The organism is Pseudomonas sp. LAMO17WK12:I10 (assembly GCF_900215185.1).
In the GTDB taxonomy this organism is placed as follows: Bacteria; Pseudomonadota; Gammaproteobacteria; order Pseudomonadales; family Pseudomonadaceae; genus Aquipseudomonas; species Aquipseudomonas chlororaphis.
In genome coordinates this window covers 1-113,605 of the sequence record NZ_OBDX01000017.1, presented here as the reverse complement: position 1 = coordinate 113,605, position 113,605 = coordinate 1, and the positions used below count along the sequence as shown (strand labels likewise).

Here is a 113,605-nt window from a genome sequence, read left to right as displayed (position 1 = left end):
CCAGTTCATTACCCTGGCCGGCATTCATAACATGTGGCACAGCATGTTCAACCTGGCGCACGACTACGCCCGCAACGACATGACCGCCTACGTGAAGCTGCAGGAGCAGGAATTCGCCGATGCCGCCAAGGGCTACACCTTCGTGGCTCACCAGCAGGAAGTGGGTACCGGCTACTTCGACGACATGACCACCGTGATCCAGGGCGGCTCGTCTTCGGTAACCGCACTGACCGGCTCCACCGAAGAAGAACAGTTCCACTGATTCGACTTCGCGCTGAAAAACGGCCATTGCAGACCCGGTAAAAGCTAACTGCAATGCCGCATATCTGACGCCCCGACTCGTTCGGGGCGTTTTTTGCCTGCGGCTTTTGCAGGCATCACCGGCAACCCCCAAGCTGCGACAGGAACGAGCCTGCTCGCGACGACGTCGGCCAGGACACCCTGCCAATCAGGCAAAACATTGATCCAGAGCGGTATGCGTGGAGGAAAAAGCGGGTAAAAGGGGCTCGCTCGCAACTTGCAGTAACGAGCATATAAAAGACAACTTAGCGGCTGTTCATGGGAACCATTGTTTAAAAGCAGCGCTAAATAATATTGATTATCATTTAGAGGCAATAATGTTCGTTACAGCGAGGACAAAACATAATTAACAAAACACCCGCTAATGCCCACAGGCCGTGGCTTACGGGGCTTGCAAGGGGAGCTATGTCCTTATTCCGCTAAATAATTTCGCCATGAAAATTTACTTGCCCGGTGTTTAGCCATAAAATCACGGCGATTGATTGCACTGCGACATATCGTCACTGCTTTATTTCTTTATCAAGCTCAGAGACCTTTGCTCTCTGTTAAGGATTACCAGCATGCCCGAAGCGACAGGACTCATGGCCCACAACTGGGGCTTTGCCATTTTCCTTCTGGGTGTAGGCGGCCTCTGCGCCTTCATGCTCGGCGTCTCCAGCCTCCTCGGGTCAAAAGCCTGGGGCCGCAGCAAAAACGAACCGTTCGAGTCCGGCATGCTACCTACCGGTGGCGCCCGCTTGCGGCTCTCAGCCAAATTCTATCTGGTCGCGATGCTCTTCGTGATCTTCGATATCGAAGCCCTCTTTCTCTTTGCCTGGTCTGTGTCCGTCCGCGAAAGCGGCTGGACCGGATTCGTCGAAGCTCTCGTTTTCATAGCAATTCTGTTGGCAGGTCTTGTCTACCTTTGGCGGGTGGGGGCTCTTGATTGGGCTCCGGAAGGTCGCCGTAAGCGGCAGGCGAAGCTAAAACAATGAGGCTTTGGCGATGCAATACAATCTCACCAGGATCGACCCCGATGCTCCTAACGAGCAGTATCCGATCGGCGAACGGGAAACCGTTTCCGATCCGTTAGAAGATCAAGTCCACAAAAACATCTTCATGGGCAAGCTGGAAGACGTGCTGAGCGGCGCGGTCAACTGGGGGCGTAAGAACTCCCTGTGGCCGTACAACTTCGGCCTGTCCTGCTGCTACGTGGAAATGACCACCGCCTTCACGGCGCCCCACGACATCGCGCGCTTCGGCGCCGAAGTTATCCGGGCATCACCGCGCCAGGCGGATTTCATGGTTATTGCCGGAACCTGCTTCATCAAGATGGCGCCGATCATTCAGCGTCTCTACGAGCAAATGCTCGAGCCGAAGTGGGTCATCTCCATGGGTTCGTGCGCCAACTCCGGTGGCATGTACGACATCTATTCCGTCGTTCAAGGGGTGGACAAGTTCCTGCCCGTGGACGTCTACGTGCCTGGCTGCCCGCCCCGCCCTGAAGCTTTTCTGCAAGGCCTGATGCTCTTGCAGGAGTCGATTGGCCAGGAGCGTCGCCCACTTTCCTGGGTCGTCGGTGACCAAGGCGTGTATCGCGCCGAAATGCCGTCGCAAAAGGAACAGCGCCGCGAACAGCGTATTCAGGTAACCAACCTGCGCAGCCCCGACGAAGTCTGATTCCAGAACGCTTCTTACAAAGAACGAAAAACTGGCTTCATTCTTTACGTTGACCGAAAGCGATAAAAAACCATGACTACAGGCAGTGCTCTGTACATCCCGCCTTATAAGGCAGACGACCAGGATGTGGTCGTCGAACTCAATAACCGTTTCGGCCCTGAGGCGTTCACCGCCCAGGCCACCCGCACCGGCATGCCGGTGCTGTGGGTCACCCGTGCCAAACTCGTCGAAGTCCTGACCTTCCTGCGCAACCTGCCCAAGCCGTACGTCATGCTCTATGACCTGCATGGCGTGGACGAGCGTCTGCGCACCAAGCGTCAAGGGCTGCCAGGCGCCGACTTCAGCGTGTTCTACCACCTGCTGTCGATCGAACGTAATAGTGACGTAATGATCAAGGTCGCCTTGTCCGAGAGCGACCTCAGCTTGCCGACCGTGACCGGTATCTGGCCGAACGCCAACTGGTACGAGCGTGAAGTCTGGGACATGTTCGGCATCGATTTCGCCGGCCACCCTCACCTGTCGCGCATCATGATGCCGCCGACCTGGGAAGGTCACCCGCTGCGCAAGGACTTCCCGGCGCGCGCCACCGAGTTCGATCCGTTCAGCCTGACCCTGGCCAAGCAACAACTGGAAGAAGAAGCCGCGCGCTTCAAGCCGGAAGACTGGGGCATGAAGCGTTCCGGCGCCAACGAGGACTACATGTTCCTCAACCTGGGCCCGAACCACCCTTCGGCCCATGGTGCCTTCCGCATCATCCTGCAGCTGGACGGCGAAGAAATCGTCGACTGCGTACCGGACATCGGCTACCACCACCGTGGCGCCGAGAAGATGGCCGAGCGTCAGTCCTGGCACAGCTTCATCCCGTACACCGACCGCATCGACTACCTCGGCGGCGTGATGAACAACCTGCCGTACGTGCTCTCGGTCGAGAAACTGGCCGGGATCAAGGTGCCGGAGAAGGTCGACGTCATCCGCATCATGATGGCCGAGTTCTTCCGGATCACCAGCCACCTGCTGTTCCTGGGCACCTACATCCAGGACGTCGGCGCCATGACCCCGGTGTTCTTCACCTTCACCGACCGTCAGCGCGCCTACACCGTGATCGAAGCCATCACCGGTTTCCGCCTGCACCCGGCCTGGTACCGCATCGGCGGCGTCGCCCACGACCTGCCACGCGGCTGGGAAAAACTGGTGAAAGACTTCGTCGACTGGCTGCCCAAGCGCCTCGACGAATACACCAAGGCCGCCCTGCAGAACAGCATCCTCAAGGGTCGTACCATCGGCGTCGCCGCCTACAACACCAAGGAAGCCCTGGAATGGGGCGTCACCGGTGCCGGCCTGCGTTCCACCGGTTGCGATTTCGACCTGCGTAAAGCGCGCCCCTACTCCGGCTACGAGAACTTCGAGTTCGAAGTACCGCTGGCGGCCAACGGCGATGCCTACGACCGCTGCATGGTCCGCGTCGAAGAGATGCGCCAGAGCATCAAGATCATCGACCAGTGCCTGCGCAACATGCCGGAAGGCCCGTACAAGGCGGACCACCCGCTGACCACGCCGCCGCCGAAAGAGCGCACGCTGCAGCACATCGAGACCCTGATCACGCACTTCCTGCAGGTTTCGTGGGGCCCGGTCATGCCGGCCAACGAGTCCTTCCAGATGATCGAAGCGACCAAGGGCATCAACAGTTATTACCTGACGAGCGATGGCGGCACCATGAGCTACCGCACCCGGATTCGCACCCCGAGCTTCGCCCACCTGCAGCAGATCCCTTCGGTGATCCGCGGCAGCATGGTCGCGGACTTGATCGCGTACCTGGGTAGTATCGACTTCGTTATGGCCGACGTGGACCGCTAAGCATGAACAGCACGCTTATCCAGACAGACCGTTTCGCCCTGAGCGAAACCGAGCGCTCGGCCATCGAGCACGAGCTGCATCACTACGAAGACCCGCGCGCGGCGTCTATCGAAGCCCTGAAGATCGTCCAGAAGGAACGTGGCTGGGTGCCTGATGGCGCGCTCTACGCTATCGGCGAGATCCTCGGCATCCCGGCCAGCGACGTAGAAGGCGTGGCGACGTTCTACAGCCAGATCTTCCGTCAGCCGGTCGGCCGTCACATCATCCGTGTCTGCGACAGCATGGTCTGCTACATCGGCGGCCACGAGTCCGTGGTCAGCCAGATCCAGAGCGAGCTGGGCATCGGCCTCGGCCAGACCACTGCCGACGGCCGCTTCACCCTGCTGCCGGTATGCTGCCTGGGCAACTGCGACAAGGCCCCGGCGCTGATGATCGACGACGACACTTTCGGCGACGTGCAGCCTGCTGGCGTGGCCAAACTGTTGGAGGGCTACGTATGACCCTGACTTCCTTCGGCCCTGCCAACCGCATCCAGCGCAGCCCGGAAACCCATCCGCTGACCTGGCGCCTGCGCGACGACGGCGAGCCGGTATGGCTCGACGAGTACCAGGCCAAGAACGGCTACGCCGCTGCGCGCAAGGCCTTCGCCGACCTGTCCCAGGACGACATCGTCCAGACCGTCAAGGACGCCGGCCTCAAGGGCCGCGGCGGCGCGGGCTTCCCCACTGGTGTGAAGTGGGGCCTGATGCCCAAAGACGAATCCATGAACATCCGCTACCTGCTGTGCAACGCGGATGAAATGGAACCCAACACCTGGAAAGACCGCATGCTGATGGAGCAACTGCCCCATCTGCTGATCGAAGGCATGCTGATCAGCGCCCGCGCGCTGAAAACCTATCGCGGCTACATCTTCCTGCGGGGCGAGTACACCACCGCCGCCAAGCACCTCAACCGTGCCGTGGAAGAAGCCAAGGCCGCAGGCCTGCTGGGCAAGAACATCCTCGGCTCGGGCTTCGACTTCGAGCTGTTCGTCCACACCGGCGCCGGGCGTTACATCTGCGGTGAAGAAACCGCACTGATCAACTCCCTCGAAGGCCGCCGTGCCAATCCGCGCTCCAAGCCGCCCTTCCCTGCCGCCGTCGGCGTGTGGGGCAAGCCGACCTGCGTGAACAACGTCGAGACCCTGTGCAACGTGCCGGCGATCATCGGCGACGGCGTGGAGTGGTACAAATCCCTCGCTCGAGAAGGCAGTGAAGACCACGGCACCAAGCTGATGGGTTTCTCCGGCAAAGTGAAGAACCCTGGGCTGTGGGAGCTGCCGTTCGGCGTGACCGCGCGCGAGCTGTTCGAAGACTATGCCGGCGGCATGCGCGACGGCTTCAAGCTCAAGTGCTGGCAGCCCGGCGGCGCCGGTACCGGTTTCCTGTTGCCTGAACACCTGGATGCGCAGATGTACGCCGGCGGCATCGCCAAGGTAGGCACCCGCATGGGTACCGGCCTGGCCATGGCGGTCGACGACAGCATCAACATGGTCTCGCTGCTGCGCAACATGGAAGAGTTCTTTGCCCGTGAATCCTGCGGTTTCTGCACCCCTTGCCGCGATGGCCTGCCGTGGAGCGTCAAGCTGCTGCGCGCCCTCGAGAAAGGCGAAGGGCAAGCCGGCGATATCGAGACCCTGCTGGGTCTGGTCGGTTTCCTCGGCCCAGGCAAGACCTTCTGTGCTCACGCACCGGGCGCCGTGGAGCCATTGGGCAGTGCCATCAAGTATTTCCGTCCAGAGTTCGAGGCCGGCATCGCAGCCACCAGTGCTGCCGCCGTCCCGCCCCTGGCCCGGCCGATCGTAGTCGGCGCGTAAACGTATCGAACGAGGGTGGTCCGTGCCGCCCTCGTATCGCCTGAAGACGCCGCGACGCGCCAGGCGAGCACCAAGATTCCATTAGCCACGCCCGCTGACACCGGGCCAACGAAGAACTTTGAACCATGGCCACTATCCACGTAGACGGCAAAGCGCTCGAAGTCGATGGGGCGGACAACCTGTTACAGGCATGTCTGTCACTAGGCCTCGACATCCCTTATTTCTGCTGGCACCCCGCTCTCGGTAGCGTCGGTGCCTGTCGCCAGTGCGCGGTCAAGCAGTACACCGACGAGAACGACACCCGTGGTCGCATTGTCATGTCCTGCATGACGCCCGCCACCGACAACACCTGGATCTCCATCGACGATGAAGAGTCCAAGGCCTTCCGCGCCAGTGTCGTCGAATGGCTGATGACCAACCACCCGCACGACTGCCCGGTCTGCGAGGAAGGCGGTCACTGCCACCTGCAAGACATGACCGTGATGACCGGCCACAACGAGCGCCGTTATCGCTTCACCAAGCGTACCCACCAGAACCAGGAACTCGGCCCGTTCATCGCTCACGAGATGAACCGCTGCATCGCCTGCTACCGTTGCGTGCGTTTCTACAAGGACTATGCCGGCGGCACCGACCTTGGTGTGTTCGGCGCCCACGACAACGTGTACTTCGGTCGCGTTGAAGACGGCACCCTGGAAAGCGAGTTCTCCGGCAACCTCACCGAGGTCTGCCCGACCGGTGTGTTCACCGACAAGACTCACTCCGAGCGCTACAACCGCAAATGGGACATGCAGTTCTCGCCGAGCATCTGCCATGGCTGCTCCAGCGGTTGCAACATTTCCCCGGGCGAGCGCTACGGCGAACTGCGGCGCATCGAGAACCGCTACAACGGTTCGGTGAACCAGTACTTCCTGTGCGACCGTGGCCGTTTCGGCTATGGCTACGTCAACCGCGAAGACCGTCCACGCCAGCCGCTGCTGAACGACGGCACCAAGCTGAACCTGGACCAGGCGCTGGACAAGGCCGCCGACCTGCTGCGCGGGCGCAATATCGTCGGTATCGGCTCGCCTCGCGCCAGCCTGGAAAGCAACTACGCCCTGCGTGAACTGGTAGGCGCCGAGCACTTCTACAGCGGTATCGAAGCCGCCGAACTGGAGCGCATCCGCCTGGTCCTGCAAGTGCTGAGAAACAGCCCGCTGCCCGTGCCGACCATGCGCGACATCGAAGACCACGATGCGGTGTTCGTCCTCGGCGAGGACCTGACCCAGACCGCCGCCCGCATGGCCCTGGCCCTGCGCCAGTCGGTCAAGGGCAAGGCCGAAGAGATGGCCGACGCCATGCGCGTCCAGCCATGGCTCGACGCCGCGGTGAAAAACATCGGCCAGCACGCGCTGAACCCGCTGTTCATTGCAAGCATCGCTGAAACCAAGCTCGACGACGTTGCCGAGGAGTGTGTACACGCCGCTCCCGACGACCTGGCGCGCATCGGTTTCGCCGTGGCCCACGCCCTGGACGCCAGTGCCCCGGCCGTCGAAGGCCTGGACAGCGAAGCCTTTGAGCTGGCCAAGCGCATCGCCGACGCCCTCCTCGCCGCCAAGCGCCCACTGATCATCGCCGGCACCTCCCTGGGTTCCAAGGCGCTGATCGAAGCCGCGGCGAACATCGCCAAGGCCCTCAAGCTGCGCGAGAAGAACGGTTCCATCAGCCTGATCGTGCCCGAGGCCAACAGCCTTGGCCTGGCCATGCTCGGTGGCGAATCGGTGGACGCCGCCCTGCAAGCGGTCATCGACGGCCAGGCCGACGCCCTGGTCGTGCTGGAAAACGATCTGTACACCCGCACCGACGCCGCCAAGGTCGATGCCGCGCTGAACGCCGCGAAAGTGCTGATCGTCGCCGACCATCAGAAGACCGCCACCAGCGATCGCGCGCACCTGGTCCTGCCAGCGGCCAGCTTCGCCGAGGGCGACGGCACCCTGGTCAGCCAGGAAGGCCGTGCCCAGCGCTTCTTCCAGGTGTTCGATCCAACCTATATGGATGCCAGCATCCTGGTTCACGAAGGCTGGCGCTGGCTACATGCCCTGCGCTCTACCCTGCTGAACAAGCCGGTGGACTGGACCCAGCTGGACCACGTGACCGCCGCCTGCGCCCAGAGCAACCCGCAACTGGCGCGCATTGTCGATGCCGCGCCATCGGCGTCGTTCCGCATCAAGGGCCTGAAGCTGGCTCGCGAACCGCTGCGTTACAGCGGCCGTACCGCCATGCGCGCCGACATCAGCGTGCACGAGCCACGTACCCCGCAAGACCAGGACACCGCGTTTTCCTTCTCCATGGAAGGTTACTCGGGCTCCGTGGAGCCGCGCTCCCAGGTGCCGTTCGCCTGGTCGCCGGGCTGGAACTCGCCGCAAGCCTGGAACAAGTTCCAGGACGAAGTCGGTGGTCATCTGCGTGCCGGCGATCCGGGCACCCGCCTGATCGAAAGCCAGGGCGACAGCCTCGGCTGGTTCGCCAGCGTGCCGCGCGCCTTCTCCCCTGCCCAGGGCACCTGGCAGGCGGTGCCGTTCTACCACCTGTTCGGCAGCGAGGAGAACTCTTCGAAAGCCGCTCCGGTCCAGGAACGCATCCCGGCCGCCTACGTCTCCCTGGCCAAGTCCGAAGCCGACCGCCTGGGCGTCAACGATGGCGCGCTGCTCGCCGTGAGCGTGGCGGGCCAGACCCTGCGTCTGCCGCTGCGCATCAACGAAGAGCTGGGCGCTGGTCTGGTGGCCCTGCCGGCAGGCCTGGCGGGCATTCCACCGGCGTTCTTTGGCAAATCCGTTGACGGTCTGCAGGAGGCAGCGCAATGACCTGGTTCACCCCTGAAGTGATCGACGTGATCCTGGCGGTCGTCAAAGCCCTGGTCATCATGCTGGCCGTGGTGGTCGCAGGTGCCTTGCTCAGCTTTGTCGAACGTCGCCTGCTGGGCTGGTGGCAGGACCGTTACGGTCCGAACCGCGTTGGCCCGTTCGGCATGTTCCAGATCGCCGCCGACATGCTGAAGATGTTCTTCAAGGAAGACTGGACCCCGCCGTTTGCCGACAAGGTGATCTTCACCCTGGCACCGGTCGTGGCCATGAGCGCCTTGCTGATCGCTTTCGCGATCATCCCGATCACCCCAACCTGGGGCGTGGCGGACCTGAACATCGGCCTGCTGTTCTTCTTCGCCATGGCCGGCCTGTCGGTCTACGCGGTGCTGTTCGCCGGCTGGTCGAGCAACAACAAGTTCGCCCTGCTCGGCAGCCTGCGCGCCTCGGCCCAGACCGTGTCCTATGAAGTGTTCATGGGCCTGGCGCTGATGGGCATCGTGGCCCAGGTCGGCTCGTTCAACATGCGCGACATCGTCGACTACCAGGCGCAGAACCTGTGGTTCATCATTCCGCAGTTCTTCGGCTTCTGTACCTTCTTCATCGCTGGCGTGGCCGTGACTCACCGTCACCCGTTCGACCAGCCGGAAGCGGAACAGGAACTGGCCGACGGTTACCACATTGAATACGCCGGCATGAAATGGGGCATGTTCTTCGTTGGCGAGTACATCGGCATCATCCTGATCTCGGCACTGCTGGTCACCCTGTTCTTCGGTGGCTGGCACGGTCCGTTCGGCATCCTGCCGCAACTGTCCTTCGTCTGGTTCGCCCTGAAGACCGCGTTCTTCATCATGCTGTTCATCCTGCTGCGCGCTTCCATCCCGCGTCCGCGTTATGACCAGGTGATGGACTTCAGCTGGAAATTCTGCCTGCCGCTGACCCTGATCAATTTGCTGGTGACTGCTGCGCTTGTGTTGTTAAACACGCCAGCGGGCGCGGTTCAGTGAGGATTTGACCCATGTTCAAATATATTGGCGACATCGTTAAGGGTACTGGTACCCAACTGCGTAGCCTGGTGATGGTCTTCGGCCATGGCTTTCGCAAGCGCGACACCCTGCAATACCCGGAAGAGCCGGTCTACCTGCCGCCCCGCTACCGTGGCCGCATCGTGCTGACCCGCGACCCCGATGGCGAAGAGCGTTGCGTAGCCTGCAATCTGTGCGCCGTGGCATGCCCGGTGGGTTGCATCTCGCTGCAGAAAGCTGAAACCGAAGACGGTCGCTGGTACCCGGACTTCTTCCGCATCAACTTCTCGCGTTGCATCTTCTGCGGCCTCTGCGAGGAAGCCTGCCCGACCACCGCGATCCAGCTGACCCCGGATTTCGAGATGGCCGAGTTCAAACGTCAGGACCTGGTTTACGAGAAAGAAGATCTGCTGATCTCCGGCCCCGGAAAGAACCCTGATTACAACTTCTATCGTGTTGCAGGTATGGCCATTGCCGGTAAGCCAAAAGGCTCCGCGCAAAACGAAGCCGAGCCGATCAACGTGAAGAGCTTGCTGCCTTAAGGAAGAAAGATGGAATTCGCTTTCTATTTCGCGTCAGGTGTCGCCGTTGTCTCCACGCTCCGCGTGGTGACCAACACCAACCCTGTGCACGCCCTGCTCTACCTGATCATTTCGCTGATCGCCGTGGCGATGACCTTCTTCAGCCTCGGCGCGCCGTTCGCTGGCGTGCTGGAAGTGATCGCCTATGCTGGCGCCATCATGGTGCTGTTCGTGTTCGTGGTGATGATGCTGAACCTGGGGCCTGCCTCGGTTCAGCAGGAACGCATCTGGCTCAAGCCGGGAATCTGGCTGGGGCCGGTGGTGCTCGCCGCCCTGCTGCTGGTGGAGCTGCTGTACGTGCTGTTCAGCCACCAGAGCGGTACCGGTGTCGGCCACACCACCGTGGATGCCAAGGCCGTGGGCATCAGCCTGTTCGGTCCTTATCTGCTGGTGGTCGAACTCGCCTCGATGCTGCTGCTCGCCGCAGCCGTCACGGCGTTCCACCTGGGCCGCAACGAGGCGAAGGAGTAAGAACATGCCTACGATCGGAACTATCCCTCTGGAGCATGGCCTGGCCGTTGCCGGCATCCTGTTCTGCCTTGGCCTGGTCGGCCTGATGGTGCGCCGCAACATTCTCTTCGTGCTGATGAGCCTGGAAGTGATGATGAACGCCTCCGCCCTGGCCTTCATCGTCGCAGGTGCCAGATGGGCGCAGCCGGATGGACAGATCATGTTCATCCTGGTGATCAGCCTGGCAGCCGCCGAGGCCAGTATTGGCCTGGCGATCCTGTTGCAGCTGTATCGCCGCTTCCACACTCTCGATATCGACGCTGCCAGCGAGATGCGCGGATGAACCTTCTCTATCTGACTTTCCTGTTCCCCCTGATCGGTTTCCTGCTGCTGTCGTTCTCCCGTGGACGCCTCTCGGAAAACCTCGCCGCCCTGATCGGTGTCGGCTCCGTTGGCCTGTCGGCGATTGTCGCGGCTTATGTGATCTGGCAATTCAACGTCGCCCCGCCGGAAGGCGGCCACTACACCCAGGTGCTGTGGCAGTGGATGACCGTAGGCGACTTCAAGCCGACCTTCGCCCTGTATCTGGATGGCCTGTCCGTGACCATGCTCGGCGTGGTGGTGGGCGTGGGCTTCCTGATCCACCTGTTCGCGTCCTGGTACATGCGCGGTGAAGACGATTACTCGCGCTTCTTCGCCTACACCAACCTGTTCATCGCCAGCATGCTGTTCCTGGTGCTCGGCGATGACCTGTTGTTCCTGTACTTCGGCTGGGAAGGCGTGGGCCTGTGCTCGTACCTGCTGATCGGTTTCTACTACAGCAACCGCAACAACGGTAACGCGGCACTCAAGGCCTTTATCGTCACCCGCATCGGCGACGTGTTCATGGCCATCGGCCTGTTCATCCTGTTCCAGCAGCTGGGCACCCTGAATATCCAGCAACTGCTAGTCGCGGCACCTGCGAAGTTCCAGGCCGGCGACTTCTGGATCGTCCTGGCGACCCTGATGCTGCTGGGTGGCGCGGTCGGTAAATCCGCCCAGCTGCCGCTGCAGACCTGGCTGGCGGACGCGATGGCCGGCCCTACCCCGGTTTCGGCACTGATCCACGCCGCAACCATGGTGACCGCCGGTGTCTATCTGATTGCCCGTACCCACGGCCTGTTCGCCCTGGCGCCGGATATCCTGCACCTGGTGGGCGTCGTGGGTGGCGTGACCCTGGTCCTGGCCGGCTTCGCCGCGCTGGTCCAGACCGACATCAAGCGGATCCTCGCCTACTCGACCATGAGCCAGATCGGCTACATGTTCCTGGCCCTGGGCGTTGGCGCCTGGGACGGCGCGATCTTCCACCTGATGACCCACGCCTTCTTCAAGGCCCTGCTGTTCCTTGCCTCCGGTGCGGTGATCGTTGCCTGCCACCACGAGCAGAACATCTTCAAGATGGGCGGCCTGTGGAAGAAACTGCCACTGGCCTACGCCAGCTTCATCGTCGGCGGCGCGGCCCTGGCGGCCCTGCCACTGGTCACCGCCGGTTTCTACTCCAAGGACGAGATCCTCTGGGAAGCCTTCGCCAGCGGTAACCACGGCCTGCTGTATGCCGGTCTGGTGGGGGCCTTCATGACCTCGCTGTACACCTTCCGCCTGATCTTCATCACCTTCCACGGTGAAGCCAAGACCGAAGCCCATGCCGGCCATGGCATCAGCCACTGGCTGCCGCTGTCGGTGCTGATCATTCTGTCGACCGCCGTCGGCGCCATGATCACTCCACCGCTGCACGGTGTGCTGCCGCAAAGCGTCGGCCATGCCGGTGGCGAAGCCAAGCACAGCCTGGAACTGGCGTCCGGCGCCATCGCCATCGCCGGTATCCTGCTGGCCGCGCTGCTGTTCCTCGGCAAGCGTCGCTTCGTTACCGCCATCGCCAACAGCGGCATCGGCCGCCTCCTCTCGGCCTGGTGGTTCGCTGCCTGGGGCTTCGACTGGATCTACGACAAACTGTTCGTCAAGCCATATCTGGCGATCAGCCATGTACTGCGCAAAGACCCGCTCGACCAGACCATCGGTCTGATCCCGCGCCTGGCCAAAGGGGGCCACAACTCCCTGAGCCGTACGGAAACCGGTCAACTGCGTTGGTACGCCGCCTCGATGGCTGCTGGTGCCGTGCTGGTTATCGGCGCCGTCGTGCTGGTAGCGGTCTGATATGAACCTTGCGAACTTGCGAAAGGAATTGAGCCCGTCATGATTCTGCCTTGGCTAATCCTGATCCCCTTCATCGGCGGCCTGCTGTGCTGGATGGGTGAGCGCTTCGGCGCCACCCTCCCCCGCTGGATTGCGCTGCTGACCATGTCCCTGGAACTCGCTCTCGGCCTCTGGCTGTGGGCCCATGGCGACTATTCATTCGCTCCGGCACCTGGCGCCGATCCGACCTGGACCCTGGAGTTCAAGCACGTCTGGATCGAGCGCTTCGGCATCAACGTGCACCTGGCCCTCGATGGCCTGTCGCTGTTGATGATCCTGCTGACCGGTCTCCTGGGCGTGCTGTCCGTCCTCTGCTCCTGGAAAGAGATCCAGCGTCACGTGGGCTTCTTCCACCTGAACCTGATGTGGATCCTGGGTGGTGTCGTCGGCGTGTTCCTCGCCCTCGACCTGTTCATGTTCTTCTTCTTCTGGGAAATGATGCTGGTGCCGATGTACTTCCTCATCGCGCTCTGGGGTCACAGTTCTTCGGACGGCAAGAAAACCCGGATCTACGCCGCGACCAAGTTCTTCATCTTCACCCAGGCTTCCGGCCTGATCATGCTGGTGGCGATCCTCGGTCTGGTGCTGGTCAACTTCAACGACACCGGCGTGATCACCTTCAACTACGCCGACCTGTTGAAGACCAAGATGTCGACCACCACCGAGTACGTGCTGATGCTCGGCTTCTTCATCGCCTTCGCGGTGAAACTGCCGGTGGTGCCGTTCCACTCCTGGCTGCCCGATGCCCACGCCCAGGCACCGACCGCGGGTTCCGTGGACCTCGCCGGTATCTTGCTGAAGACCGCGGCCTACGGCCTGCTGCGTTTCGCCCTGCCGCTGTTCCCGAATGCCTCGGCCGAGTTCGCGCCGATCGCCATGACCCTGGGTCTGATCGGGATCTTCTACGGTGCCTTCCTGGCCTTCGCCCAGACCGACATCAAACGCCTGGTGGCATTCTCCAGCGTTTCGCACATGGGCTTCGTGCTGATCGGCATCTACTCCGGCAGCCAGCTGGCCCTGCAGGGCGCAGTGATCCAGATGCTGGCTCACGGCCTGTCGGCGGCGGCACTCTTTATCCTCTGCGGCCAGCTGTACGAACGCACCCACACCCGCGACATGCGTGAAATGGGCGGCCTGTGGTCGAAGATCGCCTACCTGCCAGCCATCAGCCTGTTCTTCGCCGCGGCCTCGCTGGGCTTGCCGGCGACCGGTAACTTCGTCGGCGAGTTCCTGATCCTGATCGGCACCTTCGCCAGCGCGCCATGGGTCACCGTGCTCGCGACGTCCGGCCTGGTGTTCGGTTCGGTCTATTCGCTGATCATGATTCACCGCGCCTACTTCGGCCCGGCCAAGTCGGACGCGGTCCTGCACGGCATGGACGCTCGCGAACTGATCATGGTGGTCGGACTGGCGGCACTGCTGATTTACATCGGCATCTACCCGCAACCGTTCCTCGATACCTCTGCCGCCACCATGAGTGGCGTGCAGCAATGGCTCGGCACCGCCTTCACTCAACTCGCTTCGGCCCGGTAAGAGCGCTATGGACTTTACGATTCAACACTTTATCGCGCTTGCGCCGCTGTTGATCACCAGCCTCACCATCATTGTGGTGATGCTGGCTATCGCCTGGCGTCGCAACCATTCGCAAACCTTCCTGCTGTCGGTCGCCGGTCTGAACCTGGCGTTGCTGTCGATCCTCCCGGCCCTGAAAGTCACCCCTCTGGCGGTGACTCCATTGCTGCAGATCGACCAGTTCGCCTGCCTGTACATGGCGCTGATCCTGGTGGCCACCCTGGCCTGCGTCACCCTCGCCCATGCCTACCTGGGCGACGGCGGCACCGGTTACCCGGGCAACCGCGAAGAGCTGTACCTGCTGATCCTGATGGCCGCCGCCGGTGGCCTGGTCCTGGTCAGCGCGCAGCACCTGGCGGGCTTGTTCATCGGCCTGGAGCTGCTCTCGGTACCGGTCTACGGCCTGGTGGCTTATGCCTTCTTCAACAAGCGCTCGCTGGAAGCCGGCATCAAGTACATGGTGCTGTCGGCCGCCGGTTCCGCGTTCCTGCTGTTCGGCATGGCCCTGCTCTACGCCGAAGCCGGCAGCCTGAGCTTCAATGGCATCGGTCAGGCCCTGGCCGCGACCGGCCTGCCTAGCCCGCTGGCCCAACTGGGCCTGGGCATGATGCTGATCGGCTTGGCATTCAAGCTGTCGCTGGTACCCTTCCACCTGTGGACCCCGGACGTCTACGAAGGGGCCCCGGCGCCTGTGGCGGCCTTCCTGGCCACCGCGAGCAAGGTGGCGGTATTCGCGGTGATGGTGCGCCTGTTCCAGATCTCGCCGGTGGCCAGCAGCGGTGTCCTGAACACCGTGCTGACCCTGATCGCGATTGCCTCGATCCTGTTCGGTAACCTGCTGGCGCTGACCCAGAGCAACCTCAAGCGTCTGCTGGGTTACTCGTCCATCGCCCACTTCGGTTACCTGCTGATCGCCTTGGTGGCAAGCAAGGGCCTGGCGATGGAAGCCATCGGCGTCTACCTGGTCACCTACGTGATCACCAGCCTCGGCGCCTTCGGCGTGATCACCCTGATGTCCTCGCCTTACAAGGGTCGCGACGCGGATGCCCTGTACGAGTACCGCGGCCTGTTCTGGCGCCGTCCGTACCTGACTGCCGTACTCACCGTGATGATGCTGTCCCTGGCCGGTATCCCGCTGACCGCGGGCTTCATCGGCAAGTTCTACATCATCGCCACCGGTGTCGAAGCGCACCAATGGTGGCTGGTCGGCTCCCTGGTCCTGGGCAGCGCCATCGGCGTGTTCTACTACCTGCGCGTCATGGTCACCCTGTACCTGATCGAGCCGAACCTGCGCCGCGTCGACGCCCAGCTGCACTGGGAACAGAAAGCCGGCGGCGTGATGCTGCTGGCGATCGCGGTCCTGGCGTTCTTCCTCGGCGTCTACCCACAACCGCTGCTGACCCTGGTCCAGCAATCCGGTCTGGCGGGCTGATCGCTCAAGCACGATCCGCGGTAAAACAAGACGGCGCCTTCGGGCGCCGTTTTGCATTTATGGGAACGGCCCTCCCCTACCCTGCGAATTGCCCTTCAAGCAAATCCGTGATGCCTGACATACCTGAACTGTGCCTGGCTTTAAAGTGAACTCCACACGTCACACTCAAATAGAGGCAAGGAAGAACGATGAGACGAGACATCTTTTCCGAGTTGGTCGAAGGCCTTGAAGCGCTGGCAGATGAACGCCACGGCAGGATCACACTACCTACCAGGACGCTGTTGCGAGCAATCGAGCGGCAACCCTCTACACCTACAGAACTGAAGACCGCCGGCACCTGCGCCACGAAACAGCCAGGGTAGGCTTGCTCGCGAAAGCGACAACGCAATCATCGCGCGCCTCGAAAAAACGGCACCCGAAGGTGCCGTTGCGCATTACCGATCCACAACCTTATTTGCGCGCTGCCTCCCACGACTTGAGCAGTTCGTTGTAGCTCACGGTTTCCCCCTTGGGTTTCTCGTTGGCCAGTTTCGGTTTCGGCGCGCCCGGCTGGTCGAACCAGTATTGCGCGTCGCGCTCGGGGTTCATTTTCGGGGCGCAGGTGGCCTGGGCTTTCGAGCGTTCAAGACGGGTCATGATCGCGTCCTGGTCCTTGGCCAGGCCATCGAGCGCCTGTTGCGGGGTTTTCTCGCCACTGGCCGCTTCGGCGATATGGCTCCACCATAACTGTGCCAGGCGTGGATAGTCCGGCACATTGGTGCCGGTCGGCGTCCACTGCACCCGGGCCGGGCTGCGATAGAACTCCACCAGGCCACCGAGCTTCGGCGCCAAGTCGGTCATCGCCTGGGAGTTGATGTCCGACTCGCGGATCGGTGTCAGGCCGACGATGGTTTTCTTCAGCGACACGGTTTTCGAGGTCACGAACTGTGCATAAAGCCAGGCCGCGAGTTTCTGCTTCTCCGGGGTGGACTTCATGAAGGTCCAGGAACCCACGTCCTGATACCCCAGCTTCATGCCCTCTTCCCAGTACGGTCCACGCGGCGACGGCGCCATGCGCCATTTCGGCGTGCCGTCGGCGTTCATCACCGCCAGGCCCGGCTTGGTCATGTCGGCGGTGAAGGCGGTGTACCAGAAGATCTGCTGGGCGATATTGCCCTGGGACGGCACCGGCCCGGACTCGGAGAAGGTCATGCCCGCCGCCTCCGGTGGCGCGTACTTTTTCATCCACTCGACGTACTTGGTGGTGGCGAACACCGCCGCCGGGCCATTGGTGTCGCCGCCGCGGGTCACGCTGGAGCCCACCGGATGGCAATCCTCAACGCGGATCCCCCACTCGTCCACCGGCAAGCCGTTGGGCAAGCCCTTGTCGCCGCCGCCAGCCATGGAGAACCAGGCATCGGTGAAGCGCCAGCCCAGGGACGGGTCCTTCTTGCCGTAGTCCATATGCCCGTAGACCCGCTTGCCGTCGATCTCCTTGACGTCCTCGCTGAAGAACTTGGCGATGTCCTCATAGGCCGACCAGTTCACCGGCACACCCAGCTCGTAGCCGTACTTCTCCTTGAACCTGGCTTTCAGGTCGGCCCGCTCGAACCAGTCGGCGCGGAACCAGTACAGGTTGGCGAACTGCTGGTCGGGCAGTTGATAGATCTTGCCGTCCGGCGCGGTGGTGAAGGAGATGCCGATGAAGTCCTTGATGTCCAGGGTTGGCGAGGTGTAGTCCTTGCCCTCGTTGGCCATCAGGTCGGTGATGGATTCGGTCTTGCCATAACGAAAGTGCGTGCCGATCAGGTCGGAGTCGTTGACCCAGCCGTCATAGATGTTCTTGTCCGACTGCATCTGGGTCTGCAGCTTCTCCACCACGTCGCCTTCCTGCAGCAGGTCGTGGGTCAGCTTGATCCCGGTGATTTCGCTGAAAGCCTTGGCCAGCACCTTGGACTCGTATTCATGGGTGGCGATGGTTTCCGAGACCACGTTGATCTTCATCCCGCGAAACGGCTCGGACGCCTTGATGAACCACTTCAGCTCTTCCAGCTGTTGTTCCGCGGTCAGGGTGGATGGCTTGAACTCGCTGCCGATCCATTTTTTCGCGGCGTCCTCATAGGCGTCGGCCCAGGCCGTCGCGCTCAAGCCGCTCAATGCCAGCATGGCCGCCAATGAAACGCTATGTCGCAGCTTATTGTTTTTGTCGAACATAGAGACCTCCCGGTTGAATTTCGAAGCAGGACCACCGCGCACGCGCCCGGCTAGCCCCAACGCATCACAGCCAACAGCCACACCAGAGACAGCACGAACGCCACCCAGATGCTCCAGTCGGTGGCGCCGATTACCAGCAGATGCAGGTAGGCGCTGCCGAGAAGACCGATAAACAGACGATCGCCACGGGTGGTGGCAATCGGCAGGAAGCCGCGCCGAGGGATGCTCGGCGAACGCAGCTCCCAAGTGGTCATGCCCAGCAGGATCAAGGCAATGACACCGAAGAATGCCGCCGTCGGGGCGGTCCAGTTCATCCATTCCATCAACGGTTCCTCATACCCGGCCCAGGGCAAAGCCCTTGGCCACATGGTTGCGAACAAACCAGATCACCAGCATGCCCGGCAGAATGGTCAGCACCCCGGCGGCCGCCAGCACGCCCCAGTCGATACCGGAGGCGGACACGGTGCGGGTCATCACCGCGGCGATCGGCTTGGCGTTCACCGAGGTCAAAGTCCGCGCCAGCAGCAGCTCGACCCAGGAAAACATGAAGCAGAAGAACGCCGTCACGCCGATCCCCGAACCGATCAGCGGGACGAAGATCTTCACGAAGAACTTGGGAAAGCTGTAGCCGTCGATATAGGCGGTCTCGTCGATTTCCTTCGGCACCCCGGACATGAAGCCTTCGAGAATCCACACCGCCAGCGGCACGTTGAACAGGCAGTGGGCCAGGGCCACGGCAATGTGCGTATCGAACAGGCCGATGGACGAATACAGCTGGAAGAACGGCAGCAGGAATACCGCCGGCGGTGCCATGCGGTTGGTCAGCAGCCAGAAGAACAGGTGCTTGTCGCCGAGGAAGCGGTAGCGCGAAAAGGCATAGGCCGCCGGCAGCGCCACGCTCAGGGAAATCACCGTGTTCAGGCTGACGTAATACAGCGAGTTGAGGTAGCCGGTGTACCAGCTGGGGTCGGTGAAGATCACCTTGTAGTTGTGCCAGGTGAAGTCCTGGGGCCACAGGGTCAGGCTACCGAGGATCTCGTTGTTGCTCTTGAATGACATGTTCAGCAACCAGTAGATCGGCACCAGCAGGAACAGGATGTAGATCAGCAGCGGTATCAGCTTGCGCTTGGTCATGGCGGCCGTCCTCAGCGATTGGCGTCGGAGTGGGTCATGGCGGTGTAGAACAGCCAGGACACCAGCAGGATGATCAGGAAGTACACCAGGGAGAACGCCGCGGCCGGGCCCAGGTCGAACTGACCGATCGCCATCTGGGTCAGGGTCTGGCTGAGGAAGGTGGTGGCATTGCCCGGCCCGCCGCCGGTGAGCACGAACGGCTCGGTGTAGATCATGAAGCTGTCCATGAAGCGCAGCATCACCGCGATCAGCAGCACGCTTTTCATCTTCGGCAACTGGATATGGCGGAACACCGCCCAGTTCGACGCCCGGTCGATGCGCGCCGCCTGGTAATACACGTCCGGGATCGCCCGCAGCCCCGAAAAGCACAGCAGCGCCACCAGCGAGGTCCAGTGCCACACGTCCATCACCAGCACCGTGACCCAGGCATCCATGGTATTGGCCGCGTAGTTGTAATCGATGCCCAGGGCATTCAGCGACGAGCCCATCAGGCCGATGTCGGCGCGGCCGAAGATCTGCCAGATGGTGCCCACCACGTTCCACGGGATCAGCAGCGGAATGGCGAGGATGATCAGCACCACCGACGACCAGCGCCCCTTGCTCGGCATGGTCAGGGCGATGGCTATGCCCAAGGGAATCTCGATCAGCAGCACGCAGGCCGAATAGATGAACTGGCGCAGCAGCGAGTCGTGCAGGCGCGGGTCGAGCAGCACCTGGCGGTACCAGTCGGCGCCGACGAAATAGCGGCTGGACTGGTCGAAAATGTCCTGCACCGAGTAGTTGACCACGGTCATCATCGGGATCACCGCACTGAAGGCCACCAGCAGGAACACCGGCAATACCAGCCACCAGGCTTTGTTGTTCTGCACTTTGTTCATGGCTGAACCTCGTTCGTGGCGTGGGCCTCCAGCAGGTATTCGTCGGCGTAGACCATCAGCCACTGCGCGGGGAAGCTGATGCAGGCCCTGCCCTGCGGCACCGGTTTGTCTTCGGCCAGCCGCACTTTCAAGACCGCGCCGTCGAGGTTCAGGGTCATGATCTTGTAGGTACCCAGGTCCTCGATGTGGACCACGTCGGCCTGCAGCGCCTCCTCGTAAGGCTCGTCCCAGACATGGATGAACTCCGGGCGGATGCCGACTTTCAGGCTCTGGTAATCGGTCTCGGCGATTCGCTGCTGCAAGGCCTCGGGCAAGGCCAGATGGGTCCCGGCGAACCTGACACCGCCGGCCTCTGCCCGGACTTCGATCAGGTTCATCCCCGGGCTGCCGATGAAGTAGCCGACAAAGGTGTGGCTCGGCCGCTCGAACAGCTCACGCGGGGTACCGAACTGGACGATCTGCCCGCCGTACATCACTGCGATCTTGTCGGCGAAGGTCGAGGCTTCGAGCTGGTCGTGGGTGACGTAGACCATGGTGATGTTGAACTGCTCGTGGATCTGCTTGAGCTTGCGCCGCAGCTTCCACTTCAGGTGCGGGTCGATCACCGTCAGCGGCTCGTCGAACAGGATCGCCGATACGTCGTCGCGCACCAGGCCGCGGCCCATGGAAACCTTCTGCTTTTCGTCGGCGCTGAGGTTGCGCGCCTTCTTGTTCAGCAGCGCCTGCAGGTCGAGGACCTCGGCGATCTCCTGCACCTTGCTGTGCACCTTGGCCTCGGCCAGGCCCTGGTTGCGCAGCGGAAAAGCCAGGTTGTCGAACACCGTCATGGTGTCGTAGACCACCGGGAACTGGAAAACCTGGGCGATGTTGCGCTTCTCGGGAGTCAGCTCGTTGACCACCCGGGTATCGAACAGCACCTGCCCCTGGGACGGGCTGAGCAGCCCGGAAATGATATTGAGCAAGGTCGACTTGCCGCAGCCGGACGGCCCGAGCAAGGCATAGGCGCCGCCCTGCTCCCAGACGTGGTTCATCTCGCGGATCGCATAGTCCTCGGGACCGGCCGGGGTACTGGTGTAACTGTGGGCGAGGTTGTGCAAACGGATCTCGGCCATCAGGCAACCCTCGCGACGCGCCGCCCCGGCGCCTGGACCAGACGGCCCTGGGCATCGAAGACGAATAGTTTGTGGGTGGGGATATAGATGCGGATCGGCGCGTCGACGTCATATTCGTGCACGCCGGGCAGGTGCAATACCAACAGGAATTGTTCGTTGCGCACATGCAGGAAGGTTTCCGAGCCGCTGATTTCCGCCACCTCGACGGTCACCGCCAGCTCCAGGTCGTCGTCGTTGCTCGGTACCAGGGAGATATGGCTGGGCCGCACGCCGAAGCGGAACTCGCCCTCGCCGACCGGGCGCAAGTCGACGTTCAGCGGAAAGTGCACGAAATTGGCGAAGCTCACTTCATTGCCGGCGATGCGCCCCGGCATCAGGTTGATCGGCGGTTCGGAGAACAGCTCGGCGGCCAGCACGGTCTGGGGCTGGTGATAGACCTCGGCGGTCTTGCCGCTCTGCACCAGGCGCCCCTCGTGGAGGATGGTGGTGGTGCCGCCCAGGGCCAGCGCCTCGTTGGGCTCGGTGGTGGCATAGATGGCGATGGTGTGGCGGGCCTGGAACAGCTCGCGCATCTCCTGGCGCAGCTCTTCGCGCAGCTTGTAGTCGAGATTGACCAGCGGCTCGTCGAACAGGATCAGCTCGGCATCCTTGACCAGTGCCCGGGCCATCGCCGTGCGCTGCTGCTGGCCGCCGGACAGTTCCAGCGGATGGCGCTGCAGGAACGTCTCGATCCGCAGCATCTTCGCCGTCTCCAGCACCTTGCTCTCGATCAGTTGCGCGGCAACGCCAGCCTGACGCAGCGGCGAGGCGATGTTTTCGAACACGGTCATGGTCGGGTAGTTGATGAACTGCTGATAGACCATCGACACGTTGCGCAGCCGCACCGGGCGCCCGGTGACGTCCACGCCGTTCATCAGGATGCGCCCGCTGGCGGGCTTGTCGAGCCCGGCGATCAGGCGCATCAGGCTGGTCTTGCCGGACAGCGTGCGCCCCAGCAGGACATTGAAGGAACCGGGTTCAAAGCGCAGCGAGATGTCATCGATCCAGGTCTGGCCCTCGACGACACGGCTGACGTGCTCCAGCGTTAATGACATGGCTCGGCCTTTTTTATTATTGGAGTCAAGCGACCGCAGCAGCAGAGCGACTTTCGTGCCAGAACCGTGGCACCCAACCAAGCCACTGATAAGCCTGATATTTATTAAAAGACAGGCTATTGGAAGGTTCACAGCTGAACAGAAATGAACAACCCGCACTGAACAACTGAACAGTCCGGCGGTTGACAATGAACAAGAGTGAACAACACTGGATGGACGCTTTTGCCCGTAAACGCCACAGTCCCGGGCATAGGCCATAACAACAATAAAAGCGTTTTCAGAGACCTACCGCCATGAGCGCACCTGCCTCACCGCTGTCTCACGAGACCATCATCAAGGACTCCTGGAGCCGCTGCCGGGCCTTTGGCCTCAGCCACCAGAGCGCGCCCGCCTTCGATCAACTGCCCGCCGAGCGCATCGCCCAGTTGCTGGAGAGCCAGCATGCCCTGGTGCAGACCACCCACCAGGAAGTCCTGCCCTACTACGAGAACATCCTCAGTAACTCCAATTGCCTGATCATGCTCGCCGACAACCAGGGCCAGGTGCTGACGTCCTGGGGCACCCAGCGTTTTATCGAGCCGAGCCTGGCCCGTGGTTTCAGCGCCGGCGCCAGCTGGCTGGAACACTGCAGCGGGACCAACGCCATCGGCACCGCCCTGGCTTGCGAACAGGCGGTGCATATCGAGCACGATGAACACTTTCTCAAGGCCAACCGCTTCATGACCGGCTCGGCCGCGCCGATCTTCGATGCCGAGCGCCGGGTGATCGCGGTGCTGGACGTCTCCAGCGACAGCTACCTGCCGCCCTCCCACACCCTGGGCATGGTCAAGATGATGAGCCAGACCGTGGAGAACCGGCTGATCCTCAACCTGTTCCAAGGCCGGCATTTCCAGCTGACCTTCAACACCGGCCTGAACAACCTTGACAGCCAGTGGGCCGGCCTGCTGATCTTCGATGACAGCGGCCAGGTGCTTTCGGCCAACCGCCGCGCCGACAACCTGCTGGGCATCAGCCTGTCGCGGGTCGGCATCGAAAGCCTGTTCAAGGTGTCCCTGCTGGAATTGCTCAACCAGCCCGAAGGCCTGCCCTTCGCCCTGCAGGCCGCCGGTCGTAACCGTTTCCATTGCCTGCTCAAGCGTCCAAGGCAGGTGCCGATCCAGGCCCGGGTCTTTGTCGAGCCACCTTCCCGTCCGGCTCCCGCCAGCGCCGATGCCATCAGCCTGAACACCCTGCACTTCGGCGACAGCCGGGTGGAGAAAGCCGTGCGCCAGGCCGAACGCCTGCTGGAAAAGGACATTCCGCTGCTGATCCACGGCGAAACCGGCGTCGGTAAGGAGGTCTTCGTCAAAGCCCTGCACCAGGCCAGCTCGCGGAGCAAACAGGCGTTCATTGCCGTCAATTGCGCAGCGATTCCCGCCGAACTGGTGGAGTCCGAGCTGTTCGGCTATGAAAAAGGCGCCTTCACCGGCGCCAACCAGAAAGGCAGCATCGGCCTGATCCGCAAAGCCGACAAAGGCACACTGTTCCTCGACGAAATCGGCGACATGCCCTTGCCGACCCAGGCCCGCCTGTTGCGTGTGCTGCAGGAGCGCTGCGTGCAACCGGTGGGCAGCAGCGAGCTGTTCCCGGTGGACATCCGCATCATCTCGGCGACCAACCGCTCCCTGCGTGAACAGGTGCAACTCGGGCGCTTCCGCGAGGACCTGTATTACCGCATCGGCGGCCTGACCCTGGAGTTGCCGCCCCTGCGCGAACGCAGCGACAAACAGGCGCTGTTCAAGCGCATCTGGGAACAGCATCGCGAGTCCGGCCAATGGGCCGGGCTCAGCCGCGACGTCCAGGAACTGTTCGAGCGCCATCCCTGGCCGGGCAACCTGCGCCAGGTCAGCAGTGTGATGCAGGTGGCGCTGGCCATGGCCGAAGAACAGCCGATCCGCGCCGAGCACCTGCCCGACGACTTTTTTGTCGACCTGGACATGGAGCCAGCCACCAGCCACGAACCGCCCGGCGACATCGACCTGCAAGACAGCGCCGACCTGCACCGCCAGCTCAAGGCCGTGGGCGGCAACATCTCCCAGCTGGCGCGACGGCTGGGGGTGAGTCGCAATACCCTCTATAAAAGATTGCGCCAGCAGGAGGAGTGATCGCCCGCCCCCTGCCCCCGAATGGCAGGCAAACAAAAACCCGCACAAGGCGGGTTTCTGTTTATAGCCAGTACAGCAATCAGTCAGCCAGACGCCAGGTCGTCCCACCCTTGCCGTCTTCCAGCACCACGCCCATGGCGGTGATCTGGTCGCGGATGCGGTCGGACTCGGCCCAGTCCTTGTTGGCCCGGGCCGCCAGGCGCGCCTGGATCAGCGCTTCGACCTGCGCTGCGTCGACCCGGCCTTCGGCACCGGCCTGCAGGAAGTCGTCGGCGTCCAGCTGCAGCACACCCAGCACGTCCGCCAGTTCCCTCAGGCGCGCCGCCAGACCGGCCGCCGCATTGAGATCGCTCTCGCGCAGACGGTTGATCTCGCGCACCATCTCGAACAGCACCGCACAGGCTTCCGGCGTGCCGAAGTCGTCGTTCATCACCTCGGTGAAACGCTCGACGAAGGCTTCGCCACCGGCGGCCGGTACAGTCGGCAGGCCTTTGAGGGCGTGGTAGAAACGCTCCAGGGCGCCCTTGGCGTCCTTGAGGTTGTCTTCCGAATAGTTGATCGCGCTGCGGTAGTGGCTCGACACCAGCAGGTAACGCACGACTTCCGGATGGTACTTGTCGAGCACGTCGCGGATGGTGAAGAAGTTGTTCAAGGACTTGGACATCTTCTCGCCATTGATGCGGATCATGCCGCAATGCATCCAGGCATTGGCGTAGGTCTTGCCGGTGGCCGCCTCGCTCTGGGCGATCTCGTTTTCATGGTGCGGGAACTCGAGGTCGCTGCCGCCGCCATGAATGTCGAAGGTCTCGCCCAGGCAGCAGGTCGACATCACCGAGCATTCGATGTGCCAGCCCGGACGCCCGGCGCCCCATGGCGATTCCCAGCTCGGCTCGCCCGGCTTGGCGGCTTTCCACAGCACGAAGTCCAGCGGGTCCTGTTTCGACTCGTCGACTTCGATCCGCGCGCCGATGCGCAGGTCTTCGATCTTCTTGCGCGACAGCTTGCCGTAACCGAGGAACTTGCCGACCCGGTAGTACACGTCGCCGTTGCCCGGCGCGTAGGCGTAGCCCTTGTCGATCAGGGTCTGGATCATCGCGTGCATGCCGGCGATATGGTCGGTGGCACGCGGCTCCATGTCCGGCTTCTTGATGTTCAGGCGCGCTTCGTCTTCGTGCATCGCCGCGATCATGCGCTCGGTCAGCGCCTCGAACGACTCGCCGTTCTCGTTGGCCCGATTGATGATCTTGTCGTCGATGTCGGTGATGTTGCGCACATAGGTCAGGTCGTAGCCGCTGAAACGCAGCCAGCGGGTCACCAGGTCGAAGGCGACCATGCTGCGGCCGTGGCCCAGGTGGCAGTAGTCGTACACGGTCATGCCGCACACGTACATGCGCACCTTGTTGCCATCGAGCGGCTTGAAGACTTCTTTGCTCTTGGTGAGCGTGTTGTAGATCGTTAGCACAAGGAGTTCCTTAACTGATCACTGACCCCAGGAGTCGCGCAGGGTCACGGTACGGTTGAATACCGGTGCGCCCGGTTTCGAGTCCTTGATATCCGCGCAGAAGTAACCTTCGCGCTCGAACTGGAAACGGTCTTCCGGCTGTGCGTTGCCCAGCGAGGGTTCGGCACGACAACCAGTGAGGACCTGCAGGGAGTCAGGGTTGATGTTGTCCAGGAAACTTGCGCTGTCTTCGGCCTTCTCCGGGTTCGGCGAACGGAACAGGCGATCGTACAGGCGCACTTCGCACTCGACGCTGGCGGCGGCCGGCACCCAGTGGATCACGCCCTTGACCTTGCGCCCTTCCGGGTTCTTGCCCAGGGTGTCCGGGTCGTACGAGCAACGCAGCTCGACGATGTTGCCATCGGCATCCTTGATCGCCTCGTCGGCGCGGATCACGTAGCTGCCGCGCAGGCGCACTTCGCCGGCCGGTTCCAGGCGCTTGTAGCCCTTTGGCGGCTCTTCCATGAAGTCGTCGCGATCGATGTAGATTTCACGGGCGAACGGCAGCACCCGCACGCCCATGTCTTCTTTCGGGTGGCGCGGCAGTTCGAGGTTCTCGACCTGGCCTTCAGGGTAGTTGGTGATCACCACCTTCAGCGGGCGCAGCACGCACATGGCGCGCGGGGCGCTGTGGTCGAGGTCGTCACGGATGCTGAATTCCAGCATGCCGAAGTCCACCACGCCGTCGGAACGGTTGGTGCCAACCATCTCGCAGAAGTTGCGGATGGATTTCGGCGTGTAGCCACGACGACGGAAGCCCGACAGGGTCGACATGCGCGGGTCGTCCCAACCGTTGACGTGCTTCTCGTCCACCAGTTGCTTGAGCTTGCGCTTGCTGGTGATGGTGTAGTTCAGGTTCAGGCGGCTGAACTCATACTGGCGCGGCTGTGCCGGCACCGGCAGGTTCTCCAGGAACCATTCGTACAACGGGCGATGGCTTTCGAACTCCAGGGTGCAGATCGAGTGGGTGATGCCTTCGATGGCGTCCGACTGACCGTGGGTGAAGTCGTAGTTCGGGTAGATGCACCACTTGTCGCCGGTCTGGTGGTGATGCGCATGGCGGATGCGATACATGATCGGGTCGCGCAGGTTCATGTTCGGCGAGGCCATGTCGATCTTGGCCCGCAGCACGCGTGCGCCGTCCGGGAATTCGCCCGCCTTCATGCGGGCGAACAGGTCCAGGTTCTCTTCCACCGAACGGTCGCGGAACGGGCTGTTCTTGCCCGGCTCGGTCAGGCTGCCACGGTATTCCTTGGCCTGCTCGGGGGTCAGGTCGTCGACATAGGCCTTGCCCGCCTTGATCAGCTCCACCGCCCACTCGTGCAGCTGGTCGAAGTATTGCGAGGCGTAGCGCACTTCACCGGCCCACTCGAAGCCCAGCCACTTGACGTCGCTTTCGATGGCGTCGATGTATTCCTGGTCTTCCTTGGCCGGGTTGGTGTCGTCGAAACGCAGGTGGGTGACGCCGCCGAATTCCTGGGCCAGCCCGAAGTTCACGCAGATCGACTTGGCGTGACCGATGTGCAGGTAGCCGTTGGGTTCCGGCGGGAAGCGGGTCACGATCTGTGTGTGCTTACCCGAGTCCAGGTCCGCCTGGATGATCGGGCGCAGGAAGTTGACCGGAACGGCCGGTCCGGTCTTGGAATTCGAGGTAGGGTCGACAGTGGGCTTGCTCATAGGATCCTTGAACATACAAGTGCGCGGCCGGTGCGGCCTGATAAATCAAAACGGATATCATAGCCGATGCGGTCAAGCCCCTGACAGAGCGGGCTTTAAATCTGCCGCGATTAATCCGTCGCAAATGAAAAAACAGCCTCGAATTTCACGCCCGTCACGCTAAACTGCGCACCTTGGCGGATTTTTGCCAGCGCGGTTCCGGCCCGCGGGCCCCAGGCCTGCCTCCCGGAACCCGGGAATTCCTTGAAAACGCTCCTCCTTATAAAGAGTACCGATCATGACCCAAGTCAAACTGACCACCAACCACGGCGACATCTTGCTGGAACTGAACGCCGAGAAAGCCCCGGTCACCGTGGCCAACTTCGTCGAATACGTTAAAGCCGGTCATTACGAAAACACCGTATTCCACCGCGTCATCGGTAACTTCATGATCCAGGGCGGCGGTTTCGAGCCAGGCATGAAAGAAAAGAAAGACAAGCGTCCAAGCATCCAGAACGAAGCCGACAACGGTCTTTCCAACGACAAGTACACCGTCGCCATGGCCCGCACCATGGAACCGCATTCGGCTTCCGCGCAGTTCTTCATCAACGTCGCTGACAACAGCTTCCTCAACCACAGCGGCAAGACCGTGCAGGGCTGGGGCTACGCAGTATTCGGCAAAGTGGTCGCCGGCACCGAAGTGGTCGACAAGATCAAAGGCGTGGCCACCACCATGAAGGCCGGCCACCAGGACGTACCGGCCGAAGACGTGATCATCGAGAAAGCCGAGATCGTTGAGTGATACTGCTGATTTCAGATTTGCATCTGGAAGAGGAGCGCCCGGACATTACCCGGGCGTTTCTGGATTTACTGGGCGGGCGTGCCCGCTCGGCGCAAGCGCTGTACATCCTGGGAGATTTCTTCGAGGTCTGGATCGGCGACGACGCCATGACCCCCTACCAGCTTTCCATTTGCCAGGCACTGCGCGAGCTCAGCGACAGCGGCACGCAGGTTTTCCTGATGCATGGCAATCGCGACTTCATGCTTGGCAAGGCCTTCTGCAAGGCCGCGGGCGCGACCCTGCTCAAGGACCCGAGCGTGGTCGACTTCTACGGCGAGCCGGTGCTGCTGATGCACGGCGACAGCCTGTGCACCCGCGACGAAGCCTATATGCGCATGCGCCGCTACCTGCGCAACCCGGTTTCGTTGTGGATCCTCAGACACCTGCCGCTGCGCACCCGACACAAGCTGGCGCGCAAACTGCGCAATGAAAGCCGCGCGCAAACCCGCATGAAGGCCAACGACATCGTCGACGTGACCCCGGACGAAGTGCCGCGGATCATGCAGGCATTCAAGGTGCGGACCCTGGTCCACGGCCACACCCACCGCCCGGCCATCCACAAGTTGCAGATCGGCGACCAGGCCGCCAAGCGCATCGTGCTGGGGGACTGGGACCGTCAGGGCTGGGCTTTGCAGGTGGATGAGCAGGGCTTCCAGCTGGCGGCTTTCGATTTCGTGCCGTCACAGCAGGCATTGCCCCGCCTGTAGCCGCTGCCGCAGGCTGCGATAAGGCCCGAAGGGCCTTGCGAGGCCTTCCAGGCAAACGCTGCGCGCTCTATCGCGAACAAGCTCGCTCCTACAAAAAGTACCTCCCCTGTAGGAGCGAGCTTGCTCGCGATAATTCCTCTGCCCTACCGCACCCTCAATGCCCCGCCGACGCCGGCCCGGCCTTGGCGGTGAACGGTGGCTTGGCCAGCCACACCAGCAGGATCAGCGCCATGAAGCTCCAGCCCAGCAGCGTAAAGTAGTCCACGGTGGACATCATGTACGCCTGCCCGGTCAGCACCTGGTCCAACTGCGCGTAAGCCTGGTTGCTGGCACCGCCCAAGGCGTTCAGGGCATCGCGGGTGGCCGGCTCGAAGCTGCTGATGTGCTCACTCATGTAGGCATGGTGCTCGTTCGCCCGGCGGATCCAGATCCAGGTGGTCAACGACGCGGCGAAGCTGCCGCCCAGGGTCCGCAGGAAAGTGGCCAGGCCGGCGCCATCGGCGATCTGCTGCGGCGGCAGGTCCGACATCAGGATGCTCAGGGTCGGCATGAAGAACAGCGCCACGCCGATACCCATGAACAGTTGCACCAGGGCGATGTGCTGGAAGTCCACCTCGTTGGTGAAGCCGGCGCGCATGAAGCAGCTCAGGCCGATCGCCAGGAACGCCAGACCGGCCAGCAAGCGCAGGTCGAACTTGTGCGCGTACTTGCCGACGAAAGGCGACATCAGCACCGGCAGGATGCCGATCGGCGCCACCGCCAGGCCGGCCCAGGTCGCGGTGTAGCCCATCTGGGTCTGCAACCACTGCGGCAGGATCAGGTTGATGCCGAAGAAGCCGGCATAACCGCCCACCAGCACGATGGTGCCGATGCGGAAGTTGCGGTGGGCGAACAACCGCAGGTTGACCACCGGATGGCGGTCGGTCATTTCCCAGATCACGAACACCGCCAGGGCGATCACCGAAATCAGCGTGCCGATGATGATGAAGTTGGATTCGAACCAGTCCAGGTCGTTGCCCTTGTCGAGCACGATCTGCAAGGCACCGACGCCGACGATCAGGCTCAGCAGGCCGATGTAGTCCATCGGCTGGCGACTGGTCACCACCGGCCGCGCCTTCAGCTGCTGCTTGACCACCCAGGCGGCGAACAGGCCGATCGGCACGTTGATGAAGAAGATCCACGGCCAGCTGTAGCTGTCGGTGATCCAGCCGCCGAGAATCGGCCCGGCAATTGGCGCCACCACCGTGACCATCGCCAGCAGCGCCAGGGCCATGCCCCTTTTCGCCGGCGGGTAGACCGCGATCAGCAGGGTCTGGGTCATCGGGTACAGCGGCCCGGCCACCACCCCTTGCAGCACACGAAAGCCCACCAGCTCGGGCATGGAGGTGGAAATCCCGCAGAGGAAGGAGGCCAGCACGAACAGCAGGGTGGCCCAGATAAACAGCTTCACCTCGCCGAAGCGCCGGCTCAGCCAGCCGGTCAGCGGCAAAGCGATCGCGTTGCTCACGGCAAACGAGGTGATCACCCAGGTGCCCTGCTCCGAACTCACCCCGAGGTTGCCCGAGATGGTCGGCAAGGCCACGTTGGCGATGGTGGTGTCGAGCACCTGCATGAAGGTCGCCAGCGACAGGCCGATGGTGCTGAGCAACAGGCTGGGCGGCGTGAAAGAGGCGTTATTGCTCATCGCGAATCCTATGAAGCGAGGCAGGCGCCGCGGCCGCTAACGGCCGCAGCAGAGGGATCGGCGAATCAGCGCTGCGCGGTCTTGCCGATGGCGGCGCTGTTGTCGTGGATCAGGCGAGCGATCAGGGCATCGGCCTCGCCCAGCTGGCGGTCGTAGACGCTGGTGCTGAACGACGCCTTTTGTGGGGGCTGCTGGGCCAGCACGGGGCCGCTCTGGTCATGCAGGTCGACATTGACCACCGTCGACAGGCCGACCCGCAGCGGGTGCTTGGCCAGCTCTTCGGCATTCACATGGATGCGCACCGGCACCCGCTGCACGATCTTGATCCAGTTGCCGGTGGCGTTCTGCGCCGGCAACAGGGCGAAGGCACTGCCGGTACCGGCGCCCAGGCTGTCGATGGTGCCGCTGTACTTGACGTCGCTGCCGTAGATATCGGCTTCGATGTCCACCGGCTGGCCGATGCGCATGTCACGCAGCTGGGTTTCCTTGAAGTTGGCGTCGATCCACAGTTGGTCGAGCGGGATCACCGCCATCAACGCGGTGCCCGGCTGTACCCGCTGCCCCAATTGCACGGTGCGCTTGGCGACATAACCGGTCACCGGCGCGATCAGGGTGCTGCGGGCGTTGGTCAGGTAGGCCTGGCGCAACTGCGCGGCGGCCGCCTGCACGTCCGGATGGTTCGATACCACGGTGTCGTCCACCAGCGCGTTGGTGGTGTTGAGCTGCTGCTGGGCATTGGCCAGGGCGTTCTGCGCCGAGGTCAGGTCGTCGCGGGCGTGGGACAGTTCTTCCTGGGAAATCGCCCCGCTGCTGGCGAGGGTCCGGCGACGGTTGAAGTTGTCCTGGGCTTTCTGCACTTCGGCCTTCTGCGCCGCCACCTGGGCGCGCATGCCGTCGACATTGCTGTACAGGCCGCGCACCTGGCGCACGGTGCGGGCCAGGTTGGCCTCGGCGCTTTGCAGGCCAACCTCGGCATCGTTGGGGTCGAAGTTGATCAGCACCTGGCCTTCGTGGACCAGGTCGCCATCGTCGGCGCCGATGCTGACCACCGTACCGGTGACCAGCGGGGTGATTTCCACCACGTTGCCGTTCACATAGGCGTCGTCGGTGCCTTCGTTCCAGCGTCCGTAGAGTTCATACCAGGCAAAGACCCCCAGCCCGCCCAGGACGATCAGCGCCACCAGGCCCAGCAGCATGACTTTGCGCTTGCGCGGGTTGGCGGTGTCAGGGGTATTTTCGGGAGCGTTGTTGGTTGCGGCAGTGGCCATGATGAGTACCTTGAATTATTGAGTGCGCGAGGCTGGGGTCGGGGTGGCCGCGGCCAGATTGTCGGTCTGGAAACCACCGCCCAGGGCCTGCATCAGTTGGATCGACAGGTCGATCTGCTGGGCATTCAGGGTCGCCAGTTGACGCTGGGCTTGCAGTAATTGCTGCTCGATGCTGAGCACGTCCAGGTAATTGCCGATCCCCGAGCCGTAGCGCTGGACCACAGTGTCGTAGGAGTCCTGGGCGATGTCGGTGGCATGTTGCTGGGCGGCGATCTGCCGACCGATGTCACGCAGCTGGGAAATGGTGTCGCTGACATCCCCCAAGGCAGTCACCAGGCTCTTGTTGTACTGCGCCACGGCCAGGTCGTAGTCGGCGTCCCGGGCATCCAGGTCGGCGCGCAGGCGGCCACCGTCGAAGATCGGCAGCGACACGGTGGGGGCGATGTTGAAGAAGCGGCTGGCCGATCCGAACATCGCGTCCCCCAGCAACGCTTGAGTGCCGGCAGCGGCGCTCAGGTTGAGGTTGGGATAGAAGTTGGTCTTGCCGGCGTCGATGCTCTTGCTCGCCGCCTCGACCCGCCAGCGCGCGGCCACCAGGTCCGGACGGCGGCCCAGCAGTTCCGCCGGCAGCACCGACGGCAGTGCCACCGCGCTGGCCTGCAGGACTTTCGGCCGGGCGATTTCGTTGCCCCGGTCCGGGCCTTTGCCGAGCAATACCGCGAGGGCGATCTTGGCGCTCTGCAGGTTTTTCTCGGCGTCGATCAGGCTGGCTTCGGAGCTGGCCTCCAGGCTTTCGGTCTGCTGGTACTGGTACTGGCTGTCGATGCCCGAGCTCAGGCGCTTCTGGCTCAGGTCGAGCATCTGCCGGGTGCGCTTGAGATCTTCAGTGGCCAGGTCATGGACGATATGCGCCTGGCCCAGGTCGCTGTAGGCCCGGGCCACGTCGGCGGCCAGGGTCAGTTGCGCGGCCTGGCGATCGATCTCGGCGGCGCGGGCCTGGCCCAGGGCGGCTTCCCAGGTATCGCGCTGGCCGCCCCAGAGGTCGAAGGTGTAATTGAAGGTGCCTGTCAGGCTGCGCATCGTGCTGTAGTTGTCGCCCTGCCCGCTCGGGTCCTGCGAACGGGACAGGCGCGAGCGGCTGACACTGCCGCTGGCGTCCAGGGTCGGCATGCGTGCCGCGTCCGCGGCATAGGCCGCCGCGCTGGCCTGGTGGGCGCGGGCGCTGGCAATCTGCATGTCGGGGCTGTCGTGCAGGGCCTCGCGGATCAGGCCATCGAGCTGTGGATCGCCCAGGCTCTTCCACCAGTCGCTCTTCGGCCAGGCCGCCGGCGACAGGGTCACACCACTCAGGGATTGTCCGGCCTTGAGGGATTTGGCATCGAGGCTCACCCCTTCGGTTGTCAGGCCACTGTAGTTGGCACATCCGGCCAGGCTCATGGCCAGCAGCACCAGGCTCAAACGGGCACGCAAGGTTTTACTGCTCATTTACTTATCACCTACCCGCAGCACGGTGATCGGGTCACCGGCCGCCAGCAAAATTTTCTTGAGGATCTGTTCCAGGGTTTTCAACTCTTCGGGGGTAATGGCGCCGGCCAGTTCATTCATGGCGTTGGCGCCGATGTGCGGCAGGCAGTCGGCGAGCTTCTGGCCCTCCTCGGTGAGCACCAGGCGCACCTGGCGGCGGTCGTGCTCCGAGCGTTGGCGGGCGAGGAAATCCTTCTGCTCCAGGCGATCGAGCATGCGGGTCATGGAACCGCTGTCCAGGGACAGGTGGCGGCACAGCTCGGCCGGGGTGTCGACGCCGAACTGGGCCATGATGATCAGCACCTTGAACTGCGCGGCGGTGATGCCGTGGGGTTCCATGTGGGTGTCGATGATCCGGTCCTTGAGCAGGGCCGCGCGGCCCAGCAAGAGCCCGAGGTGGCAATTGTGGAAATCGTCTGGGGTGAAGTGCTTCATCTGACCACCTGTTAGCTGCCTAGGCAGCGAAAGTATGTCGAGATGTTACTGCCTAGGCAGCCAATATCCAAACAATAATTAGCATGCTCACTATTAAGCTAATTAATGGGAAGCCTTGAAGTCGAAAATCGGCGGGAGAATTACCAGCAGGAGGAGCGCGGTGGTGAACGCCAGCCCCCTCGCCAAAGGGGACTGGATTGCCGACGAGCTAGAAGTCGCGCTTGTAGAAGATATCCAGCGAGCTGGCGACGCCACTGGCCGCTTCCAGGTAGACCTTTTTGCTCAGCTTGTAGCGCAGGGCGATGGTGTTGGCCGGCTCGAAGACCCCCACCCCGTAACGCAGGCTGAGCCGCTCGGAGATATTGCCGCTGGCCACCACGCTGGTGGTGTTGCCGCTGCCCTGGGTGTCGAGCTGGAAGTCGTCGATCCCCAGGTCCTTGGCCAGCCCGCCGGTGATGTTCGAGCTGCCCATCAGGCCCAGGCCCAGGGCGGCTTGCGCCAGCATGTTGTTGTCCTCGCCGGTGGTGCTCAAGGGACGCCCGAGCACCAGGTAGGACAGCGCCTGCTCCTGGCTCATCGCCGGCTCCGAGAAGATCTGCGTGGTCGGTTGTTCGGCGCTGCCACTGAGGCGGATGCCGGCGATCACGTCATCGGTCTGGCGGATCGCCTCAATGTCCAGGTACGGCTGGTCGATCGGCCCGGCGAACAGCAGACGCGCCCGGCGTACGGTCAAGCGCTGACCGTAGGCGCGGTAGCGGCCGTCGTTGAGCCACAGTTCGCCACGGGTGTCCATGTTGTCGCCGATGTGCACATGGCCTTGCAGGTTGGCGGTCAGGCCGAAACCGGTGAAGCTGAGCTTGTCCTCGCCGACCACCACGTCGATGTCCATCGCCATGGCCATCGGCGCTTTGCCCTCCTCGGTCTGGTGGCCGATGATCACCGTGTCGTCCGATACCTTGACCGTCGATGGCGGCAATTCACGGATGGTGATCTCACCCTTGGGCACATGGACCTTGCCGGCGATCGCCAGCTTGTCGTCCTTCATCGAGATCTTCAGGTCCGGCGCCACGTCCAGCACCGCATAGGGTTCGACGGTGACCGGCAGCTGCGAGCCTTTCAGGCTCAGGTCCACCACCAGCGCCTGACCCCAGGCGATATTGCCGTTCAGGCTGCCCTGGCCGGCCTTGCCGCTCTTCCAGCCGCCGCTCAACTGCACGCTTTCACCGGCGATCAGCGCTTGCAATTGCAAGTCCTGGAGACTGATGGGCAATTCGGGACCGGAAACTTCGCCACCACTAAGGGCCAGGTTGCCATTGACCTGCGGCGCCAGCAGACCGCCGGAGATGCGCCCGCTGCCGTTCAGGGTGCCGGTGAGCTTCTCGACCATCGGCACGAACGGCCGCGCCACCGCCAGGTCCAGGCCGCTGAGGCGGAACTCGCCGGACAGCGGCTTGTTTTTCGGCAGCGGATTGATCTGCGCCTGCAGCATCAGCTCACCGAGCTTGCCGCCACTGAACGCCAGCTGGGTGTCGATACGCTTGGGGTTGAGGGTGGTGTCGAGTTTCAGTGTCTGGTACGGGAAGTCCAGCCACTGCTGCTTTTCCTTGACCCGCAAGGTGCCGCCGCTGGCGTCCAGCAGGATCCGTCCCTGCGGGCCGTCGGCCGGTACGTCCAGCTTGATATCGGCGTTGAGCCGGCCCTTCCAGGCAAAATCCTTGGGCAACCACTGCGCGAGGCTGTCGATCGGGAACTGCTTGAGGTGGTAGCGCAACCTGGGCTCGGGCATCAGCCGCTGATCCTCGCCACACAGGCTGGCATCGCCACTGGCCCAGCAATGGGCGCCGAAGTTGAGCTTGCCGTCGGCCAGGTATTCGAGCTTGGCCGGGGCTTGCAGCCTCCAGTCCTGGCCACCGGTCTGGATATCGCCGCTGGCCAGGCGCCCGCGCCAGTTGCCCTGGTCCAGCTTGCCGTCCAGGCCCAGTGCCAGCTTGAGCTGCGGGCCTTTCAGGTCCAGTTGCAGCTTCTGGTTCTTGATATCGCCCTGGCCGCTGGCCGTCAGGGTGCCCAGCGCGGTTTCGCCGACCTGGATGCCGGCCCCCTTGAGGTCGATGCGCGCCCGCTGCGCGCTGTCCAGGTTGGCATCGAGCTTGAGGCTCTGCAGGCGATTGTCGGCGAACACCAGTTGCTGGCCTTGCAGGTCGAGCTTGCCCTGCGGCGCCTTCAGGGTGCCGGCCACATCGAGGCGGCCGCTGAGCTGGCCACGCAGCTCGGGCCACAGCTGGCCGAGACGCGGCAGCTTGATATCGAGTTGCCCGGCCAAGCGTTGTTGCAGGCGCCCGGAACCGTTGATGCGGTTATCGCCCAGGCGGATGTCCAGGGTGTTCAGATTCCACTGCTCGCCAGCGCCATCGGCCTTGGCCTGCAGCACCGCGGGCTGGCCGCGCAACTTGCCCTTGAGGTCGAGGTCGGCGTTGAGCTTGAGTTGCTCGTTCTTCATTTCGCCCTGGCTGCGCAGCGGCCCGGCCAAAGTGCCCGGCAGCTCGGCGACCCAGTACGCCGGGTTGATCGCCGACAGATCCAGGGCGGTATCCCAGGCGATGCCGTCGGCGAATTGCAGGTTCAGGTGGCCTTCGGCCTTGCCCTGGCCGGCGGCCAGCTTGAACTGGGGCAGGAAGATTTTCGTCAGGTCGCCGCTGAACGGGCTGCTGAGGCTGAACGCCCCCGCCGGGCCATCGAGGTCACCCTTGAAGTTACCCAGGTAGTTACCATCGCGATAGGCGACCTCGGCCGTGAAGCGGCGTACCGCCACCGCGGGCTCTTCGATCAGCGGGTACAGGCGATGCCAGGGGAAATCCAGCCAGTCGAGCCTGGCTTCGGCGTTCAGGCCCTGGCTCCAATCCAGCTGGCCGCTCAGCTTGAGGTTCTGCTTGTCGTTGGCGCTCAGGTCCAGCGCGGCGATCTGCGCGCCCTTGGCGTCGACCTTGCCTTGCAGCGCCAGGGCCACCGGCCCCTGCTCGGCCGGCAGGCTGGCCTTGCCCAGCAGTTGGTAACCCGCCTTGAGGTCGCCTTTGCCGGTCAGTTCCAGCTGGTTGAGCATCAGGGTGTCGGGCAGCTCGGCGCTGGCCTTGAAGCCATCGGCGGTGATCCGCACCTGGGCCGGCAGGTTCTCCGCCAGCGGTTGCAGCTCACCGCTCAACCGGCCTTGCAGGTAACCGCTGCTGTCGGCCGCAAGCCTGAGGGTCTTCAACAGGTCGCCATCGACCTTCAGCGCCAGCGCCCAGGGTTCGCTACCCGGCGCCGGCAGGGTCAGGGTGCCGGTGGCGCTCAGGGGCCAGTCGCCGCTGGGCGACAATAACCCCGAAAGATTCAGGCTGAGGTCGTCGCGTTGCAGGCTTACCGAGTCGATCTGCAGGCCCTTGGCCGTCCACTGCGCCGCCAGTTGCAGGCCCTTGAGTGCCTCGCTGCCATTGAATTGCAAGCTACCGACCCGCACCTGTCCCAGCTCGATAGCCACAGGCAACTGCAGATCCGGCAGGCTGATGGGGCCGCTGCTTTGTTCTTCCGCGCCCGGCGGGAATTGCAGGCTGACCTGTTCCACGTCCAGTTGTTCGATGCACAGGGTCATGCGCATCAGGCACGCCGGCGACCAGGCGAATTTCGGCGCCTGGAGTTCGACCCGGCTGCTGTCCTGCTGCCACAACAGGTGATCGGCGCTCCACTGTCCGCCTAAGCGGCCGGCGAAGTTTTCCACGCTCAAGCCCGGCACCAGGCCCAGGGCCCAGCGACTGCCGGCCTGGGTGCCGAGTATCGAAGCCAGCGCCAGTACCAGCACCGCCACCAGCACAAGCAGCGCCAGCGCCGCGATCTTCAAACCACGCTTCACAGCTCAGGCCCCATGGAAAAGTGCAAGCGAATGCCGCCGTCATCGTCCAGCGCATGGGCCAGGTCGAGGCGGATCGGCCCCACCGGGGACACCCAGCGCACACCGACACCGACCCCGGTCTTGAGGTTCGGCAGTTCAAGTTTGTCGAAGGAGTTGCCCTGGTCGACAAAGGTCGCCAGGCGCCATTTTTCCGCGATGGAGTACTGATACTCGACGCTGCCGGCCACCATGTAGCGCCCGCCGATCCGGTCGCCGTCAGAGTTCTCCGGCGACAGGCTCTGGTAGTCGTAGCCGCGCACGCTCTGATCGCCACCGGCGAAAAAGCGCAGCGACGGCGGAACCTTCTTGTAACCGTTGGTGGCGCTGCCACCGAACTGCACCCGGCCGAGGAAACGATGGTTGTTCCATACCGTGGTCAGGCCCTTGAGCAGGACGGTGCCATATAACAGGTTGGTGTCCGAGCCCAGCCCTTCCTTGGCCACCTTGCTGTCGAATTGCAGGCGATAGCCGTTGTGCGGGTCGATGCGGTTATCGCTGCGCAGGTAGGAATAGCTGATGCCGGGCATCAACAGGGTACTCAGGCCCGAGTCGTCGCCAAGGCGGTATTCCTCGCGCTGCCACTTCAACGAGATGACCCGCTGCCAGCCGCTGGGCAACTTGCTGTGCCACTCGGGACCGAGGGTGAGCAATTTGCTCAGGGTGTCGGTATTGGCGATTTCTTCGTTCTGGTAGCCGCCGGCAAAACGCAGCTTGTCGGTCAGCGGCGGGTCCAGCGGTATGTCGTAGAACAGGCCGACGTTCTGCCGTGGCGCGGAGACTTCCGCCTCCCAGCCATAGCTGTGGCCTTGGGCGTTGACCCAGTGTCGGGTCCAGTTGGCCTTGGCCCGCGGCCCGACGTCGGTGGAAAAACCCAGGCCCAGGCCCATGGTGCGCGGCTTGCGGGTTTCCAGCTGGACCGCCACCGGAATCACCTCGGCGGCGGCCGCGGTCGGCGCCGCGTCGACCCGCACGCCCTCGAAATAACCGCTCGATTGCAGTGCCTGGTTAAGCTCGGCGATCAGCTCGGAATCGTAGGGAGTACCGGCCTTGAACGGCACCATGCGTTGCAGCAGGTCTTCGTCGAACGGCGTATCGCCGGCAAAACTGACCTTGCCCAGGGCGTAACGCGGGCCGCTTTCGTAAACCAGCTCGATATCCGCGACCCCGGCCTGGGGGTCCACCGCCAGCTTCTGCCGGGTGAAGCGCCCGCTGAAAAAGCCGTAGCGCGACGCCTGGTTCTGGATCAGCCGCTTGGCGTCTTCGTAATGACCGTGATTGAGGACCGCGCCGCTTTTCAGCTGGTCGCTCCTGGGCACACGAAAGCCCTTGAGGGAGGCCGCCGGGCCGTCGACCCGGATGGTGACGTTACGCAGGTGCACCGGCTCGCCAGGATCGATATTCAGCACCAAACGCGGCTTTTCGCCGCCTTTGACTTCGCTGCTGATCTGCGGCTGGTAGTAGCCCAGGGCCTGGGCGGCCTTGCGGGCCTGCTCCTCGGCGCCACGGCTGAAACGCAACAGGGCTTCCTCGTCGCGATCGCCCACCCCGCCGATGTAGCCTTCCACATTGGCCTTGAGTTCATCGTTGGAGGGTTTGACCCTGACGTCCAATTCGCTTTGCGCCAGTACCGCACAGCTTGTGAACAGCAGCAACAAGCCGCTGGTGAATCTTCCTGAAAACTTCATAGGCGCGAATGCTATCACGAGCTGGGAGCCCGATAGAGCGCACAAATGTGAGGAAAGTTCTGTTCAGCCGATCGCGCTTTGCAGAACCTGCGGGTTGGCGTGAAAGAAAACGTGCTCGCGGACCGGACCGACGGCGATCTCGCCAATCTCTTCATAACCCTGGCGCTCATAGAACGCCAGGTAACGCGGGTTGCCGGTGTCCAGCACCACCCCCTGGGAGTGTTCGTCCACCGCGCACCAGTTGTGCACCGCCTGCAGCAACTGCTCGCCGAAGTGCTTGCCCTGGAATTGCGGATGAATCCCCAGCAAGGGCAGGACGTGCACCGAATCGCTGGGCAGGCAACCCAGCACCGCGGCGTGATAGTCCAGGTAACGCCGGGTGCAACGGAAACCGGTACTGAGCACCATGCGCAGGCGCCAGGCCCAACTCTCGGTAATGCCCAGGCGACGCTGGGGCGGCGCGATCAGGGCGATGCCGATCAGCCGGTCATTGACCAGCAAGCCGATGGCCGGCAGGTCCTGAACGAAGTGCTGCTTGACCAGCTCCCGCACCGTGGCCCGCACCCGTTGTTCGTAACCCGGGCGTTCGGACTCGAACAGATAAGCGAAGGTCGGCTCATGGCGATAAGCCTGGTACAGCAGGGAACGGGCTTCGCGGGCGTAGCCGCTGTCGAGCATGTGAATGTCGGCGATGGCAGTCGAGGTTTCAGGCATGGCGATTGGTCTCCCCTGGGCCCGGCTTGAAGTGACCGCGCTGGGTGGCGGCGTTCTTCTGCGCGGTTGTTATAGCTACGAACCTTTCAGGCTCGTGATCGTTCCACCGCCCATCGACCTTAGCAGCGCATCTGCCTTGCCGCCACGCTGGCCGCCGCGCGACTTGTCGGCTAGCATCGCAGTTTTGCCAGGACTGCCGACCATGAAGATCGTCTCGTTCAACATCAACGGGCTGCGAGCCCGCCCCCATCAGTTGGCGGCGCTGATCGAAAAGCATCAACCGGACGTCATCGGCCTGCAGGAAACCAAGGTGTCGGACGACCAGTTCCCCCTGGCCGAAGTCCAGGCGCTGGGTTATCACGTGCATTACCACGGGCAAAAAGGCCACTATGGCGTCGCCCTGCTCTCGCGCCTGGCGCCGCTGGACCTGTACAAAGGCTTCGATGGCGACGATGAAGATGCCCAGCGACGTTTTATCTGGGGCACCTTCGCCGATGCCGATGGCACCCCGGTGACCATCATGAACGGCTACTTCCCCCAGGGCGAAAGCCGCGACCACCCCACCAAGTTCCCGGCCAAGCAGCGCTTCTACAGCGACCTGCAGCACCTGCTGGAAACCCGCTTCAGCAACGAGCAGCCGCTGCTGGTCATGGGCGACGTGAACATTTCCCCGGAAGACTGCGACATCGGCATCGGCCCGGACAACATGAAACGCTGGCTGAAAACCGGCAAGTGCAGCTTCCTGCCGGAAGAGCGCGAGTGGATGGCCCGCCTGAAGAACTGGGGCCTGGTGGACAGTTTCCGTCACCTCAATCCTGAGGTGGCCGATCGCTTCAGCTGGTTCGACTACCGCAGCCGCGGTTTCGAAGACGAGCCCAAGCGCGGCCTGCGCATCGACCTGATCATGGCCTCCCGCGGCCTGCTGCCACGGATCAAGGATGCCGGGGTCGACTACGACCTGCGCGGCATGGAGAAACCTTCCGACCACGCACCGATCTGGCTCGAGCTGAGCTGATCGCCCGGCACAAAAAAGCCCATCCTGAGATGGGCTTTTTTATTGCTTCAGCGTCTCAACACAGCTCGACCCGGGTGCTGGTGCCAGCCTGCATGATGGCCTCGATGGCGGACTCACGGGTCGGCTCCGAGTCATACAAGTGGCTGACCAGGATCACCTCCTTGCCGGCCTTAAGATTGAAGTAAGGTTTGCCACCGGGGGCGATCTTCTTTTCGTAACTACCCGGGGACGTGCAGTGCTTGCGGAGCAGCGCAATGGCTGCCTCGACACTCTCACGACAAGGGTAACGGTCGCTTTGAAGCATGGTCTGCGCGTCCTTGGACTTCAGCAAGAACCTGAAACCACCGCTGCCATATTGCTTCAGCTCGAACCAGCCACTCATTTCATACTCCTTTGACACAAGCAAATTGCAGCCAGGGCTGCATCGACGCCTGGTGACGACGAGAGTCGGCGTGCGCCAATTCCCCTCCAGACAAAGTTTTCAACTCTACTGAGCCCGCCGTGCTGGGTCTTTAAGAGCATTCTGAAAAGCCTGGGGAACGCTCCGATTCCCCCCATCAACTGTCACATCCCCGTCACCTCCCTGACTTAATCTCGCCGCACTCGCTCCCGCCATAGAAGGCCATTGCCGCATGTCACGCGTCTCCACCGTCAGTGAACCGGACCTCTGGTGCCGAACCCTCTGCCTGCTGCTGGTCGGCTTCGTCTGCTACGCCCTGCCCTGGTCGGTGTTCGCCGCCCTGCCCCTGGCTGGCAACAACCAGCCGGTGCTGCGCATCCAGGGTTCCAATACCATCGGTGCCGCGCTGGGCCCGGCCCTGGTCAAGGGCCTGATGCAAGAACAGGGTTTGCTCGACATACGGATCGAGGCGACGGGCAAAGACAACGAGCGTCGGGTGACCGGCCAGGGTGCCCAGGGCCGGCGCGTCGTCGTCGAGATCGCCGCGCATGGCTCCAGTACCGGCTTTGCCGCATTGAAGAACGCCAGCGCCGACCTCGCCGCCGCGTCGCGGCCGATCAAGGACAGCGAACTGGTGGAGCTGGAAGCCCTCGGCGACCTGAAAGACCCCGACGCCGAACAGGTGATCGCCATCGACGGCCTGGCCATCATCCTCCACCCGCACAACCCGCTGACGCGGCTGGACACCGAACAACTGGCGCGGGTGTTCAGCGGCGAGGTGAAAACCTGGGAACAACTGGGCGGCGTCGGCGGCGCCATTCACCTGTACGCCCGCGATGACCGCTCCGGCACCTACGACACCTTCAAGGAACTGGTGCTGGCCCGCCGCGACAAGAACCTGAGCCCCGCGGCGAAACGCTTCGAGTCCAGCGAACAACTCTCTGACGCGGTCAGCCGCGATCCCCAGGGCATCGGTTTCATCGGCCTGCCTTATGTGCGCCAGGCCAAGGCCGTGGCGATCGTCGACGGCGGCTCGCAACCGATGCAGCCCCTCGACAGCCTGATCGCCACCGAGGACTACCCATTGTCACGGCGCCTGTACTTCTACCTGCCGCCCGATGAGCAAAACCCCTGGGCCAGGGCCCTGGTGCGTTTCGCCCAAAGCGCCAGGGGCCAGGCCATAGTCGCGACCAACGGTTTTATCGCCCAGACGGTGCTGGCCATGAGTGTCGCCCCCGCCCCGCAGATGCCCGAGGGTTACCAGGCCATCGCCCGGCAGGCGCAGCGCCTGACCGTGAACTTTCGCTTCGAGGAAGGCAGCGCCACCCTCGACAACAAGGCGCGCCAGGACCTGCCACGGGTCCTGGACTTTCTCAAGCGGCACGACAAGCTGGCCAAGCGCGTGACCCTGGTTGGCTTCGGCGATGCCAAGAACGATCCGGCCCGCGCGGCGCTGCTGTCCAAGCTCAGAGCCATGACCGTGCGCCGGGAGCTGGTGAGAAACGGTGTGGTGTTGCGCGAGATCCGCGGTTTTGGCGCGCAGATGCCGGTCGCGGCCAATACCGCGGACGAGGGGCGGATCAAGAATCGGCGGGTGGAAGTCTGGGTGTATTGAGAGAGAAACCAGCGGGGTAATCGAGGACGCTTCGCGGGCAAGCCTCGCTCCTACAGATTCTTCCGTAGGAGCGAGGCTTGCCCGCGATCGCTTTTAATGCCCGCTGCGCAGCATTTCCTTGGGCACGTACTTGCCGATTTCGAACTTGCCGATGGCCGCGCGGTGTACTTCGTCCGGGCCGTCGGCCAGGCGCAGCGTACGCTGCATGGCGTACATGTAGGCCAGCGGGAAATCGTTGGAGACCCCGGCCCCGCCATGAATCTGGATGGCCCGGTCGATCACCTTCAAGGCCACGTTCGGCGCCACCACCTTGATCTGGGCAATTTCGCTTTTCGCCACCTTGTTACCGACGGTGTCCATCATGTACGCCGCCTTCAGGGTCAGCAGGCGCGCCATGTCGATCTCCATCCGCGAGTCGGCGATCTTGTCGATATTACCGCCCAGGCGCGCCAGCGGCTTGCCGAAAGCGGTGCGGCTCACCGCACGCTTGCACATCAGTTCCAGCGCGCGCTCGGCCATGCCGATCGAACGCATGCAGTGGTGAATCCGGCCCGGACCAAGGCGGCCCTGGGCGATCTCGAAACCACGGCCTTCGCCCAGCAGCACGTTCTCGTACGGCACCCGCACATTGTCGAACAGCACTTCGGCATGGCCGTGGGGGGCGTCGTCGTAACCGAACACCGGCAGCGGCCGGACAATCTTCACCCCGGGGGTGTCGACCGGCACCAGGATCATCGAATGCTGCTGGTGGCGCGGCGCGTCCGGGTTGCTCAGGCCCATGAAGATGAGGATCTTGCAGCGCGGGTCGCAGGCTCCCGAGGTCCACCACTTCTTGCCGTTGATCACCCACTCGTCGCCATCGCGCACCGCGCGGGCCGCCATGTTGGTGGCGTCGGACGACGCCACGTCCGGCTCGGTCATGGCGAAGGCGGAGCGGATCTCGCCGCGCAGCAGCGGCTCCAGCCAGCGTTGCTTCTGCTCTTCATTGGCGTAACGCACCAGCACTTCCATGTTGCCGGTGTCCGGTGCCGAACAGTTGAACGGTTCCGGCCCCAGCAGGGAGCGGCCCATGATTTCCGCCAGCGGCGCGTATTCGAGGTTGGTCAGGCCGGCGCCGAGTTCCGACTCGGGCAGGAACAGGTTCCACAGGCCCTCGGCCTTGGCCTTGAGTTTGAGTTCTTCCATGATCGCCGTCGGCTGCCAGCGATCGCCTTCGGCGACCTGGCGCTCGAACACCGCTTCAGCCGGATAGACATAAGTGTCCATGAACGCGGTCACGCGCTCACGCAGTTCCTGAACCTTGGGTGAATAGGCGAAATCCATGGGCAGCTACCTTCTTGGCGAGGTGGTTGAGGGCATGGAACCGATGCTAGAACAGCTTACGAAAATTTACCTAGCCTATTCTCGGCGTGTATTAACATTCATCACCGATATATGATTGACTGATCAAGCAGGCCAATCAGTCCATCCTCCGGCCCCTAACAATAAGAGTGCAGCGCAATGAATCTGAGCAAGGTCGACCTCAACCTTTTCATCGTCTTCGACGCGATCTACACCGAAGCCAACCTGACCCGCGCCGGGCAGATCGTCGGCATCACTCAGCCCGCTGTCTCCAACGCCCTGGCCCGCCTGCGCGAGACCTTCAACGACCCACTGTTCGTACGAACCGCCCAGGGCATGGTGCCCACGCCCATGGCGCAGAACATCATCGGCCCGGTGCGCAACGCCCTTTCGCTGCTGCGGGTGTCGGTGCAGGAAAGCCGCATCTTCAACCCCTTGCAGGCGGTCAAGACCTACCGCATCAGCATGACCGACCTGACCGAGGCGGTGATCCTGCCGCCGCTGTTCCAGCGCTTGCGGCGCCTGGCGCCCACGGTGATCATCGAGAGTTTCCTGTCCAAACGCCGGGAAACCACCAAGGAACTGGCCGCCGGCCGTCTGGATTTCGCCGTCGATGCCCCGCTCAACACCGACCCGCAGGTCCGCCACGTCAAGCTGATGGAAGACCGCTATGTGTGCGCCATGCGCAAGAGCCACCCGCTGGCGAACAAGGAAAAACTCAGCCTCGACGACTACCTGTCGCTGACCCACATCCATATTTCCAGCCGTCGCAGCGGCTTGGGTTACGTCGACCTGGCCCTGGGCAAGATGGGCATCCAGCGCAAGATCGCCCTGCGCTCCCAGCATTACCTGATGGCCTCGCAAGTGCTGCAGCAGACCGACATGGTCATGACCGTGCCCGAGCGCTTCGCCCGGCGCCACGACCTGCAGGCGTTCAACCTGCCGGTCAACGACGTGCCGCCGCTGGAAACCCACCTCTATTGGCACGAAAGCACCGACCAGGACCCGGCCAACCGCTGGATGCGCGAGCAGATGATCGAGCTGTGCCAGCAGGTGACGGCCCACGAGAAAAAACTCGAAAAGTGATGTGCAGGCGCAACGCTTGCCCGCGATAAGGGAGAACGTGGTGGTTCAGGGAAACCTCAGCGTACCCATCGCGGGCAAGCCTCGCTTCTACAGATAGGGCGGCATCCTGCTTGACGTATACGTCAACCTCGAATTAGCTTAACGCCAAGACCTTTTTCGAGTGCCCCCATGAGCAGCCAGACCTACAGCATTTCCGACCTTGCCCGCGAGCTCGACATCACCACCCGGGCCATCCGTTTCTATGAAGAACAAGGCCTGCTCGCCCCCGAACGCCGTGGCCAGGAACGCATCTACTCGCCACGGGACAAGGTCAGCCTGAAGCTGATCCTGCGCGGCAAGCGCATCGGCTTCTCCCTGGCCGAATGCCGCGAACTGATCGAACTCTACGACCCCAGCAGCGGCAACCTGAAACAGCTGCACAGCATGCTGGCGAAAATCGCCGAGCGCCGCGAACAGCTGGAGCAACAGCTGCTGGACATCGAACAGATGAAGCTGGAGCTGGACACCGCGGAAGAGCGCTGCACCCAGGCGCTGGAGCAGACCATCCAGAATCAGAAAAGCGCCGTGCAGTAACCGCCCCAGGCGGCGATCGCTCGCGGCCGCGCCAGCAACACAGACAATCTGCCAGACGGACCGTAGCGCCTGGTTTTGCGTCGACTTCGTCGCCGAGCGCAGCCTGCGGCAGCGGCTACATTAGTGCCCACTTAATATAGGTAAAGCTCTCATGTCCCTCCCCCCCCATGTCCGCCTGGTCGAAGTCGGTCCTCGCGACGGTTTGCAGAACGAAGCCCAGCCCATCAGCGTCGCCGACAAGGTGCAACTGGTGGATGCCCTGAGCGCGGCCGGGCTCGGCTATATAGAAGTCGGCAGTTTCGTCTCGCCCAAATGGGTGCCGCAGATGGCCGGGTCCGCCGAGGTGTTCGCGCAGATCCAGCGCAAGCCGGGGGTGACCTACGGCGCCCTCGCCCCGAACCTGCGCGGTTTCGAAGACGCCCTGGCCGCCGGGGTCAAGGAAGTCGCGGTGTTCGCCGCCGCCTCCGAGGCGTTTTCCCAGCGCAACATCAACTGCTCCATCAGCGAGAGCCTGGAACGCTTCGTGCCGATCATGGAGGCAGCGAAACAGCACGGCGTTACCGTGCGCGGTTACGTGTCCTGCGTGCTGGGCTGCCCGTATGAAGGCGAGGTGGCGCCGGAACAGGTCGCCGTGGTCGCCCGCGAGCTGTACAGCATGGGCTGCTACGAAGTGTCCCTGGGCGACACCATCGGCACTGGCACCGCCGGCGCTACCCGCCGCATGTTCGAGGTGGTGGCCGCCCACGTTCCGCGGGACAAGCTCGCCGGGCACTTCCACGACACTTATGGCCAGGCCCTGGCCAATATCTACGCCAGCCTGCTGGAGGGCATCGCGGTGTTCGACAGCTCGATCGCCGGGCTCGGCGGCTGCCCCTATGCCAAGGGCGCCAGCGGTAACGTCGCCAGCGAGGACGTGCTGTACCTGCTCAACGGGCTGGGCATCGAAACCGGTATCGACATGGAGCGCCTGATCCTCGCCGGCCAGCAGATCTGCTCCGTGCTGGGGCGGCCCACCGGCTCGCGCGTCGCCAAGGCCCGTTACCCAGGTTGAGGGGCACGCCTGTTTCAGGGTGTTACCGGCCGCTCTGGCGCACGCTCGAAACGGGTAACACGGAAACAGTTTGTCGATTTTCTAGCGGTACAGATGAAAGGCCGATTTTATCAAGCCATTGATTTTAAAGGATTTTAAAAAGTTGGCATGGCTTCTGCTATATCTCTGGCATAACAAGAATAAAAAGCAGCAAAGCTAATAAAAATAAGACGAAACGACTCTGACATAACAAAAACAACACGGCAGAGACGCAGCTAACAGATTTTTTTGGAGAGGATGTGTTTTCCAGGGTGTCTTTAACAATAAGAGCCACCCGCAACCGGGCAGAGAACAATAAAACTACCCCAAGGTAGCTCCCGAACTGGTTGGTCGCTCAAGCGAGAAAATAGATCAGCGCTCAAAAAAATACGTTTGCTCTTGATCCCGGATGGGGATCGCCAAAAACAGCGGTAAAGGGTAACGGTTGCCAAAAACAACAACAGACCGCCCCTCAATAATAAAAAAAGAGCACGCAACGACAAAAATTAAAGGGGAGCTTCGGCTCCCCTTTGTGCTTTCCGGCCTTCCTGTTTCCCTCCCCTCTCCTGGCTCGGTTGCGCCCCCCAAAACGGCTCGCGGGCCGCTCCCGCACATATTCGCGGGAGCCTGCTCGAATGGCTCAGGAACGCCCGCGCAACTCCTCGATGCTGATCTCGCGCATCCTGAACTTCTGGATCTTGCCAGTCACGGTCATCGGGAATTCCTCGACGAACTTGAAGTAACGCGGCGTCTTGAAGTGAGCGATACGCGCCTTGCACCAGGCCTGCAGCTCCTCCTCGCTGGCGCTGTGGCCAGGGTGGAACTTGATCCAGGCGACGATCTCCTCGCCATATTTCGAGCACGGGATGCCGATCACCTGCACGTCGGCCACCGCTGGGTGGGTGAAGAAAAACTCCTCCAGCTCGCGCGGATAAATGTTCTCGCCGCCGCGGATGATCATGTCCTTGTTACGCCCGGCGATGCACACGTAACCCTGCTCGTTCATGGTCGCCAGGTCGCCGGTGTGCATCCAGCCGGCCTGGTCGATGGCTTCGGCCGTGCCCTGGGGGTTGTTCCAGTAGCCCAGCATCACGCTGTAACCGCGGGTGCACAGCTCGCCGATGGTGCCGCGCGGCACGATATTGCCCGCCTCGTCGATGATCTTGCTTTCCAGCTGCGGCTGGGTGCGGCCGACCGTGGTCACGCGCAGCTCAAGCTCGTCCGCCGGGCCGGTCTGCAACGACACCGGGCTGGTTTCGGTCATGCCGTAGGCGATCTGCACTTCGCTCATGTGCATCTCGCTGATGACCCGGCGCATCACCTCGATCGGACAGGTGGCCCCGGCCATGATCCCGGTGCGCAGGCTCGACAGGTCGAACTCGGCACGCCGTGGCTGGTCGAGCATGGCGATGAACATGGTCGGCACGCCGTACAGCCCGGTGGCCTTTTCCTCGGCCACGGCGCCCAGGGTCAGCAGCGGATCGAAGGCATCGTTGGGGTAGATCATGGTCGTGCCGTGGGTCACGCAGCCCAGGTTGCCCATGACCATGCCGAAGCAGTGGTACAGCGGCACCGGGATCACCAGGCGGTCCTCGTGGCCCAGGCCCAGGCTCTCGCCGACCATGTAACCGTTGTTGAGGATGTTGTAGTGGCTGAGGGTCGCGCCCTTGGGGAAACCGGTGGTGCCGGAGGTGTACTGGATATTCACCGCCTGGTCGGGGTCCAGGCTGTCCTGGCGTTCGCGCAGCGCTTCGACGCTGACGCCGGCCCCCAGGTCGGCCAACTGCGACCAGGGCAGAAAGCCCGACGGCGGCTGGGCATCGAGGCTGATCACGCCGCGCAAATCCGGCAGGCGCTCGCTTTGCAGCTGGCCGATGGACTGCTGCGCCAGCTCGGGCGCCAGGCCCTGGAGCATGGCGTGGTAATCGGAGGTCTTGAACGCGCCGGCGCACACCAGCCACTGGCAGCCGGACTGCTTGAGCACGTATTCCAGTTCGGAGCTGCGATAGGCTGGATTGATGTTCACCAGGATCGCGCCGATCTTGGCGCTGGCGAACTGGCTGATGCACCACTGGGCACAGTTGGGAGCCCAGATGCCCAGCCGGTCGCCGGTCTTGAGCCCCAGGGCCAGCAGCGCCCGGGCATGCAGATCGACGGTTTCGGCCAGTTGCTGCCAGCTGTAGCGCAGTTGCTGATGACACACCACCAGGGCTTCGCCCCGAGGGTATGACGCCACCGTACGATCGAACGCCTGACCGATAGTCAGCGCCAGCAAGGCCTTGTCCTGCGTGCCGCGAGTGTAGCTGCGCCTCGGCGCGGATGCGGGTTGATCCATGATGACCCCTATTGTCTTTATTAGTGGGTAAGCATGAGCCAGGCATGTAGCGAAGGAGCCTGGCCCCCAGCGAAAACGCCCCTACTCTGGCGCAAGTTGACGTTTACGTAAAGGGTGATTGACAGCCACCCGTCGCAGGCTTACGTTAACGTAAAGGTGAGAGCCGAATCAGCCGCTCTCCACAGCCCGACCCCTTACATAAAAACAAGTTTGAAGGTGCCCCCATGAGCTATCCGACCCTGAACTTTGCCCTCGGCGAAACCATCGACATGCTCCGCGACCAGGTGCAGGCCTTCGTCAAGGCCGAGCTGGCGCCACGGGCGGCACAGATCGACATCGACAACCTGTTCCCCGCCGACATGTGGCGCAAGTTTGGCGACATGGGCCTGCTGGGCATCACCGTGCCGGAAGAATACGGCGGCGCCGGCCTGGGCTACCTGGCCCACGTGGTGGCCATGGAAGAAATCAGCCGCGGCTCAGCCTCGGTCGCCCTCTCCTACGGCGCCCACTCCAACCTCTGCGTCAACCAGATCAACCGCAACGGTAACCACCAACAGAAAAGCCACTACCTGCCCAAGCTGATCAGCGGCGAACACATCGGCGCCCTGGCCATGAGCGAACCCAACGCCGGCTCCGATGTGGTCTCGATGAAGCTGCGCGCCGACAAGCGTGGCGATCGCTACGTGCTCAACGGCAGCAAGACCTGGATCACCAACGGCCCCGACGCCAACACCTATGTGATCTACGCCAAGACTGACCTGGAAAAGGGCCCGCACGGCATCACCGCGTTCATCGTCGAGCGCGACTGGAAAGGCTTCAGCCGCAGCAACAAGTTCGACAAGCTGGGCATGCGCGGCTCCAACACCTGCGAGCTGTTCTTCGACGATGTGGAAGTGCCGGAAGAGAACATCCTCGGCGTGCTCAATGGTGGCGTTAAGGTGCTGATGAGCGGCCTGGACTACGAGCGCGTGGTGCTCTCCGGCGGCCCGACCGGGATCATGCAGGCCTGCATGGACCTGGTGGTGCCCTACATCCACGACCGCAAGCAGTTCGGCCAGAGCATCGGCGAGTTCCAGCTGATCCAGGGCAAGGTCGCCGACATGTACACCCAGCTCAACGCCAGCCGCGCCTACCTGTATGCCGTGGCCCAGGCCTGCGAGCGCGGCGAGACCACGCGCAAGGACGCCGCCGGGGTGATCCTCTACAGCGCCGAACGTGCCACCCAGATGGCCCTGGACGCAATCCAGATCCTTGGCGGCAACGGCTACATCAACGAGTTCCCCGCCGGCCGCCTGCTGCGCGACGCCAAGCTGTATGAAATCGGCGCCGGCACCAGTGAGATCCGCCGCATGCTGATCGGTCGCGAACTGTTCAACGAAACCCGCTAACGGAGCTGTCCATGGCTATCCTGCATACCCAGCTCAATCCCCGTTCGGCGGAGTTCGTCGCCAACAGCGAAGCGATGCTCAAACAGGTCGACGCCCTGCACACCCTGCTCGCCCAGGTCCAGCAAGGCGGCGGCGCCAAGGCCCAGGAACGGCACACCTCGCGTGGCAAACTGCTGCCGCGCGAGCGCATCAACCGCCTGCTCGACCCGGGCTCGCCCTTCCTCGAAGTCAGCCAGCTGGCGGCGTATCAGGTGTATGGCGAAGACGTGCCGGCCGCTGGGGTGATTGCCGGCATCGGCCGGGTCGAAGGCGTCGAATGCATGATCGTGGCCAACGACGCCACGGTGAAAGGCGGCTCCTATTACCCGCTGACCGTGAAAAAACACCTGCGCGCCCAGACCATCGCCCAGCAGAACCGCCTGCCCTGCATCTACCTGGTGGATTCGGGTGGCGCCAACCTGCCGCGCCAGGACGAGGTGTTCCCCGACCGCGAACACTTCGGGCGGATCTTCTTCAACCAGGCCAACATGAGCGCCCAGGGCATCCCGCAGATCGCCGTGGTCATGGGCTCCTGCACCGCCGGTGGCGCCTACGTGCCGGCCATGGCCGACGAAGCGATCATGGTCCGCGAACAGGCCACCATCTTCCTCGCCGGCCCGCCGCTGGTGAAAGCCGCCACCGGTGAAGTGGTCAGCGCCGAAGACCTCGGTGGTGCCGATGTGCACTGCAAGATCTCCGGTGTCGCCGACCACTACGCCGACAGCGACGAACACGCCCTGGCCCTGGCCCGGCGCAGCATCGCCAACCTCAACTGGCGCAAGCAGGGCGAATTGCAGCAACGCGCGCCGATCGCCCCGCTGTATACCAGCGACGAGCTGTACGGGGTGATTCCGGCGGACGCCAAACAACCTTTCGATGTGCGCGAAGTCATTGCGCGGCTGGTGGACGCTTCGCTCTTCGATGAGTTCAAGGCGCTGTTCGGCACCACCCTGGTGTGCGGCTTCGCCCATCTGCACGGCTACCCGATCGCCATCCTCGCCAACAACGGCATCCTCTTCGCCGAGGCCGCGCAGAAAGGCGCGCACTTCATCGAACTGGCCTGCCAACGCGGCATCCCGCTGCTGTTCCTGCAGAACATCACCGGCTTCATGGTCGGGCAGAAATACGAGGCCGGCGGCATCGCCAAGCACGGCGCCAAGCTGGTGACCGCGGTGGCCTGCGCCAAGGTGCCGAAGTTCACGGTGATCATCGGCGGCAGCTTCGGCGCCGGTAACTACGGCATGTGCGGCCGCGCCTACGACCCACGTTTCCTGTGGATGTGGCCCAACGCGCGGATCGGCGTGATGGGCGCCGAGCAGGCCGCCGGGGTGCTGGTGCAGGTCAAGCGCGAGCAGGCCGAACGCGGCGGGCAGCCATTCAGCGCCGCCCAGGAAGCCGAGATCAAGCAGCCGATCCTCGACCAGTACGAACACCAGGGCCATCCGTATTATTCCAGCGCCCGGCTGTGGGACGACGGCGTCATCGACCCGGCGCAGACCCGCGACGTCCTGGCGCTGGCCCTGTCCGCGTCCCTCAACGCCCCTATCGAACAGAGCCGCTTCGGCGTGTTCCGCATGTGACCCGGAGCGAAACCGACATGAACGACTTCAACACCCTGGAACTGCTGAAGGACCCGCGTGGTTTCGCCACCCTGTGGCTCAGCCGCGAGGAAAAGAACAACGCCTTCAACGCCGAAATGATCCGCGAGCTGATCCTCGCCCTGGATCAGGTGCAAAGCGATCCGGCCCTGCGTTTCCTGCTGGTGCGCGGCCGCGGCAAGCATTTCAGCGCCGGCGCCGACCTGGCCTGGATGCAGCAGTCGGCCGAACTCGACTACCACACCAACCTCGACGACGCCCGCGAGCTGGCCGAGCTGATGTACAACCTGGCCAAGCTGAAGATCCCGACCCTGGCCGTGGTGCAAGGCGCGGCCTTTGGCGGCGCCCTGGGCCTGATCAGTTGCTGCGACATGGCCATCGGTGCCGACGACGCGCAGTTCTGCCTCTCGGAAGTACGCATCGGCCTGGCCCCTGCGGTGATCAGCCCGTTCGTGGTGCAGGCCATCGGCGAACGCGCGGCGCGCCGCTATGCCCTGACCGCCGAGCGCTTCAGCGGTCAGCGGGCCCGGGAAATCGGCCTGCTGGCGGAAAGCTACCCGGCGACCGAGCTGGAACAGCAAGTGGCGTCGTGGATCGACAACCTGCTGCTCAACAGCCCGTGCGCCATGCGCGCCAGCAAGGACCTGCTGCGCGAAGTCGGCAACGGCGCCCTGACCCCGGCCCTGCGCCGTTACTGCGAAAATGCCATTGCCCGCATCCGCGTCAGCCCCGAAGGCCAGGAAGGCCTGCGCGCCTTTCTGCAAAAGCGCTCGCCCAGCTGGCAGCCCGACAAGATCACCAAGGAGTCGCGTTAATGAGCGCCCCTGTCCTGACCACCCTGCTGGTGGCCAACCGCGGCGAGATCGCCTGCCGCGTGATGCGCACCGCCAAGGCCCTGGGCCTGACCACCGTGGCCGTGCACAGCGCCACCGACCGTGACGCCCGCCACAGCCGCGAAGCCGACCTGCGCGTCGACCTGGGCGGCAGCAAGGCCGCCGACAGCTACCTGCAGATCGACAAACTGATCGCCGCCGCCAAGGCCAGCGGCGCCCAGGCGATTCACCCGGGCTATGGCTTTCTGTCGGAGAACGCCGGCTTCGCCCGCGCCATCGAAGCCGCCGGCCTGATCTTCCTCGGCCCGCCGGCGTCGGCCATCGACGCCATGGGCAGCAAATCGGCGGCCAAGGCACTGATGGAAACCGCCGGCGTGCCCCTGGTCCCCGGTTACCACGGCGAAGCCCAGGACCTGGAAACCTTCCGCGTCGCCGCCGAACGCATCGGCTACCCGGTGCTGCTCAAGGCCACCGCCGGCGGTGGCGGCAAGGGCATGAAAGTGGTGGAGGACGTCAGCCAACTGGCCGAAGCCCTGGCCTCGGCCCAGCGTGAGGCGCAGTCGTCCTTCGGCGATTCGCGGATGCTGGTGGAAAAGTACGTGCTCAAGCCGCGCCATGTGGAGATCCAGGTGTTCGCCGACCAGCACGGCAACTGCCTGTACCTCAACGAGCGCGACTGCTCGATCCAGCGGCGCCACCAGAAAGTCGTCGAAGAAGCCCCGGCCCCCGGCCTGAGCGTCGAGCAGCGCAAGGCCATGGGCGAAGCCGCGGTGCGCGCGGCGCAGGCCATCGGTTACGTCGGCGCCGGCACCGTGGAATTCCTGCTGGATTCGCGCGGCGAATTCTTCTTCATGGAAATGAACACCCGCCTGCAAGTGGAGCACCCGGTCACCGAAGCCATCACCGGGCTGGACCTGGTGGCCTGGCAAATCCGCGTGGCCCAGGGCGAAGCGCTGCCAATCACCCAGGATCAGGTGCCGCTGATCGGGCATGCAATCGAAGTGCGGCTGTACGCCGAGGACCCGGGCAACGACTTCCTCCCGGCCACCGGGCGCCTGGCGCTGTACCGCGAATCGGCGGCGGGTCCTGGACGTCGGGTCGATAGCGGCGTCGAGCAAGGCGACAGCGTGTCGCCATTCTACGACCCGATGCTCGGCAAGCTGATTGCCTGGGGCGAAAACCGCGAGCAGGCGCGTTTGCGCCTGCTGGCCATGCTCGACGAGTTCGCCATCGGTGGGCTGAAGACCAACCTGGCGTTCCTGCGGCGCATCATCGCCCACCCGGCCTTTGCCGCCGCCGAGCTGGATACCGGCTTTATCCCGCGCTATCAGGATCAGTTGCTGCCACCGGCCAGCGCCTTGAGCGACGAGTTCTGGCAGGCCGCCGCCCAGGCGTTCGCCCAGAGCCAGCCGGACCAGCTGCGGGCCGACGACCGTCATTCCCCCTGGGCCAAGGCCAGCGGCCTGCGCCTCGGCCTGCCGCGGGAAACCGTGCTGCACCTCGACTGCGAGAGCCAGGACCGGGCGATCAAGCTGGACCCCCACAACGCGGTCATGGCCTTGCACGGCGAACAGCTGTCGATCGAACACAAGGGGCTGCGCCAGCAGCACCGGGCGATTCGCCAGGGCGACAGCCTGTATCTGCAGTGGCAGGGCGAGATGCACCGGGTCACGGCCTATGACCCAATTGCCGCGGTGGAAGCCAGCCACAGCCACCAGGGCGGCCTGACCGCGCCCATGAACGGCAGCATCGTGCGGGTTCTGGTGCAAGCCGGGCAGAGCGTCGAAGCCGGCGCGCAACTGGTGGTTCTGGAAGCGATGAAGATGGAACACAGCATCCGCGCACCGCAAGCCGGGGTGGTCAAGGCGCTGTATTGCCAGGAAGGCGAAATGGTCAGTGAGGGAAGTGCCCTGGTGGAGCTGGAATAAGCTCCTGAGGCAAAAGATCGTTCCCGCAGCCTTGCGGGAACGATCGTATTTTTACGTCAGAATTTAGCGGTAGCCTGCACTACCACACCAATAATCCGACAGTCATCGCTGTAAAGCGCCTTCGGGTAAGTCGGATTCAGCGGCACCAGATAACGCTGCCCACCCTCCTCCACCAGCTTGCGGAAAATCGCTTCGGTGCTGCCCGGGCATTGCACGATTACCAGCTTGCCGGGAACCGCCTCCACCGCCGGGTCCACCAGGATCAACATGTCCTGGGCGATGCTCAGGCCACTGGGGGCAATCATCGCGTCGCCCACCACGACCAGCCAGAAAGCCGAGCCTTCGGCCTGGTAGTCGGAGAGCTCGTAACGCTCGCTGGCGTAGCCCGCGCCACCAGCCTCGCGCACCTCGCCAACGCCCCGCCAGTCGCTGACCGGATAGCGGAAGTACGGGTTGTACTTCTGCACCAACGACGGCCCTTCCAGCAGCAGTTGGCCCTCGTCATCCACCTGTGGTTTTTCGCGGATCACCAGCGCGACTTCGAGAAAACCCAGGCCGATTTCTTCCAGCACCCGGTTCATGTCTTCGATCTTCGGCTGGCGCCGTTTGCTCAGCCAGTGGCCGATGCCGCCCTGGGACATGCCCAGGCGTTCCGCGAGCTTTTCTTGCGTGACCTTGCGGTCCTTCATGTTGGATTTAACCAACTCGATCCATTTGTCCATGGAGCGGAACAATACGTTGTGTATTTCGGCCCTCAACACACAAGTTGTAGTATTTGAAACCTAGTCACAAATACATTAAGTATTACCATTCCTCAGACCCTCTTATTCCACGTCAAAGGATGGAACCGCTCATGAGCACAACCAGCAAAGATGCACCGGAACTGGAAACCGATGTCGGCTTCAACGCCCTCAAGGACAGCGAGGCCGCCCGCCGGGCCATGGACTACTACTTGAAACCGGCTATTGCAGAAGCGTCGATCGACGAGAAGTTCTTCGAGGTCAAACACAGCATCAGCAGCGAGGAAGCGATGATCCACGCTTCCGACCTGCTGCGCTGCGCCGCGGCCAGTGCCTACGAGGCTGCCGACCACCTGCGGGGTACCCGGCGGGACCTGGCGTTTTCCGTGGTGCACATGATCGACATGGCCAAGGCGCTGGTGGATCGCTCGCTGGACAGCCATCGCCCGGAATGAGTGCCACGGCAGAATTCGCCCACGGCCGATCCGGCCGATGAACAGGGCTGGCAACAGGGACAGGAAATTATTTTCTAAAAGGCGGGGAAAAACATTTGACTTGCAAATGATAATGATTATTATTGCAAGCAACTGGTCGCGAGATCAGTCGATAACCCAAGAGACCTTAGGTCGGACTCCTGGATTATCTCCTCATCAGGCTAATCACGGTTTTTGACCCGGCTTTTTGCCGGGTCTTTTTTTTCTGCCAGTTTTTCTGGCTTGGCTTCAGGCTAATGAAGACTGGGTACCGCTGAATTGGCGGCGATGATAGCAAAAGAATGCCTCATTGCAAGCCGACGCCCGCCGCAACGGCTCGCAAATGCAAAAACAGCGCTTGAGAATCAATCGCATAGCTTCTAAGCTGCTTTCGCGTCAAGGACGACGCCCCCCTCTCCCGCCGAAATTGCCCCCCTGCAACTCCCCCGCCTTGCTAAAGTAACGGCCATAAAAATCCTGCTCAGGAATCATGACCGTGGCCCAAAGCTCGTTTCAAATCTCTGCCAATTTCGACAGCGGCAATATCGAAGTACTGGATGCCAGCAACCCCTCGCAAGTCCTGCTGGCCATCAAGCCCGACACGCGTAGCGCGCATTTCCAGTGGTTCCACTTCAAGGCCAGCGGCCTGCATGTCGGCCAGGAACACTGGTTCCGCCTGAGCAATGCCAGCAAATCCTCGTACAACAAGGCCTGGAGCGGCTACCAGGCGGTGGCCTCCTACGATCACGTCAACTGGTTCCGCGTGCCGACGATTTTTGAAGGCGACACCCTGCGCTTCTGCCTGGAAGCCACCCAGACCCACGCCTGGTTCGCCTACTTCGAACCCTACAGTCGCGGTCGGCACGACTGGCTGATCGATCAGGCACTGACCAAGGCCGGCGCCGAACTGCTGGCCACCGGCAAAAGCGTCGAGGGCCGTGACATCCAGCTGCTGCGCAAAGGCAACGGCGGCGAAGGCCGGCGCAAGGTCTGGATCATCGCCCAGCAGCACCCTGGCGAGCACATGGCCGAATGGTTCATGGAGGGCGTGATCGAGCGCCTGCAGCACCGTGACGATGCCGAGCTGAACAGGCTGCTGGCCAGCGCCGATCTGTACCTGGTGCCGAACATGAACCCCGACGGCGCTTTCCACGGTCATTTGCGCACCAATGCCATGGGCCAGGACCTGAACCGCGCCTGGCAGAGCGCCAGCCAGGAGCTCAGCCCGGAAGTGCTGTTCGTCCAGCAGCAGATGGAGCAGTACGGTGTCGACCTGTTCCTCGACGTGCACGGCGACGAAGAAATCCCTCACGTGTTCACCGCCGGCTGCGAAGGCAACCCGGGCTACACGCCGCGCCTGGCCAAGCTCGAGGAGCATTTCCGCAGCCACCTGAAACACAAGACCCGGGACTTCCAGACCACCCACGGCTACACCAGGGACAAACCCGGCGAAGCCAACATGACCCTGGCCTGCAACAGCGTCGGCGAGAAGTTCGACTGCCTGTCGCTGACCCTGGAAATGCCGTTCAAGGACCATGACGACAACCCCAACCCGCTCACCGGCTGGTCGGGCAAACGCTCGATGCAACTGGGCAAGGATGTCCTCAGCACCGTGGCCGACATGGTCGGCATCCTGCGCTGATCCTGCTGCGCTGGCCGCGTCTCGAACCGCGGCCAGCGTCTATTGCACCGGCACCCGCCGGCAATCCTCGGGCCCGAGCAGGCGCCCGTCCGCCGAGCGCAATTCCAGCGGTCGCAGCGGCTGCCCCTGCTCGCGGTCGACCATCAGCGAATGCGCCTCCCCCGGCTCATAGAAATACGCCTCGCCCCACTGTCGCAAACCGATGATCAGGTTGAACAGGCCATTGCCCTTCTGCGTCAGCACGTACTCCTGATAGGCACTGCCATCCGACGCCGGTAGCACCTCGAAGATGCCATGGGCCACCAGGGTGCGCAGGCGGGCGGCGAGGATGTTCTTGGCCATCCCCAGGTTGCGCTGGAACTCGCTGAAGCGGCGGATGCCGTCGAAGGCATCGCGAATGATCAGCAGCGACCACCAGTCGCCGATAGCGTCCAGCGAACGGGCCACCGGGCATTCGGCGCCCTCCAGGCTTGTGCGTTTGACCATGATGCAGACTCGCGACAGGAAAGTGGTTGCAATATAAAACCAGCATCTCTACCGTACAACTGGTTTCATAACGCAACCAGAACTCACGGAGCCGAGCATGACCGCCACCATCGCCCCTCTGCCATCCGCCACCATTCCGGCGTCGGTGGTGCTGCTCTTTGCCATTGCCTGCGGGCTGGCGGTGGGCAATGTCTATTACGCCCAACCCCTGCTCGATGCCATGGCCCACAGCCTGGACATGCCGCGAGCGACCATCGGCCTGGTCATCACCCTGACCCAGGTCGGCTATGGTCTCGGCCTGCTGTTCCTGGTGCCGCTGGGCGACCTGCTGAACCGCCGGCGCCTGATCGTCGGCCAGACGAGCTTGTCGGTCGCGGCCCTGTTGATGGTGGCATTGGCCGCGGACAGCACCTGGCTGTTGCTGGGCATGGCCCTCACCGGGCTGCTCGCGGTGGTGACCCAGGTGCTGGTGGCCTATGCCGCCAACCTGGCCGCGCCGGGCGAACGTGGCCGGGTGGTGGGCAGCGTGACCAGCGGCATCGTGCTCGGGATCCTGCTGGCGCGCACGGTATCAGGCACCATGGCCGACCTGGCCGGCTGGCGTTCGGTGTACCTGCTGTCGGCCGGGCTGACCCTGCTGATGGCGCTGCTGTTGTGGCGGGTACTGCCCAAGGTCGAGCAACCGGCGGCAATGCACAGCTACGGCCAGCTGATCCGCTCGCTGTTCGGCCTGTTTCGCGAAGAAAAGATCCTGCGCGACCGGGCGGTGCTGGCGATGCTGATCTTCGGCGCTGGCACCGTATTGTGGACCCCGCTGGTGCTGCCCCTGAGCGCCCCGCCGCTGTCGCTGTCGCACACCGAGATCGGTCTGTTCGGCCTCGCCGGGGCGGCCGGGGCCCTGGGCGCCTCGCGCGCCGGACGCCTGGCCGACCGTGGCCTGGGCCAGTGGACCAGCGGCCTGGCACTGAGCCTGATGCTGGCCTCCTGGTTCCCCATCGCCTATACCCAGTCGTCACTCTGGGCCCTGCTGCTGGGGGTGATCGTTTTCGACCTGGGCTTGCAGGCGGTGCATGTCACCAGCCAGAGCCTGATCTACAGCACCCGCCCCGAGGCCCAGAGCCGCCTGGCCGCGGGCTACATGCTGTTCTATTCGATCGGCAGCGCCAGCGGCTCGATCGGCGCCACGGCCATGTACGCCTGGGCGGGCTGGAGCGGGGTGTGCCTGCTGGGCGCCGCGATCAATGGCGTGGCGCTGCTGTACTGGCTATGGAGCCTGAACCCGCGCAAAGCCTTGGTGTGTGCCGGTTGAATGCGCGAGCAAGGGCTGCGCCCCCTGTAGGAGCGAGCTCGCTCGCGATAAACCTCGATGACTCCGTTACCTCATTCCTTGCCGCGCAGCATGCTCTCCAGCACCCCGTCGCGGCGCACCCAGCCATGGAACAGCGCCGCCGCCAGATGCAGCAGCACCGTCAAAAACAGCAGGTAGGCGAGAAAGCCGTGAGCCTTGCGCAAAAAAGCGAACAGCTGGGCATTGGCCGGCAGGATCGCCGGCAACTGCAGCGAACTACCGAGCATCACCGGGTCGCCCGCCGCCGAAATCATCGCCCAGCCCAGCAGCGGCAGGACCAGCATCAGCGCGTACAGCAGCACATGGGAGGCCTTGGCCGCCAACGCCTGCCAGCCCGGCAGGTCCGCCGGCAAGGGCGGTTGCCGGGTGGAAAAGCGCACGACCAAACGCACGATCACCAGCAGCAGAATGGCAATGCCCAGCGGCTTGTGCAGGTGGATCAGCCATTGGTGACGCTCGGACACCGAGGCCACCATGCCGGCGCCGATAAACAGCATGGCAATGATCATCAGCGCCATCAGCCAGTGCAGCAGGCGCGCCAATGGCGCGAAGTGGTTCGGTTGGGCACTCATGGGCGGGACTCCTGGGCAGCGCGGGGCAATGGGTCGACTTCACTGGTACGGCGCAGATAAGAACTGGCATAGGCCGCCGAACGGGCCGCCAGCAGCGGGTCGTCGGAGGCGGCGATGCCGCTCGGCAGTACCAGCGGGTCGTAGTTGATGTCGCGGCATTCGCCATCGTTCTGCGGTTGGCTGCGCTCCAGCACCAGGGTCCCGGCATTCAGCACCTTGCGCTCGCTGGGCCAGGCCTTGCTGGCGTCGTCGGTCGGGTCGCCCGGGTTGGCCAGGGTGATGTTCAAGCGCCAGCGCAACGGCCCCGCGGCCAGGCGCTGCACCAGGTCTTTTTCCAGGAAGTCGTTGCCTTGCGGCACCACCGCGCCGGGTGCGTCCTGGGTCAGCGGCACCACGCCCCAGCGCACGGCCTGGCGTTGCCCGCTGGCGCTCACCAGGTAAAACGCGTTGATGCCGTTGTAGGTTTCGGTGGCATAGCTGGCCGAAGGCTTGGCGCTTTTGATCCATTGCAGGAACGGCATGGCTTCGGGGTGGGCGGCGAAAAACGCCGGCACGCTGGCCGGGTTCGGCTTGCCGGTCGCCGGGTCTGGCGCACTGGCTTGCTGCAACTGGTAAAACGCCTCGGGGGTGCCCACCGGGAACACCGGCATGCTGTTCATCCCGGTGCGCCACTGCTGGCCGTTGGCCTGGGTAAAACGCAGTGCCAGGCTGCGGATCGGCACGCTGCTGTCAGGCGCATAGGGATTGCCGGGGGGCAAGGCGAAACGCCCGACCACCGGGGTCCGCGCTTCGTTGAACACCTGGGCGCTGGAATAGCTGCGGGCCTCGCCACTGCTCTCGAAATAACCGGCCACGCACACGCCCTTGGCATGGTTGCGGCGAAAGCCCGGATGTACGCCGTTGTTTTTCTCCAGCACATCCACCAGGGCCTTGGGGGTCAGGCGCTGCGGATCGAAAGTGCCGTTTACATAAGCCATGGCGCCGGCCAGGGCCACGACCACCAGGGCGATCCCGCCCAGACGCAGGCTCAGGCTGGCCGCGCTCAAGGGCGGACGATCAGGGGGTGATGGACGATCTACCATGAATATCTCCAGGGCCGCGGCCACAGGTGGAAAGGACAGGTCAGACGAGCCCCGGCAGCGGTTATTCCCTGGCCCGCTATTTATTTTTCCGGCACGGGAATAACCTGCACGACCAGGCGTCTGGCTGTTGCAAGCACGCTGTTGCAAGCGTAGCGACTGGCCAACAACCTGCAGGACCCCATGAACGATATCGACGAACAGCTGCGTGAAATCATCCCCCGGTTGCGGCGCTTCGCCCTGTCCCTGAGCCGCCAGCCCAGCAGCGCCGACGACCTGGTGCAGGCGAGCCTGGAACGGGCGCTGTCGAGCTGGGGCGAAAAACGCCCCGAGGGCGATCTGCGGGCCTGGCTGTTCGCCATTCTCTACCGGCAGTTTCTCGACGCGCACCGCCGCTCCCGGCGTTATGCACGCATGCTGGAATTCTTCACCGGGCGTGACGACGCCCAGCCTTCGGTGGAGCGCAGCGTGGTCGCGCAATCGACCCTGGAAGCCTTCGACCGCCTGCCCGCCGAACAGCGCGCGCTGCTGCTCTGGGTCTCGGTGGAAGGCCTGAGCTACAAGGAAGTCGCCACCATCCTCGACGTACCCACCGGCACCGTGATGTCTCGCCTGTCCCGGGCGCGCCAGGCCCTGCGCCAGCTCAGCGACGGCGAAATCAGCAGCCCTTCTTTGCGGATACTCAAATGATCAGCCTGCCCCCCAGCGAACGCGACCTGCACGCCTACGTCGATCATCGGCTCAACGAGAGCGACCGACGCCTGCTGGAAACCTACCTGAGCAGCCACCCGCAGCTCGCCGCCCAGGTCCAGGCCTGGCAACAGGACGCCCAGCAGCTGCGCGCAGCCCTCGGCGGCGCCCTGCAACAACCGGCCAACCCCGAGCTCGACCCGGCGCTGATTCGCCAACGCCTCAAGCGCCAGTCGCGCCGCCACCTGGCCAGCGCCGCGCTGCTGTTGATCGCCCTCGGCATCGGCGGCCTGAGTGGCTGGCAGGCGCGGGAAATGACCCTGGCCAGCGCCCCGCTGCCAATGACCGATGCCCTGCAGGCCTACCGCCTGTTTGCCCAGCAAGGCGTCCTCCCGGCCGACCTCAAGGTCCAGGACAACGGCGCCATGCAGGCCTGGCTCGACCGCTACTTCACCCAGGCCGAGCGCCTGCCGGATCTGCGCGAGTCCGGCTTCCAGGCGGTCAGCGGGCGCCTGCTGAGCACCGATCAAGGGCCGGCGGCGATAGTGCTGTACGAGGACCAGGGCGGGCACAGGATCAGTTTCTATATCCGCCCACCGGGACCAAAGAACTACCTGCTGCCCCGGGGCAGCCGCAGCGATGGCGAACTGCAGGCCGACTACTGGTCCGACAGCGGCTACAACTACGCCATGGTCAGCCCCAGTGGTTCGGCGGTGGCGCAGCGGCTGCAGGACACCCAGAAATTTTGAGCCACAGCGCCCGCACCCCGTGGGCCAGCCTTGAAACCGCCAAAGGTCCTTCGGACCTATCGCAGCCTGCGGCAGCGGCTACATCTCTCCCGAGAGCCGCTCCCCACTCCTGTAGCCGCTGGCGCAGCCTGCGATCGGCAGCGCAGCGGCCGCAGGATATCCAGGTCGCCGCGAGCCTGAGACCGGCACGATATGGACGGTAGTCCTCCGCCCCCATCGCTCGTACCGGCACCCAGTGCCAGCAACCGCTCTCCCCGCCTAGAACCCCACATCCAGCACCACATTGTCGATATAGGTCCCCGCCGGCGGCGTGGCCTGGTCGGTGTAGATCCGGGCGTTGTAGTTGAACACCTGGCTGCCGGTGCCCAGGCCGTTGCCCGGATTCACCTCGGCATCGGAACTGGCCCGCCGCGCCGCGCCCACGCTGCCCCAGCGGGTGGTGCCGGCACTCTTGAAGATGTCGTAGGCCAGGTAGTTGCTCCCCGAGATCATCCGCCGCCGCCCGCCGACGCTGACGGCATGCTGGCCATCGTCCAGGCCCACGGTGTAGGCACTGCCCTTGGTACAGGCGAGGTTGATGGTCTGCCCGCTGACGGTGGCGAAGGCGCTGATCACCGGCGCGCTGCCGAAACTGATATTGGGCGCGGTGATCACGCAATCGTTGGCCACCGTCAGGTTGACCGTCAGGCTGGCGACGCCGCTGCCGATATCGCGCCCCAGGCAGACGCCCAGGGCACCGATCCCCGCGCAATAGTTCCAACTCCAGGCGATGCTCAAAGTCTCGGTGTAGATGCCGGCGGCGACGTTGCTGCCGGTGATGCTACCCAGGTAGACCGGAATGGCCTTGGCCACGGTCGGGCTGCCCAGCAGCCCCAGGGCATCGACAATGGAGTTGCGCGCGAAGTCGAACTGCACGCCGCGGTTGATGGGGTAGTTGGTGCTGTTGTCACCGTAGATCGTATAGCCGATGACATCGCCGGTGGGGCCCAGCAGCCCGCTCTGCGAGGAGGTGATGGTGGCGTAGAAATGGTCGTTGCTGGCCATCAGGGTCGCCAGCGAGCCGGTACAGGCCAGGCCGGCGTTGGTGCTGGAAGCGGACTGCGAGGTGGTGCGCACCAGGATCGAGCTGAGGGTGCCGAAACTCGCCGGCGAGGTACTGACCACCGAACACAGGGCCTGGGCCGCCCCCGGCGACAGCAGCGCCATCAGCAACAGCCCCTGGCCCCAATAGCGACGCAACCTGTCCATGCTCACCGCCTCCCGATTCCGTTCATGAATCCTCACTGACACACCAAAGGCCCGATCAACGGCACCTGTTCCTGCTCCGGCTCCAGGGTAAAGCTCACCTGGCAACTGCTGCCGTCGGCCAGGCTGACCCGCAGGCTGTTGTTCGGCGCCAGGTTTTCCAGGTACACCAGGCCATCCCAGCCCACCACTGCCTGGGCGCCGCTCTGCTCGTGGGTCACCAGGCTGCCCAGGGGCAGCTCCTGGTGCCGGGCGTCCACCAGGACCACGCTGGCGGCGACGATGCGGGTCAAGGGGAACGCCACCAGATAGCCACTACCGCGACGCACCGCGACCCGCTGTTCGACCAGCGGGCTCTGCACGTTGGCCGGCAGGTTCAACGGGTCGATCTCGTATTTGCCGCGGTAATAGGCGCTGCTCCAGGGCACCAGCAGATGGCCGTTCTTATCGGTGCGTCCCACCAGCTGGTTTTCATAGCGCACCGGAATATCCCGGTAGCCGTCGGTGCTGACCACCACGAAAGCGTCGTCGATGCGGTTGGCGGCGAACACCTGGCGGTCCATCCACACCAGCGAACCGCTGGCATCGGCCCAGTGGGTTTCGGCCTCGCTGGAACCATAGACCCCGGCCTGCAATTGCACCGATTGCAAACGCCAGGTCAGGTCGGCCTGGCGGTAGGCCGGCGCGTCGCCCTGGGCATAACCGAGATTGAAGCCGACGCCCCCTTCGCTGGGCACCGCCCGGCTGTAGTTGACCCGCTGCCGGTCCTGCCCGTCCTTGCTGCGCTCGCTGCTCAGGCTCAGGCTGCCGTGGAGGTCGAACGGAATCACCAGTTGGGCCTGGACCGCCCAGTTGCTGTCGCCGATCTCGCGGTTGGCCGACAGGTAGAAACTGCTGCTGCGCCACAGCGGCTTGCTCCAGGTCAGGTTGAGCAGACGGGTGCGCGAGTCGTCCGTGGCGCGCACATCGAAATAACCGACACCGAGGCTGCCGTAGCGCTCGAGGTTGAGGCTCAGGGTCAGTTGCTCACTGCGCTGGCTGAGGCTGGCGTAGGGGCTGTCCACCACCGTCAGGTCGGCATAGCCGTCGCGGCGCTGCATGCGCTGGTAGGACAGGCTGTAGCGCTGGCTGCTGTACTGATAACCGAGACTGACCTGCTGCCCGCCCTGGCCGTCGAAGCGGCTCTGGCTGATGGCGCTGTTGAGCACGCCGAAGTTGCCCAGGCGCAGGTTGCCGCCGAAACCGCCGAGGGTCAGGGACTGCGCCGCCTCGGCGTGGCCTTCCAGGGTCAGGTTGTCGCTCAGGCCGTAGCGCAGGCTGCCGGAAGTGACGCCGGGGCCGTAGCTGAAATCCCGCAGCGTATAGTCGCGGCGCAGGGTCCCGGCGGCCACCGAGAAATCGCTCAGGCCTTTTTGCAGCAGGCTGCTGGTGACATAGAACGGCACGGTGGTGGACACCTGCCGCCCCAGGGCATCGGTGGTCACCACCACGGCTTCGCCGGCACCGTTGATGAACGGGATATTGGTCAGGGTGTAGGGCCCCGGTTGCAGGTCGGCGCTGCTGGACTTGTAGCCGTTGATAAACAGGTCCACCGAGGACGGCACCGCCGCCTCCCCGGCGAACTGCGGCAAGGGGTAGGTCACCAGGTCCGGGCGCACGGCAAAATCGCGCGACAGTTGCACGCCGCCCAGGCGCACCGAGTTGCTCCAGGGCAAGGCGCCGCTGACCAGGTCGCCGGCCTCGTAGGTCAGCAAACGCTCGTCATCGGAGTAACGCCAGGTGGTGTCATAGCGCCGGTAGCCGTTGTTCAGCGTGCCCTCGCCCAGGCCGGAAAAGGTCCGCCGGTACTGGCCGGTGTTGGACAGGGTGCCCCAGCCGTCGAACAGCCGCACCTCGTTCCAGGCCGCCAGGTAGGTGCCGGCATCGTCGGTGTCGTTGAGGTACAGATCGTAATTGAGCAAGGCGCCGAAACTGCTCAGCGCCGGGGTTCGTGGATAGGCCTGGCGGCTGCCGATCAATTGCTCCGGCAGCCAGTCCGGCGGCACCTCCAGCAACAGCCGCTGGCCCTGGCTGTCGTAGTCGCTGTGCAACCCTTGCAGGCTGTCGAGGGCAACCTGGGCGTCGAGCCCTTCGGGCAATTTCATCCCGCTTTCCCGCAGGGCCTGGGCCGGCACGAACAGGCGGCCGGCACGTTGCTCGACGGCGATCACTCGCCCGGTATTCATCTGATTGACCACCAGTTCCAGAAACAGCTGGGCATCGCTGATCGCTTCCATGCCGCTGGGCGGCGGCGGCAGTTCGCCACCCAGGCTGCCGGAGGCGAACACCCAGCAACACAGCCCGCTCACCGCCCACCCCGGGCGCCAGAAACGACGAGCCGCGCCGAGGTTCATTGAAGCGTTACGCCCATCGATGGACACCTTTCTTCCATGGCCAGCAGCGACTGCCGCTACCGGTCAGCCTGAATCGCCGATCGCCGGACAGCCCCGCACCCTTGTCTGCCCGCAGCGGTAGATGGCCTCAGCGGGCCGGCGCAACGTTCTGCACCTGCGGCGCGCCATTGACCCGCACCTGCAACGCCGCGTCCGCGGTTGGCGCGGCGGGCACCGGCCAACGCATGATCGCCCCCGGCAGCACGTAGCCCAGCAGCCCTTCCACCAGCGGCCGGGTCTGCCCCGCCTGCTTGAGCGCCACGTCGGTCAGGCGCGCATGCACCGCGCCCTGGTTGCGGACCTCGACGTAATTGCGGCCATCCACCGCCACCTTGCGCCAGCTCAGCTCGGGCACGCCGGCGCTTTTCGGATCACGCTGGCGAGTGCTGTCTTCCTTGCTCCAGAGCCCGGCACCGTAGGCGAACAGCGGCACCGAATAACGCATCTGGAAACGGATGGCCGCCGCCGTCTTGCCCTCGCCTTCGGCAATCGGCGGCTGCGCCAAGGGGATTTCATCGATGATGATCCGGTAGGCCAGCTCCTGGCCGGGCGGGACTTCGCGGGTCCGGGTCAGGCGGACCAGTTGCCTCTGCCCCGGCGCGATCTTCGCCACCGGCGGGCTGCCGATCACCTCCCGCTGGTTCTGGTACTGGTCCTCGAAGCCGCTCTGGCTCCAGGCAAAGACCCGGATCTGCAGGTTAGCGGTTTCCGTGCCGCGGTTTTCCAGCCACAAGGCGCTGGCCTGTTGATCGGCCTCCAGTACCGGGTCGATCGGCCAGATCAGCACCGAGCTGGCGGCCCTGGCCTGGGTCGCCCCCAGCAACGCCATGGCCAGCACGGCACAACCAACGACCTGCAACCGCCGGGAAGTCGAATACATACCGCTACTCCTTATGGTCTTGCCCCATCACCACGACAACTGCACCTGCAGCACATCGCTGTACGTCCCCCCAGGCTGGTTGCCCGGTAATTGCACCTGGCCGTAGATCGGCAGGCTGATGTTGTTCGCGTCGCTGTAGGCCACCGCCACGCTCTGGCCGATGCCCAGGCTCTGGCTGAACGCCGCGTCGCGAAACAGCTGATAAGCCACCCGCGCACTGCCGCCATCGAGCTGCATGTGCCGTCCGCTGCTGTTGTACTGGCCGCCGTCGACACTCATGTTCAGGGTCACCCCCGGCGTGCATTGCAGTTGCACGCTGTTCGCCAGGGCGACCTGCAGCGTGCTGGTGGACAACGCCGACTGGCTGCCGAAGTTCAGGTTGCCGTAATTGCTCACGCCACCCACCACCAGGCACCCGGCGACCACCGTGGCGCTGACCTGGAAGCTCTGGCTGGTCACCGCCGCCAGGGGCAGCGGCAGGCTGCTGGCACCGAGCAGCACCAGCGCCGCGCACGCGTGACGGGCCATGGCGTCAGAAGGTCAGTTCGACGGCGACGGTGTCGGTGTAGGTGCCCGCCGGCAGGCCAGCCTTGCCGAGCGCCTTGCCGTAGATATTGACGGTCTGCGCCACGCCGGTGCTGGTGGCCAGGTTGATGACATCGTCGATGGCCAGGAGCTGCGAATGCCCGGAGTCGGTGTACAAGTCGTAAGGCACGAAGTTGCCGCTGCCATCGGCCAGGGCCCGGGTGCCGCCGGCGGACTGGCCGTCGTGGGCACCCGCACGGACCTTCACCACCGGGCTGGTGCCGCTGGAACAGAGGATCGACAAGGCCCCGCCGCCGCCACCGAGCACCTGGGCCGTGGCCTGGGTGAACAGGCTGTCGGTGGTGCCGAAGTTCAGGGCGCCGAAGTTCAGGCCGCTGCTGCCGCCCGCGCCATTGACCTGGCAACTGCTGGTGAGAATCAGGCTGGACGTGATCTGGCCGGTGACCGTCGCGGCCTGGGCCACGGAAAACATGGCCAGTCCAAGCAGCGACAAGGCGATCCGGGATACAAGCATGTGCATGACATTCGTCCTCTTTGGGTTTACCAATCCAGCGTCACCGTCAGGGTGTCGGTGTAGACCCCTGCCGGCAGCGCATGGCTATTCGCGACCACCGAGCCAAACACCGGGATCGGTACCTGGGCCCCACTGGTAACGGCGAAATTGCGTTGCTGACCGATGCTGTAGCTGTCGCTGCCGGAGGCATCGAGGAACAGCCGATAGGCAATGGTCTGGCGACCATTGCTCAGGCGCCGGGTGCTGCCGTCGCCATTGCGGCCGCCGTCGATGGTCACGGTGAAACCGGTCACCGAAGGGTTGCAGGCCACCTCCAGGTGCCCGCTGCCGCTACCGCTGACATTGGCTCTCAGGGGAGCACTCCAGGTCGGGCCATGCTGGCCGAAATCCAGCAGGCCTAAGTCGTCGACCGGATTCTCGGGCGTGCGGGTCGCGCCATTGGTCACTTCACAGCCGGCGATGATGGTCAGCCGCGCGTGTATCTGCCCGCTGATCGCCGCTTGCGCATGGTCGGCCAGCAGTAGCAGGGAACCCAGGGCCGCCAGCGCCCAGCGTCTACTTGTCATACCGCATCCATCTCAGATCCATCAGGACTCTCCCTTGACCGCTCATGGCGAGCGACCTCCCTGTACTGCCCGGATCCACCGGACGGCTCCTTCACGGCCACTACCAGGTGACCGTCACTTTCAGCAGATCGGAATAACGGCTGACCCGCGGGATCTCGGCCAGCGGCTCGATCCGCCCGTACAACGGCAGGTCCACCGAACCCGAGTCCGGCACCCGGCCGCTCACCGGCACATTCACCGGCAGCGGAATGCGCCGGGCCGCGTCCTGGTACAGGCGATAGGGAATGGGCTTGCTGTGTTCGGCACTGCCGGCCAGGTAGCGCACTTCGCCGACGCCCCCGTGTTGCCCGCCATCGACGCGCACTTGATAAGGGGTGTCCGGGTTGCACTCGAGCCTGGGCAGGCGAGTGTCGAGCAACGCCGCGCTGAGGGGGCCGGCGGGATTGTCGAGACGCGGGCTGCTGCCGAAATCCAGCACGCCCAGTTGCTCGACGCCGGCGTCGCGCTGCTGCCCCACCAGCTGGCAACCACGCTGCACGTCGACCCGGACCTCCACCTGGAGTTCCACCGCCGATGCTGTCGCGGCGAGCAGCATGCTCATGACTGCAAAAAACCGGCTTGCCATTCAACGCCTCAATCCTTTTGAGGAACGGTAGGTACAGCTCAGGTTAGTCAGCGCCGGGGAAATCGCCAGCGCCGTGGGCAAGCCGCCCGCCAATAAAACAGCCCCCTGGGCGCCCGATGCACCAGGGGCGAACACAGTGGCACGGGCAAAAAACTGTACCGACCAGAACTTTTCGTAGAACCAATCAGCGCCTGCAGACAGCGCTGGATGCCGGGCCGGGGATTGGTTAAATTACCGCGCCGGTTCCAGGGGGGGAGCTGGCCTGGAACCATCGGGGTGACACCATTGGCCGCTTTACCGCCAAACCGCTCGCTACGCCCATCGCGCTGGCCCAGGCTGCGCGCGTTCTTCGGCAAGGCTTTCGCCCGGCCGGCCGCCAGCACCAGCCACGGCCGAGTGATTCACGAGTATTTCCGGCACATGGCCCACGACCAGGGCTACACCCTCAGCCACAGCCAGCAGCGGGTGATCGACTACATGGCCCAGCAGGCCAACGCCCTGCTCCAGCCAGACGCCAAGCCGAACGCCAGCCGCAGCCTGTACCTTTATGGCGCGGTGGGACGGGGCAAGAGCTGGCTGCTGGACGGTTTCTTCCACGCCATCCCGCTGGCGGAAAAACAGCGCCTGCACTTCCACGATTTCTTCGCCCAACTGCACCAGGGCATGTTCCGTCACCGCGAACAGCCCGATGCCCTCGAGGCCACCCTCGACGAACTGCTCAGCCACTGCCGCGTATTATGCTTCGACGAGTTCCACGTCCACGACATCGGCGATGCGATGCTGATCACGCGGCTGTTCAAGGCCCTGTTCCAGCGCGGCATCCTGCTGCTGGTGACCTCCAACTACGCACCCCAGGGCTTGCTGCCCAACCCGCTCTACCACGCACGCTTCAAACCAGTGATCGACCTGATCGGCAGCCGCATGCAGGTGATGGAGGTCGGCGGCCCCCACGACTACCGCAGCCAGCCCCGCAGCCATTCGCAGCAGGTGTTCACCCAGGGCCGTTACCTGTGGCCCGGCAGCGAGCAGCAACGCCTGAGCCTGGGCCTGCCGCGGCGCAACAGCCCGACCTCGGCGCTGATGGTCGGCGCGCGCCAACTCCAGGTACGGCTGTGCGAACGGCACAGCGTGGGTTTTGCCTTCAGTGACCTGTGCGAACAGCCGACCGCGGTCATGGACTACCTGGAACTGAGCCGGCGTTTCGACCACTGGATCATCGACGAGCTGCCCGAGCTGGGCGAATGCCCGATTGCCGTGCAGCAACGCTTTATCAACCTGATCGACGTGCTGTACGACCAGGACAAACACCTGACCCTGATCGGCGAACGCTCCCTGCGCGAAAGCCTGGGCGGTAACGCCATCGACCTGGCGCGCACCCGCAGCCGCCTGGGCCAGCTGCAGGAAATCAGCGCGGATACGCCGCCGGGCTGAACCGGCGGTCGCCACCCACCACTCCACGCCGCTATCATGGCGGCCATTTCCAGGGCCACGCGCCCTCCTCCTGCCTGAGTGTCGAACCTATTCATGGATACCCTTGCCCAACTGCGAGCCGGCCAATTGACCGGGCTCAAGCGTCTGGACCTGTCTTGCGGGCTGAGCGAATTCCCCCGGGAAATCTTCGACCTGGCGGACTCGCTGGAAGTCCTCAACCTCAGCGGCAATGCCCTGAGCAGCCTACCGGACGACTTGCACCGCCTGACCCGCCTGCGGGTGCTGTTCTGCTCCGATAACCTCTTCACCGAGATGCCGGCCTGCGTCGGCCAGTGCGCGCAACTGAGCATGGTCGGCTTCAAGGCCAACCGCATCGAACGGGTGCCCGCCGCCTCCCTGCCGCCGCTGTTGCGCTGGCTGATCCTCACCGACAACCGCATCGAGGAACTGCCGGACGAACTGGGCCAGCGCCCGCACCTGCAAAAGCTGATGCTCTCCGGCAACCGCCTGACCCGGTTGCCCCAGAGCCTCGGCCAATGCCAGCAGTTGGAGCTGATCCGCATCGCTGCCAACCGGCTCAGCGCACTGCCGGCCTTCCTGCTTGGCCTGCCGCGCCTGACCTGGCTGGCCTATGCCGGTAACCCGTTGGAATCCGAGGCCGACGCCGCGGCGCTGGAATCGGTGGCACGCATTCCCTGGGCCGAGCTGGAAGTGCAGCAGCGCCTGGGCGAAGGCGCCTCCGGGGTGATTCACCAGGCCCGCTGGCAGCCCCCCGGGCAAGCGCCAAGCGAGGTGGCGGTCAAGCTGTACAAGGGCAGCATGACCAGCGACGGCTCGCCGCTGCATGAAATGAACGCCTGCATCAGCGCCGGCCGGCACCCGAACCTGATCCGGGTCGAAGGCCGGATCAGCGATCATCCCGAAGGGCAGAACGGCCTGGTGATGCAGTTGATCGAGCCGAGCTACCGCAACCTGGCGGCCTTGCCGAGCCTGGCCTCCTGCACCCGGGACATCTACGACGAGCGCACCCGCTTCAACGCCGACGCGGCCTTGCGCATGGCCCGCGGCATCGCTTCGGTCGGCGCGCACCTGCACCACCAGGGCATCACCCACGGCGACCTGTACGGCCATAACATTCTGTGGAACCCACAGGGCGAGTGCCTGCTGGGGGATTTTGGCGCGGCGTCCTTCCATGCGCTGGCCGACACCGAGGAAACCCGGGCCCTGCAACGCATCGAAGTACGGGCCTTCGGCATTCTGCTGGAGGAGTTGCTGGCAAGGATCGAGTCGGGCCTGAGCCCGCGGCAGCATGAACGCCTGGCGGCGCTGGTCAACGACTGCTGTCAGCCGCAGGTGCTGGCGCGGCCGGGATTTGCCGAAGTCGGGGACGTGTTGCGGGGGATTTGAAGAGCATCGCCAGCCAACTCGCTCCTGCTGGAGCTTGCCGGCTGGCGCAAGAATCGCTCAGGTAGCGCGATTCACCGGGCTGGGCTCACCCCGCCAGGCCGACGAACATATCCTGCACGTCGTCATGGTTGTCCAAGCCTTCGAGGAAGGCTTCGACTTCCGCCATCTGCTCGTCGGACAGGCCGCTGACCGGGTTCTTCGGCTGGTAGCCGAGCTTGGCCGAGAGCACGGTGAAGCCTTGCTCGGGCAGGGCTTTCTGCACCGCGTCGAGGTCGGCAGGCTCGGTCAGGAACAGGGTCGCGCCCTCGTCCCCAGGCTCGAAATCCTGGGCCCCGGCTTCGATGGCCGCCAGTTCCGGATCGGCGTCCGGGCTGTCCGGCGCGGCTTCGATCATGCCGACATGGTTGAAGTCCCAGGACACCGAACCGGAAGCGCCCAGTTGGCCCTTGCGAAAGGCCACGCGGATTTCCGCCACGGTGCGGTTGATGTTGTCCGTCACGCATTCGACGATCAGCGGCACCTGGTGCGGCGCGAAACCTTCGTAGGTCACGCGGTGGTACTGCACGGTCTCGCCGAGCTGGCCCGAACCTTTCTTGATCGCACGCTCCAGGGTCTCGCGGGGCATCGAGGCCTTTTTCGCCTGCTCCACCACCAGACGCAGGTGTGCGTTGGTGGCGACGTCAGCGCCGTTGCGGGCAGCAATGGTGATCTCTTTGACCAGCTTGCCGAAGATCTTGCCCTTGGCGTTGGCTGCTGCTTCTTTGTGTTTAACCTTCCACTGTGCGCCCATTACTCACTCTCTTTGATCTGTGGCGTCGAGTTGGATGTGGCCGACGCGATGGGCAAGTTTATACGGCCTGAAGGCACCAATCGACCAAAAAGTCAGATCCGCGACCACCTGTCCCGCATCGGATCCCGTGGCGACCTTTCCTGAATAGTGGTCGCGAAAGCAGGATGCCCCTGTAGCCGCTGCCGCAGGCTGCGATAAGGCCGAAGGCCTTCTGTGGTCTCAAGATCGTGCGCCCGCGTTGTCGGAATGCCGCCCAGATCGATCGCAGCCTGCGGCAGCGGCGACAGGTTCAGGGCAATCCGCGCGTCAGTTCGGCGGCGCCAGCTGCAGAAACGCCTGGATCAGGCGCAACTCCCGGCGCCGCTCCAGGCAGCCGAGCATGTGCCGGTTCAGCAGCCCCGCGCCGATGATCGGCACCGCCCGCACCCGTGGGTCGGGGCTCAGTTCCAGTGACGACACCACGCCCACCCCCAGCTGCGCCGCCACCGCCTCGGTCACCGCCTCGCGGCTGTCCAGCTCCAGCAGCACCCTGGGGTTGATCCCGGCCTGGGCGCAGGCCTGGTCGAAGGTGCGGCGGGTAATCGAGCCCGGTTCGCGCAGGACCATGATCACCTGGTCCAGTCGCTCCAGCCTCACGCCCTCGGGTTCGGCCAGCCATGGATGGCCCTGCGGCACCAGCGCGCAGATCCGCGACTCGCCAAGGCTCTGCAGGTGCAGGCCCTTGCGCGGCTCGACCTCGGTCAGCACCGCCACATCGGCGTGCTCCGAAAGCAGCGCCGCCAGGGTTTCCTGGGCATTGCCCAGGCGCAGGTTGACGGTAATCCCCGGATAGCGCTCGCGCAGGCTGGCGAGCATCGGCATCACCAGGTGCGGGCCGTCCGCCGCCACTTCCAGGCGCCCGGTGAGCAGTTGCCGGTTGGCTTCGAGCATGGCCTGGGCCTCTTCGGCCAGGCCGAACATGGCGCGGGTGATCGCCGCCAGCCGGGTGCCCTCTTCCGTCAGTTCGACCCGGCGCGCGGTGCGGCGCAGCAGGGTGATCTGGTAGTGCTCCTCCAGCGCCTTGATATGCCCGGTGACCGCCGGCTGGCTGATGAACAGCCGCGCCGCGGCCCGGGTGAAGCTGCCTTCACGGGCCACGGCATCGAATGCGCGCAGCTGGAACAGGTTCATATCTATCGGCCTCACTTATGGCTGGCATAACGACAAACAATTTGATTGATAACGAGCCAAACTGCAATTTAGGCCCCGTAGTTTTTATCCCAAGCGCATCCCACAGCGCTTCTGCGAGGACACCCGAATTGAGTACTGCCGCGCCCATCCTGCTCACCCCCGGCCCCCTGACCACCTCGGCCCGCACCCGCCAGGCGATGCTGGTGGACTGGGGTTCCTGGGATGACCGTTTCAACCAGCTGACCGCCAGCCTCTGCGAACAGCTGCTGGCCATCGTCAACGGCGCCGCCAGCCACCACTGCGTGCCCCTGCAAGGCAGCGGCACCTTCGCCGTGGAGGCCGCCATCGGCACCCTGGTGCCACGGGGCGGCAAGGTGCTGGTGTTGATCAACGGCGCCTACGGCAAGCGCCTGGCGAAGATCTGCGAAGTGCTGGGCCGCGACTTCAGCACCTTCGAAACCGCCGAGGACCAGCCGACCAGCGCCACCGACGTCGATCGCCTGCTGCGAGCCGATGCCGCCATCACCCATGTGGCGCTGATCCACTGCGAAACCAGCACCGGCATCCTCAACCCGCTGCCGGAGATCGCCCAGGTCGTGGCCGGTCACGGCAAGCGCCTGATCATCGACGCCATGAGTTCCTTCGGCGCCCTGCCGATCGATGCCCGGCACGTGCCGTTCGACGCGCTGATCGCCGCGTCCGGCAAATGCCTGGAAGGCGTCCCCGGCATGGGCTTCGTCTTCGCCCGCAAGGAAGCCCTGGCCGCGGCCGCCGGCAACTCGCACTCGCTGGCGATGGACCTGCACGACCAGCACGGCTACATGGTCAAGACCGGGCAATGGCGCTTCACGCCGCCGACCCATGTGGTCGCGGCGCTGCATGAAGCGCTGCTGCAATACCACGAAGAAGGCGGCCTGCCAGCGCGCCACCAGCGTTATGCCGCCAACTGCCAGGCGCTGCTCGACGGCATGGCGCGACTGGGCCTGCGCAGCTTTTTACCGGCGGCGATCCAGGCGCCGATCATCGTCACCTTCCACGCGCCGAAAGGTCCGCGCTACCAGTTCAAGGAGTTCTACGAACGGGTCAAGGACAAGGGTTTCATCCTCTATCCCGGCAAGCTGACCCAGGTCGAAACCTTCCGCGTCGGCTGCATCGGCCATGTCGACCCGACCGGGATGCGCGCCGCGGTCCAGGCCATCGCCGACGTGCTGCGGGAAATGCAAGTGCTGGATATCTGATTGCTACAACCACCACACGGCCTGTAGGAACGAGCTTGCTCGCGATACAGACGGCGCCCCCAACTTTTTTCGCGAGCAAGCTCGCTCCTACACGGGTTTTCCAGACATGCATTACAACACCCCCAACCAGCTGCAAGCCGCCATCCTCGACTGGGCCGGCACCGTGGTCGACTTCGGCTCCTTCGCGCCGACCCAGATCTTCGTCGAAGCCTTCGCCGAGTTCGATGTGCAGGTCTCCATCGAAGAAGCCCGCGGCCCGATGGGCATGGGCAAGTGGGACCATATCCGCACCCTGTGCGACCTGCCGCAGGTTGCCGAGCGTTATCGCCAGGTGTTCGGCCGCACTCCGACCGATGAGGATGTCACCGCCATCTACCAGCGCTTCATGCCGCTGCAGATCGAAAAGATCGCCGAACATTCGGCGCTGATTCCCGGCGCCCTGGAGACCATCGCCAGCCTGCGCCAGCAAGGCATAAAGATCGGCTCCTGCTCCGGCTACCCGAAGCAGGTCATGGACAAGGTGGTGGAACTGGCCGCGACCCATGGCTACGTCGCCGACCATGTGGTGGCCACCGATGAAGTGCCGAACGGCCGCCCATGGCCGGCCCAGGCCCTGGCCAACGTGATCGCCCTGGGGATCGACGATGTCGCCGCCTGCGTAAAGATCGACGACACCGTGCCGGGCATTCTCGAAGGACGGCGCGCTGGCATGTGGACCGTGGCCCTGATCTGCTCCGGCAACGCCCTGGGGCTGACCTACGAAGGTTATCGCGCCCTGGGCAGCGACACCCTGGCCGGCGAGCGCCAGCGCATCCACGCGTTGTTCGAAGGTTCGCGCCCGCACTACATGATCGACACCATCAGCGACCTGCCGCAGGTGATCGCCGACATCAACCAGCGCCTGGCCAGCGGCGAGATGCCGCAAAGCAGCTGATCGGCCACTTGCCTCCCCCCAACGGCAGCCCCGATCCGCGGCTGCCGTTTTTTTTCCGCTACCCGCTCAAACCGCGCATTTGCCCCGGGCAGAGCCTCGGAAACAGGATTACAGTTACAGCACTCCGTCGTTAAGAACGGAGATAACTGACCTGATGAACGAGGAAGGATCTATGCCCTGGAAGAACTCCGACAGCCGTTACAGTACGGTGTCGATTGCATTGCATTGGCTGATGCTGGTGTTGTTGATCGCGGTGTACGCCTGCATCGAACTGCGCGGCATTTTCCCCAAGGGCAGCGGTGGCCGGACGCTGATCAAGGAAGCGCACTTCATGCTCGGCCTGACGGTGTTCGTGCTGGTCTGGCTGCGCCTGTTCGCCCGCAGCCTGGGGGTGGCGCCGAAGATCCTGCCCACACCGCCGAGCTGGCAGATGCTGCTGTCCAAGCTGATGCACTGGGCCCTGTACCTGTTCATGATCGCCATGCCGATCCTCGGCTGGCTGATCACCAGCGCCGAAGGCCATCAGGTGATGTTCTACGGCATCGACCTGCCGCTGCTGGTGGCTGAAGACAAACAGTTCGCCAAGCAGGTCGAAGGCTGGCATGTGCTGCTGGGCACCGTCGGCTACTGGCTGATCGGCCTGCATGCGGTGGCCGGGCTTTACCACCACTACTTTATGCGCGACAACACCCTGCAACGCATGCTGCCCAAGCGCGGCTAAGGCTGCGCCGGCGCGGCGAACCCCCGGCGGCCCTGCAAGCCGCCGGTATGGACGAAGACCAGGCGGCTGCCGGCGGCAAACCGCCCAACCTCGACCTGTTGCTTGAGGGCCAGCAAGGCCTTGCCGGTGTACAGCGGCTCCAGGGGGATGCCGCTGTGCCGTTCGCTCTCCTCGATAAATTCCAGCAGCAGCGGGTCGACCTTGGCGAAACCGCCACGACTGCTGTCGAGCAATTCATAGCGCGCAGCCTGCAGCCCCGCCTCCCGCACAATCGCCGCCACCTGTTGCGCGACGCCATGGTCGTCCGGCACCGCCAGGGCGCCATACACTGGCTGGGCGCCGGCTTCCCCCAGCACTAGCCCGGCCAGGGTGGTGCCGGTGCCAGCGGCCAGCCACCAGCCGTGATAGTCATCCCAACCCAGGGTATCCAGCTGGCTGCGCAGCTGCTTCACCAGCGGCATGCAGCCGGTCGCCCCGAGCAAGCCACCGCCGCCCTCCGCCACCGGGAACAGCCTGGGGTACTGCGCCTGCCAGGGTTGCCAGAAATCAGGCTCATGCCGCGCCCGGTAGCCGGCGTAACCGAGCCAGTGCAGCTGCATGCCGAAGCCTTGCAGGTCGAGCACGGTGGGCGTGTCCTGCGGATGGCCGCGCAGCAGCCCCACGGTGGCGAAACCAAAACGCTTGCCAGCGGCCGCCAGCGCATGCAGGTGATTGGAGTGCGCGCCGCCCAGGCTGATGATGCCCTCAGCGCCGGCTTGGCTCGCCGCCGCCAGATGCGGGGCGAGCTTGAACCACTTGTTGCCGGAGATCAGCGGGTCGATCTGGTCCAGGCGCAAGACCGCCACTTCCACCCCGGCACGGGACAACCAGTCGAGGGCCAGGGGTTGCAAGGGTGCGCTGGGCAGCCAGTCGAAGGAAGCAGGAAACGCCATGGATGGGGAGGTTTGGAAGGAGTGAGGCGGGGAGTCTATCAGCAAAACTGCGGAGTCCCTGATAGCGGGTGCTGCGGCCCCGATCGCAGCCTTCGCCAGCGGCTACCTGATCCCCGGTGTAACCGCTGGCGCAGGCTGCGATCGGCCATGCAGCGGACATAATCAGGCCACCGCGCTCGTCGCGGTGGCCATGATTCGCGGCGGATCAGAGTTCGGCGGCCAGGCGCGAGCCCTGGTTGATCGCGCGCTTGGCGTCCAGCTCGGCGGCCACGTCGGCGCCACCGATCAGGTGCACGTTCTGCCCGGCGGCCACCAGGCCTTCGTGCAGTTCGCGCAGCGGGTCCTGGCCGGCGCAGATCACAATGTTGTCCACCGGCAACACCTGCGGCTCGCCGCTCTCGCCGATGCGGATATGCAGGCCGGCGTCGTCGATCTTCAGGTATTCGACGCTGTTAAGCATCTGCACCTGCTTGTTCTTCAGGCCGGTGCGGTGGATCCAGCCGGTGGTCTTGCCCAGGCCGTCGCCGACCTTGGAGGTCTTGCGCTGCAGCAGGAACACCTGCCGCGCCGGGGCATGACGCTCGGGCTTGATGCCGGCGACGCCGCCACGGGCCTCCAGGTGCGTGTCGATGCCCCACTCCTTCCAGAACGCTTCACGGTCCTGGCTGGTGGCCACGCCCTGATGCACGAGGAATTCGGAGACGTCGAAACCGATGCCGCCGGCCCCGATCACCGCCACTTTCTGGCCCACCGGCTTGCGCTGCAAGAGCACGTCCAGGTAGCTCAGGACCTTGGCGTTGTCGACACCCGGGATCGCCGGCGTGCGCGGGGCGATACCGGTGGCCAGGATGATTTCGTCATAGCCGCCGGCCACCAGTTGCTCGACATCGACCCGGCGGTTCAGGCACAGCTCGACATGGGTGGTCTGCAGCTTGCGCTTGAAGTAGCGCAGGGTTTCGAAGAACTCCTCCTTGCCCGGCACGCGCTTGGCGACATTGAACTGGCCGCCGATTTCGCTGGCCGAATCGAACAGCGTCACCTGGTGGCCACGCTCGGCCGCCACGGTCGCGGCGGACAGCCCGGCAGGGCCGGCGCCGACCACGGCGATCTTCTTGATCTGCTGCACCGGCAAATAGTTGAGCTCGGTCTCGTGGCAGGCCCGCGGGTTGACCAGGCAGCTGGTGAGCTTGCCGCCGAAGGTGTGGTCCAGGCAGGCCTGGTTGCAGCCGATGCAGGTATTGATTTCGTCGCCACGCCCCGCGGCCGCCTTGTTGACGAACTCCGGGTCGGCGAGGAACGGCCGCGCCATGGAAACCATGTCGGCGTCGCCTTCGGCGAGGATCTGCTCGGCCACTTCCGGGGTGTTGATGCGGTTGGTGGTGATCAGCGGGATCGATACCGAACCGCGCAGCTTGGCCGTGACCTTGCTGAAAGCGGCACGCGGCACCTTGGTGGCGATGGTCGGAATCCGCGCTTCGTGCCAGCCGATCCCGGTGTTGATCAGGGTCGCGCCGGCCTGCTCGATGGCCTGGGCCAGTTGCACGATTTCTTCCCAGCTACTGCCGCCTTCCACCAGGTCGAGCATCGACAGGCGGAAGATGATGATGAAGTCCGGGCCTACCGCTTCGCGTACGCGGCGGACGATTTCCACCGGCAGGCGCATGCGGTTTTCGTAGCTGCCGCCCCAGCGGTCGGTCCGGTGGTTGGTGTGCGCGGCGAGGAACTGGTTAATGAAGTAGCCTTCGGAGCCCATGATCTCGACGCCGTCGTACTCGGCCTGCTGCGCCAGGGTCGAGCAGGTGACGAAGTCGCGGATCTGTTTCTCGATGCCTTCTTCGTCCAGTTCCTTGGGCCTGAACGGGTTGATCGGCGCCTGGATCGCGCTCGGCGCCACCTGTTTCGGGCTGTAGGCATAACGCCCGGCGTGGAGGATCTGCATGCAGATCTTGCCGCCCGCCTCGTGGACCGCGCGGGTGACGATGCGGTGCTTGAGTGCCTCTTCCTCGGTGGTCAGCTTGGCCGCGCCGGAGTACACGCCGCCTTCGTCGTTGGGGCCGATGCCGCCGGTGACCATGAGGCCGACGCCGCCGCGGGCGCGCTCGGCGAAGTAGGCGGCCATGCGCTCGAAACCACCGGGTTTTTCTTCCAGGCCGGTGTGCATCGAACCCATCAGGGTACGGTTGCGCAGGGTGGTAAAGCCCAGGTCCAGCGGGGCCAGCAAATGCGGGTAGTGAGCGGCGGCCATCGGTAACTCCACATCGAACGATCACGGAAAAAATGCGGAAGCTCTGCGGCTCCCGTCGGTCATGTTCGACAGACTAAGAGCAGCCCCCGAGGCGCTCAATGACCGTAACTGACAACTTATTGATCCAAATGCGCTGCCCGGCCTTGGCAATCGCGGGCATGGGCCCTACCCTAGTCAGCGAATCCCGCACACGGCTGCCGACTGTCTTCCCATGCGCAAACTTCTGTACTTCACCTTCACCCTGGCCCTGATTGCCGCCCTGACCAGCTACGCCTTGTGGACCCGCGAGCGGCCGATCGGTCACTACCTTTCCGACCTGCGCATCCAGCTCGCGGTAGACCAGGGCACCCCCGCCGACCATGGCAATCTGCTGGGCATCCAGCCTGAACTGTTCCCCACCGACTACCAGAGCCCCGAGCGCCTGCACCGCAAGCTCGCGGCCTACCTGCAGCAGGCCCGGGACCAGGGGCTGCTGAACGAAAAGACCGTGGTGGTGCTGCCGGAGCACATTGGCACCTGGCTGATGGTCAGCGGCGAGAAAAACGAGCTGTACCAGGCCTCCAGCCTGAAAGAGGCGATGAACTGGCTGGCGGTGAGCAACCCGCTGCCCTTCCTGCGCGCCCTGATCACCGCCAAGGGTGACAATCGCCTGGACGACGCGCACCTGCGGATGAAGGCCAGGAGCATGGCCGATCAATACCAGCGGCTGTTCGGCGGCCTGGCCAAGGAATTTGGCATCACCCTGGTGGCCGGCTCCATTGTCCTGCCCGAGCCGGTGATCGAAGGCAGCAACCTGCGCATCGGCAGCGGCGCGCTGTACAACACCACCCTGGTCTTCGACAGCGACGGCCTGCCGATCGGCCAGCCGCAACGCCAGCTGTACCCGACCTTCGACGAACGCGGTTTTATCCAGGCCAGTGCCGACCAGGCTGTGCAGGTGGTCGACACCCCGGCCGGGCGCCTGGGCGTGCTGATCGGCAGCGACAGCTGGTACCCGGACAACTACCGCAAGCTCAACGCCCAGGGCGCGCAACTGGTGGCGGTCCCGGCCTTCGTCATGGGCCGCGGCGCCTGGGACCGGCCGTGGCGCGGCTACAAGAACCTCTCGACCCCGAGCGAGGTCAGCCTCAAGCCGGAAGAAGTCAGCGAAGGCGAGGCCTGGCGCCGCCTGACCCTGACCAGTCGCGTGCCCAGCAGCCTGGCCAGCGCCGGTGTCAGCGTGTTTCTGCGCGGCCAGTTCTGGGATCAGGGCAGCGCCGGACAAAGCTTCATCAACAGCAACGGCGAGCACTTCGCCGATGGCGATGCCCGTGGCGCGCGTTTGCTGAATATCTGGTTGTAAATCCATGAAGCCCCAGCCGATGCGCCTCGGAGACCTGTCGGTGGGCTTCGTCCATAGCCTGGCCGACGCGGTGCGCAGCCATGGCCTCGACCCGCAGCCGCTGCTGGAACAATACGGACTGGATGCCGCGCGCCTGGCCGAGGCCGGGGCGCGGCTGTCGATTCCCCGTTACATGCGCCTGGGCCATGCGGCGATTCAACTGACCGGCGATCCGGCGCTGGGACTTCGCATGGGCCAGCTCAGCCGCCTGAGCCAGGCCGGGCTGGCGGGCGTCACCGCCGCCCAGGCGCCGACCGTGCGTGAAGCCGCACGCTGCCTGACCCGCTTCGAGGCCCTGTATGGCTCGAACTATCGCGGCCAGTCGAGCTTCCACGAAGACGCCGACGGCGCCTGGCTGCGCTTCTACTCCATCAGCCCCTATAACGCCTACAACCGCTTTGTGGTGGATTCGATCCTGGCCGGCTGGCTCCAGCAACTGGGCAGCCTCGGCTTACCGGTCAAGGCCGAACGCATCGAGATCGAGTTTGCCCAGACCGATTACCGCGAACGCTACACCAGCCTGGGGGATTGCCCGATCCAGTTCGGCGCCGAGCACAATCAGCTGCGCCTGAGCCAGGCCACCCTGGCCCAGCGCAATGTCGAGCACTGCCCCAGCACCTGGCGCCATCTGCTGCAACTGTGTGAACGGGAACTGGAGCAACTGACCCGCACCCGCAGCCTGCGTGAACGCATCACTCAATTGCTGGGGCCTTTGCTCAATGGTGGCCGGGAACCCGACCTGGAAGAAGTGGCGGCACGCCTGAAGCTGCCAACCTGGACCTTGCGCCGCAAACTGGCCGAGGAAGGCACGCAGTTTCGCGCCATTCTCAACGACACCCGCCGCGACCTGGCCATGACCTACATTCGCGATACCGAACTGGCCTTCGGGGAAATTGCCTATCTGTTGGGGTTTGCCTCAGCCGAGGCCTTTCAACGCGCCTTCAAGCGCTGGAGCGGCCAGACACCGGGTGAATTTCGTCGCAGCCACCGGCAGTCCGCCTGAAAAAAAACGCCACCGGCGTTACAGCTCGGTGGCGTCTTCTGCGGGTTCCAGCGGATCCAGTTCGAAAGCCTGGAATTCCAGCAGTTCTTCTTGGTAATCGTCCATGGCGGACTCCTTGTGTGTGGGGTGTAGGTAATCTGCTCGCTGAGTAGTCTTCTTACTGACTTAGCCGTCAGCATAAAGTGCCGGTGTGACAGAAAAAATACCGTGCGCAATCTGCGTCCCTCAAATGGAACGTAGCAGCTGGCAACGGATTTACCCGCAAGCTGGCAAAGAAATGTTCAGAGAGGCTCGGCAACCGCGGGATCGACACCTGGGTCGATCTCGCAGCTATCCGCAGATGCTTACTGTGGCAGCGCCGGAATCGGCTCTGTCGGCGCCGGCAAGGTGCTGGCGGGAGGCGGGGTAACGATCTCGGTGGGCGGCGTCGGCTCGGCAGGTGCGCCCGGCGCAATGGGCGCCGCTTCCGCCGGTGGTGCCAGCGGTTGCGAGAGGTTCGATTCGGCTGGCGCTACGGACGGAGTGGCCGGAGTCGGCTCGGCAGCCGGTGCAACAGGCGCCGGTTGTGGCGTCACTGGGGCCGAGGCCGGCGCTGCGGCAGGCTCGGCGGGCTTGGGTTCGGGCACGCCCAGATCGGTCTTGGGTTTCTCGATGATGTGCGCGGCCTTTTTCGCTTCCTGCGGCAGGAACAGCTCCACCAGGGCGAAATAACGCTCGTAGAACTTCGCCGAGGAAACCGTCTCGCTGGCGACCTTGACCATCGAGTCGTCGGTCGAGCCGATCGGCATCGATACCGAGCCCAGCACACCCACCCCCAGGCTTGCCGAGTTGTTGACCTTCTTCAGGGCATAACGGTCTTGCAGGGCGTTGGCGAACACCGTGGAACGGTGGCCGGTGTTGCCATCCTGGGCGCACACCACGCTGAAGCTGATCTCCATGTGGGTTTCGCCAGTCTGCTGGAAGCTCTTGTGACCACTGACCAGCTTCGGATCGCTGCTGGTGATGATGTAGCCCTGGCTGAGCAAGGCGCGACGGGCGGCCTCGCAGGACGCCGTCTCATTCACCGGGTAATTGCGCGAAAAAGTGCCGGAGTCATCGAAGTTTTCATGCTCGTAAATGGCGGTCTTCTGCGACGAACAACCGGCGACAGCCGCCAGCAGCAGCGTCAACCCGGCAGCACGCAGGTGAAATGATCTATGCATCGAAAATCCTGAGGAAAACGGTCCGGGGCGTATTGTGCAACAGTTCGAGGCCACAGGGCGCGCGGATTAGTGTCTTAAAAATTAATACAAGGTTACTGACCACGGTTTGCCGGAAAAAGTCGCGCGCACAGATGATCGATGAACACCCGCAGCTTGGCGGCGGTGTGCCGGCTCGCAGGCCAGAGCAACCAGAAGGTGCCGCTGTGTTCCAGATGCTCATCGAGCACCTGCTGCAACTCGCCCCGTGCAACCGCCTCGCGCACCATGAAATCGGGCAGGCAGGCGATCCCCAGCCCACTGCGCACGGCGTGGTCCACCGCTTCGATAGAGGTACTGACAAAACGCGTCGGCAACAGCGGCTCCGGGGCATCGACCGCTCGTCGCAGCGGCCAATGCTCGAATTTGCCGGTGTTATGGAAGGTATGCCGCAAGCATCCGTGGTTAGCCAGGTCCGCGGGGGCCTGCGGAACGCCCCGCTCGCGAAAGTACTCAGGCGTGCCCACCAGCACCAGGCGGAACTGGCCCAGCGACCGGGCCACCAGCCGCGAGTCGCCGGGGCTGCCGGTCCGTATCACGGCATCGAAGCCCTCCTCCACGACATCCACTATGCGGTCCGTCAGCTCGATATCCAGTTCGATCTGCGGATAACGCTGCATGAACTCCACCAATACCGGCATCACCAGGCCGTGAACCTGCGGCAGGCTGACTCGCAACTTGCCCCGCGGGGCATTGGAAGACTTGCACAGATCGAATTCGGCCGCCTCGGCCTCGGCGACAATTCTGCGGCAGCGCTCGAGAAAACTCGCGCCTTCGGCGGTCAGGGTGATGCTGCGGGTACTGCGATGGAACAACCGGGTCTCCAGGCGCTCCTCGAGCCGCGCGATACTCTTGCCGACAGCCGACGAGGATACCCCCAACAACCGCCCCGCCTCGGTGAAACTGCGGGTTTTCGCCACATGCAGGAAGACCGAGATATTGCTCAACCAGTCCATCGCCGACCTCACCATTACGGACACAGATGTCCGATAAGTTCGGAACCTTAGCCTATTTTTCTCTTTACCACAGCGCCCTACCCTCAGCCTCCCTACTTCCTGAAACCTGTAGCGAGCCTGACACCATGACCAAACCTCTTGCCACCGCCGACCTGCTGGACATCGAGTCCAGGCGTCGCGACCGACTTCCACTGGGTGGCCTGCTGCTGATCGATCGCTGGTTGCGTCAACTGGTACTCGTCAGTTGCGTCCTGTTCGCTCTTTCGGCGCTGCTGCTGGCGTTCCAGGCCGATACGCCGATGGCGGTCTATGCCTCGATAGCCCTCTGGGGATTGTCGTTCGGAGGCCTGGCCACGTTGCTGCAAACCGCGCTGGCCAAAGCTGCCGGGAACGCTGCCGATGCCGCGCAGTCGATGCTGGTGACCGCCTGGAACCTGGCGATCGCCGGGGGCGGGCTGGTGGGTGGCGGGCTGCTGGAAGGCCCGGGCGTATTGTCGTTTCCCTGGGTGATCATCGGCCTGTTACTGGCTTGCCTGCTGGTGGCCGTGAACGCCCGACGCCATGGGTTTCCCGCCATACGCTAAAAACAAAAACCCCGGCGCGTTGGCCGGGGTCCCTGTTTGTTACTTCAGTCGGGCATCAGAAGCGCTTGATGTCAGCCTGGTTTTCCAACTGCTTGCGGTACGCGGCGAAGTCTTGCTGACCCACACGCGACGCGAGGAAGCGACGGTACTGGGCCTTCTCTTCATCGGTTGGTGCAGCGGCTTCGTTCACACCACTCAGTTGCAAGACCACCAGGCTGCCGTTCGGCAGCGTCACGCTGCTGAAGGTCGGCTTGTCCTTGGCCGCTGGCTTGGCCATGCGGAACAGGGTCTGCAGCACGATCGGCTCGACGCCTTCCTGGCCACGGGTCACCGCTTCGGAAACCTTCCAGCTCTGACCGTCGACAGGCGCCTTCAGTGCAGTCTTGCCTTCACGCAAGCTGGCGATCAAGGCATCGGCCTTGGCCTTGGCGGCAGCACTGGCGTGCTCCTTGGCCAATTGCGTGCGGATACTGCTAGCGACGCTTTCCAATGGCAGTTGCTCTGGCTTGCGGTGCTCTTTGGCGCGCAGGACCACTACCGTTTCCGGGTCCAGCTCGATAGCGGTGCTGTTGGCACCCTCATCCAGCACTTCAGGGCTGAAAGCAGCCTGAATCACGGCGCGGTTGGCGGCGATGCCCTCGCCCCCTTCACGCCCGAACGGTGCGGAAGTGTGTACGGTCAGTTTCAGCTCTTGAGCCGGCTGGGCCAGGTCCGAGGCTTCGAACGAGGAGTCTTCCAGCTGCTTGGTCGCCTCGACAAAACGTTGCTCGACCTGCTGGGTTTTCAGCTCGCGGGTCAGCTTGTCTTTCAGGCTGGCGAAACTTGGCACTTCAGGTGCCTCGACGCCCAGCAGCTTGATCAGGTGGAAACCGAAACCGGTGCGTACCGGTGCCGATACCTGGTCCTTGTTCAAGGCGTACAGCGCCTCCTCGAAGGCCGGGTCATAGACGCCAGGGCCGGCATAACCGAGGTCACCACCGTTGTTCGCCGAACCCGGATCCTGGGAGAACTCCTTGGCCAGCGCCTCGAAGCTTTCGCCCTTGGCCAGACGCGCCTGGATCTCTTCGATCTTGGCCTTGGCCTGCGCTTCGTTCACCTTGTCGTTCACTTCGATCAGGATGTGCGCGGCACGACGCTGCTCGGACAGGTTGGCGGTTTCTTTCTGATACAGCGCCTGCAGGTCTTCGTCCTTGACGCTGACCTGATCGAAGAAGGATGCCTTCTTCAACTCCAGATAGTCGATAACCACCTGGTCCGGCGACATGAATTCCTTGGCGTGTTCGTCGTAGTAAGCCTTGACCTCATCGTCGGTCAGCTTGACTGCCGCGGGGTCGGCCTTGATGGTCAGGGAAGCGTAATCGCGGGTCTGCTTTTCCAGACGAGCGAATGCCAGCACCTGTGCATCGGTCACGAAACCGCTGCCAGCCAGACCGGCGCGTACCTGGCCGATCAGCATTTCCTGAGCCAGCATCTGACGGAACTGCATCCGGCTATAACCCAGCTGACGGACCACCTGGTCGAAACGCTCAGGGCTGAACTTGCCGTCCACCAGGAATTCCGGCGTTTGCAGGATCACCTGATCCAGAGCGGCGTCAGAGAAGGCGAACTTGGAGTTTTCCGCACCTTGCAGCAGCAGCTTGCGGTCGATCAGACCTTTGAGAGCGGCTTCACGCAGCAGCTTCTCGTCGAGCAAGGAAGCGTCGAAATCCTTGCCCAGTTGTTGCATGAGCTGACGGCGTTGCATATCAACCGCCTGGCTCAACTCATTCTGGGTGATTTCTTCGCCATTGACCTTGGCCGCGTCCTTACTGGTGGAAGTGGCTTGAAAAATGGCATCGAAACCGGTCAGCGCCATCAGTGCGACGATGACCCCGATAATGGTCTTGGCAATCCAGCCTTGTGAATTGTCCCTGATATTCTGCAGCATGCGTCCCCCAGAAACGGTTGTACTTCAAATTAAGCAACCGTGGAGCGTGGGTAGAGTCCGGATAGAAGAAAGGCGCATCCGAGGATGCGCCTTTCTCGTAACTGGCGGAGCGGACAGGGGTTCGAACCTTCGATCCCGATGTGACAAACCGGATTTCTAACCGGCTGCCCTACCGCTCCGCTGCCAGGTCGGGAAAGACCCCGACCCGGGTAGGCAAAGGCTTGAAGGAGGCTTAGTTAACGGCTTCTTTCAGTGCTTTACCGGCTTTGAAACCTGGTTTTTTGGCTGCAGCGATTTCCAGCGTCTTACCGGTCTGTGGGTTACGACCAATGCGAGCAGGACGATCGGTAACAGAGAAAGTACCGAAACCAACCAGTACAACGGAGTCGCCAGCCTTAAGAGCGCCAGTGACGGATTCGATTACTGCATCCAGCGCACGGCCAGCAGCAGCTTTCGGGATATCAGCAGATGCAGCGATAGCATCAATCAGTTCCGACTTGTTCACTCTAAGTCCCCTTATATATCTATTTGAGTATGATTCTAAGTTTTTTGGTGAAAGCAAAAACCAGTGCTGAATGGCCTACAGACACTTAAGAGCCGCTTTATAACAAGGGCTCTAAAAAGCTGTCAAGAAAGCCCCCCAGGCTCATGCGTACTAATGCGTGCTAATTCTTTCCTTAGAGTCAGACTCGCGTTTTTCATCCTTTGCAACTATCTCGGGAACCACATCCGGCAAGGGCTCCGGCGCGTATTGCAGCGCAATTTGGAGGACTTCGTCAATCCATTTAACTGGCTTAATTTGCAGATCCTGCTTGATATTGTCAGGAATTTCCTTCAAATCGCGCACATTCTCTTCTGGAATGATGACGGTCTTGATTCCACCACGATGTGCTGCAAGAAGTTTCTCTTTCAAACCACCGATCGCCAACACCTGACCACGCAGGGTGATTTCCCCGGTCATGGCCACATCAGCCCGCACCGGAATACCGGTCAGCGCAGAAACCAGGGCCGTGCACATGCCTACGCCAGCGCTAGGGCCGTCTTTCGGGGTCGCCCCTTCCGGCATATGGATATGGGTGTCGCGCTTCTCGTGGAAGTCCAGGGGGATTCCCAGGCTCTTCGCACGGCTGCGCACCACCGTCAGTGCTGCAGTGATCGATTCGACCATCACGTCGCCCAGTGAACCGGTCTTGATCAACTGACCTTTGCCAGGTACCACGGCGGCTTCGATGGTCAGTAGCTCACCACCGACCTGGGTCCAGGCCAGGCCCGTTACCTGACCGATCTGATCCTGTTGCTCGGCCAGGCCGTAGCGGAATTTGCGCACGCCGAGGAAGTGCTCCAGCAGGTCGGAAGTGACCTTCACCGAGAAGCGTTTTTCCAGCGCATGCTCCTTCACCGCCTTGCGGCAAACCTTGGCGATCTGGCGTTCCAGCCCACGTACACCGGCTTCGCGGGTGTAATAGCGGATGATGTCGCGAATGGCTTCTTCGTCGAATTCCAACTCACCTTTTTTCAGGCCGTTGGCCTGGATCTGCTTCGGCGACAGGTATTTGACCGCGATGTTGATCTTCTCGTCCTCGGTGTAACCCGGCAGACGAATCACCTCCATCCGGTCCAGCAACGCTGGCGGAATATTCATCGAGTTGGAGGTGCAGAGGAACATCACATCGGAGAGGTCGTAATCGACTTCCAGATAGTGGTCGTTGAAGTTGTGGTTCTGCTCGGGATCGAGCACTTCGAGCAATGCCGAAGCCGGATCGCCGCGCATGTCGCTGCCCATCTTGTCGATTTCATCGAGCAGGAATAGCGGGTTGCGAACGCCCACCTTTGTCATCTTTTGAATCAATCTTCCCGGCATCGAACCAATATAGGTACGACGATGCCCGCGAATTTCCGCTTCATCGCGCACGCCGCCAAGAGCCATGCGTACGAATTTACGGTTAGTGGCGTGAGCAATCGACTCTGCCAGGGAGGTTTTACCGACCCCTGGAGGTCCGACCAGGCACAGTACCGGACCACGAATCTTCTTCACGCGCTTTTGCACGGCGAGGTATTCGAGAATCCGCTCTTTGACTTCTTCCAGGCCATAGTGATCGGCATCGAGGATATCTTCGGCACGCGCCAGGTCCAGACGAACCTTGCTTTGGGCCTTCCACGGCACCTGAACCAGCCAGTCGATGTACGAACGCACCACTGTTGCTTCAGCCGACATCGGCGACATCTGCTTGAGCTTGTTCAGCTCGGCCTGGGCCTTGGCCAGGGCGTCCTTTGGCAAGCCGGCGGCGTCGATGCGCTTTTTCAGCTCTTCGACTTCGTTGTGACCTTCGTCACCGTCGCCCAGCTCTTTCTGAATGGCCTTCATCTGCTCATTCAGGTAGTACTCGCGCTGGCTGCGCTCCATTTGCTTCTTCACGCGACCGCGAATGCGCTTCTCGACCTGCAACAGATCGATTTCCGCATCCAGCAACGCCAGCACGTGTTCGACACGCGCCGACAGGTCGATAATTTCGAGAATTTCCTGCTTCTGCTCGATCTTCAGCGCCATGTGGGCGGCCATGGTGTCTACCAGGCGGCTTGGCTCATCGATGCTGTTGAGGGACGACAGCACTTCGGCGGGGACCTTCTTGCCCAACTGCACGTACTGCTCGAACTGGGACAGCAGGCTACGGACAAAGACTTCCGACTCACGCTCAGGAGCGTCCACCTCATCGATCAGGGCGACTTCGGCACGGCAGTGGCCATCCACTTCGCTGAAACGCTCCACAGCGCCCCGCTGCTCGCCCTCGACCAGTACTTTGACGGTGCCGTCGGGCAACTTGAGCAATTGCAAAACAGTGGCAATGGTACCTACGCGATAGAGTGCATCTTCACCGGGATCATCATCAGCAGGATTTTTCTGAGCCAACAGAAGAATCTGCTTGTCGCCCGTCATCGCAGCCTCGAGGGCTTCGATAGACTTCTCGCGCCCCACGAACAGCGGGATAACCATGTGCGGATAAACCACGACATCACGCAATGGCAGGAGAGGCAATTCGATGGTTGTCTTCATGATTTCGCCTCTACGGCGGCCATAAGGCCGTAAACAGATGGAAGTAAGCTTGAAACCAAGATGGGGGCTGCCTCGAAAAAAAACAAGCTCAAAGACAGTACTTTAAAGGCAGTAAAAGCAAAGGGGCCCGAAGGCCCCTTCTGTCAAACCAGCAGTCCGGCGCTTAGGCGTCCGGAGCTGCCTTGGCAGTCGGCTCACTGTTTTCATAGATATACAGTGGCTTGGACTTACCTTCTATAACGCTTTCGTCGATCACTACTTTACTCACCTCGGACTGCGAGGGGATCTCATACATAGTGTCGAGCAACACGCCTTCGAGAATCGAACGCAATCCGCGAGCACCGGTCTTGCGCTCAAGCGCACGCTTGGCGACCGACTTGAGGGCATCGGTACGGAACTCCAGATCGACGCCTTCCATCTCGAACAGCTTGGCATACTGCTTGGTCAAGGCGTTCTTCGGCTCGGTGAGGATCTGGATCAGCGCTGCTTCATCCAACTCGTCCAGGGTTGCCAGAACCGGCAGACGCCCCACGAACTCCGGAATCAGGCCGAACTTGACCAGATCGTCCGGTTCGACTTCACGCAGGGATTCGCCGACCTTCTTGCCCTCTTCCTTGCTGCGTACTTCGGCATTGAAGCCGATGCCGCCGCGAGTCGAACGGTTCTGAATAACCTTTTCCAGCCCCGAGAACGCACCACCGCAGATGAACAGGATGTTGCGCGTATCGACCTGCAGGAACTCTTGCTGCGGATGCTTGCGACCACCTTGAGGTGGAACGGAAGCCACAGTACCTTCGATCAGTTTCAACAGGGCCTGCTGAACGCCTTCACCCGAAACGTCACGGGTAATCGAAGGGTTGTCAGACTTGCGGGAAATCTTGTCGATTTCATCGATATAGACGATGCCCATTTGAGCTTTCTCTACATCGTAATCGCACTTCTGCAGCAGTTTCTGAATGATGTTCTCGACGTCCTCACCCACATAACCGGCTTCGGTCAGGGTGGTGGCGTCGGCAATGGTGAACGGTACATTCAACAGGCGTGCCAGGGTCTCTGCCAGCAGAGTCTTGCCCGAGCCTGTAGGGCCGATCAGCAAGATGTTGCTCTTGCCCAGTTCGACCTCGCCATTCTTTTTGTCACGCTGGTTGAGGCGCTTGTAGTGGTTGTATACCGCTACTGCCAGAACCTTTTTCGCACGTTCCTGACCAATCACATACTGATCAAGGATGCCGCTGATTTCTTTAGGCGAAGGCAATTTATGCGCGCTGCTTTCGGCCTGTGCTTCCTGCACCTCCTCACGGATGATGTCATTGCACAGGTCGACGCACTCGTCGCAGATAAAGACCGAGGGGCCGGCAATCAATTTGCGTACTTCATGCTGGCTTTTGCCACAGAAGGAGCAATAAAGCAGTTTGCCGTTGTCCTCGCCGTTGCGGGTGTCAGTCATTCGATCGATCCAAATCCGATAGGCTTGCAACACAAGATGAAGGCAATTGCGGGCTTTTTCAAGCCCACAGGTGGCCGGTTAAACCAACCACCTACATTTGAGTTGCTTAGGCAGGCATTTGACGCTTGGTGATCACAGAGTCAATCAGGCCGTATTCAGCCGCGCGCTCTGCGCTCATGAAGTTGTCGCGCTCGGTGTCGCGCTCGATGGTCTCGAGGCTCTGACCGGTGTGATGAGCCAGCAGCGAGTTCAGACGCGAACGGATGTGCAGGATTTCCTTGGCATGGATGTCGATATCCGACGCCTGGCCCTGGAAACCGCCCAATGGCTGGTGAATCATCATCCGCGAGTTAGGCAGGCAATGACGCTTGCCCGCTGCGCCACCGGCGAGCAGGAAGGCCCCCATGCTGCAGGCCTGGCCGATGCAGATGGTGGAAACGTCCGGCTTGATGAATTGCATGGTGTCGTAGATCGACATGCCTGCTGTCACCGAACCGCCTGGCGAGTTGATATAGAGATGGATGTCCTTGTCCGGGTTTTCCGCTTCAAGGAAGAGCAATTGTGCCGCGACCAGGTTGGCCATGTAGTCTTCTACCGGGCCAATCAGGAAGATCACCCGCTCCTTGAGGAGGCGCGAGTAGATGTCATAGGCGCGTTCGCCACGGGCGGACTGCTCGATAACCATCGGGACCAGGCCGCCTGCGGCCTGGATGTCAGAGCTCTGCTGATAATAAGAATTGCGGGACATGTCCTGCAGTCACTCCCAAATAGTCATGTCTTGAATACGCATAAGCCAGCACGAAGGCTGGCTTATGGTGTGTATTTTCGAACGAGTAAAAAATCAGTCGGCTTGTGGTGCTTCTACCGGCTTGACCGCTTCTTCGTAAGAGACCGATTTGTCGGTCACGCTAGCTTTCTGCAGAACAGTATCCACAACTTGTTCTTCCAGCACAACCGAACGGACTTCGCTCAGTTGCTGCTCGTTCTTGTAGTACCAAGACACGACCTGCTCTGGCTCTTGGTAAGCAGAAGCCATTTCCTGAATCAGCTCACGCACGCGGGCTTCGTCAGGCTTGAGGTCGAATTGCTTGACCACTTCGGCCACGATCAGGCCCAGTACAACGCGACGCTTGGCTTGCTCTTCGAACAGCTCGGCCGGCAGTTGATCAGGCTTGATGTTGCCACCGAACTGTTGAACGGCCTGAACACGCAGACGGTTCACTTCGTTATCCAGCAGAGCCTTAGGCACTTCGATCGGGTTGGCAGCCAGCAGGCCGTCCATTACCTGGTTCTTGACCTTGGACTTGATGGCCTGACGCAGTTCGCGCTCCATGTTCTTGCGAACTTCGGCGCGGAAACCTTCCAGACCGGCTTCTTTGATACCAAATTGAGCGAAGAACTCTTCGGTCAGCTCTGGCAGCTTAGGCTCGGAAACGGTGTTGACGGTGACAGTGAACTCGGCGGCTTTGTTAGCCAGGTCCAGGTTCTGGTAGTTCTCTGGGAAAGTCAGGTTCAGAACACGCTCTTCACCCGCTTTGGCGCCAACCAGGCCTTCTTCGAAGCCTGGGATCATGCGGCCGGAACCCAGCACCAGCTGAGTGCCCTTGGCGGAACCGCCTGCGAATACTTCACCGTCGACCTTGCCGACGAAATCGATGTTCAGTTGGTCTTCGTTCTGAGCGGCGCGGTCGGCCACTTCGAAGCGAATGTTCTGCTTGCGCAGGATTTCCAACATGTTGTCCAGATCGGCATCAGCCACGTCAGCGCTCAGGCGCTCAACGGCGATGGACTCGAAACCGGCAACGGTGAACTCAGGGAACACTTCGAACGTTGCAACGTATTCCAGATCCTTGCCCTTCTCCAGAACCTTTGGCTCAACCGAAGGAGCGCCAGCCGGGTTCAGCTTCTGCTCGACAACAGCTTCGTAGAAGGAAGCCTGGATCACGTCGCCCACAGCTTCTTGACGCGCATCAGCCTCATAACGCTGACGGATCACGCTCATTGGGACTTTGCCAGGACGGAAGCCTGGAATCTTGGCCTTTTGGGCAGTCTGCTGCAGACGCTTGTTGACCTGTGTCTCGATGCGCTCAGCCGGCACGGTGATGCTCATGCGGCGCTCAAGAGCAGAAGTATTTTCAACAGAAACTTGCATGGATATTCCTCGTTGCACAGACGTTAGCCGGCCGTTTCCGACCCCAGAATCAAGGGCATGCATTCTAGTGGGTCAAACTCAAGAAGTCACCCTACTGAAAACGGGTAAAAAAACAGCTGGCGATTTAAAGGCGGGGACCAACGGTTGAGCCGCGCCCTGAGAGCAAATACAGCGAATCAAACCAGGGCCTCTGCACCCATGCTTCTATATATAGAAGGAACGGCGCGTCACACCCCGGATGACCGGACCAAACCACAGCCCGATCGGTAAACCTTCAGCATTCCAGCGACAAAAGGACGAGTATTTCATCGCCTCCCCCGGCCCACCACCTGCGACCTGCTGGAAATACAACTTCTGAAACGAAAACGGCGCAGCCCTTTTCAGGTGCTGCGCCGTTTTCTGCTATATAAATAGCTACTTAATTGGTGCGGACGAAGAGACTCGAACTCTTACACCTTGCGGCGCTGGAACCTAAATCCAGTGTGTCTACCAATTCCACCACGTCCGCGTATCAAGCTTTTAAAGCAAAGGCGCCAGACTATTAATCTGGCGCCTTTCGGAATATGGGGTGGACGATGGGGATCGAACCCACGACAACAGGAGTCACAATCCTGTGCTCTACCAACTGAGCTACGCCCACCATATTGCGTTGTTGCGTTGTTGCGTTACTTGTGCCAAAGCTGCCTAATGGCGCACCCGGCAGGACTCGAACCTGCGACCATCCGCTTAGAAGGCGGATGCTCTATCCAGCTGAGCTACGGGCGCCTTATTAATCTGTATTCTTTAATGATTACAAACTAAGTGCTTTCAGTCGTTACGAGTTAAACATCAACTCCGCCCGACCTTCTTAACCAGTGCTAGGCTGTGCCCGACAAGTGCGACGAATGTTATAGACGAGCCGTTAGGTCGTCAACTCTTTTTTGAAAAAAAATCATTTAATTAAAGGAGTTAGGGGAATTTGCAGACCAAGCGCCTTTGCCCTCACGTCCTGGCATGCGAGAATGCGTTCTCTTTTTCTCTCCCTCTCGATGGTTAATCACGCGTCATGACTGCACAACTAATCGACGGCAAAGCGATCGCCGCTAGCCTGCGCCAGCAGATCGCCAAACGTGTCGCCGAGCGTCGCCAGCAAGGCCTGCGTACTCCAGGCCTCGCGGTGATCCTGGTCGGCAGCGACCCGGCCTCTCAGGTTTATGTCTCGCACAAGCGTAAAGACTGCGAAGAGGTCGGCTTTCTTTCACAAGCCTATGACTTACCTTCTGACACCACTCAAGAAGCACTGGCCGGCCTGATCGACCGCCTCAACGATGACCCGAACATCGATGGCGTCCTGCTGCAACTGCCACTGCCCGAACACCTCGATGCCTCCAAGCTGCTGGAGCGCATCCGCCCGGATAAAGACGTGGATGGTTTCCATCCTTATAACGTCGGTCGCCTGGCCCAACGTATCCCCCTGCTACGCCCATGCACGCCAAAAGGCATCATGACCCTGCTGGAAAGCACCGGTGCCGATCTGTACGGCATGGATGCGGTAGTGGTCGGCGCTTCCAACATCGTCGGGCGCCCGATGGCGATGGAGCTGCTGCTCGCCGGCTGCACCGTTACCGTTACCCACCGCTTCACCAAGGATCTGGCCGGCCACGTTGGGCGTGCCGACCTGGTGGTCGTGGCCGCCGGCAAGCCGGGCTTGGTCAAGGGTGAGTGGATCAAGGAAGGCGCCATCGTCATCGACGTCGGCATCAACCGCCAGGAAGACGGCAAGTTGGTGGGCGATGTGGTCTACGAGACCGCCCTGCCCCGCGCCGGCTGGATCACCCCGGTACCCGGTGGCGTTGGCCCGATGACTCGCGCCTGCCTGCTGGAAAACACCTTGTATGCGGCAGAAACGCTGCACGACTGACGCTGGGAAATAGCCCGGATAAAAAGAACCCCGCCACTGGCGGGGTTCTTTGTTCCTGCTCATCGAAAACCTGGAGCGAGTAGGCATATCGCAGTGCGAGACCATGGCAGGTGCGCGGCATATTCCTCTCCGGCCAGGGCGATATCGACCCTACTGTCCAGCGCGGGCGAGTAGTTTGGCCCGGTCATTCCACGTCGCTGGACGTTGTACCCACCAGAATATGTAACGTCGTACCAAGCGCTCTGATTGCCTGGCCTAGGGGCTGGCTTGTAGGTGCGAGTCACGGGGTCGTAGTTGCTCGGGACCTGCCACTTGCTCGCCTTGCACTTCACGGTGACGGCCGGGATGTTGGTGAACTGCTCGGCGTCGAACTCGATGTACAGCAGCGCGGTGTTTGGGTACCGCAGCTTCGCGTCGATCACCTCGGTCAGGCCGGCGATCAGCATGGTGTCGGCGACTTTGTTACTGTTCTGGTTGGGCGTCAGCCGGCGCACGCGAATCAACCAGCCACTGGTGGCCGGCGGTAGGTCTACACGGCGGGACCGCTCGTAACGGGTGGTGGTCTTGCCGTCCACCGCCTCGAGCAGCACCTGTTGATAGGCGCCCCCATCGGTGGCCACATCGATCGCGTATTCGATGCGATAGCCACCGACATTCCCTTCTTCGTCCTGAGCCTGCAAGGCCGGCCAGGCGAACCGAACGCGCGCGGCCGACAGCTGGGTGTTGGTGATCGAACGCACCCATGGGGTATCGCTGCGCAGCTCGATGTTCATTGTGGTCTCGTTCTCGACCGATGGGATGCCCGGAATGTACGACTGATCCACAGACCCCGAGCGCCAGTCCCACTTCACGTTCGGGAAGTTGATGTTTCCGCTCGCATCCTTGATCGGCGTGTTATCCAGGTAAATGCCGTAGTCGGTCGGGGCGCTGCCGAACTCCCCCTCGCCCACGGCGATCAGCATCTTGGCCAGGTTGGTCGAGCGCAGGCTGTCGTTGGCCTCGGTTGGTGACTTTGGCTTGCTGCTACCGCCCTTATCGCCGCGGATCTCGATCTGTGCTGCTGCGCCCATACTTTCCTCCAGGCGAAAAAAAACCGCCTCAAGGGTGGCATGGATATTCATACAGGGTGTATAAAATACCAGTAACGCCAATCCTTACCGGAATAGTAGCTTTGCGCCTCCAACGAGCTGCCACAGTCCGTTGTCCGCAAGCCCATGGACTGGGGCGCCAATAACATAGGAGGTTAACTTTGAACGACGAAAAAGCCTGGGCGGATCTAAGCAGGCACCTGCAGAAGATTGCCAATAACACGCCAAAAGGAAAGCTGCCTCGCGAACTTTACGATGTGACCCCATCGTTCAAGATCGTGCTGAACAATCTGGAGCAGCGCGTCAAAAGGCTCGAGCAGGCCCTTCGCGAGGCGAGCATAGAAATCCCGAAATAAGCAGTCCGGCCAGGCTTAGGCCTGGTCAACCTTGAAATAAATATGAATCTCGTCAGTGGGCTCGAGCAACTTCTGATGAGTCACCATATCGATCTGCCCATCCGAAAAAATCGGCTCGTCTCCGTATTTCGCACGCAATGTGCTGATCGGCTCATCCTCCGTGAGGGAAAAGCGCTCGGTGAGAAAGTGCGTGACTTCGATAACTTTGGTCATTTTTGGCTCCTGCGGCGGTGCCGCTGATTGTGATTCTGAAATGAAAGCGCCTGCGCTCGGCGAGTAAGGCAACCTGCATGCGCGATAGTTACCCATCATCATCTGCTCCTTGGTCACGTTTTGTCCTCCGCGTAGATCGACGCAGAAATGATCATCCCGCCCCACCGGCGCTCGCCGATGCAGATAGGGACAGGGTTGCCGCTGGCGGTGGTGTTCTTGGCGCTTCCAAAGGCATATGAGGGGAGGTTTTCGGGTGACGCGCTCTGCTTGAGTTCGGAGGCCTGGGGGGCTGAGCATTTGAATGACGCCACCGGCAACGAGACCAATGCCGGCGGGGGTCAAGTAAGGCGCTGTGACGGGAAATGCATATGAAATTGCCAGAAGCACAACCCCAACGACAGTTTGCAGTACGCCGCCGCGCTTGCTTCCCTCAATCACCGGGACAATCCGTACCTCGCTGGTTCCGCCCAGGCCAAAATCTGCCTCACCGATATTTCGTCGGTTGCGGAACACCGCGAATCGCATTCCCCGGGCTGCAAGGCGCTTAATCTCTTGCTCAAAACCCTCGATAGTGCAATTCAAAGCTTTGAAGACTTCTCGGGATGTGCCCGAGTCGATCTGTCTGGAGTGACGTCTGCCAAATTTTTTAGCAAGAGATCCCGAAAGCATGATCGCCGTCATTCCTGAGGCGGGCAAAACTGCAGAAGCCATATTTCTCTCCTTCCATAAAAAAAACCGCCTTTCGGCGGTTTCGGGTTTATCGACATTGCTGAAGAGAGTCTCGCAACCCTCCTCGCCCAATTTGTGACCATGCAACTCGCTGATAAAGCTTCGCGACACTCCCTGACTTAGCCTCTCGAATATCCAGCACATCATCCAGTTTGCTGCGCAAAACCATTGACCAGGCGGTACCCAGTAGAAGTTTTAGTCATGCTCGCGTTTGAATTGTGCTCCTGCCATTCAGGGAACACGCACAGAGCAAAGGCTTTAGGAGTTTTCGCAGACGTAACCGTGATTTCTGGTGCCGACGACATCAGATCTGACGGCGAAGAACATCCTGCCAAAAGGCTTACAGCCAACGCACTTATGAGTAATTTCACGTCGTTCCCTCGCTTGAGTTTGACGTGACTTTATCAGAGCGTTCGGAGAGCACCAAAACCCCGCCGAAGCGAGGTAGTGGTTTGATTGCTTGCGGGAAGGCTAGCCTTGCTGTAGCAGCTTGAAGTGCCGCGCCAAAGCCCCGGAGAAACCGATCAGCCAGGCAGCGACCATGTCGTCAGGCGGCGCTGGATACTGCTCTGCGGCAATCGCGGGTGGGCGTCCGGTTCTAGGCATGACTTCAAGGCTGTCCAGGCAGAAGAAATAGTAACTTTAGTTTATTTTGTCTACACCTTCTTAGGGGAGTGACAAAACTGGCAATCATCTTCCAAAAATTGATTTGATATAGTCCCTCCACTTCGCATGAAATGGAGGGACTAATAAGCTGATGCGAGAAATTTCTGAGCTTAGAGCTTGTCGCCCCAAGTTTAGGAATAAGTTATTTCCGGCACCAACGGAACTACTGATAGGCTACCGCCAGAATAAAGAAACTCACCAGTGGTGATATGAAAGAGACCGGCACGTCGACCGATCGTTCCTCCAAGATCGATAATCGCTTGAATCAGGCCATTTGTTAACAGGGATTCGGTGGTCGACGTCGAAAAATAACGTTGCAATATCACCAAATCCTGCGCCGAAGGTAATGCTTGCATCAACAGGCAGGGTTCGCCTCGGTATGGCTCCTCTCCAAGCCCCAAATGTATTTGCAGCGTGGCGACATTGCCAATGGTCGTGACCAATACCGGGACGGGGTCATTCCCAATGAACTCCACTGCTTGCCCGCCGATCGAGAAGAACTGGTGCCGCAACTGCAAGCCTGCAAACACATCCTCCTTGAGCTCGCCCAGCACAACTTTGCCATCGACGATGGAGTGCTGTTTCACTGCATAATCAATATCAAAAATCCATTCATTGTTCGTGGTAGCGTGTGGATTCGGCCTCCTGGGACTATCGATACTGATCGAAACTGGAATAGCGGGCAGGACCACGGTGCAAGTACCGTTGCCGCCGGTGATGTGATAGTTCAGATGCTGACGTTCGTTTTCGTCGACAACGGTCGGTACGATCAACGTCCGCTGAGTGGCATCCAGTATGGTATGGATGCCAGTAGCTTCCAAATCCACGGTGAGCTGGTAAATACCCCAATCTGTTGGAAAAGCGTACATACCCCAAACGAATTGATCCCCATAATACTCGTGCAAACGACGCAATGCCGGTGCATTAGCGGTCCTTCGGCCGGTCAATTGCGCATAATCCATATTGATATGGCGATCAACCCCGCTTGGCAGCAACACGACACTTGCTTGGCTGGCATCGAACGATTGGTTTCTTTGGGCGCCGAGGCCGGTATACACATTCAGATACAAAGTAGGATCCGGATCGGGCCGGGCCAAATAATGGTCCCAGCCTCCTGTCACGGTATGCCAGCTTCCCCCTTTGGTTCCCTTGATTAAAACGTAACCGTATTGTGTTTCGCCTTCTTTAAAATCGATTGTTTTGACGACTGCCCCCGGTTGAAATTGCCAGATTTGGCCATCCTGCCGCAAGCCAGGCATGGAGACGCTGTTCATGATCGCGTCCATATATGCCGAGGCTTGATCGAATCCTTGGCGTAGCCGTTCATAATTTTCGACCAGAATGGGAACGCCGACCGCCAAGCCAGCCAAGGGTACTGCCAGAGCTCCTAGTACACCAGCCACGGTGCCAGCGCCAGCCACGCCAGCAATCAGACCGGCGATGCTCACCCCGCTGCCAACAACAGACAAGCCAAGTTTGGATTCAATGGCTGCACGGGCAGCCAAGTCTGAGGTCTGATTCAATTCGACGATAATGGCGCCGATATTGATGGCATCAAATGCCACATTTACTCCTGCCCCCATTCTCCCGATGAGTGTCATTGCTTTGGGCACCAAGTTTAATTCCGTGCCAAGTGCTGAGCGAATCAGCTGGCCCATCCTGGCGCCATCGTTGACCAATTGAATGCCATTTTGAGCCAATTGTGCATACACTTGTACTTTGAGTGCATCGCTCATTGTCGTTAGCTCGCCATTTCTGGAGCGTATCTCGATCAAGGTTTTCAACATGAAAGCGGCATTCAGGGTGTGTATTGCATCTGTTTCTGACAAATCCGACCGGATCCGTAATCCCTGTTCAGCCTCATGCCATGTGAGTCCCCGGCTGACATCATTGACCAATTCATTTATTTCAGCATGAATCTGAGGATAATCGGCATTGTTATTGGTGGTAATCCAGCGTGACGGTTCTGCGTCGTCAACATTGGCGGTTCGACGGATGAACAGGAGTTCGGTGGCGCCGCTTTCGGTGCTACGACTTTGCAATGTCGGCAGCCACTCATTGGACACTTGATGCTGTTGCGTCAGCGCTTGTACGGCTTCAACCCACTGCGCGGCAAGAATCGCGCTACGGGTATTTTTAATTGCGAATTGTTCGATAGCCCTTCGGTGTTCCGCGTCTGGGGGATCTAGATCCAAGACCTGTTTGCGAACCTGGTCGCCCACGGTTTGATGCAGACGAACTAGTTCTACCCGATCTGCGTCACTAAGCCCTGGATGGTGAATCACGCTTTCAATTTCTCCACCGGCTTCCATCAAGCCGCTCATCGGCAGCGGCTTGCGCGCGAGTGCACCGAGTTTGGCATCCCACACTAGCTCCACTTTATGTACAACATCCTTGAGTCGCGCTTCTTCCTTGTTGATCCAGCCCCATTCCGGCGTCAGAATTTCTTTCTTTCCATTTTCAGTGACGCGTACGGCATACTTGCGGGCGCTCAGTGACAGATTGTTCCGACTGATCTGCATGCCGTCACCCGTACTGAGCAACCACTCTCCCAGCTCACCGGGCAAGCTGGTGGCTAGGGGTTGACGCTCATTCAGCAACTCGCAGCCGACCAAATCCAGGTGGATACCTTTAATCTTATCCCGGGAGGCTTGTGCCATCAGTGCAGTCAGACTAGCTTTCAGTTCGTCGACGGTTTTTCCTCCAAACAAAGTTCGTCCATCAATGTTAACGCCATGTCCGACCAAGACTATCTTGACCCGTCCACTGCCATAGAGTTGCAGCGGTGCCCGGGATCTAATATTTGTCCATGTTTCTCCTGACTCCAATTGTACCCATTCGGTGTGCCTTGGGTATTTGCTAAACAGAGCCATTGCCGCATTAAAACTGACATCATCTCCCTCCAATTGAACGATCAGTTGTCGACGAAAATTCCTCCCAGAGGTCGGTTCGATATAATCACGATCAAATTCAGCCAATTTTGTCAATGAGGGACGCCGCCATCCCTGGGATAAATCGAGACTGCCAAGCGCATTTTCCCGCAGGCGCAAGCCGATAGCGTAGGCTCGCGCATGCTTCGCAAATTCGAGTAATTTGGCAGATCTATCATTGAGGTTACGGGTGTGAGTCGCCGCGTATTCATCAGCCAATTGAGCCAGATCACTCAATTTCCCCATCTTTACCATGACACTGAGGCCATTGGCTTCAGTGTGGTATCGATCAAGTTCATCAAGAATACGTGTATACGAAGGACCATCTGGTGTGCCCGCTTTGGCGATCAGCCGTTGTCGATCATCCAGAGTGTCCGGGATACTGCGGGCGCCGTTGTCGATTTCTTCTTTTACAGCCTTGAACAGTGTTACTTCTTTTTCGAAAAGGCGTGCCAGCTCGGCCAGTGTTGCTGTTCGTTGTTCCTCCGTCGGACGAAGAGAGCGCGGGGTGAGCGGTGAAATCGACAACTGGTATTCTGCATACCTACTACCCCAGCGCGGATAATCAAGATGATCCTTGGCCCAAGCGCGTGCTTCACCTAACAATGTCCATGCCGGATCAGTCAATAGGGGCTCATTTGTTGCGGCTACCGCACTGTTGGCGAGCGCATGAGTCGGAAAATCCCGAAATTTAATGACTACACGACGAAGTCTAGGCAACGCGAGAAATTGTTCCTCCCAATTTTTAGCGCTATCGATAATGGGCGTACCGATGCGGTGCGTGGAAAACTGACCGGCCGTTATGTCGATCATTACGCGCTGCTCGTCGATCTTGGCAATCACCACAAAGTGATTGCCGCTGGCACCATCCTCAGCGTTCTCCCATGTAAGCAAGCCTCTCACCTCATAGGCGATATTATTCGCTTGCAGAAGGGTTGTAACGCGACTCGATGCATTTTCGCAATTTAAAAGTGGTTGGCTAATATATCGGTTGATTTCAGCATCGCTCGTCAATAAACCAGTGACTCTGCTTAGAGCCTCGTCAAAAGTTGTCATATAGATTTCCTTGTGATTTTTAAAAAAAGCCATCCATCTACCTCTCACTTACACGTGATGGCCGTCCATGTAAATGCTCCGCGTGGGTGTCGCATGCGTGCGCAAAATTGACTGTTTAGCGAAATTTCTGGTATCTCATCAGACAGTAAATAGAGACTTTTTGTGCGCTTGATTTGGCTGGCATAGTATCGGGCCACTAGGCTACGTGTTACAGCAGACGAAGCCGATGCGTGGCTGGCGCAGTTCGGGGGTCACAGCAGCATTTACTTTCTTCGCCTTATTTGATTCTCCATAAATCCACTCATTAACGTGAACAAGCATCATGATGCGAATTGCTCACTTTCCAACAATTAAAATTCAGGAATAAAGTATGAAAACCGCCAGATTCACAATGGCAAACCAGAAAAACAATAGCCTCCCACATGAATCGTTTTATAGAACATCCAGATCGCAGAAAAAAGCAGATGTCTGAAATAAGACAACTCGAGAATACATACCTGATGAAGTGGTGGTAGTTCATCCCTTCAAACAACTGATTTGAATGGGATTGCCAATAGCAGTGCCTGTTCCTTCTTGAGTGCGGCAAACTTCGCGGGCGGCAGCAGGTAATCTTCAAAGTCACGAAACTGCCGTGAGCCATTCACCCAGATGTCGCCAGAGCGCAGTGCGCCCTTCAGTTCGGACAAGGCGCAAATCTCGTAGAAGCGCCGATCAATGCCTTCCGGCGTGATCACCACACGTTGATCCCGGTCAGCCCTTGTAAGCCTCACTACATTCGACTTCAGCTCCGATATACGCGAGTTTCAAAAGCTGCACGCCCCAGGCGGACCGTAGGGTACTCACAATATGAGAACCCTTCTCCAAGCCTCGGCCCGGGCCTCTCCCGCCTGTACGAATCCACAGTAGCGCCCCTCTCCCGCTGAATAGTAGCCTCCTGCCACACGCAGCGGATTCCCCAGTCCTTTGCCTGCAAGCCCCAGGATCGGTTCTAGGCTGGGGAGTGACCCGTAACAGCCCGTGGCATTTTGTCGGGGTGTACCTCACGAAGGATGCAGCCCAAGCGAAGGCAGCAGACTTAGGTGGCGAGTATAAGGTCAGCTACGGTTCGCACGAGCTTGGCACTGATAGCTTCATTGGCGGACTGCCCCAGCCGGTGTAATGCCTCAAGGTCAGATCATCTCAAACGTGATCTGGCCTACGCCTGTAACAAGCTTGGCAGCTAGACCAGGCTTGCCTTCATAGCTCCGCCGATATCCGAAACCACCCGGACCTACCTTGCCAGATAACTTTATGCGATCAACTTCAGCATCACCATCTAGGAAGGCGACCTCAGCCTCGGCCCAGCAGATCGCGCCGCCGGACATGATGAACAGGTCTTTCAAAGTCAGCATGTAACGCTGGTTGGTGTGCATATCCTTCTCCCGCGGCCCTGCCGCATCATGTGGTTGGTTGTGCATCTTTGTGCCTAAGGATCAGGCGCGTTCGATCGAGCCAAGGCCCGCCGAAAACGATGATTTCGCTTGGCCGGCCATACAGGTGGTGTAGCAGGAACGGGCCTGGTCCGAACACCTCGGCCGCCTCCCCGGGCAGCTGCGGATCCGGGCCTAGGTAAATCCCCGCGTGGTTCGGGTGCGCCGTGAGGCCCACGGCCATGACGATCATGTCGCCGCGCTGCGGCTGGTCCACTCGCACGAATCCCGCCGCTTCATAGGCCTGCTCGTAGAGGCTCGGCCCGGCCGGGTCTTCCCACCAGCCATCAGCGCACTGGAATGCTTCGAACTCCAGCCCCCACTCGCGCTTGTACCAATCGGCGCAGACCTGCCAGCAGTCCCAGGCACCGTGGACGAATGGTCGCTTGAGCAGCGGCGTGTTGCCCGCCGGTGCGATGGTGCGCAGATCCCCTTCGGGCCAGCTCAGGATGTGCCAGGGCAGCGCGGTGGCCTCGCACATGGCCAGGTCGCGCGGCGACGGCCGGCTGGTGGCGTCTGGGTGCGAATGCACGATGCCGATCACCTCGCCCTGGTCCTCGACGACCTTCCGACGCTTGAGCATGGCGACCTCCAGTGTTTGGGGTTATGCGGACCGGGCGGCGAGCATGGCGTCGGCCATCTGGTATAGGCCGCAGTTTCGTCCGCATCGGGGTGTGATCTGCGCGGAAGGCAAGCCCCGCTTTGCGCCTCTGAGTGCGCCCCCTCAAGCCACGCTCCGGTGATTTCTCACTGCCTGGTCGTGGTCTCGCTTTCTTCCCGAGGTCGCGAACCCTCGTGTCTCGGCTAGTTGCCAGCGCCTTAAAGGTTGCTGGCGGTTCAGATCACACCCCGATGCGCTCTCACCCATTTCCGGATGAGCACGAGATGTATCGCGTGCTGTCCGATGTGGCGATATCCCACCCGGAGGTGGCTGATAAATGCCAGCAGCTAATCAGCTCCCGGCAAAATCGGTAGCACCTGGTAAACATCCCAAAGCCCGCTCAGTGAACGGGCTTCAGTGATGCCTTCCGCCGTGACCCGCTACCGGAGACAGGCCGGGTTTACAGAGTCAGTTTCAGGCAACTACAGAAAGTTTTCGCTCTCCAAAAACATCGTAAAACTCTATCTCAGACACATAGTTAACTGGATTGCCGTTTTCGAGACGATACGACTTCAGTCCGAGAGTTGTGCGAGGGCCGGACAACGTATTTGTTGTCACTTCATCCTGAAATTGCAGCACGGCGTGCTTTCCGCCACTTGGATCGGTAACTTTTACAGAGCCAATTTGTTTGGTACGAATCATAAAAACCTCATCGATTTAGATGTATGGGGTGTGTCAAATGCCTGTCGTCTACAGGTTCTGGTGGTGGCGCTTTGCCGCTGCTAATCTCGGGAAGTGCGAACTCAAAGGCGAATGCCATGGACCCGAAGAATCTCGCAGTACTGATGCAGCTCAAGCAGGCCATGGAGAAGGCAAGCCTGCCCGCTATTCCAACGCCTTTCGAAGCGCCTCCGCCGAAGCAGCCAAAAAGTGGTTGGATTGTCGCGAACTGTAGGTTCTGCAAAACCACCAAGTTCAGCTATAGAGCCGACTGGGTTAATCCGCCAGTTATGTGCGAGGGCTGCCGCAATGAGCGGAAAACTCGCTACAAGCCAGGCCAAGGCGATACGCTCTACGCTGAAACCAAGGTGTTTCATGGAGGCGGTCCAGGTACCGGAAGGCGGAAATGAACGACCAGAAGCCGATCAAAAAAAGCGGAAGTAAAAAACTCTCTACCAAAGAGAAGATTGCGAAACTTCAGCAACAAATTGAGCGGCTTCAGCTTGAGCTTGAAGATGCATCACCCCGGCGTGCCGGGCAGATAGCGCGCCAACTCAGACCTCACAAAGAAAGCCTTATGAAAGAGCGAATCCATCTGATTTCTAAGCTTGAAAGCATCAGGCGAATTAAAGTTTCGGGAAGCTATGGATCAGCTCGCAGGTAAAGTTCTGCTTTCCACAAGGTCCTTTTGAGGGCCCTCTGGAGAGCATCCGGCCCACACTCGGCGGGCCGGTAAACTCTTTCTTTTTGCATAGGCCAACGGTCGCTTTCCCGTTGATGTCTTTCGGCGCGACACGGGATCGAGGTCCCAAAGCCAAACGCTTACTCATTACCACGCAGCCTCTCCAGCTACGCCCTCCGAATGAGGTCTCCTATGCCCAGCGCCGACATGAGGTCGAATCGCTGCGTACCGTTGCGCGGTACGTCCGCTGGCTATGCATCGGCCAGCTCGGCGTCCATCAAGTTGTTAAAGAGCGGTCAGGCCCTTTCGAGGCCCTTCGCAGGGACTGTGTCGCTGCGATGGGATTAGTAAACAACACGTATATAAACGCGTCAACACAAAATGTTTATTTTGTTTATTGGATTTGGTGAATGGCTTGCCAGGCTGAACAGCCGACAGGAATTCCAGACACAAAAAAGCCCGCACTTGGCGGGCTATGGGATCAGGCGGGGAGGGCGGAAACAAAAAGCCCGGCGCTGGGCCGGGCATGCTTAGATTTTGGCTAACTATTCTGCAGGTGGAGCCTGAGGCGCTTCGGCAGGCTTTGCAGAGTCCTTGCCGGCTTGGTACGCCGACATCGTTGTCTGCATTGCACCAAAGACATTGGCCTGGTTTGCATAATAAGCGCCGACAAGAATTGCTACGACTGCCAACAACTGAACGGCAACCGCGGCCCAGTAATTCGCCTTAATTGTCGCAGATTGCTTGGCAGCTTCTTCAGCACCTTCTGCAGCTTTTGTGGCGCGCTCAGCGAGCATCTCGAAACGCTTATCTCGCTCAGCCTGTGCTTTGTCTCGCTCAACCTGAACTGCAGATTGGGTAGCAAGAAACGCATCAATTTTTGACGACACGGACTCTACCCGAGCATCCATCCTTGCTTCGATGGTCTCGAGTTTTGCGTTGAATTCTTCGCGTGTAATGTCGTTCATGGGCACAGTATCGCTTTGCTGAGAGATATTGTCACTTTCAGTAAGAGAGTTTAGTGCCTGTTCGTGCGCAATCGGATTACGCAATATTTTGTGCTGCGTTGCGTCTAATTCATCTACGTACAGCGTGCTCAGCTCTTCGATATCCCGCAGTAGCTCAAGCTCCTCGGACTGTATCCTGTTGAGATTGATACTCTCGGGGGAGCCTCCACTCCGTCAATCTGAGCGCGATACTTTCCGATGATAAAATCATCAGTACCGTCATCATGATCCAAGGGGTCGGAGTGTGACTCTATACCAAAATGCAAATTCATTGATCTGACTCCGAGCTCTCCCTGTCTTTAGAGTCTGCAACCATTCTGAGCAGGGTGATCGCTAGCTTCTCAGCCACATCAATCGGCATCGTAAGTGAGGCCACATCATTTCGGTACGGAGTGCTTTTTCCAGATCCAAGCGTCGCCTTCATTGGATTTTCTGGGTCAGGAACAATTGGCTCGCTGATCACTTCAAGTGAATCACGCCCGAAGGTGACATGCAGTCGCTCATCTCCATTCCAGCTGATAACCCTCGCAGAATAACGATCTACGTATTCATCAATAAAAATTGATGACCTTCGATGCGTAAGCTCATGAATCGTTACTTTTTCGCTCACCGATCTCTCCATGCGCTAGGCGCTTCAATTGATTCTACAAATCCCCGTCGCGCCAGATTCCTTAATGGAGGGTCACAACCCTGCGGCTCTCTCCAATCCTGATCCGGTCTAGCGCTCGGTTTAGCGCGTCCAGGGCATCGAGGAGGGCTTTAGCCTCAGCTTCTCGTCCATCACCCCAAAGCCGCTCAGCCATTTTGTTGAGGGCCTGGATGGATCGCTCGATATCAGCAGCAGTCGCTGCCTTGGTATCTGTCGGCCGCTTCTTCGTCATTCAATACTTCCGCGGCGCTGGGTGATCAGCGCGAATACATCGCCCACCAGAACACATGGCCCAGGATAGAAATGTGCTGGTCCTGGATCTCCGCGAAGGTGTAGTCCTCGTCTGGATGTTCGTCACGGTTGAAGCTGCGGAGGCGTATTCCGGTTGGGAGTCGGTACAGCTGCTTAACCCGAAGCTGGCCGTTGTGATTGATAGCGTACATTTCGCCGTCGACGATATCGCGTAGCGAGCTCTTTCCGACGTTGACTCCAACGGTTGCACCGTTGCGCAGCACCGGCAACATGCTATTGCCACTGACCATCACGCACTTGGCGTTGCTGAACTGCACGCTGTTATGGCGCAGGTCTTTTTTGAAGAATCGAAGCCTTGAGCTATCGCTTTCCTCAATTACAAATTTTCCGGATCCAGCCGAAAGCTCCACCTCCTGTAGAAATGGGACATAAACCTCGTTATCACCGAGAGGCGTCTCATCATCCCAGGCATCAATATCAACCAGCTCTCCGGAAGCGTCTCTATCGCGAGGGTCAGCAGGCAGCTCAAGAGCTGGGTCGTCATCTCCGCCATGCTCAAGCCACTCAAACGGGATATTGAGTTCCCGACTGACACGGTACAGATCTTTCTTGGGAACCCCACGGCCAAACCAATTGTTAAGCGCCTGGTTGGATACCCCAAATTTCTCCGCAAGCCACGAAGGCGTGATGCCTCGCCGGGTGGCGAATTTTCTTAGGCGGTCGCCTGAATGCTCGATTTTCATAAACACAAAGTTTACTCGTCTTTCTATATTTATTAAATAAACGTATCGTTGAGTTGTGTTTACTCGCCGACGGAGGAATGTTTATGAAACCAGCACCTCTTGAGCGCGCAATTTTGGCGGCTGGCTCTGGTCGAGCGCTGGCTGAAATCCTGGGCGTGACCCCGATGGCTGTTTCCTATTGGAAGGTCAGAGGTGGCGCCCGCGACCAGCAGATCCACGACGCCCTAACCTATAAGCACGTTGCCGAGGTCGCCCAGGACTTCAAGTTATCCCCGAACACGATCCGCGCAGCGTCGAAGCGCATCGCCAATGCCACGGTGTACGAACTGAACCTACTGGGGGGGGGAGCCCAATGCCGATTGGCCGGGTGTCGCTGCGGATTCATTCCGAAAGGCAGCGCTCGGCGCCTACCGCAGCTACCACGGCACCTTCCGCAACCTCGAGCTGCCTTGCTGGGTGATCACTGACGGTACGCAGCGCATCGAGGTGATGGAGCTCCGCAAAATCGATATCGGTGAAGAATCGCTGTAGCGACCTCTCACGTGCTCTGCAATCGATCGATTGTCAGCTGATGAATAGATGCTTCGAGCTGGGAAATAGTCGGCACTTGGCCGGACCTGGATTGAGTCACCAGATACTGCTGTGTGCGGACTGTATGAAAAACCCGATTCGCTCTCTCCATATCCTCAAGTAGCTGTCGGTTCACAGAATAACGACCGCAATCGGGGCATTTGAAGTCGTCAAAGCTGCCTACCGGATAAGCCTTGTCGGCGGTCCCGCTGCACACAGCACAGACACTGATACTCATAACCACCTCCTTGTAAATGACAGCTCAACTGTAGCTGATTCCTGCAACCCCACTCACTTCACGCAATTCTGCGAGGATCCCCTATGTCCGACATTACCTACGGTTCCGTTTGCTCGGGCATTGAGGCTGCGACCCATGCCTGGCATCCGCTGGGCATGCACGCAGCCTGGCTCGCCGAGATTGAGGCGTTTCCCTCGGCAGGGTTTTGGTCAGGAAGTGGATGGCTCCCATCCAATATTTGAGCGTTCCAAAAGGATGCTCAACAGCGCGGCGAACCTTCATCTTCCCCGGGTCATGTTCCAGCCGAGCCTGCATCGCATCGACTATGGCTTCATGTTCCCAGCGCTTTACCCGGCGCTCCTTACCCGTCGTACATTGCTTGTGCATTGCACAGGACTGGCAGCCCGAGAAGTAGTAACAATGCAACAACATGCCGTCTTCCACCGAAGAATGCCGCCGGGTCAGTAACTGAAGCACTACCGGGAGGGTGGTATCTCGGTTCGACAAGCTCGAGAGAAATTACGAAAGTGTGGTGGCTATGGCCTGCGCCTTTCTTGGGCTACCAATGTGAAGCGGCAACGGATCCTGGTGTGCCTTAACGCCTGAGCGAAAAAGAAAAGCCAGCCCGCTCCGGGCTTGTGCAAAATACCCGGGTCTTTTGCCGAATGGTACGATTTTCAGCGAAGAATGCTCCCCCCTGACCAATCATTAGGCTGGGGTCCGTACTGTCTTGGGGTGCAGTTTGATACTACTTTATCAGAACTGCATTCAGATTAAGGTGAATTAAAATTATCATTTCAGCTCCGAATACTCCGGCGAGTTCTTTGACGCAACCAGCGGTACCGCATGCGGTACAGGCTACAGCAATGAAAAGTGTACCTCCTCAAAATATGTCCACGAAACTTTTACAGGACTTCGCCCACCTCGCAGGGAGTAATATTGAGGCCAACATCCTCTTGAATGAAAGTGACGATGACGTACCGATCTTCCAAAGAGATCCGAAAAAGATCATAGAAAATATCAACGAGGGTAACAAGCAAAGAGCTGCCGAATGGGGCATGCCTCTGCATGAGGTGGAGGCGATGGTAGGCAGCGCCAGCACTTTCCGCGTCCCCGCATGCGGACTTTCCGCGAATAACATCATGAAATTGTTTTTGGATAGCGAAGAAAAGAACTACAGTTATGCGAAGGCAGAAAATCTGGACTTACCAATGGTAAAGGAGAAGCTGGACTCTTTGCCTGTTGACAAACACTTCTTGCTGAGAGTTCAAGATGGAGGACTCGGCCACGCTTATGTAGTGGACCTTCCGGCCAGCGATGATAAAATGCGTCCGGCTTTTCTCTACCAATCTGATTTCGGGGACGGTGTAACTCGAAGTGTCTCGCTCACTGACTGGATGCGGGAAAAGGCATATATCCCGATTGACATGAATGAAATTTATGCACATTTCGACAACATGGCTTCCGGCAATATCGATCTGGAGTGCATAGCCAGGCTGTTTGATATTGACAGCAACCCCCTCATCCTCAAAGCAGAATCCATGCGGCTCGGCAAGCCCAGTAGCTTTCAAATTCAAGAATATGATCCAGCTAGATTGCAACGTAATGTGGATACTATTATGGCCTTGTGCAGTCAAACACGGCCAGCTTCCGTTTTTGCACCGTCGTAAATGGCTCGACTGTCAGTTAATTAGTTATTTAGCGCCCCCTTTTTTTTCGAAATAAGGGGCGACTGCAAAAACTTCATCAACGGTATTTTCGCGAAACTGAACCATGCCCATCAAACGCCCAAGCCTCCATATGAATCTTTCTCCATTACAAACGTCCACCGCCGTCGCTGCTGCACAAAAACTGCCCACCCAAGAGCACTTATATTCGAATTTTGATAGTTTAAAGGCGCAAATGAGGGGCGATCCTGCCCCGCACTTCAGGGAGTACTTACATGCTCCGGACTACTCCGCCATGCGCCAAAGCGGATTTGGCACGCTGCACAATGGTTTCATGATGAACAACAGCGGGCTGGACGCATTCATGCATGCTCGCCGCGAACAGCGTCAATGCGCAGGTGCGTTTGCCGGTGATAAACTCCACATCAGCGTAAAACGAGAGGATGTGCCACTAGCATTTAATGCGCTGTCCGGCCTGCTCTTTTCCGAAGATTGTCCGATTGACAAGTGGAAGGTCACCGATATGGAAAGAGTGGAACCAGGGGGGCGTGTTAGTGAGGGGGCTCAGCTAACACTGTATGTGAAACCGGACACTGCGGACTCGCGGTACACTGCACAGGGTCTGAACAGGATTCGTCATTTCGTGGAACGACTGGAGTCGGTAATGATTGAACATAACATTCAGCCAGGACAACACCCTGACTCGGACGTCCGCCCCTTCCATTGGCAGTTCACCAGCTACCGCAACGAAATGCGGAGTGAGCGTGAAGGAGGCGAAGAGCAAAGCCTTGCGCTGCGCAACGAACCGTTTTACCGACTAGTAACCGAGTAGTCCTTATCGCAAGAACACTGATTATTCCGCCAAGCGTGCGAAGCCAGTGCAGTAATCAACTAATCACGGACACGACGTTAAGTTTTTTCTCGGCCTGAACCGGGGCCACCCCACCGTTGAATTGGTACGGTCGAATCCAGTTGTACCGATGCATTAGGTAATGACTGATGTCTCGGTGCGCGCCTTGAACCGTCATGTAGCCCACGGTCGGTATCCATTCAGTTTTCAAACTGCGAAACACGCGCTCCATCGGCGCATTAATCCCAGCACGGGTCAGATTGGGCCGACGCTCTTGAGCATAGTGAACTGAGTATCCCAACAGTTTCCACGACGGCTCATGCTTTGGCGCATGCGGTAACGCTAGAGCCGTTGGCGAAACTGGCGACTACCGCATTGGGCGAATTCAACCGGTCGTCGCAACACCTTTGATCGAGGTGTTTATGGGGCGACCTGCAGGATGAATGCAAAAATTGACAGGCCAGGGAGCGATGCGTTCGCCAGGGGCGCCGTCACTTCGTAATGAGATCGAGCGG

The 113,605-nt window shown here is 61.6% G+C and carries 97 protein-coding genes, 3 tRNA genes and 7 pseudogenes (1 of these 107 cut by a window edge); 48 read left to right on the top strand and 59 right to left on the bottom strand.

Annotation, left to right across the window (positions count from 1 at the left end; all coding sequences use genetic code 11):
* From aceA to CRO75_RS33255, 15 genes and pseudogenes are all read left to right on the top strand, one after another.
* Window positions 1-262, top strand: the 3' portion of a protein-coding gene (gene aceA, locus CRO75_RS18970) for an isocitrate lyase (protein ID WP_007929188.1). 1,064 nt of this gene lie to the left of the window's left edge; the window shows 262 of its 1,326 coding nt (coding positions 1,065-1,326); its start codon lies beyond the left edge, outside the window; its stop codon occupies window positions 260-262.
* A gap of 598 nt (window positions 263-860) precedes the next feature.
* Window positions 861-1,274, top strand: coding sequence for an NADH-quinone oxidoreductase subunit A (locus CRO75_RS18965; protein ID WP_007929187.1), 414 nt, complete (start codon window positions 861-863; stop codon window positions 1,272-1,274).
* Window positions 1,275-1,284: 10 nt separating this feature from the next.
* Window positions 1,285-1,959, top strand: coding sequence for an NADH-quinone oxidoreductase subunit B (locus CRO75_RS18960; protein ID WP_007929186.1), 675 nt, complete (start codon window positions 1,285-1,287; stop codon window positions 1,957-1,959).
* A gap of 72 nt (window positions 1,960-2,031) precedes the next feature.
* Entirely contained in the window at window positions 2,032-3,813 is a 1,782-nt protein-coding gene (gene nuoC, locus CRO75_RS18955; protein WP_007929185.1) for an NADH-quinone oxidoreductase subunit C/D, read from the top strand.
* 2 nt (window positions 3,814-3,815) lie between these two features.
* The gene (gene nuoE, locus CRO75_RS18950) at window positions 3,816-4,313 is read left to right on the top strand and encodes an NADH-quinone oxidoreductase subunit NuoE (protein ID WP_007929184.1); all 498 of its coding nucleotides are present in this window, start codon (window positions 3,816-3,818) and stop codon (window positions 4,311-4,313) included.
* Window positions 4,310-5,668, top strand: coding sequence for an NADH-quinone oxidoreductase subunit NuoF (gene nuoF, locus CRO75_RS18945; protein ID WP_009044590.1), 1,359 nt, complete (start codon window positions 4,310-4,312; stop codon window positions 5,666-5,668). The genes nuoE and nuoF overlap by 4 nt, the downstream gene beginning before the upstream one ends.
* A 125-nt stretch (window positions 5,669-5,793) precedes the next feature.
* Complete coding sequence (nuoG, locus tag CRO75_RS18940; RefSeq protein WP_097137477.1) at window positions 5,794-8,508, top strand: NADH-quinone oxidoreductase subunit NuoG; 2,715 nt, start codon at window positions 5,794-5,796, stop codon at window positions 8,506-8,508.
* Window positions 8,505-9,512 carry an NADH-quinone oxidoreductase subunit NuoH gene (gene nuoH, locus CRO75_RS18935; protein WP_007929607.1) on the top strand — a complete coding sequence of 336 codons (1,008 nt, stop codon included), beginning with the start codon at window positions 8,505-8,507 and terminating at the stop codon, window positions 9,510-9,512. Before nuoG ends, nuoH begins: the two co-directional genes overlap by 4 nt.
* An 11-nt stretch (window positions 9,513-9,523) precedes the next feature.
* On the top strand, window positions 9,524-10,072 hold the full coding sequence (nuoI, locus tag CRO75_RS18930; RefSeq protein WP_003223795.1) for an NADH-quinone oxidoreductase subunit NuoI: 549 nt from the start codon (window positions 9,524-9,526) through the stop codon (window positions 10,070-10,072).
* A gap of 9 nt (window positions 10,073-10,081) precedes the next feature.
* On the top strand, window positions 10,082-10,582 hold the full coding sequence (nuoJ, locus tag CRO75_RS18925) for an NADH-quinone oxidoreductase subunit J (protein WP_007929608.1): 501 nt from the start codon (window positions 10,082-10,084) through the stop codon (window positions 10,580-10,582).
* A 13-nt stretch (window positions 10,583-10,595) separates the two neighbouring features.
* Window positions 10,596-10,904 (top strand): NADH-quinone oxidoreductase subunit NuoK, encoded by a 309-nt coding sequence (gene nuoK / locus CRO75_RS18920; protein WP_085985111.1) that lies wholly within the window; start codon window positions 10,596-10,598, stop codon window positions 10,902-10,904.
* Window positions 10,901-12,754: an NADH-quinone oxidoreductase subunit L gene (gene nuoL, locus CRO75_RS18915; protein ID WP_097137475.1), complete on the top strand. Its 1,854-nt coding sequence runs from the start codon at window positions 10,901-10,903 to the stop codon at window positions 12,752-12,754. Before nuoK ends, nuoL begins: the two co-directional genes overlap by 4 nt.
* A 39-nt stretch (window positions 12,755-12,793) precedes the next feature.
* Window positions 12,794-14,326, top strand: a complete 1,533-nt coding sequence (gene nuoM / locus CRO75_RS18910) for an NADH-quinone oxidoreductase subunit M (protein WP_009044593.1) — start codon at window positions 12,794-12,796, stop codon at window positions 14,324-14,326.
* A gap of 7 nt (window positions 14,327-14,333) precedes the next feature.
* On the top strand, window positions 14,334-15,797 hold the full coding sequence (gene nuoN, locus CRO75_RS18905) for an NADH-quinone oxidoreductase subunit NuoN (RefSeq protein ID WP_009044594.1): 1,464 nt from the start codon (window positions 14,334-14,336) through the stop codon (window positions 15,795-15,797).
* A 188-nt stretch (window positions 15,798-15,985) separates the two neighbouring features.
* Window positions 15,986-16,069, top strand: a pseudogene (locus tag CRO75_RS33255) (transcriptional regulator); the annotation flags it as partial.
* A gap of 178 nt (window positions 16,070-16,247) precedes the next feature.
* Here the strand turns inward: CRO75_RS33255 and CRO75_RS18900 are convergent.
* The 6 genes from CRO75_RS18900 to CRO75_RS18875 are packed head-to-tail and all read right to left on the bottom strand — an operon-like array spanning window position 16,248 to window position 22,208.
* Complete coding sequence (locus tag CRO75_RS18900) at window positions 16,248-17,990, bottom strand: ABC transporter substrate-binding protein (protein WP_097137473.1); 1,743 nt, start codon at window positions 17,988-17,990, stop codon at window positions 16,248-16,250.
* 50 nt (window positions 17,991-18,040) lie between these two features.
* The gene (locus CRO75_RS18895) at window positions 18,041-18,313 is read right to left on the bottom strand and encodes a DUF2160 domain-containing protein (protein ID WP_009044596.1); all 273 of its coding nucleotides are present in this window, start codon (window positions 18,311-18,313) and stop codon (window positions 18,041-18,043) included.
* Between the two features lie 10 nt (window positions 18,314-18,323).
* Window positions 18,324-19,124, bottom strand: coding sequence for a carbohydrate ABC transporter permease (locus tag CRO75_RS18890; RefSeq protein WP_007929618.1), 801 nt, complete (start codon window positions 19,122-19,124; stop codon window positions 18,324-18,326).
* An 11-nt stretch (window positions 19,125-19,135) separates the two neighbouring features.
* On the bottom strand, window positions 19,136-20,002 hold the full coding sequence (locus CRO75_RS18885; protein WP_009044597.1) for a sugar ABC transporter permease: 867 nt from the start codon (window positions 20,000-20,002) through the stop codon (window positions 19,136-19,138).
* Window positions 19,999-21,114 (bottom strand): ABC transporter ATP-binding protein, encoded by a 1,116-nt coding sequence (locus CRO75_RS18880; RefSeq protein ID WP_085534121.1) that lies wholly within the window; start codon window positions 21,112-21,114, stop codon window positions 19,999-20,001. The genes CRO75_RS18885 and CRO75_RS18880 overlap by 4 nt, the downstream gene beginning before the upstream one ends.
* A complete protein-coding gene (locus tag CRO75_RS18875) occupies window positions 21,114-22,208 on the bottom strand; it encodes an ABC transporter ATP-binding protein (protein ID WP_097137471.1) in 1,095 nt (364 codons plus the stop codon). The genes CRO75_RS18880 and CRO75_RS18875 overlap by 1 nt, the downstream gene beginning before the upstream one ends.
* Window positions 22,209-22,501: 293 nt before the next feature.
* Between CRO75_RS18875 and CRO75_RS18870 the strand changes: the two genes are divergently transcribed.
* The gene (locus tag CRO75_RS18870; protein ID WP_097137469.1) at window positions 22,502-24,352 is read left to right on the top strand and encodes a sigma-54-dependent Fis family transcriptional regulator; all 1,851 of its coding nucleotides are present in this window, start codon (window positions 22,502-22,504) and stop codon (window positions 24,350-24,352) included.
* A gap of 79 nt (window positions 24,353-24,431) precedes the next feature.
* Here the strand turns inward: CRO75_RS18870 and cysS are convergent, their stop codons facing one another.
* Both cysS and CRO75_RS18860 read right to left on the bottom strand, forming a co-directional pair.
* Window positions 24,432-25,814, bottom strand: coding sequence for a cysteine--tRNA ligase (gene cysS / locus CRO75_RS18865; RefSeq protein ID WP_053261852.1), 1,383 nt, complete (start codon window positions 25,812-25,814; stop codon window positions 24,432-24,434).
* 18 nt (window positions 25,815-25,832) lie between these two features.
* Window positions 25,833-27,530, bottom strand: a complete 1,698-nt coding sequence (locus CRO75_RS18860) for a glutamine--tRNA ligase/YqeY domain fusion protein (RefSeq protein WP_009049801.1) — start codon at window positions 27,528-27,530, stop codon at window positions 25,833-25,835.
* A 277-nt stretch (window positions 27,531-27,807) separates the two neighbouring features.
* Here CRO75_RS18860 and CRO75_RS18855 point away from each other — a divergent pair, with 277 nt between their 5' ends.
* Window positions 27,808-28,311, top strand: coding sequence for a peptidylprolyl isomerase (locus CRO75_RS18855; protein ID WP_097137467.1), 504 nt, complete (start codon window positions 27,808-27,810; stop codon window positions 28,309-28,311).
* A complete protein-coding gene (lpxH, locus tag CRO75_RS18850) occupies window positions 28,308-29,057 on the top strand; it encodes a UDP-2,3-diacylglucosamine diphosphatase (RefSeq protein ID WP_007929635.1) in 750 nt (249 codons plus the stop codon). Before CRO75_RS18855 ends, lpxH begins: the two co-directional genes overlap by 4 nt.
* Before the next feature lie 154 nt (window positions 29,058-29,211).
* On the opposite strand, the gene CRO75_RS18845 is transcribed toward lpxH, so the two are convergent.
* From CRO75_RS18845 to CRO75_RS18815, 7 genes are all read right to left on the bottom strand, one after another.
* Window positions 29,212-30,741 (bottom strand): DHA2 family efflux MFS transporter permease subunit, encoded by a 1,530-nt coding sequence (locus CRO75_RS18845; protein WP_097137465.1) that lies wholly within the window; start codon window positions 30,739-30,741, stop codon window positions 29,212-29,214.
* Window positions 30,742-30,806: 65 nt separating this feature from the next.
* Window positions 30,807-32,009 carry an HlyD family efflux transporter periplasmic adaptor subunit gene (locus CRO75_RS18840; protein ID WP_097137464.1) on the bottom strand — a complete coding sequence of 401 codons (1,203 nt, stop codon included), beginning with the start codon at window positions 32,007-32,009 and terminating at the stop codon, window positions 30,807-30,809.
* 15 nt (window positions 32,010-32,024) lie between these two features.
* Window positions 32,025-33,494: an efflux transporter outer membrane subunit gene (locus CRO75_RS18835; RefSeq protein WP_097137462.1), complete on the bottom strand. Its 1,470-nt coding sequence runs from the start codon at window positions 33,492-33,494 to the stop codon at window positions 32,025-32,027.
* Window positions 33,495-33,968 carry a MarR family transcriptional regulator gene (locus tag CRO75_RS18830; protein WP_009044607.1) on the bottom strand — a complete coding sequence of 158 codons (474 nt, stop codon included), beginning with the start codon at window positions 33,966-33,968 and terminating at the stop codon, window positions 33,495-33,497. It abuts the gene before it with no gap.
* Between the two features lie 208 nt (window positions 33,969-34,176).
* The gene (locus tag CRO75_RS18825) at window positions 34,177-37,851 is read right to left on the bottom strand and encodes a translocation/assembly module TamB domain-containing protein (RefSeq protein ID WP_097137460.1); all 3,675 of its coding nucleotides are present in this window, start codon (window positions 37,849-37,851) and stop codon (window positions 34,177-34,179) included.
* Entirely contained in the window at window positions 37,848-39,575 is a 1,728-nt protein-coding gene (locus tag CRO75_RS18820) for an autotransporter assembly complex family protein (protein WP_097137458.1), read from the bottom strand. Before CRO75_RS18820 ends, CRO75_RS18825 begins: the two co-directional genes overlap by 4 nt.
* Window positions 39,576-39,638: 63 nt before the next feature.
* The gene (locus CRO75_RS18815) at window positions 39,639-40,289 is read right to left on the bottom strand and encodes a GNAT family N-acetyltransferase (RefSeq protein ID WP_097137455.1); all 651 of its coding nucleotides are present in this window, start codon (window positions 40,287-40,289) and stop codon (window positions 39,639-39,641) included.
* 202 nt (window positions 40,290-40,491) lie between these two features.
* Here CRO75_RS18815 and xthA point away from each other — a divergent pair, with 202 nt between their 5' ends.
* Complete coding sequence (xthA, locus tag CRO75_RS18810) at window positions 40,492-41,304, top strand: exodeoxyribonuclease III (RefSeq protein WP_062825315.1); 813 nt, start codon at window positions 40,492-40,494, stop codon at window positions 41,302-41,304.
* Between the two features lie 55 nt (window positions 41,305-41,359).
* Here xthA and CRO75_RS18805 read toward each other — a convergent pair whose 3' ends face one another.
* Window positions 41,360-41,686: a YegP family protein gene (locus CRO75_RS18805; RefSeq protein ID WP_062825314.1), complete on the bottom strand. Its 327-nt coding sequence runs from the start codon at window positions 41,684-41,686 to the stop codon at window positions 41,360-41,362.
* 250 nt (window positions 41,687-41,936) lie between these two features.
* Here CRO75_RS18805 and CRO75_RS18800 point away from each other — a divergent pair, with 250 nt between their 5' ends.
* On the top strand, window positions 41,937-43,319 hold the full coding sequence (locus CRO75_RS18800; protein ID WP_097137454.1) for a phosphate ABC transporter substrate-binding/OmpA family protein: 1,383 nt from the start codon (window positions 41,937-41,939) through the stop codon (window positions 43,317-43,319).
* A gap of 93 nt (window positions 43,320-43,412) precedes the next feature.
* Here CRO75_RS18800 and CRO75_RS18795 read toward each other — a convergent pair whose 3' ends face one another.
* Window positions 43,413-44,642 (bottom strand): acyl-CoA dehydrogenase, encoded by a 1,230-nt coding sequence (locus tag CRO75_RS18795; protein WP_009044614.1) that lies wholly within the window; start codon window positions 44,640-44,642, stop codon window positions 43,413-43,415.
* 177 nt (window positions 44,643-44,819) lie between these two features.
* On the opposite strand from CRO75_RS18795, the gene CRO75_RS18790 reads away from it, so the two are divergent.
* From CRO75_RS18790 to CRO75_RS18780, 3 genes are all read left to right on the top strand, one after another.
* Entirely contained in the window at window positions 44,820-45,746 is a 927-nt protein-coding gene (locus CRO75_RS18790) for a LysR family transcriptional regulator (RefSeq protein WP_009044615.1), read from the top strand.
* A 168-nt stretch (window positions 45,747-45,914) separates the two neighbouring features.
* Entirely contained in the window at window positions 45,915-46,319 is a 405-nt protein-coding gene (locus tag CRO75_RS18785; RefSeq protein ID WP_007929654.1) for a MerR family DNA-binding transcriptional regulator, read from the top strand.
* A 151-nt stretch (window positions 46,320-46,470) separates the two neighbouring features.
* Entirely contained in the window at window positions 46,471-47,370 is a 900-nt protein-coding gene (locus CRO75_RS18780) for a hydroxymethylglutaryl-CoA lyase (protein WP_097137452.1), read from the top strand.
* 658 nt (window positions 47,371-48,028) lie between these two features.
* On the opposite strand, the gene CRO75_RS18775 is transcribed toward CRO75_RS18780, so the two are convergent.
* Window positions 48,029-49,723: an AMP-binding protein gene (locus tag CRO75_RS18775; RefSeq protein WP_097137450.1), complete on the bottom strand. Its 1,695-nt coding sequence runs from the start codon at window positions 49,721-49,723 to the stop codon at window positions 48,029-48,031.
* Window positions 49,724-49,947: 224 nt separating this feature from the next.
* Here CRO75_RS18775 and CRO75_RS18770 point away from each other — a divergent pair, with 224 nt between their 5' ends.
* The 4 genes from CRO75_RS18770 to CRO75_RS18755 are packed head-to-tail and all read left to right on the top strand — an operon-like array spanning window position 49,948 to window position 55,509.
* Window positions 49,948-51,111: an isovaleryl-CoA dehydrogenase gene (locus CRO75_RS18770; RefSeq protein ID WP_007929657.1), complete on the top strand. Its 1,164-nt coding sequence runs from the start codon at window positions 49,948-49,950 to the stop codon at window positions 51,109-51,111.
* Window positions 51,112-51,122: 11 nt separating this feature from the next.
* Complete coding sequence (locus CRO75_RS18765; protein ID WP_097137448.1) at window positions 51,123-52,730, top strand: carboxyl transferase domain-containing protein; 1,608 nt, start codon at window positions 51,123-51,125, stop codon at window positions 52,728-52,730.
* A 17-nt stretch (window positions 52,731-52,747) separates the two neighbouring features.
* On the top strand, window positions 52,748-53,563 hold the full coding sequence (locus tag CRO75_RS18760; protein WP_009044620.1) for a gamma-carboxygeranoyl-CoA hydratase: 816 nt from the start codon (window positions 52,748-52,750) through the stop codon (window positions 53,561-53,563).
* Window positions 53,563-55,509 carry an acetyl/propionyl/methylcrotonyl-CoA carboxylase subunit alpha gene (locus CRO75_RS18755; protein WP_097137446.1) on the top strand — a complete coding sequence of 649 codons (1,947 nt, stop codon included), beginning with the start codon at window positions 53,563-53,565 and terminating at the stop codon, window positions 55,507-55,509. Before CRO75_RS18760 ends, CRO75_RS18755 begins: the two co-directional genes overlap by 1 nt.
* A gap of 56 nt (window positions 55,510-55,565) precedes the next feature.
* Here CRO75_RS18755 and CRO75_RS18750 read toward each other — a convergent pair whose 3' ends face one another.
* Window positions 55,566-56,231 (bottom strand): XRE family transcriptional regulator, encoded by a 666-nt coding sequence (locus tag CRO75_RS18750; protein WP_009044622.1) that lies wholly within the window; start codon window positions 56,229-56,231, stop codon window positions 55,566-55,568.
* A gap of 131 nt (window positions 56,232-56,362) precedes the next feature.
* Here CRO75_RS18750 and CRO75_RS18745 point away from each other — a divergent pair, with 131 nt between their 5' ends.
* The gene (locus CRO75_RS18745; protein WP_009044623.1) at window positions 56,363-56,704 is read left to right on the top strand and encodes a DUF3077 domain-containing protein; all 342 of its coding nucleotides are present in this window, start codon (window positions 56,363-56,365) and stop codon (window positions 56,702-56,704) included.
* A gap of 508 nt (window positions 56,705-57,212) precedes the next feature.
* Complete coding sequence (locus tag CRO75_RS18740) at window positions 57,213-58,364, top strand: M14-type cytosolic carboxypeptidase (RefSeq protein WP_037035520.1); 1,152 nt, start codon at window positions 57,213-57,215, stop codon at window positions 58,362-58,364.
* 39 nt (window positions 58,365-58,403) lie between these two features.
* Here CRO75_RS18740 and CRO75_RS18735 read toward each other — a convergent pair whose 3' ends face one another.
* Window positions 58,404-58,850, bottom strand: a complete 447-nt coding sequence (locus tag CRO75_RS18735; protein WP_085534093.1) for a helix-turn-helix domain-containing protein — start codon at window positions 58,848-58,850, stop codon at window positions 58,404-58,406.
* 97 nt (window positions 58,851-58,947) lie between these two features.
* Here CRO75_RS18735 and CRO75_RS18730 point away from each other — a divergent pair, with 97 nt between their 5' ends.
* On the top strand, window positions 58,948-60,159 hold the full coding sequence (locus CRO75_RS18730) for an MFS transporter (protein WP_097137445.1): 1,212 nt from the start codon (window positions 58,948-58,950) through the stop codon (window positions 60,157-60,159).
* Window positions 60,160-60,230: 71 nt separating this feature from the next.
* On the opposite strand, the gene CRO75_RS18725 is transcribed toward CRO75_RS18730, so the two are convergent.
* Together CRO75_RS18725 and CRO75_RS18720 are read right to left on the bottom strand one after the other, a co-directional pair.
* Complete coding sequence (locus CRO75_RS18725) at window positions 60,231-60,770, bottom strand: cytochrome b (RefSeq protein WP_009044627.1); 540 nt, start codon at window positions 60,768-60,770, stop codon at window positions 60,231-60,233.
* Entirely contained in the window at window positions 60,767-61,852 is a 1,086-nt protein-coding gene (locus tag CRO75_RS18720) for a catalase family peroxidase (protein WP_097137442.1), read from the bottom strand. The genes CRO75_RS18725 and CRO75_RS18720 overlap by 4 nt, the downstream gene beginning before the upstream one ends.
* Before the next feature lie 180 nt (window positions 61,853-62,032).
* Between CRO75_RS18720 and CRO75_RS18715 the strand changes: the two genes are divergently transcribed.
* A complete protein-coding gene (locus CRO75_RS18715) occupies window positions 62,033-62,539 on the top strand; it encodes a sigma-70 family RNA polymerase sigma factor (protein ID WP_009044629.1) in 507 nt (168 codons plus the stop codon).
* Window positions 62,536-63,288 (top strand): anti-sigma factor, encoded by a 753-nt coding sequence (locus tag CRO75_RS18710; RefSeq protein ID WP_097137440.1) that lies wholly within the window; start codon window positions 62,536-62,538, stop codon window positions 63,286-63,288. Before CRO75_RS18715 ends, CRO75_RS18710 begins: the two co-directional genes overlap by 4 nt.
* A 258-nt stretch (window positions 63,289-63,546) precedes the next feature.
* Here the strand turns inward: CRO75_RS18710 and CRO75_RS18705 are convergent, their stop codons facing one another.
* The 7 genes from CRO75_RS18705 to CRO75_RS18675 all read right to left on the bottom strand — a co-directional run bounded on the left by CRO75_RS18705 (window position 63,547) and on the right by CRO75_RS18675 (window position 70,096).
* Window positions 63,547-64,536 carry a spore coat U domain-containing protein gene (locus CRO75_RS18705; RefSeq protein WP_097137438.1) on the bottom strand — a complete coding sequence of 330 codons (990 nt, stop codon included), beginning with the start codon at window positions 64,534-64,536 and terminating at the stop codon, window positions 63,547-63,549.
* A 32-nt stretch (window positions 64,537-64,568) separates the two neighbouring features.
* Window positions 64,569-66,926: a fimbria/pilus outer membrane usher protein gene (locus CRO75_RS18700; RefSeq protein WP_097137436.1), complete on the bottom strand. Its 2,358-nt coding sequence runs from the start codon at window positions 66,924-66,926 to the stop codon at window positions 64,569-64,571.
* A 127-nt stretch (window positions 66,927-67,053) separates the two neighbouring features.
* On the bottom strand, window positions 67,054-67,845 hold the full coding sequence (locus CRO75_RS18695; RefSeq protein ID WP_097137434.1) for a molecular chaperone: 792 nt from the start codon (window positions 67,843-67,845) through the stop codon (window positions 67,054-67,056).
* 27 nt (window positions 67,846-67,872) lie between these two features.
* Window positions 67,873-68,373, bottom strand: a complete 501-nt coding sequence (locus CRO75_RS18690; protein ID WP_097137432.1) for a spore coat U domain-containing protein — start codon at window positions 68,371-68,373, stop codon at window positions 67,873-67,875.
* Window positions 68,374-68,377: 4 nt separating this feature from the next.
* Window positions 68,378-68,911, bottom strand: a complete 534-nt coding sequence (locus CRO75_RS18685) for a spore coat U domain-containing protein (RefSeq protein WP_087091651.1) — start codon at window positions 68,909-68,911, stop codon at window positions 68,378-68,380.
* Between the two features lie 20 nt (window positions 68,912-68,931).
* Window positions 68,932-69,471, bottom strand: a complete 540-nt coding sequence (locus tag CRO75_RS18680; RefSeq protein ID WP_097137430.1) for a spore coat U domain-containing protein — start codon at window positions 69,469-69,471, stop codon at window positions 68,932-68,934.
* A 100-nt stretch (window positions 69,472-69,571) separates the two neighbouring features.
* On the bottom strand, window positions 69,572-70,096 hold the full coding sequence (locus CRO75_RS18675) for a spore coat U domain-containing protein (RefSeq protein WP_097137428.1): 525 nt from the start codon (window positions 70,094-70,096) through the stop codon (window positions 69,572-69,574).
* Between the two features lie 285 nt (window positions 70,097-70,381).
* Here CRO75_RS18675 and zapE point away from each other — a divergent pair, with 285 nt between their 5' ends.
* On the top strand, window positions 70,382-71,527 hold the full coding sequence (gene zapE, locus CRO75_RS18670; RefSeq protein WP_097137426.1) for a cell division protein ZapE: 1,146 nt from the start codon (window positions 70,382-70,384) through the stop codon (window positions 71,525-71,527).
* A gap of 93 nt (window positions 71,528-71,620) precedes the next feature.
* Entirely contained in the window at window positions 71,621-72,934 is a 1,314-nt protein-coding gene (locus CRO75_RS18665) for a leucine-rich repeat-containing protein kinase family protein (RefSeq protein ID WP_097137424.1), read from the top strand.
* An 85-nt stretch (window positions 72,935-73,019) separates the two neighbouring features.
* On the opposite strand, the gene CRO75_RS18660 is transcribed toward CRO75_RS18665, so the two are convergent.
* Together CRO75_RS18660 and CRO75_RS18655 are read right to left on the bottom strand one after the other, a co-directional pair.
* Window positions 73,020-73,724: a YebC/PmpR family DNA-binding transcriptional regulator gene (locus CRO75_RS18660; protein ID WP_007927175.1), complete on the bottom strand. Its 705-nt coding sequence runs from the start codon at window positions 73,722-73,724 to the stop codon at window positions 73,020-73,022.
* 306 nt (window positions 73,725-74,030) lie between these two features.
* Window positions 74,031-74,894: a LysR substrate-binding domain-containing protein gene (locus CRO75_RS18655; RefSeq protein ID WP_097137422.1), complete on the bottom strand. Its 864-nt coding sequence runs from the start codon at window positions 74,892-74,894 to the stop codon at window positions 74,031-74,033.
* A gap of 128 nt (window positions 74,895-75,022) precedes the next feature.
* Between CRO75_RS18655 and CRO75_RS18650 the strand changes: the two genes are divergently transcribed.
* The 3 genes from CRO75_RS18650 to CRO75_RS18640 all read left to right on the top strand — a co-directional run bounded on the left by CRO75_RS18650 (window position 75,023) and on the right by CRO75_RS18640 (window position 77,787).
* The gene (locus CRO75_RS18650) at window positions 75,023-76,132 is read left to right on the top strand and encodes a 2-aminoethylphosphonate--pyruvate transaminase (protein ID WP_097137419.1); all 1,110 of its coding nucleotides are present in this window, start codon (window positions 75,023-75,025) and stop codon (window positions 76,130-76,132) included.
* A gap of 106 nt (window positions 76,133-76,238) precedes the next feature.
* A complete protein-coding gene (phnX, locus tag CRO75_RS18645) occupies window positions 76,239-77,066 on the top strand; it encodes a phosphonoacetaldehyde hydrolase (RefSeq protein WP_097137418.1) in 828 nt (275 codons plus the stop codon).
* Between the two features lie 172 nt (window positions 77,067-77,238).
* Window positions 77,239-77,787, top strand: a complete 549-nt coding sequence (locus tag CRO75_RS18640) for a cytochrome b (RefSeq protein ID WP_097137416.1) — start codon at window positions 77,239-77,241, stop codon at window positions 77,785-77,787.
* On the opposite strand, the gene CRO75_RS18635 is transcribed toward CRO75_RS18640, so the two are convergent.
* Window positions 77,784-78,719: a pyridoxal-phosphate dependent enzyme gene (locus tag CRO75_RS18635; protein WP_097137414.1), complete on the bottom strand. Its 936-nt coding sequence runs from the start codon at window positions 78,717-78,719 to the stop codon at window positions 77,784-77,786. The genes CRO75_RS18640 and CRO75_RS18635 overlap by 4 nt on opposite strands.
* 205 nt (window positions 78,720-78,924) lie before the next feature.
* Window positions 78,925-80,964, bottom strand: a complete 2,040-nt coding sequence (locus tag CRO75_RS18630; protein ID WP_097137412.1) for an NADPH-dependent 2,4-dienoyl-CoA reductase — start codon at window positions 80,962-80,964, stop codon at window positions 78,925-78,927.
* Between the two features lie 211 nt (window positions 80,965-81,175).
* Here CRO75_RS18630 and CRO75_RS18625 point away from each other — a divergent pair, with 211 nt between their 5' ends.
* Together CRO75_RS18625 and CRO75_RS18620 are read left to right on the top strand one after the other, a co-directional pair.
* The gene (locus CRO75_RS18625) at window positions 81,176-82,306 is read left to right on the top strand and encodes a carbon-nitrogen hydrolase family protein (protein ID WP_097137410.1); all 1,131 of its coding nucleotides are present in this window, start codon (window positions 81,176-81,178) and stop codon (window positions 82,304-82,306) included.
* A 4-nt stretch (window positions 82,307-82,310) separates the two neighbouring features.
* Window positions 82,311-83,348: an AraC family transcriptional regulator gene (locus CRO75_RS18620; protein ID WP_097137408.1), complete on the top strand. Its 1,038-nt coding sequence runs from the start codon at window positions 82,311-82,313 to the stop codon at window positions 83,346-83,348.
* A 344-nt stretch (window positions 83,349-83,692) separates the two neighbouring features.
* Here CRO75_RS18620 and CRO75_RS18615 read toward each other — a convergent pair whose 3' ends face one another.
* Window positions 83,693-84,550 carry a DUF2242 domain-containing protein gene (locus CRO75_RS18615; RefSeq protein ID WP_097137406.1) on the bottom strand — a complete coding sequence of 286 codons (858 nt, stop codon included), beginning with the start codon at window positions 84,548-84,550 and terminating at the stop codon, window positions 83,693-83,695.
* Window positions 84,551-84,642: 92 nt separating this feature from the next.
* A complete protein-coding gene (locus CRO75_RS18610; RefSeq protein ID WP_097137404.1) occupies window positions 84,643-85,542 on the bottom strand; it encodes a LysR family transcriptional regulator in 900 nt (299 codons plus the stop codon).
* 191 nt (window positions 85,543-85,733) lie between these two features.
* Here CRO75_RS18610 and CRO75_RS18605 point away from each other — a divergent pair.
* Window positions 85,734-86,126, top strand: a pseudogene (locus tag CRO75_RS18605) (MFS transporter); the annotation flags it as partial.
* A 55-nt stretch (window positions 86,127-86,181) separates the two neighbouring features.
* Here the strand turns inward: CRO75_RS18605 and CRO75_RS18600 are convergent.
* The 9 genes from CRO75_RS18600 to CRO75_RS18555 all read right to left on the bottom strand — a co-directional run bounded on the left by CRO75_RS18600 (window position 86,182) and on the right by CRO75_RS18555 (window position 95,469).
* Window positions 86,182-88,053, bottom strand: a complete 1,872-nt coding sequence (locus CRO75_RS18600; RefSeq protein WP_097137402.1) for a SurA N-terminal domain-containing protein — start codon at window positions 88,051-88,053, stop codon at window positions 86,182-86,184.
* Between the two features lie 232 nt (window positions 88,054-88,285).
* Window positions 88,286-88,615 (bottom strand): HU family DNA-binding protein, encoded by a 330-nt coding sequence (locus CRO75_RS18590; protein ID WP_020296819.1) that lies wholly within the window; start codon window positions 88,613-88,615, stop codon window positions 88,286-88,288.
* 93 nt (window positions 88,616-88,708) lie between these two features.
* Window positions 88,709-91,105: an endopeptidase La gene (gene lon, locus CRO75_RS18585; protein WP_097137400.1), complete on the bottom strand. Its 2,397-nt coding sequence runs from the start codon at window positions 91,103-91,105 to the stop codon at window positions 88,709-88,711.
* A gap of 163 nt (window positions 91,106-91,268) precedes the next feature.
* Window positions 91,269-92,552: an ATP-dependent Clp protease ATP-binding subunit ClpX gene (clpX, locus tag CRO75_RS18580; RefSeq protein WP_097137399.1), complete on the bottom strand. Its 1,284-nt coding sequence runs from the start codon at window positions 92,550-92,552 to the stop codon at window positions 91,269-91,271.
* Between the two features lie 106 nt (window positions 92,553-92,658).
* Window positions 92,659-93,300, bottom strand: a complete 642-nt coding sequence (clpP, locus tag CRO75_RS18575) for an ATP-dependent Clp endopeptidase proteolytic subunit ClpP (protein ID WP_007927205.1) — start codon at window positions 93,298-93,300, stop codon at window positions 92,659-92,661.
* Window positions 93,301-93,393: 93 nt separating this feature from the next.
* Window positions 93,394-94,704: a trigger factor gene (gene tig / locus CRO75_RS18570; RefSeq protein WP_097137397.1), complete on the bottom strand. Its 1,311-nt coding sequence runs from the start codon at window positions 94,702-94,704 to the stop codon at window positions 93,394-93,396.
* Window positions 94,705-95,127: 423 nt separating this feature from the next.
* Window positions 95,128-95,212, bottom strand: a tRNA-Leu gene (locus CRO75_RS18565).
* Window positions 95,213-95,268: 56 nt separating this feature from the next.
* Window positions 95,269-95,344 (bottom strand) — tRNA-His (locus tag CRO75_RS18560).
* 48 nt (window positions 95,345-95,392) lie between these two features.
* Window positions 95,393-95,469, bottom strand: a tRNA-Arg gene (locus CRO75_RS18555).
* A gap of 280 nt (window positions 95,470-95,749) precedes the next feature.
* Between CRO75_RS18555 and folD the strand changes: the two genes are divergently transcribed.
* A complete protein-coding gene (gene folD, locus CRO75_RS18550; RefSeq protein ID WP_007927213.1) occupies window positions 95,750-96,604 on the top strand; it encodes a bifunctional methylenetetrahydrofolate dehydrogenase/methenyltetrahydrofolate cyclohydrolase FolD in 855 nt (284 codons plus the stop codon).
* A gap of 269 nt (window positions 96,605-96,873) precedes the next feature.
* Here folD and CRO75_RS18545 read toward each other — a convergent pair.
* A pseudogene (locus tag CRO75_RS18545) lies at window positions 96,874-97,674 on the bottom strand (host specificity protein); the annotation flags it as partial.
* Between the two features lie 179 nt (window positions 97,675-97,853).
* Between CRO75_RS18545 and CRO75_RS18540 the strand changes: the two are divergent.
* Entirely contained in the window at window positions 97,854-98,048 is a 195-nt protein-coding gene (locus tag CRO75_RS18540) for a hypothetical protein (protein ID WP_097137395.1), read from the top strand.
* A gap of 15 nt (window positions 98,049-98,063) precedes the next feature.
* Here the strand turns inward: CRO75_RS18540 and CRO75_RS32590 are convergent, their stop codons facing one another.
* The 7 genes and pseudogenes from CRO75_RS32590 to CRO75_RS18495 all read right to left on the bottom strand — a co-directional run bounded on the left by CRO75_RS32590 (window position 98,064) and on the right by CRO75_RS18495 (window position 106,414).
* Window positions 98,064-98,378, bottom strand: coding sequence for a hypothetical protein (locus tag CRO75_RS32590; RefSeq protein ID WP_143503969.1), 315 nt, complete (start codon window positions 98,376-98,378; stop codon window positions 98,064-98,066).
* Window positions 98,375-98,972 (bottom strand): annotated as a pseudogene (locus tag CRO75_RS18530) (tail assembly protein). The gene CRO75_RS32590 and the pseudogene CRO75_RS18530 overlap by 4 nt, the downstream one beginning before the upstream one ends.
* Before the next feature lie 815 nt (window positions 98,973-99,787).
* The gene (locus CRO75_RS18520; RefSeq protein ID WP_158539500.1) at window positions 99,788-103,642 is read right to left on the bottom strand and encodes a TcdA/TcdB pore-forming domain-containing protein; all 3,855 of its coding nucleotides are present in this window, start codon (window positions 103,640-103,642) and stop codon (window positions 99,788-99,790) included.
* Between the two features lie 524 nt (window positions 103,643-104,166).
* Window positions 104,167-104,379 (bottom strand): hypothetical protein, encoded by a 213-nt coding sequence (locus CRO75_RS18515; protein WP_345789168.1) that lies wholly within the window; start codon window positions 104,377-104,379, stop codon window positions 104,167-104,169.
* A gap of 432 nt (window positions 104,380-104,811) precedes the next feature.
* On the bottom strand, window positions 104,812-105,054 hold the full coding sequence (locus CRO75_RS18505; protein WP_097137387.1) for a hypothetical protein: 243 nt from the start codon (window positions 105,052-105,054) through the stop codon (window positions 104,812-104,814).
* Between the two features lie 25 nt (window positions 105,055-105,079).
* A complete protein-coding gene (locus CRO75_RS18500) occupies window positions 105,080-105,694 on the bottom strand; it encodes a Mov34/MPN/PAD-1 family protein (protein WP_239990611.1) in 615 nt (204 codons plus the stop codon).
* Window positions 105,695-106,186: 492 nt separating this feature from the next.
* Window positions 106,187-106,414 (bottom strand): hypothetical protein, encoded by a 228-nt coding sequence (locus tag CRO75_RS18495; RefSeq protein WP_097137384.1) that lies wholly within the window; start codon window positions 106,412-106,414, stop codon window positions 106,187-106,189.
* Between the two features lie 116 nt (window positions 106,415-106,530).
* Between CRO75_RS18495 and CRO75_RS32580 the strand changes: the two genes are divergently transcribed.
* A complete protein-coding gene (locus tag CRO75_RS32580; protein ID WP_143503962.1) occupies window positions 106,531-106,842 on the top strand; it encodes a hypothetical protein in 312 nt (103 codons plus the stop codon).
* Window positions 106,839-107,096, top strand: coding sequence for a hypothetical protein (locus CRO75_RS32575; RefSeq protein ID WP_143503959.1), 258 nt, complete (start codon window positions 106,839-106,841; stop codon window positions 107,094-107,096). Before CRO75_RS32580 ends, CRO75_RS32575 begins: the two co-directional genes overlap by 4 nt.
* A 563-nt stretch (window positions 107,097-107,659) precedes the next feature.
* On the opposite strand, the gene CRO75_RS33015 is transcribed toward CRO75_RS32575, so the two are convergent.
* The 4 genes from CRO75_RS33015 to CRO75_RS33240 all read right to left on the bottom strand — a co-directional run bounded on the left by CRO75_RS33015 (window position 107,660) and on the right by CRO75_RS33240 (window position 109,765).
* Window positions 107,660-108,082 carry a hypothetical protein gene (locus CRO75_RS33015; protein ID WP_177409766.1) on the bottom strand — a complete coding sequence of 141 codons (423 nt, stop codon included), beginning with the start codon at window positions 108,080-108,082 and terminating at the stop codon, window positions 107,660-107,662.
* Window positions 108,083-108,389: 307 nt separating this feature from the next.
* A complete protein-coding gene (locus tag CRO75_RS32570; protein WP_143503956.1) occupies window positions 108,390-108,731 on the bottom strand; it encodes a hypothetical protein in 342 nt (113 codons plus the stop codon).
* A gap of 61 nt (window positions 108,732-108,792) precedes the next feature.
* On the bottom strand, window positions 108,793-109,002 hold the full coding sequence (locus CRO75_RS33245; RefSeq protein ID WP_097137382.1) for a hypothetical protein: 210 nt from the start codon (window positions 109,000-109,002) through the stop codon (window positions 108,793-108,795).
* A 25-nt stretch (window positions 109,003-109,027) separates the two neighbouring features.
* The gene (locus CRO75_RS33240) at window positions 109,028-109,765 is read right to left on the bottom strand and encodes an XRE family transcriptional regulator (protein ID WP_239990610.1); all 738 of its coding nucleotides are present in this window, start codon (window positions 109,763-109,765) and stop codon (window positions 109,028-109,030) included.
* An 83-nt stretch (window positions 109,766-109,848) separates the two neighbouring features.
* Here CRO75_RS33240 and CRO75_RS32865 point away from each other — a divergent pair, with 83 nt between their 5' ends.
* Window positions 109,849-110,232 carry a hypothetical protein gene (locus tag CRO75_RS32865; RefSeq protein WP_097137380.1) on the top strand — a complete coding sequence of 128 codons (384 nt, stop codon included), beginning with the start codon at window positions 109,849-109,851 and terminating at the stop codon, window positions 110,230-110,232.
* Window positions 110,233-110,303: 71 nt separating this feature from the next.
* On the opposite strand, the gene CRO75_RS33135 is transcribed toward CRO75_RS32865, so the two are convergent.
* Window positions 110,304-110,573: a hypothetical protein gene (locus CRO75_RS33135; RefSeq protein WP_097137378.1), complete on the bottom strand. Its 270-nt coding sequence runs from the start codon at window positions 110,571-110,573 to the stop codon at window positions 110,304-110,306.
* A 192-nt stretch (window positions 110,574-110,765) separates the two neighbouring features.
* Window positions 110,766-111,041, bottom strand: a pseudogene (locus CRO75_RS18465) (transposase); the annotation flags it as partial.
* Between CRO75_RS18465 and CRO75_RS32400 the strand changes: the two are divergent.
* From CRO75_RS32400 to CRO75_RS18455, 3 genes and pseudogenes are all read left to right on the top strand, one after another.
* Window positions 111,042-111,144: pseudogene (locus CRO75_RS32400) on the top strand (IS5/IS1182 family transposase); the annotation flags it as partial. It abuts the pseudogene before it with no gap.
* Between the two features lie 295 nt (window positions 111,145-111,439).
* Complete coding sequence (locus CRO75_RS18460; protein ID WP_110402615.1) at window positions 111,440-112,243, top strand: cycle-inhibiting factor; 804 nt, start codon at window positions 111,440-111,442, stop codon at window positions 112,241-112,243.
* A 103-nt stretch (window positions 112,244-112,346) separates the two neighbouring features.
* Entirely contained in the window at window positions 112,347-113,072 is a 726-nt protein-coding gene (locus CRO75_RS18455; protein ID WP_097137373.1) for a type III secretion system effector phosphothreonine lyase, read from the top strand.
* Window positions 113,073-113,127: 55 nt separating this feature from the next.
* Here the strand turns inward: CRO75_RS18455 and CRO75_RS18450 are convergent.
* Window positions 113,128-113,477, bottom strand: a pseudogene (locus tag CRO75_RS18450) (hypothetical protein); the annotation flags it as partial.
* Window positions 113,478-113,605: the final 128 nt, after the last annotated feature.

What these genes read in the sequence shown, in the direction of transcription:
- nuoN (WP_009044594.1), top strand. Translation starts at nt 14,334, where the DNA reads ATGGACTTTACGATTCAACACTTTATCGCGCTTGCGCCGCTGTTGATC.
- CRO75_RS18765 (WP_097137448.1), top strand. Translation starts at nt 51,123, where the DNA reads ATGGCTATCCTGCATACCCAGCTCAATCCCCGTTCGGCGGAGTTCGTC.
- CRO75_RS18695 (WP_097137434.1), bottom strand. Translation starts at nt 67,845, where the DNA reads ATGTATTCGACTTCCCGGCGGTTGCAGGTCGTTGGTTGTGCCGTGCTG.
- CRO75_RS18710 (WP_097137440.1), top strand. Translation starts at nt 62,536, where the DNA reads ATGATCAGCCTGCCCCCCAGCGAACGCGACCTGCACGCCTACGTCGAT.
- CRO75_RS18900 (WP_097137473.1), bottom strand. Translation starts at nt 17,990, where the DNA reads ATGTTCGACAAAAACAATAAGCTGCGACATAGCGTTTCATTGGCGGCC.
- CRO75_RS18705 (WP_097137438.1), bottom strand. Translation starts at nt 64,536, where the DNA reads ATGGACAGGTTGCGTCGCTATTGGGGCCAGGGGCTGTTGCTGATGGCG.
- phnX (WP_097137418.1), top strand. Translation starts at nt 76,239, where the DNA reads ATGCATTACAACACCCCCAACCAGCTGCAAGCCGCCATCCTCGACTGG.
- nuoM (WP_009044593.1), top strand. Translation starts at nt 12,794, where the DNA reads ATGATTCTGCCTTGGCTAATCCTGATCCCCTTCATCGGCGGCCTGCTG.
- folD (WP_007927213.1), top strand. Translation starts at nt 95,750, where the DNA reads ATGACTGCACAACTAATCGACGGCAAAGCGATCGCCGCTAGCCTGCGC.
- CRO75_RS18780 (WP_097137452.1), top strand. Translation starts at nt 46,471, where the DNA reads ATGTCCCTCCCCCCCCATGTCCGCCTGGTCGAAGTCGGTCCTCGCGAC.
- CRO75_RS18600 (WP_097137402.1), bottom strand. Translation starts at nt 88,053, where the DNA reads ATGCTGCAGAATATCAGGGACAATTCACAAGGCTGGATTGCCAAGACC.
- CRO75_RS18495 (WP_097137384.1), bottom strand. Translation starts at nt 106,414, where the DNA reads ATGATTCGTACCAAACAAATTGGCTCTGTAAAAGTTACCGATCCAAGT.
- CRO75_RS18835 (WP_097137462.1), bottom strand. Translation starts at nt 33,494, where the DNA reads ATGAGCAGTAAAACCTTGCGTGCCCGTTTGAGCCTGGTGCTGCTGGCC.
- CRO75_RS33245 (WP_097137382.1), bottom strand. Translation starts at nt 109,002, where the DNA reads ATGACGAAGAAGCGGCCGACAGATACCAAGGCAGCGACTGCTGCTGAT.
- CRO75_RS33240 (WP_239990610.1), bottom strand. Translation starts at nt 109,765, where the DNA reads ATGAAAATCGAGCATTCAGGCGACCGCCTAAGAAAATTCGCCACCCGG.
- CRO75_RS18770 (WP_007929657.1), top strand. Translation starts at nt 49,948, where the DNA reads ATGAGCTATCCGACCCTGAACTTTGCCCTCGGCGAAACCATCGACATG.
- CRO75_RS18500 (WP_239990611.1), bottom strand. Translation starts at nt 105,694, where the DNA reads ATGCTCAAGCGTCGGAAGGTCGTCGAGGACCAGGGCGAGGTGATCGGC.
- nuoL (WP_097137475.1), top strand. Translation starts at nt 10,901, where the DNA reads ATGAACCTTCTCTATCTGACTTTCCTGTTCCCCCTGATCGGTTTCCTG.
- CRO75_RS18800 (WP_097137454.1), top strand. Translation starts at nt 41,937, where the DNA reads ATGTCACGCGTCTCCACCGTCAGTGAACCGGACCTCTGGTGCCGAACC.
- nuoI (WP_003223795.1), top strand. Translation starts at nt 9,524, where the DNA reads ATGTTCAAATATATTGGCGACATCGTTAAGGGTACTGGTACCCAACTG.
- nuoE (WP_007929184.1), top strand. Translation starts at nt 3,816, where the DNA reads ATGAACAGCACGCTTATCCAGACAGACCGTTTCGCCCTGAGCGAAACC.
- CRO75_RS32865 (WP_097137380.1), top strand. Translation starts at nt 109,849, where the DNA reads ATGAAACCAGCACCTCTTGAGCGCGCAATTTTGGCGGCTGGCTCTGGT.
- CRO75_RS18625 (WP_097137410.1), top strand. Translation starts at nt 81,176, where the DNA reads ATGCGCAAACTTCTGTACTTCACCTTCACCCTGGCCCTGATTGCCGCC.
- CRO75_RS18685 (WP_087091651.1), bottom strand. Translation starts at nt 68,911, where the DNA reads ATGCACATGCTTGTATCCCGGATCGCCTTGTCGCTGCTTGGACTGGCC.
- CRO75_RS18655 (WP_097137422.1), bottom strand. Translation starts at nt 74,894, where the DNA reads ATGAACCTGTTCCAGCTGCGCGCATTCGATGCCGTGGCCCGTGAAGGC.
- CRO75_RS18460 (WP_110402615.1), top strand. Translation starts at nt 111,440, where the DNA reads ATGAAAAGTGTACCTCCTCAAAATATGTCCACGAAACTTTTACAGGAC.
- CRO75_RS18700 (WP_097137436.1), bottom strand. Translation starts at nt 66,926, where the DNA reads ATGAACCTCGGCGCGGCTCGTCGTTTCTGGCGCCCGGGGTGGGCGGTG.
- CRO75_RS18845 (WP_097137465.1), bottom strand. Translation starts at nt 30,741, where the DNA reads ATGAGCAATAACGCCTCTTTCACGCCGCCCAGCCTGTTGCTCAGCACC.
- CRO75_RS18885 (WP_009044597.1), bottom strand. Translation starts at nt 20,002, where the DNA reads ATGAACAAAGTGCAGAACAACAAAGCCTGGTGGCTGGTATTGCCGGTG.
- CRO75_RS32575 (WP_143503959.1), top strand. Translation starts at nt 106,839, where the DNA reads ATGAACGACCAGAAGCCGATCAAAAAAAGCGGAAGTAAAAAACTCTCT.
- CRO75_RS18880 (WP_085534121.1), bottom strand. Translation starts at nt 21,114, where the DNA reads ATGGCCGAGATCCGTTTGCACAACCTCGCCCACAGTTACACCAGTACC.
- nuoJ (WP_007929608.1), top strand. Translation starts at nt 10,082, where the DNA reads ATGGAATTCGCTTTCTATTTCGCGTCAGGTGTCGCCGTTGTCTCCACG.
- clpP (WP_007927205.1), bottom strand. Translation starts at nt 93,300, where the DNA reads ATGTCCCGCAATTCTTATTATCAGCAGAGCTCTGACATCCAGGCCGCA.
- CRO75_RS18870 (WP_097137469.1), top strand. Translation starts at nt 22,502, where the DNA reads ATGAGCGCACCTGCCTCACCGCTGTCTCACGAGACCATCATCAAGGAC.
- xthA (WP_062825315.1), top strand. Translation starts at nt 40,492, where the DNA reads ATGAAGATCGTCTCGTTCAACATCAACGGGCTGCGAGCCCGCCCCCAT.
- nuoF (WP_009044590.1), top strand. Translation starts at nt 4,310, where the DNA reads ATGACCCTGACTTCCTTCGGCCCTGCCAACCGCATCCAGCGCAGCCCG.
- CRO75_RS18455 (WP_097137373.1), top strand. Translation starts at nt 112,347, where the DNA reads ATGCCCATCAAACGCCCAAGCCTCCATATGAATCTTTCTCCATTACAA.
- CRO75_RS18775 (WP_097137450.1), bottom strand. Translation starts at nt 49,723, where the DNA reads ATGGATCAACCCGCATCCGCGCCGAGGCGCAGCTACACTCGCGGCACG.
- CRO75_RS18620 (WP_097137408.1), top strand. Translation starts at nt 82,311, where the DNA reads ATGAAGCCCCAGCCGATGCGCCTCGGAGACCTGTCGGTGGGCTTCGTC.
- CRO75_RS18815 (WP_097137455.1), bottom strand. Translation starts at nt 40,289, where the DNA reads ATGCCTGAAACCTCGACTGCCATCGCCGACATTCACATGCTCGACAGC.
- clpX (WP_097137399.1), bottom strand. Translation starts at nt 92,552, where the DNA reads ATGACTGACACCCGCAACGGCGAGGACAACGGCAAACTGCTTTATTGC.
- CRO75_RS18615 (WP_097137406.1), bottom strand. Translation starts at nt 84,550, where the DNA reads ATGCATAGATCATTTCACCTGCGTGCTGCCGGGTTGACGCTGCTGCTG.
- CRO75_RS18960 (WP_007929186.1), top strand. Translation starts at nt 1,285, where the DNA reads ATGCAATACAATCTCACCAGGATCGACCCCGATGCTCCTAACGAGCAG.
- CRO75_RS18740 (WP_037035520.1), top strand. Translation starts at nt 57,213, where the DNA reads ATGACCGTGGCCCAAAGCTCGTTTCAAATCTCTGCCAATTTCGACAGC.
- CRO75_RS18660 (WP_007927175.1), bottom strand. Translation starts at nt 73,724, where the DNA reads ATGGGCGCACAGTGGAAGGTTAAACACAAAGAAGCAGCAGCCAACGCC.
- CRO75_RS18635 (WP_097137414.1), bottom strand. Translation starts at nt 78,719, where the DNA reads ATGGCGTTTCCTGCTTCCTTCGACTGGCTGCCCAGCGCACCCTTGCAA.
- CRO75_RS33015 (WP_177409766.1), bottom strand. Translation starts at nt 108,082, where the DNA reads ATGAACGACATTACACGCGAAGAATTCAACGCAAAACTCGAGACCATC.
- CRO75_RS18690 (WP_097137432.1), bottom strand. Translation starts at nt 68,373, where the DNA reads ATGGCCCGTCACGCGTGCGCGGCGCTGGTGCTGCTCGGTGCCAGCAGC.
- CRO75_RS18805 (WP_062825314.1), bottom strand. Translation starts at nt 41,686, where the DNA reads ATGAGTGGCTGGTTCGAGCTGAAGCAATATGGCAGCGGTGGTTTCAGG.
- nuoH (WP_007929607.1), top strand. Translation starts at nt 8,505, where the DNA reads ATGACCTGGTTCACCCCTGAAGTGATCGACGTGATCCTGGCGGTCGTC.
- CRO75_RS18860 (WP_009049801.1), bottom strand. Translation starts at nt 27,530, where the DNA reads ATGAGCAAGCCCACTGTCGACCCTACCTCGAATTCCAAGACCGGACCG.
- CRO75_RS18750 (WP_009044622.1), bottom strand. Translation starts at nt 56,231, where the DNA reads ATGGACAAATGGATCGAGTTGGTTAAATCCAACATGAAGGACCGCAAG.
- CRO75_RS18755 (WP_097137446.1), top strand. Translation starts at nt 53,563, where the DNA reads ATGAGCGCCCCTGTCCTGACCACCCTGCTGGTGGCCAACCGCGGCGAG.
- CRO75_RS18715 (WP_009044629.1), top strand. Translation starts at nt 62,033, where the DNA reads ATGAACGATATCGACGAACAGCTGCGTGAAATCATCCCCCGGTTGCGG.
- CRO75_RS18760 (WP_009044620.1), top strand. Translation starts at nt 52,748, where the DNA reads ATGAACGACTTCAACACCCTGGAACTGCTGAAGGACCCGCGTGGTTTC.
- CRO75_RS18895 (WP_009044596.1), bottom strand. Translation starts at nt 18,313, where the DNA reads ATGGAATGGATGAACTGGACCGCCCCGACGGCGGCATTCTTCGGTGTC.
- CRO75_RS33135 (WP_097137378.1), bottom strand. Translation starts at nt 110,573, where the DNA reads ATGAGTATCAGTGTCTGTGCTGTGTGCAGCGGGACCGCCGACAAGGCT.
- CRO75_RS18820 (WP_097137458.1), bottom strand. Translation starts at nt 39,575, where the DNA reads ATGAAGTTTTCAGGAAGATTCACCAGCGGCTTGTTGCTGCTGTTCACA.
- CRO75_RS18855 (WP_097137467.1), top strand. Translation starts at nt 27,808, where the DNA reads ATGACCCAAGTCAAACTGACCACCAACCACGGCGACATCTTGCTGGAA.
- CRO75_RS18680 (WP_097137430.1), bottom strand. Translation starts at nt 69,471, where the DNA reads ATGACAAGTAGACGCTGGGCGCTGGCGGCCCTGGGTTCCCTGCTACTG.
- CRO75_RS18665 (WP_097137424.1), top strand. Translation starts at nt 71,621, where the DNA reads ATGGATACCCTTGCCCAACTGCGAGCCGGCCAATTGACCGGGCTCAAG.
- nuoG (WP_097137477.1), top strand. Translation starts at nt 5,794, where the DNA reads ATGGCCACTATCCACGTAGACGGCAAAGCGCTCGAAGTCGATGGGGCG.
- CRO75_RS18795 (WP_009044614.1), bottom strand. Translation starts at nt 44,642, where the DNA reads ATGGATTTCGCCTATTCACCCAAGGTTCAGGAACTGCGTGAGCGCGTG.
- CRO75_RS32580 (WP_143503962.1), top strand. Translation starts at nt 106,531, where the DNA reads ATGGACCCGAAGAATCTCGCAGTACTGATGCAGCTCAAGCAGGCCATG.
- CRO75_RS18735 (WP_085534093.1), bottom strand. Translation starts at nt 58,850, where the DNA reads ATGGTCAAACGCACAAGCCTGGAGGGCGCCGAATGCCCGGTGGCCCGT.
- CRO75_RS18610 (WP_097137404.1), bottom strand. Translation starts at nt 85,542, where the DNA reads ATGGACTGGTTGAGCAATATCTCGGTCTTCCTGCATGTGGCGAAAACC.
- CRO75_RS18840 (WP_097137464.1), bottom strand. Translation starts at nt 32,009, where the DNA reads ATGGCCACTGCCGCAACCAACAACGCTCCCGAAAATACCCCTGACACC.
- CRO75_RS18790 (WP_009044615.1), top strand. Translation starts at nt 44,820, where the DNA reads ATGAATCTGAGCAAGGTCGACCTCAACCTTTTCATCGTCTTCGACGCG.
- CRO75_RS18640 (WP_097137416.1), top strand. Translation starts at nt 77,239, where the DNA reads ATGCCCTGGAAGAACTCCGACAGCCGTTACAGTACGGTGTCGATTGCA.
- tig (WP_097137397.1), bottom strand. Translation starts at nt 94,704, where the DNA reads ATGCAAGTTTCTGTTGAAAATACTTCTGCTCTTGAGCGCCGCATGAGC.
- CRO75_RS18720 (WP_097137442.1), bottom strand. Translation starts at nt 61,852, where the DNA reads ATGGTAGATCGTCCATCACCCCCTGATCGTCCGCCCTTGAGCGCGGCC.
- CRO75_RS18890 (WP_007929618.1), bottom strand. Translation starts at nt 19,124, where the DNA reads ATGACCAAGCGCAAGCTGATACCGCTGCTGATCTACATCCTGTTCCTG.
- CRO75_RS18725 (WP_009044627.1), bottom strand. Translation starts at nt 60,770, where the DNA reads ATGAGTGCCCAACCGAACCACTTCGCGCCATTGGCGCGCCTGCTGCAC.
- CRO75_RS18520 (WP_158539500.1), bottom strand. Translation starts at nt 103,642, where the DNA reads ATGACAACTTTTGACGAGGCTCTAAGCAGAGTCACTGGTTTATTGACG.
- lon (WP_097137400.1), bottom strand. Translation starts at nt 91,105, where the DNA reads ATGAAGACAACCATCGAATTGCCTCTCCTGCCATTGCGTGATGTCGTG.
- CRO75_RS18505 (WP_097137387.1), bottom strand. Translation starts at nt 105,054, where the DNA reads ATGCACACCAACCAGCGTTACATGCTGACTTTGAAAGACCTGTTCATC.
- CRO75_RS18630 (WP_097137412.1), bottom strand. Translation starts at nt 80,964, where the DNA reads ATGGCCGCCGCTCACTACCCGCATTTGCTGGCCCCGCTGGACCTGGGC.
- nuoC (WP_007929185.1), top strand. Translation starts at nt 2,032, where the DNA reads ATGACTACAGGCAGTGCTCTGTACATCCCGCCTTATAAGGCAGACGAC.
- CRO75_RS18745 (WP_009044623.1), top strand. Translation starts at nt 56,363, where the DNA reads ATGAGCACAACCAGCAAAGATGCACCGGAACTGGAAACCGATGTCGGC.
- CRO75_RS18830 (WP_009044607.1), bottom strand. Translation starts at nt 33,968, where the DNA reads ATGAAGCACTTCACCCCAGACGATTTCCACAATTGCCACCTCGGGCTC.
- CRO75_RS18785 (WP_007929654.1), top strand. Translation starts at nt 45,915, where the DNA reads ATGAGCAGCCAGACCTACAGCATTTCCGACCTTGCCCGCGAGCTCGAC.
- CRO75_RS18730 (WP_097137445.1), top strand. Translation starts at nt 58,948, where the DNA reads ATGACCGCCACCATCGCCCCTCTGCCATCCGCCACCATTCCGGCGTCG.
- CRO75_RS18675 (WP_097137428.1), bottom strand. Translation starts at nt 70,096, where the DNA reads ATGGCAAGCCGGTTTTTTGCAGTCATGAGCATGCTGCTCGCCGCGACA.
- CRO75_RS18965 (WP_007929187.1), top strand. Translation starts at nt 861, where the DNA reads ATGCCCGAAGCGACAGGACTCATGGCCCACAACTGGGGCTTTGCCATT.
- CRO75_RS18875 (WP_097137471.1), bottom strand. Translation starts at nt 22,208, where the DNA reads ATGTCATTAACGCTGGAGCACGTCAGCCGTGTCGTCGAGGGCCAGACC.